Here is a 115,343-nt window from a genome sequence, read left to right as displayed (position 1 = left end):
AAATTACAGTGCGACCGGGCAATCTGGAAAGTGTCACTGAGATTCGCAGATGCCCGGCTGACTCGCGTACATTTCCTGCCAGCGCATAGTGCGAGCCCTCCAACGGATTTTCAGAGCCGCCATCCTTTTCTTGATCCCAATCGGAGACAATCTCGATATGACCGAACCGGGTCAGCTCAAGGGCGATATCCTCAGGAAGTGCCTGACGAAATTGCATTGCCATCTCGCCTTCGGAACCGCCAAAGGGCTGGACATGGATCGAGGGCAATCCTTGGGACGGGATTTCAGGTGGCGACGATTGCGTGGGCGGCCCGTGTTTGAATGAAGGGCGGTATCGTCCTTTCGGGATCGAGATCTCGATTTCGTCATCGACGCCACCAGTCCGGTAATAGGTGCTGATGGCTTTGCGAAGCTTGACCGCTTCGATACGAACAACAGGATCGGTATTGGAGTCAAAGTCTGAGCCTCGGCCAAAAACATCTATTGCGAGGGTCGTGCCTTTGATCAAGTCGCCACGTCCATCAAGTTCTTCATTCACAATATAGGCAAGAAGGCGTTTGGCACGAGGACCTGCATTGAAATCAGGCGATTTCGTCATTCTCTCCAGCTGCCGCTTGATCTGATCAGGCTTCACCTCGTCCGGCACAACTTACCTCTCTGAAACGGCCTCGGTTTCGCTGACGCATCAAGCGTCACAACAGAACTGTCGGACAATCTATTGCCTTGTGCAAGCAGGTGCCATCCGCAAGCGGCGCCTTTAAGACGGCAATGGATCGATGGTATGGACCAGTCCCGCGGCCCCCGTTGCCATTCCGGACAACTTGTCGGCTTCGGCAACTCACCGGCATGTACGGCAGTTTTGTCGATCAGGAGAACTGCAACCGCTCTCTACGGAAAGAAGTAGTTGAACGAGAACTTGAACTGGCTTTCGTTTGCACCGTCCGGCTTTGCGGCCATAGCGTAGCCACCGAGGCTGACGTCGAACGCTCCACCATTGTCAAGCGGCCATGTCTTGCCAAGCGTCAGGCCGACGGGCACGGTCCAGCCCTCGAGGCCCTTCTCCGTGTTCCAGTTATAGGTCACCGAGTTGTTGTACCCGATGTAGGATCCACCGAGGAAATTCTCCAGGTTGTAGAAAACGATGGGTTGGATGGTCGAAACCGAGAAATCGTCTTCCCCCCAAAGATGTCCGAGAATACCGCCATAGGACAGATCTCCGGCAAAGCCGAACCCGACAACTGCAATGCCGGCACCATTTCCGGGCCCGCCAAGTTTGGTGTCTCGGGTCTTCAACGAGAACTGCGGCCCGAAGCCGATCTTGAAGGCACCCGGCTCGGCATGCGGAACCCAGAAGAACTGACCGATCACATCGCCGGCGCCAAGATCCTTGGCGAGGGGGTCATCCGGTTTGCCAAGAAACGGCAAAATGCCCCGAACGATCAGGTTTCCCGCCTCCGTTTCAATTGTCGTGGCGCCCTGAACCTGGAAATTATAGGTGGTGTCTTCGTCATTCGGACCGTAACCGATGGTATTGTCGGAGAAGAGCGCGGTCACCGGTGCGAGCGGGTCCTGAGCGTTTCGCGCTGCCTGACAGGCGGCATCGCAATCATCTTGCGCATGGGCTGAACCACTGAAAATGGTCGCGACCAGGCTGGCAATGGCGACAACCGGGAAGAACTGCTTTGTCATTGTCGTTGGTCTCGCTGTGAGCATACTTTGAGACCGACCTTTGTTCTGACAGTTCGTCAGTGTCTATCCATTTTGTGCAAAATCCTACGGTGTGAACGGTTCGTGATCGTTGATCATGCAAGAGTCAGCCCGCCTGCTCCCCACTTGGGAAGGACTGATGGGCATGCATGAGCAACCATTCTCCAGCCACTTTCTTCAGCAGGAGGGTCAGCGCCATCGGTCCATTGCCCATGGACGCCCCAGCCGGATCAGCCATGTCATATGAACCAGCGCCAACATAGAGCGCCAGATCGTCGGCTAGCATGGTCACGCGCTCGTCCGACATCGCGATCTCGTTCTTCCCCGCCGCGCCGAACGTTTCGCGGTAAAGATCCAGAGTATCTTCCCGTGTCCAGACGACGTGTCCGTCCATGATGTAGAATCCTCCATCATTCGGCAGGGAGCGACCGAAGGAGTTGTCCGTGTCAAGATTGCTGGCAGCGCTCCATAGCGCATCGACTGCGTTTTGAACTTCCGCTTCAGGTGACGTTTCAGCGAATAGCGGCGCTACCAGGAGGCTAAGGGCCATTGGGATCGCCAGACGGAGACTACAACGTGATCTCCGAAGACGATTGCTCACGATTCGGGTGTTCTGTTCAAGTTCAAGCATCTTTCTAGCTTTTCATTAGAGGTGTTGAAGGATGCGCGGCACCTGTGCCTCCAAGTGCCGCGCCGTTGGTATCGCCAGTGATCAGTTCAGGAAATCGGTATATCCGACACCTTCGAGCGTCCCGAAGATCGGCTTCTCGGTGTACTTGACTGTCGTCCAGTCGATCCCGTCCACGTCAACCTTGCGGATCTCTTGGTTGTCATAGGTGCGGAAGTAGTAGTCGGCGTTGCCGGTATCCGCGACGATGCTGTAGCCAACCATCTGCGGCGCGGGGTCGAGCCAGCGCCAGTAGAGCGTGCCACGTGGGATATCGAAGACATTGACCATCGACCAGGCGGTGTTGACCGCATCGAGGTCCGATTTGATGACCGACTGGTCGAGAACATGGTTCAGCGCTGCGGCCTGTTCGAAACGGCCCTGGGACGACTTGTCGAAGCCAGAGAAGGTCTGCTCAGAAATCGTTGCCTGCGCGGTGTCCAGGGTCTCGCCCTGCATGTCGAGCATGGCCATCACGTTACCAAGCTGTTCCTGGTAGATCGGGTCGTTTGTCATCGCGCCCACATGATTCTCGAAGATCTCCGGATAGCCGGATCCGTCTTGCCACTCGACGACGATCCGCCGCTCTGTGTCAGCGATGGAGAAGTGCATGCCGACCTCCACGCCATGGGCAACGGCGATCTTGGTGGTCGACACCTTCGTATTTCTCAGGATCTCGACAGCCTCGTCGACGGATTTGGCATTGGCCAGAACGTGGGCGCCGATGTTCAGGTAATTGATGTGGTTTTCGCCTTCCGGTGCATAGGAGGACGCGGCAAGTGCGTTGCCCTCGACCGACAGGCCGTGTTCGTTCATGCCGGACGACACCCATTCGGTGTCGGCGTGACGCATACCAACATAGCCGATCGGGCCGCTGACACCCTTGAGATCATGGAAACGCGGCGCGATCATGAAGCGCTCGCCGGCCTCGAAGCCCAGTTCCATGGTGCGGCCCTGGATCTGGTTGCCCTGTGGCGTGTCGAAGACGAAGGCAGAGCAGGCATTTGCGGTGATTGCGGTGGAGCTCAGAGCCGCCACGAGAACAGCGCTGACGATTTTTGATTTCCAGGTAAATTTGGTCATTTCTTTTTCCTCATTTCTGGCGGTTGCATCGAGTTCGTTTGATGGGCAACAGATGACCTCAATTGAAGCGGCGCAGGAGTTGGGTAACGGTTGCCTAACGGTTGACCGGCATTTGGTCCGAACCGTTTGGCAACCGTTGCTCAACTCCCGAGCAGACAGGTCAGCGGCTAGATCTTCCTCATCAAACGCAGACGGAAACGTCCCCAACCTGCAGGAAGAAATGATGATCCCCTCCACCTCCAAACCCCGCTCGCTGGCGTCCATGGCTGTCACCGCCGTTCTCGCGACCGCATTGAGCACTACCGCAATGACCGCAACGGCCTGCTCATTTTTCAACTTCTCGGCCAACGACAACCACTTCGCCGGCCGCACCAACGAGCTGCCCATCGAGACTGACGAGCAACTTGTCGTCGTTCCGCAAGGGCACGATTTCCACGGAGTCGAAATCGAACATGGCTTTGTCGGCCTGAAGCATGGCGACGATCCTTTCGTTTCGTCCGGACTGAACGAGCACGGCGTGAATATCGAGGGCCTGGCGCTCGGAACCAGCGTCTATGCCGAGAAAGGCAAAGGCGATCTCAGCGTCCTGCAGCTGCCGGCCATGGTTCTCGGCAATGCCTCCAGCACCGACGAAGCCGTCGAACTGCTCAAGACCGTCGCTATCGAAACCGACAACATGAGCCAGTTCGGCGATATTCCGATCGGCTTCCACTTTGTCATCACCGATGCGGAACGTTCTGTTGTGGTCGAGTACACCAACGGCAAAGGCACGCCGGACGTCTACGAGAACACACTTGGCGTGATGACCAACGATCCCGCCTACCCTACGCAGATGTCGTTCGCGAAGTCGCTCATCGACGGGACGAGCTACGAGGACGCAAAGGCAGTCTTTCCGGAAGAGCGGTTTGCCGGTTTCGACAAAAGCCCGGAAGGGCGCTTTCTGAACCTCGTAGCCATCAACATGACCCGCGACACCGACGTGGTGAACACCGACATGGACGGTGTGAACATGGCCTGGTCGACGGTCAATGCGATGGAGATCCCGCGCGGTTCGGTCTATTGGCGCTTCCTCAGTGATGAACCGCAAATGGATGCCTATTCGGTCGTCATCGACTTCGGCAACAAGGACTACTACCTGCGCACCTACGACAATCTCGACATTCGCAAGGTTGATATAGACGCAATCGACTTCGCAACGGTCGAGTATTCGGCACAGGACATCTACGGGGTCACACCGAGCTATTCAGAAGTCCCCGTCAATTGACGGGAATCTTTTCAGCATGGCGCAACAGCGTCAGGCAGAGCGGGGACGTCGAGCCTAAAGATGGGCACGCCGTCCTTCTCATTGTTGCAAGAAGCTCGTCACCGACGCGTTGATCTCCTCCGGGCTGTCCCGCATGGCCAGAGTAAGTCTCGGTATTCGGTTCCTTCACATACCATCGCGATGGGTAAACTCGCCGTTCAGTAGTGTTCCGACGACATTCGCCTCCTCGATCATGTTCTCGCCGGCGATCTCGCGCAGGTTCTTCTCCCAGATCGCGATGTCCGCGTATTTGCCCACTTCCAGCGTCCCGATGACGTCTTCCATGCCCATTTGCCATGCCGGAGCACGAGTGTAGGCGTTCAAAACCTGATCGATTGTCATAACCGGGCGCCAGTCCGGGAACGGTTGGGCGCCCTCGATGGAAGGTTCGATCAGCGTCATGGATTGCTGGAAAAGGTAGGACGGATAGGCCCGCTCGATGGGCGCACCCGGTGCGTCGCCGGAGAGCGAAAGGTTGTCATACATCTGCGCCAACTCGGTATACTGACCATGAGCTTCTCGAGCGAAGGCTTCCTGCATGATCTTGAACAGTTCGGACCCGTTCCGCCCCGAGTCCAGCTCGTTGTAGAAGAGCGGGCTGGCATTGCTGCCAACATTGTGCAGCACCATGCGGTCGCGGGTCTCGTCGTCCATCGAGGTTAGGTGGTCGAGCCGGTTGCGGGCGTCCGGGTAGTACTGTTTCGCCTCGATGATGATGTCGAGCAATCGCTTGATCAATCGCGAGCCGTCAGCATGCGTGACCACGTCCAGCCCGTTCATGTTTGCCCGGTTGACCATCTCGAACAGCCGTTCGGGCGGAACGCCATAGGTGCCCCACGTCGGTGCATCGCCAGGATTGGCCGGCAGATAGGGCACAAGCTGCGTCGCCCCGCGTGACAGCCAGGCGTTCTCGGGGTGGACCTTGATTTTGTCCGTGCGCAACATGTCGGTGTCGTAGAGCGCCTTCATCTCCAGCGCGAAATCGACGATATCTTGCGCATCGGCATCGGGCAGCTTGTACCAGGGCATGACGTTCAGGCGCAGCTTAGCGTGGCCCGCATCCTCGCGCTCCTTCAACACGGCCATGATCTCGCGCATGTCGGATTTGGCCTTTTCGGTGCTGATCGACAGACCGGGCGTGACCAGTCCCGGCACCATCGCCGTCGTCACCCCTTTGCTGGCCAGGAAATCCTGAAGGAAATCCGCCGATTGCGGCACGATGGTTTCCGGATCCCAAGCGCCCATGTCGACATAGGCCTCGAAGAAGATCGTTTCGATCGCGAGACCCGTCGGGTTACCGTCGGCATCCCGCTCCCAGTAGATCACGCCCGGCTGCGTGTCCGGCGTATCCTTGGTAATCCCGGCCGCTTCGAGTGCAAGCGTGTTCAGAACCGCATCGTGCGAGGCGTTGCCAATGACCATCGTCGGACGACCAAGGTCCCACTTGTCGAGGTCGGCCGCTCGAGGCTGCACGTTGCCGAGGTTCGCCGGCATCCAGCCGAAGCCGATCAAGGGGCCGGTCTCGCCCGGGTTGGCGTCCACGTACTCCTTCATCATCCGCCCGATATCGTCGACCGACCGCGCGTCACTGACGTTGACTCCGGTCGTGATCCACTTCGACGACACGACGTGATTGTGCGACTCGATCACGCCGGGCGTAGCGTACTTCCCGCCTAGATCGATCACATCGGTCGTGTCTCCGACAAAGGCCTGAGCGTCCTCGCTGTCGCCGACAAACAGGATACGTCCGTCCTTTATGACCAAGGCTTCTGCAGCGGGCTGCACTTGGTTCATCGTTTCAATGGTCCCGTTCAGCAATATGCGGTCGGCGCTCTGAGCGAAAGCGCTTGCGGCCACGAGCAACGATGCAGCTGAATATATTGCTATTTTCATGGGTGTGCTCCAGCGATTGGCAGTTAGTTGTCTCTTCTCAAGAACGCTATCGGCACACAGAAGTTTGACTATCCGATTAGTGCTTATTTTGGTAACAAATCAACCATCGCGTTGCTCTTCACGCAGCGGTTCCGGAGCGACGACAGTCGGTGGTTTACTGGGTCACAGAAATCAAATCGGTTGATGACTTGCCCGTCTATCCGGATGTGCAGCACGAAATCCTGCCCCTCGGGCGGGGCAAGGTGCGAGCACTCGTCCGGTCAGCGCCGGTTGGTTCCTTGCGCGTCCATATCGAGAGTTTTCAGAGTCGTTTTTGGTTTCAGGAGGTCCAGACGGGCGACAGGTTGTACTTGGGTCTGTTGATGCCCAAGGGTGACCCAATCCGTTTCCTGTCCAGACAACTTGAAAGCCAAACCTTTGTTTCATGGCACGGTCTGGGCAGAACGGAATGGGACTACACCGTGGAGCCAGGCACATGTAACTACATGGTTGAGTTGCCCATATCGGTAGCGAAGGACAGAGGCTGGATTCTTCCAACGCCAAGTCACTTGCAAGTTTCCACGCGGTCCGCCCAGGAGTTTGCCGCGCTTATGGAGTTGGAAACGGCGCTGGCTAGTCGTGGCACTATCGTTAAAACAACGGTTCGAGTAGAGCGGCTGCTGACGGCACTCGATGCGCTCACCAGCAATGCCCTTTACAATCCAATCACTGCAGCACGTGTCCGCGGATCGGTCCGCTCGCAAGGCCGAATTGTCAAAGCGGCTACGGAATATTTGAAAGAGCACGGATCTGAAACTGATGCTTCAGGGGCCAAACTCAGCGCGACAGTAGGTTGCTCAAGGCGGTCACTCTACGCCGCTTTCCAAGCCCAAGTTGGACTTGGTCCGCGTAAGGTTGACGAAATGCTTCGCCTGTACAAGCTGCGCTCGCTCCTCCGCGAAGGCGCACCCGGCCACACAACGGTTTCCAAGTTGATGCATGAAGCCGGGTTCTCGCATCTCGGACGAACAGCTGGACTCTATCGCTCTCACTTCGGTGAAACACCATCAAAGACCCTTCGTGGGTCTGCCTAGGTTTGGTAGCAGCACCAGTTCAGTTTTTGCGTCGAGTTCGTTCTCTTGCCAATCGATCAACAGCGGCTGGAGGCGGCTGTTCGAACGGCTAACGATGAACGTCGGCTCCGGGCAGAAAGCGCCAGTTGGCCAACCGGAGGCGAGCGACCGGTTTGTCCGCACCTTGCTCATTCGCCCTTGAAGCATCGCTGCGGCCTGCCGGAATGGTGGCTTTTCTCGCCGCGTTGTAGCGGCGATTTTTGCGGGGTTGCAGCGATAGACTCTCTGCGAGCGCGCGCAGCGAGTTTCCGATGGGTCCGCAGTGGGCTCGATGCGGTCGTTCCGGCGCTGTTGAACCAACTATCGTTTCCAGCTGCCGAAGTTCTGCTTTTGGGGTTAACTGGCTGAAGGCCGGGAATAAACTGAACTGCGGCGATGTCCGCTCAAGGAGCGCAGCTCATGTGTTGCCCGCTGCGCCGCCGCAATGCAGGAATGAGCCTGTTTCGGGCCTTGATGAGTTGCGCAGAAATCCTAAAAAAAAGGTCGAGAAGCGGGAACTCGGCGCGGCAGCGTGCTTTCGCCGTCCTGTTGCAGAGACGGACTCTAGAGGTTTAATCCCGCCCCGTTTTTCATGCCACCTTCAAACTCAAAATGCCTCCTGGAAGTTGCCCCGGAACCTGTGCCGTGTTCTGTTGCAAGGCCTATTTGTCGTAGCGCCGTCCACGGTAGCTTCCGACGATACTTCCGATCATGACGGCTATGTAGAGCACGCCGACGACGGCCTCCAGCCCCGACATGACTCGGGCGAGCGGATGCACGGGGAGGATGTCGCCGTAGCCGAGGGAGGTCAGGGTGACCAGGCTGTAGTAGACCGACGAGGACCAGAGCGGCGCGTCGTCTGGGAAGGAAATGGCCCCCGGCTGCCAGCGTTCGATCTGCACGAAGAACATGGCCCAGGCCATTGCCAGCAGGACATAACCGAAGACCGCGCCGACGAGCGCCTCCAGATCGCCGGCCTCGCGGTCGAGAAGGTTGCGGAAGGTGACGTAGAGCGCACCGGCCAGCATAAGGACGGAGACAGCGGCGACGACCCCGTGGAGGGCGTCGACGAAGATGGCAAACAGCGTCGCGCCGAACCAGAACAGCGCAAGTGCGAGGCCCGCAATACGGCCCCGCCTGTCAGTGACGCTGGTAAACAGGGCGCGCACGACAACGAACTGGAGGAGCGCAAGCCCCAGCAGTTCGACCGGCCGCGACGCACCGAACACGGGCTCCAGCAGGATCGCCACCAGCAGCAGCACCAGCAAAGCACCCCAACGCACCTCGGGGGTATCTCTCAGCATGTCGGCTCCTCGTTCCTCCGCGTCCAGTTCAACGACCCTGGCCGTCCCTGTCGCTGATGTCGCCGAAGCGAAAGATCTCTGGCGCGTATTTCGCCGTGATCCCGTGCACGAAGGCGGAGATCAGCACGGCGGTGATCGCAATGACGAGGATGCCCTCGATATTCTCCACGCCCTCGAAATCCATCACCACGAAGACGGCAAAGAGGGCGGTGGCCAGCCCGCGCGGGCCGAACCAGCCGTAAAAGAGCCGTTCGTTGGGCGATGTGTCCGTGCCCATGAGCGAGAGCCATATGGCAACCGGGCGCACGAGCACCAGCGACAGGATGACGACCAAGAACCCTGCGAATGTCAGGTACTCCAGCGCCTCCGGAACAAACAGTGCGCCGATGAAGAAGAAGCTGAGCATGGCGAGGAACTGCCCGTCGCCTTCGAGGAAGTGGCGGGCGTGGCTAACCGACCCGCTGGCGGCATTGGCATAGGCGATGCCGGCCACGAAGACGGCGACGAAGGAATTGCCCCCGGCATGTTCGGCAGCGAAGAAGATGAAGGCGACGAGGATCAGCGTTGCAACCTGACCGAGGCCGTGGTCCATCAACTCCCGCTCCAGAACGAAATTCCGCAGTTTGCCGATGGCGAAGCCGCCCGCCACGCCGACTGCGGCGCCAAGTCCGATCTGGGTGGCCACCAGTTTGAGCAGCGAGCCGTCGCCGACGTCGCCGGCCCCTGCACCGCTGATGGCCATACCGGCGAAGAAGATCACGAAAGGCAGGGCAAGCCCGTCGTTCAGCCCGCTTTCGGCGTTCATCGCATCGCGGAAGGTCTGCGGGATACGGGTGTTCGACTGGATAGACTGACCCAGCGCCGCGTCGGTCGGTGCAAGCAATGCGGCCAGCAGGCAGACCTCCCAGAGCGGCCAGTCGGGCAACAGGACGAGGTTGATCCCGGCGCCGAGAAGGATCGCGAAGGGCAGTCCCAGAAGCAGCATCCGACCCGTCCGCTGGCCAATCTTGTCGAGGGCATCGCGGCGCAGGGTGGTGGCGTCGGCGAAGAGAAGCAGGGCAAGCGTGACTTCGGCCAGGTGGTGGAAGGCCGTGGCGTAGGCCAGGGTCAGCGGCTCGCCATCGATACCGACGAGGACGCCCAGCCCGAGGAAGACCATGGGCATGGTGATGCCGAAAGAGCCGATCCTTGCCGAGAACAGGCAATAGAGGAGCATCACGAGGGCGATATGGACGAGGTAGTGTTCCATGATGTGTCGCGTTCCTATTGGGCGCTCTGGGGGGCGGCGCGGCGTTCGGGCAGGATCTCGTCAATGGTGACAAAGGACAGTAGCACCCATGCGAGGGCTGAAGCCAACTGAAAGAGGCGGTCGAAGATCTTCAGGTCGATGTCCTTTCCCAAGGGCGCCATTGCGCCGCCGAGGATGATCAGCGCGGATGTGAGGGCGGTCGCTGCAAGCGGGGCGGAGGGGTTGCCGGAGATCAGCCGGTTCCACAGCGTGAAACAGAGCAGAAGTACGGTCAGCGCCATGAACGTGAAGGTCGGGTTGATCACGATCAACTCGTGCGCCACCCACGCCATGAAGCCGCCGATGAGGTTGGCGAGCAGCATGGCCTTGGCGACCCTGGGGCCTTCGGCGGCACTGGCGGCAAGTTGGTGAGACAGGATGGCGACGAAGATCAGCGTGATGACCGCGCCCGCGGTCGCACATGAAGAAGAGGGTGAATAAGCGGCGGTTACCAGCGTCATGCGAACGAGCCGGCGGATTGGACCATGCGGGCCCACCTTGGCAGCGTACTGCTGGACTGCCTCCGGCGAGGGCGCCGCGGAGAGGAGCGTGAAGGCGCACTATGTCGCCAACAGGACAAAACCCATGTTCGTCGGCAACCAGGAGCCGAAGCTATGGGCGAGGTCCAGCGACAGGTGGACGAGGTAGGGCATCAGCACTGCCTCCAGCAATGCCAGCACCACCAGCAGGGGTGATTTGCCGGTGACCGAGAGCCAGAAGGCCCCCATCAGCAACAGGATCTGCGCGATCACGATGTTCGGTCGATCGGGCCGCAGGATCGAGAAGGGACCGTAGCCGAAGATCAGCAACGCAAAGGCCAAGAGGACCAGTCTGACCCCGTCGGCGATGCTCGGCGGCGCCGGGGCCCGCAGGAACATCGCCGTGAAGACGGCGCTCAGGAAAGCGAAGGGCCATTGAAAGGCCATGGCGGTGATGAAGATCCCGGCCACGCCAATCGCCAGCCGAACGCCCTTGCGCTCGACCCCAACCGGCGCAACGGCCTCAGCACGCACAGGACAGAAGTGCCATCAGGCGGATTTACCACCCACCAAACATGTTCAGCACGTCGCGTTCGCCAGTCAAGACGACGATCTCGGCCTGCCCGTTGAACTGAGAATTCACATCGTCTTCGGCATCCGGCCCGGTCTCGTAGCCCGGCAGGATAATCCGTACCGGGAAGCGCTGCGGATCACGCATCCAACCCGACGTTCGGGGTAGCGTCGAAAGACCATCGGGCGAGCCTTGGCCGATGGACGAGGCGGTCGAGAAATTCTTAGCGGTACCATTCAGGATGCGCCCGGGATGAATGTCGAGCACAACCTCAACCGGGTTGTCCTCCTCCTTCGGCCCAAGCTGGCTTGCGCCCGTTCCAGATCGGCTTTCGCCCCGCTCAATGCGATTTCGGCGGCGGCCAGTCCTTTCCTTTCCATCTCGAACACCCGCGCGGTTTGCAATTGCGTGTTCTTGAGATCGGTCGTTGCTCGTGCAAGGCGCGCTTGCGCCGCCGCGACCTGTGCCGAACCGGCCCCGATCTGCTGGAGCGCCGTCTGCAAATCCGCCTGCGCCCTGTCGCGGGCAATCTCGTAGGGTTGCGGGTCGACCCGGGCCAGAACGGCGCCAGCCTGTACCCGCTCGCCATTGACCGCATTCACCTCGATGACTTCGCCTGATACCTTGGGCACGATCTGGGTGACCACCGCCTTGACGGGCGCATTGTTGGAGAACGGTGTCAGCCGGTCGCAAACAGGAACCAGACAAGCAGGATCAGGGCGAGCAACACCAGCACCCGGGTCGTGGGTTTCATTCTGCCCTCCGCTCGACGTGGACGGCAGGGATTTTTGCAAGAGATGCCTCGGCTTACGGAGCGATTTTGGTCAGATCGCGCCAACCTCGCGAGAAATCTCACCGGCACCGAGAAGGGGGCGGGCAACATGCACGCCGCGGCTAGGGGGACGTCGCCCACCTATCTCGTGCCCGCACGATAGAGTGGAGCAACATGTTTGGGAAGAAACCCATGGGGGCCTGAGTGGCCCGCTGCAGGTCCATCTCGTCGAACAGTTTATTGGGCAGTATCCGGTGTGGGAAAGCCCCCGCCGTCGAACTCGAGCCTGCCGAACCGGGTTTCCATTGTCGAAGTGGCCGACACGAAATACGCCGCCGTCTGGCGCTTCTCGAAACCATCGAACAGGGAGGTCGACCGATCCGCTTCCTGAGCGTCGGCAATGGCAGGCAGCAACAGGCTTGCGACGGGTAGGGCCAATCCAAGTCGGTTCATCGGTTCCTCCCGCGAAACTGCCGTCGAGAAAAGCCCATGAGAGCGTGTGACGCCTGTTTGATCAGATCGCGCCAGAAATGACCTGGAGTTGCAGCCGACGGGACTGCCGGTCAGGCCCGCGCGGCCTGAGCGCGGCGGAACTCGCCGAGGCTCATACCGGCGTACTTTCGGAACATGCGTGCGAAATTCGATAGATCCTCGTATCCGATCGCAATGGCAACCTCGATCAAGCGGCGGTCGCTGTGGGTCAGAAGGTCAGCAGCGATGGAAAAGCGGGTTGTGTCCACAAGCTCGCTGTAGGAGGTGCCGTGTTCCTGCAACCGCCGTTGCAGCGTTCGAACGCTGGTGCCCAAAATCTCTGACGCCTCCGAGATCGCCAGAGGCCTACCTCGGAAATAGGGTCGTAGGACGGAGCGCAGGCAATCCAAGTCGCTCATCTCCACGCTTTCAGGTTGGTCATGAGCCTGCGGCATGCTCGCTACCTGTGCCCGCAATGAAAGGGCCTGCCGAGAAAAGTAGATTGCCGTCGTTGGCGCGCCGGTAATGATGCGGGTGTTGTCACATGCCTCCAGAGCGTCGTGGAAGACGTCAAACGCCGTCTTGAAGCAGATGGTCGCCGGCGCCCAGTCAGGGCCGGCGATGCTGCGGATCGCCTCGATTATGAATGCAACCTGGGTCCAATTGGGCGCGTCCCTCCCGGGAGTGTTCTTGGAAATGTCCATCTTCGAGATGATCTGCACGCGATTTCCGTGGGCCCGCATTTCGACCCTGAGGTTTGAATTCTCGATTCTACTCAGCACGAAGAACCGCTTCAACCGGCTCGAAACGGTGTGCGCCGGGAACATCGCGTCGCGCAGGGAGGCGTTCAACTGACCGTCTCGCAAGGCATTCGCCCCCAGCCAGCTCACATCTTCGATCCCTTCAGCGGCGGCGGTCTGACCCACGAAAGACGTGGCGAAGATGTAGCTCACATATGCATCCGGCTGCTCCTCAAGCAACGCCGGCAGCCGCGCTCGCTCCAATTGGGTTTGGACAGGCGCCCCAAGTCGCCAAAACTCTTCACAGAACGCGATGACATGCGCAGCCCGAGTGACCGGTAGGTTGGCCAACTCTGTCTCCCCCGGGATTTGTCATGAGACCTGGTTGCGGCTCAGCGCATTCGCAGTTTCGATCATTTCTGGCAGAAACGTCAAACAAAACGATCTCTGTGGGTTTCCATCGACACAGCCGATCGAACCGGCGGTCAGTGCAACGCGAATGAACCCTTTAGAATGCCCCCATCGAGTGGTCCGGATTGAAAGCTAGTGCATTACCGGCCTCTGGTCCAACGGGATGACGCTTTCGGGCACGGGTGTTCGGTATGCCAGGGCGCTGTAGCGCTGGATGGTGTTGCAGTGTTTCCTCCAATCCTCGATGATGATTTGCGCCTCCTTCAGTGAGTAGAAGATTTCCCCGTTGCGCAACTCGTCTCGGAACCTGGCATTGAAGCTCTCGCAGTCGCCATTTTCCCATGGTGAGCCTGGTTTGATGTAGGCGGTCTTGGCGCCGACGGCTGCGATCCAGTCCCGCACTTTCTGCGCAATGAACTCCGGGCCGTAGCACCTCGGGAAGAAGCGCTTGTTTGAGGTTATGGCCGCGCGCGCAGCCTTCAGATAGCGCAGCGGTTGGCCATAGCCGGGTCTCAGGTCTCAACAGTGGTTTTGCACAAACCACACCGCTGAGGAGACCGGCTATGACCGCCACCGATACTACCGCCTCGACCTTGTTGGTCGCCATCGACATTTCCAAGCACCGCCACGAGGTACTGATTGGCGTTCCTGGCAAGAAGCGCCGTCGTCGTTTGACGATCACGAACACGCTCGACGACTTTCGGCGCTTGGCCGCCATCCTTGTGGACTACGGCCTGCCCGTGAGGATCGGGTTCGAGGCAACCGGCAACTATCATCGACCGTTGGCGCACCATCTCGGCTAGGCTGGGTTTGAACTGAAGCTCGTGTCCTCTGTCGGGGTGGCTCGGACGCGCGAAGCCCTTCACAACAGTTGGGACAAGAACGATCCGAAGGACGCCCAGGTGATCTTGCACATGCTGGTAATCGGCGCGGTGCAGTTCTTCCACGATCCGCTGGTAATGGGCATTGCTGACATCCAGGAGCTGTCGAAGACGCATGAGATGGTCTCGCGTTCGAAGACCGAGCTGTAGCACCGCATTCTCACGCATTACCTGCCGCTGTATTTTCACGAGGCGGAGCGATTTCACCGAAGTTCTCGGACGGATTGGTTCCTGGCGTTCCTTGAGAAGTACCCAACACCGCAAATGATCTCAGCCATGGGCCGCTAAGCTTTCGTAGCCGATGCCTGGCAAGTGGTTGGTCGCAAAGTATCCAAAGAACGCCTGCTTTCAGATATTTACGCCACAGCGGTTGGCTCTGTCGGTCTGCCCGTTCACCCGGACTCCGATGCCGTTCGCATGTTCCGCCTCGTGCTGGCCGATGAGCGCAGCCGGGTTCGACAGCGCAATGAGATCGAGGCGCGGGCTGTCGAGCTTCTGTCCGATCACCCAGACTACCAATTGCTGACAACCATTCCCGGCATCGGTCCGATCAACGCCATGACCATCCTGGCCGAAGCTGGCGATCTGCGCCGTTTCCGCCATCACCGCCAATTCTTGAAGTTCTGCGGCATGGACCTCGCAACCGTGCAGTCCGGCATGTTCCGAGGACAAAGCCGCATCTCCAAATATGGCAATGCACGGCTTCGCCGAACCTTCTGGATGGCTGGCCAGGTTGCCGTGCTCAACCGGCCGTAACTTCGTTACGATCTCCTCGGGCCTAGGTCGCTTGTTGGCCATGTGTTTCCTCGGTTTTCCTAAACATAGCGCAGGACTACTTCACTGGGGGAAGACCGAAAGTGCTTTCGACCATTCGAAGGTCGTCAGGGACGAATCGGCCCTCTATCCGAGCCTCCAGGATCTGCTCCCAGAAGCCAAAAAGCGTCCAGCGCTGAAACTGCCGATAGAGGTGGGACGCTTTTCCGAATACTTCGGGCAAGTCCCGCCAAGGCTCTCCTGTTCAGGAGGAGCAAGAGAACACCTTCAAGAACAAGGCGATGGTTGGTGGGTTTGCGCCCATTTGGGGCGCGGACAGAACAGATAAACGGTGCGACAAACGCCTACTCATTCACCGGGGCAACGGCCCCCCCCCGGACCGAAACCCGGCCCGTTTCATTCCGACATCAAGTCTCGTGCCAAGCTGGTCTTCATCGCTGATGACATTATGAATCAGGATCAGCGCGTAGGGTGAAACTCTTTTGTCAACACGGCCTAGCTATTGAGTGACCCTCCCGAAGAGTCCAAGAAAGTACGCCAAGGAGGCGAGAATATGGACTTCTCAAACAAGACAGTCGTAGTCACCGGAGCCGGAAAAGGGATTGGGCGCGAAATCTCACTTGGGCTTTCGAAGATGGGAGCTCAGATTGTTCCGATGGCGCGTACCGAAGCGGATTTGCAGAGCCTCTGTGACGTGATTGGCGGACGCTACATCGTCGTCGATCTGGCAGATGCAGTCGCTGCAAGAAACGCAGCGCGAGAAGCGATGCCGGCGGATTTCCTCGTGAACTGTGCAGGAACCAACATACTGCAATCATTTCTCGATGTTTCCACTGATGATTTTGATCGGATCATCGCCACTAATCTGCGTGCCGCAATGATTGTCTCACAGGAGTTTGCGGCGCATCGCATCGAAAATGGCGGTGGCGGCGCGATCGTCCAGGTTTCAAGCATGTCTTCTTTCGTAGGCTTCGCGGACCATGCGGCCTATTGCGCTTCAAAGGGCGGCTTGGATGCAATGAGCCGCGTGATGGCCAACGAACTCGGTGAACACGGCATCCGCGTTAACTGCGTCAACCCAATCATTACGCTGACGGAACTTGCTGCCGAAGCGTGGAGCGATCCTGCAAAGTCCCGGCCGGTTCTTGACCGGATGCCGATCGGTCGATTTGCCGAGACCGGCGACATCGCGGGGATCGTTGCATTCTTGCTGAGCGACGCTTCGGAAATGATCAATGGCCATTCGCTTCCGGTAGATGGAGGGTTCCTCTCTCGCTAGGCGTTCTGTCCCGGCGCCAGGTGGATCGGGTTCCAGAAAGAACAACCCGGTGGTGGAGTACGCCAAATGGGAACGCGACAAACCCGCCGGTCTGCGGCCTCAACCAGTCGGCCGCTCGACGCGCATTGGAGACAATGGGTGAAGCTCAGTGATGTCCGCTTTTACGGTTCGGACGATTGGAAACCGATCACAACTAGTGAGAATACATCAGCATTATGCTCTGCACGTCGAGTTCGCTAGAAAACGCGTCCGGGTTGTTCCAGATCATCTCGTTGATGATATCTCGTTCTGCACTTCGTTCTTCATGAGACGGTTCCATATTCGAATGTCCGGCGCGGTTCCCGGTCAAGCCACCGAACAAGTTTCCGAAGCTGCCCCAGATGCTTGGCGACATGGTATGAGATGCCATTGTTCGATCCCTTCGAGAGTTGTTTCGTTGTTTCAATCGTAGCTGCTACACCCAATTTTCTGGTATCCGTCGCGACGTTGTGTTGTTCTACAAATATGAATAGCCAACTCCGAAACTGGTCGGACATTCGGGTATTTCTCGCTGTCATTCAGGAGGGCTCGACGCTGGCGGCTTCACGCAAGCTGGGTATTTCTCAGCCAACCGTAGCCCGGCGCATTGAGGCATTGGAAAGCGAGACCGGTCTCACTTTGTTTACGCGCGACACGCGCGGGTTCAAGCCAACAGAGGAAGCCAGAAGCCTTGTGGCCTTGGCAGAGGGTGTTGAACAGGCCGTTGATAGTTTTGTCGACAATGTCCGAGAACTGGGCCGGCAACGACCCATTCGGGTCACCTCACCTGGTTTTTTTTCGGACAGGGTAATGGATCTGTTCAGCGAGTTCTCCGCTTCGAACCCGGGCGTCGCATTCGAGTTCATTCCAAGCGTAAAGGTCTTGAACCTCGCTGAAGGCGAGGCGGACATCGCGTTCCGGATAGCCAAGAACGAATTCGACGAAAACCTGATTTGCCGAAAGATCAGCACTGCACGCTGGGCATTGTTCGGAGGGCAAATCTACGCCGACAAGTTCGGCCTTCCGAAGTCACTGGACGACCTGCGCGGCCACCGGTTCGTGACGTACGAGCACGACGATGTGCCGGACTATTTGCACAAGTGGCTTTTGCGCCGCGTTTCACCTGACCAGATCATCATGTCATTCAATGAGGTGGAGTTGGTGCAGGCGTCCATCAGGTCCGGTCACGGGTTGGGATTGGTCAACCTGAGAATCGCAGCCTCCGACGACTCACTCATTCGCTGTTCAGGTTCCATCGAGGAACTGACCAGGTCGAACATGATGCTGATTTCGCCAGACGCCTACAGGAGGCAAGAAGTGAGAGCTTTCACAAGATTCTTCGCTCCACGTTATGCCGCTACCTTCAAGTAGAAAAACCACTCCACGTCCCCCAACCCAATAGCTAACCCGCGGGATTTTCGCGCCCTATGCTCGAAGCCGTCATCCACGCGCGCCGCTTCGACGACCTCTCGGAAACGCTCTGCTCCAAGCGCCGCCCAAGCTGATCAGCCTCACTTGAGTGGTGCAATCTGATTGTCAGTGCATGACTGGCCTTCGGTCCATCTGGACGATGGTTTCCGGGGCCGGAGGGCGGTGGCCCAGAACACTATGTGGGCGTTTCGTGTTGTCGTGTTTCCTCCATTCTTCGATCAGGATTCGAGCTTCTCGCAGGCTCTGGAAGATTTCGACATTCAAGAACTCATCCCTGAACCGGGCGTTGAAGCTTTCGCAGTATCCGTTCTCCCAGGGTGACCCTGGTTCGATGCAAGCCGTCTTTGCGCCGACGGCTTTGATCCAATCCTGCACGGCTTGAGCAACGAACTCCGGGCCATTGTCAGACCGAATGAACGAAGGCGCACCGTGCAGGATGAACAGGTCGTTCAACGCATCGATGACGTTGCCTGGGTTCAGCTTGCGATCAACACGGATGGCCAGGCATTCCCGGCTGTATTCGTCGATGATGTTGAGCGTGCGGAACGCCTTTCCGTCGTCAGTCCGGCAATGTACGAGGTCGCAAGACCAGACATGGTTGCGATGCTCCGGCCGTAGCCGAACGCACGATCCGTCATTCAGCCAGAGCCGCCCCTTCTTTGGGTGTTTCATTGGCACGTTCAGCCCCTCTCGTCGCCACGGCCTTTCGACCCGCTTGTCGTTCACATGCCAGCCCGCATCTCTCAGCAGCGCTGCGATCCGACGATAGCCGTATCGGCCATATTGCCGGGTCAACTCGATCACGTCGGCCACCAATCGTTCTTCATCCCGGCGGCCAACGGGCGCCCCGCGCTGTGTGGATCGGTGCTGTCTCAGTACCCGGCAGGCGCGGCGTTCCGGGAAATTCAGCTCCGCACGAACACGATCAATGCAAGCACGGCGACGAGCGGGGTGAGCCGTTGTAGCGCCATTGGTTCAAGCACAATGGCGAACGAAGCTTCCCTTCGCGGCTTCCGCCAAGATCAGCTTGTCCAATGTCAGATCAGAAACAGCTTTGCGAAGCCTCTCGTTCTCTTTCTGAAGCCGCTTCAGTTCCCTCAATTGGTCAGTGCCCATTCCACCGTACTTCTTCTTCCAGCGGTAATAGGTCTGTTCAGTCACGCAAATCTGCCGGATCGCATCCAGACGCGGCATACCTTGCCCCGTCAGAACCTCAACTTGCCGTGACTTCGGTACAATCTCCTCGGGCTTGGGTCGCTTGTTGGCCATGTGATTCCTCCGCTTTACTGAACATTGCAGAGGACCACTTCACGGAGGGAAGACCAGGCGCGGCTGTGTCCACAATCCCTGCCTCGCTCGATTGGCCGGACAACACCAGCGATGTGTGCCGACTGGCCAGCGGGCTGTTCCCCGCTATCCTTGAGAGCACTTGGGGTCTGCGCCCATTGATTTGGTTTCAATCTGCTCAGGTGACCGCTTCACTCTTCCGACTTTCAGGAGGCGTGATGGGCAACTCTCTCCGGCCGACCGAGTGAAGCAGTTCACGAAACGACCCGGGGAATACTCCGCCCACGGACAGGCGGAATGGCGACCAAGCTGCATAAGATTGCTGAGGCGTCAGGTCACGCAATTCGGTTCTGATGACCAACGGGCAAGCCCGCGACGATGAAAGTGCGGCGGCGTTCCCAGACAGCGTTCCTGTTGCCGACGGGCTGATCGCCGATAGGGATAGCGAGCCTTGGTGCGCGATGGGTTCAAGAAGCAATGGCGAGCGCCGAATGGTCCCGAGAAGTACAATAGTGCAAGGGAATACGTGCCTGCATCTCTGCTAGAAAGTGCGTAAGAAACCCGCCAAGTACGACAAGCGGCGGTGCCGCCGTCGAAACCGTATTGAAACCTAGTCCAGCGGGCTCGAAAATTGGCACTGCCACCCGCAACGACCGGCGCCCGAAGGACTGCCGGTCAGCCATCGCCCTCGCCGCCAATGTCATTTTCTGGCTATGAGATGCCGCAACGGGGCCTGCGCATGATGTCGCCGTTGCACTTGATCAGCTCGACGTGGGATGGCGCCATTCCCTGCACCTGCACCTGCACCTGCACCTGCACCTGCACCTGCACCTGCACCTGCACCTGCACCTGCACCTGCACCTGCACCTGCACCTGCACCTGCACCTGCACCTGCACCTGCACCTGCACCTGACGGAGGCGTTGCAAAGGAACTGGTTGTCGGAATGGACGTTGCGCCAGAAAAAACCGGTGCTCTGCGTTCTGAACGAGCACCGAGAGGTCGTAGAGGAGGCGAAAGCCGCTTGTGAGCCCGAGGCGATTGGCGATTTCTCTTGTGGCCCTGTCAGGAGAGGCGGCTTTGGTCGGTCTGGAATCTTGGCCGCGTCCCAATGGCTAGATCGCGGTCTGCCGCCTTCTTGTGACTTTCCCGGGATCGGAGCGGCGGTGGGGCTGACCTTCAAGCCGGCGGTCGATGATTCCTGCCGGTTCCGGTCACCCAAACGCGTCGGCCCTTGGGTTGGCCTGGCACCATCCCGCAACCAATCCGGCGCGCGAGATGTGATGTGAAGCATCGCGACGGCAAGGGGATTCCAACTTGCGCCGCGTATTGTGTCAGGCGGCCACGGTCGCCAAGCATCGAAGGTGCCTATCTCGGCTTCAAACCTGGACATCGCTTGTCGCAAAACGTCGGGGGCGTACGGTAGCGATGGTCGCCGTCGCTCGGCGCATGGCTCTTGTCTTACATTGTATGTGGCGAGACAGAGCGTCATTCGATCATGTTTGCCCGCCAATGGCCGCGAGACCACATGCAAGTCCAAAAAACCGTTGATGGCTGGGTGACGCCAGCCTTTCGATGTACCTACCGGGACGCGGTTCTGAAGATGTCGAGATCAGGCCCTTTGCCGATCGTCAATTCGAGCTCGCCAACGGGATGCAAGTCGGACGTCGCACTCAACCTGCGCCATGTTGATGGCTATCGCGCTGACCACGACCCGAAGCATGAGCTTGATGGCGATATTTGGAAGAGGGGGTGGTGATGGTCTCCACGCAAGAAACGCTGAGTTCGAAGATCGGCGATCAATCGTGACCGGCGAACGAGGTACATTTGCCGATCGCCGTTGGCAGGCCAGAGCCTAGGTTCAAGTCTCATTGACTCAGAGCCGGAACACTAGGGTCGCTACGAGCGCGTTTGCTGAGGGGAATAGGGTCGGGGATCTGTCGTAGCGGGTGGCAACTCGCCGACAGTCCTCCAGGCGTCCGAGCATGTTCTTGCGTCCCTTGACCCTTCGTTTGTCGTGTCTGATTTGTTTGCCGCGCGACTTGCCTCCAGGGATGCAGGGCTTAATCCGCATCCCTATCAAGGCCTCTCAGGGCCAGTCCGCATTCGCCATTGTCGCGCGGACCGATGGTGCGAAACGGCTCAGTATCCTCGATCTTTTAGTCGCCAATCAGCTGATGGCAGGTTGCCCGCCAGCGTCCTGGCGCCGATGACGTCGCGGACCCGCTGCCGGGCAGGGCATGCTCTGCATGCCCGAGAGGAGCCGCTTCCAGCGGTTGTAGAGCGTCCTGGTGGGCCATACTCCCTTGGTGGGCCGCTCAACGCAAACCATTGCGGGTGATGAAGATTGTGCCACTCGGAACATGCCCGCCATCGACACGTGGCTTGCCATGGCTCTTCGAAAGTAAGGACGGAGTCGTGCGATCTTCTCATCATTCAGTGGGGAAACGATTGCCCATTTCGCCCCCTGAAGATCGGGTGCTTCGAACAAGATCGCGCCGAAACCGCAACCAAATCGATGGATCCTGTCATCCTGGGCGTAGCAGCTATCCGATCAATGAAATCTATGTTCAGACAGAGCTACATTTCTGCATGAACTGATGCCTCGCGGGGGTTCGGGTGTTGCAAGAGCGGTACGGACGGGGAAATCCCGAACCTGTCACGTGTGTCACACGTGAAGAGCCAATCGCTCTTGATAGGCGTACCTTGGGTACGGGTTGCAATTCCATTGTCCTGCCGCCCCATATCGTGCCGCGAAGGTCGAAGCAGGCCGGTGCAACTATCAGAGCGCGATGCTTCTGGCTGGTCGCCACCGGGATGGCGGTCATAGCCTTGCTTCACAGGCGCGATCCTTAGGAACTGACACACCGTGCTGTTGCATCGTTTGCTGCCCTCGAAGGCCTTGGCAGTCGGGAACCAGCGTGGAGGCCGGGGAGGGTTCGTTCATGGCGGAGGTCTTCGTGACGTCCTCCCGCCCTTTATGTCGCCGACGGTCACTACCTTTGGTGGTTTCCTGCCCTTCCATCCTCCCAGCTGACGATTTCTGGCCCCTCTTCGCGACTGCCATCGCGGGCGGTGTGTTGCTGTCGACTGTCGTGTCTGTCTGCTTAGCACCGGCGCTCCTCGCGCTGATCGCCCGCCACAAGACGCCCGAAAACGCCGCCGGGGTACGCCCCGTTTCGGTCGCGCTCCGGGTGGCGGCGTCACCCGCCGCCGCCCCAAGGCCCGTGATGCTGGCCCTCGGCATCGATCCTTTCGAATCCATGGGCGCCGAAGAAATCCCGTTGTGCCTGGATCATGTTGGCTGTCGACCGTGCGGTGCGGATGCTGTCGAAATATCCTAGCGCGGCCGAGAGTGCGGGCACCGGCAGCCCGTGGGTTGCCGCGGTGGCTGCCACCTTCCGCAGCGCAGTGTGGTGGCGGGATACGAGATCCGCGAAATAGGGGGCGAACAGCAGGTTGCGGTCGGGATCGGTGCGCAGCGCGCCGGCCATGTCGTTGAGCATCGCGGAGCGGATGATGCAGCCCTCCCGCCAGACCTCGGCGATCTCCGGCATCGGCAGCGTCCAGCCGTATTGCGTGCCTGTCCGGGCGAGCAGGTCGAAACCCTGCGCATAGCACATGACCTTTCCGGCGATCATCGCCGCCTCGAGGTCGTCGAGGCTCAACGCCGCGTCCGGCAGCCGCCGTGACGCCGCACCGAAAAGCGCTTCACCGGCCCGACGTGTCTCAAGCGCCGCCGAGAGATTGCGCGCTGCGACGGCGGCTTCGATCACGGGCACGGGGGCGCCGACCTGTTGACTTTCGATGACTGTCCAGCGCCCGGTGCCCTTCTGGCCGGCGCGGTCGAGTATGACGTCCAGCATTGGCGCGCCCGTAGCCGGGTCCGTGGCGGCGGAAACCTCGGCCGCGATCTCCACAAGGTAGGATTGCAGCGGGCCCTGGTTCCAGCTGGCGAATACGTCCGCGCAGGCCGCAGCCGGCATCCCCATGCCGTCGCGCATCACGCCATAGGTCTCGGCGATGAGCTGCATGTCGGCATATTCGATGCCGTTGTGCACCGTTTTCACGAAATGCCCGGCGCCGCCTTCGCCCATCCACGTGGCGCAGGGCTGGCCCTCGTACCGGGCGCTGATCGCCTCCAGAATATGCGCCACCCTATCCCAGTGGGCCCGGTCGCCGCCGCCCATGATGGAGGGACCATGCCGCGCGCCGTCCTCGCCGCCGGAGACGCCGATACCGAGATAGGGCACCCCGTCGTCGACCGCCTGCGCGGCCCGCCGATTGGTGTCGTGGAAATTGGCATTGCCGGCATCGATGATGAGGTCGTCGGGGTCGAGCAGGGGGCGCAGGGCCGCGATCTGCGCGTCGACGGGGTCCCCGGCCGGGACCATGAGGACGATTGCGCGAGGCACCTTCAGCGAGGTGACGAACTCCTCGAGGGAGCGGGTCGGCGAAATCCGTTTTGCCAGGGGGCCGGAGTCGGACAGGAACGTATCGACCTTGGACACCGTGCGATTGAACACTGAGATGCGGAAACCCTTTTCCGCGATATTGAGTGACAGGGCCGCCCCCATCGTGCCAAGGCCGATCAATCCGATCTCAGAACGTTCCATTTTGCGTCCTCACATGTGCTTACGGTCTGGCACACCATAGCCCGGTGAAGCAGTTTGAGTACCCTTCGGCTGATGCTGCGTGCTCCAACTGATCCCCACGCGCTTGAAACAGACCTCCGCTGTTCGAAATTTGCGGCCGTATGGCGGCTGGAAATGGGGAGGGTGTCGGCCCGCCGTCGGGACCGGGTGGCATTGCCTCGGCGCAGGTCGCGGCCCTCCCGGTGCACAGGATGGCCCGGACATTTCGGTGTCGCTCGACGGGATCCAGTCGGATCTATATGCCGGCGATGGGACACGGCGATCGCGCGCCGGGGCACGTCTATGCCGGGCAGCAGCCGGTACTGGCTCTGGTGTCAGGCTCCCGGCGCCCGGACGTCGCGAAGGTGGCCCGCCTTGATCCAGAGCCGCGCGCCATCGGGCCCGGCCGTCAGCGTCACGCCATTGCCATCGGCACGGCGTATCCAGGTCCAGGGCGACAGCGTTTCGCCGTCGAGTTGCAGGCTTCCGGAGAGCAGCAGGATCTCTGCGCCGCCGTCCGCCGTGACCGGTGCGGTGGTGTTGGCCGACCATCGCTCGATCCGAACATCTTCCTGCGCGTCTCGGAAGAGGGGCGAAATGTCGACGCCCGGACGCTCCCCGTCCGCGACGCCTCCAAGCTTGTCGGTTGCGATGCGAACATGGGTGCGATCCTCCGGTTGGAACTGCCAGAGCTTGACGAAGATCACGCAGCCCGGTGGCGATCCCGGTGTGTGTCGCGACGTTGGCGGGTTGCGGATATAGGCGCCTTCCGGGAATGCCCCGTGCTCGTCTTCGAAAACGCCGTCCAGGACGATGAACTCCTCGCCGCCGTCGTGGGTATGGGCGGAGAAGCGGCTCTCCGGTGCGAAACGAACGATGGTCGTGGCCCTTGCGACCTCGTCCCCGATCCGGTCGAGCATCATGCGGTCGACACCCGGCACCGGCGAGGCTACCCAGTCATTGTCCTCCGGGCGGACGATGACATTCCGGGTGAAGTCAGAGTTCAGGGTCATCTGCGGGAGCTCCTCTTGTCCGGCACTTTCAGCACCGCTGATTGCACCCGGGGGGCCGCATGGGCAAGTGCCTTGCAATGCGCCCCGGACTTGTTGTCAACCGGAGCCACAATCGGACATAGCGCTTTTTGCGCCTCATGCACCTGCGGCGCCTGAGTCTTGGCAATGCGCCTGCATTTCCGACTGCCCTGTGTGCGTAGGGGCGCGTGGTATCGGAGTGTTTTCGACGGTTCACCATCACATTGGCGAGGAGTATCGGCGCCATTGGTGAGAAATCCCGAACGCCTGACGCAATCGTTGCGACCGGGATGATCGCCGCCCGATCCGCGGTGCCATGACGGTGCGTCCAAAAGGGGGCGGCACAATCGCAAATGTCTCGGCCTGCTGGGGCGCCCGGAGCGCATCGGCAAGCGATGGGCCTATGCCCGGGGCCGATTCCCCAACCTGTTGAAATGCGTATCCCGCGCAAAGAGAGCAAGGCCGGTGTCAGACCTGCCGTTGGACCGGTCGGGCAGGGGGCGGGGCAGGGCGCCGGCAATTGCCAATGCAGGCGCCTGCGGAACTTCGCCCCTTTGCGACGGCGTCGGTGCTTGGGGCTTGCATGACGGTCGCGCCCCAGCGCGCATCCCAGGCCATGGCGCTCTGCGGCATGGCGAGCAGACGTCGTGGGCGCGCCGCTGGCTGCTGCGATGCCGCCGGAAGTGGCGGCCTGTCGCCACCGCCTCGCCAGCAGGGGAAAGCCCAGACGCTCAGGATCCGGTCGCGAATCCACCCTGATGGCTGATCTTTCTTTTGCGCGAAGTGCAGTTAAGGTGACGAGGCACTTGACATCGGGCGCCGCGATTTCGACCATCTGGTCGAAAGTTCGGAGCAGGTCCGCGCGGGGTCTGATCTGGGCTTTCACAGGAGCACATGTTCCCAAACCGATACATGTTTGTACCGGAGCGCCTAATCTTCTGGCGGGTTTGGGTCCGCAGGAAGGCGGCTCGGTCGATATGATCTGGCTAACGCAGGGAAACCGGTTGCGTGTGCTGCGCAGGACGTGGGGAAAGTAGCGCGGTCCCAAAGAGAATAACCGAACAGGGAGTTATCAACATGAAACTGAGATATGCACTTGCAAGCGCGGCCGTGGCCGCCTTGTTGGCCGGCCCGGGGTTGGTTCCGGTGTCCGCGGAAACCCCGCCCAACATGCTGGTCATCGCCAACCGGATCGATGACATCAAGACTTTTGACCCGGCCGAGAGCTTCGAGTTCGCCGGCGCCGACGTCAGCCGGAATGTCTATGAAAAGCTTGTCAATTTCGACCCGCTCGACCTCGACGCTGGCTACCAGCCGCAGCTTGCTGCCAGCTGGGAGATTTCCGATGACGGCAAGACCATCACCTTCACCATGGCCGAGGGACATGTCTTCTCCACCGGCAACCCGGTGACGGCAAAGGACGCCGAGTTCTCGCTCCGCCGTGCCGTTCTTCTCAACAAGACGCCGTCGTTCATCCTGACCCAGTTCGGCTTCACCCCCGAGAACGTCGAGCAGACCATCGTCGCGCCCGACGAGTCGACGCTGGTGCTGACGCTGGACAAGCCCTACGCGATTTCCTTCGTGTTGAACTGCCTCACCGCCACCATCGGCGGGATCGTCGACATGCAGGCGGCGATGGAGAACGAGGTCGATGGCGACATGGGCAACGCCTGGCTGCGCACCAACACGGTCGGTTCGGGCCCCTACAAGGTCGTCGACTGGAAGCCGAGCGAAAGCGTCCTGATGGATCTCAACCCGAACTACGGTGGCGAAGCGCCGGCGATGGAGCGGGTCATTGTCCAGCATATCCAGGAAAGCGCGACCCAACGGCTTCAGCTTGAGCGCGGCGATATCGACGTGGCCCGCAACCTGTCGCCCGAGGACGTGGCGGGGCTTGAGGGCGTCGATGGCGTGAAGGTCGTCGACGAGCTGCGTGGCCGCCTGATGTACTGGGCTGCCAACCAGAAGAACGAGATGCTTGCCGATCCCAAGGTCGTCGAGGCGCTGAAATGGTCCACCGACTATGCCGGCATGTCGGACTCGTTCCTCAAGGGCCAGTACACGGTTCACCAGGCCTTCCTTCCGCGGACCTTCCTCGGCGCGCTGGAAGACACGCCCTTCGGCTTCGACATCGACAAGGCCAAGGCCACCCTGGCTGAATCTGGCTATCCGGAGTGCGGGCCGATCAAGATCTCGGTCCGGGACGCGCAGGAACGTCTCGATATCGGTCAGTCGCTTCAGAACACCTGGGGCCAGATCGGCTGCGAGGTCGAGCTGATCGTCGGCACCGGCGCACAGACGCTCGACCGCTACCGCGCGCGGGAGCATGACATCTACCTCGGTGCCTGGGGGCCGGACTATCCCGACCCGAACACCAATGCCGGTACCTTCGCCTTCAACCCGGACAATTCCGACGAAGCCGGCGCAACCGGTCTTCTGGCGTGGCGCAATGCTTGGGGTATCCCGGAAATGAGCGAAAAGACCCTGGCGGCCGTGGTCGAGAACGACACCGAGGCGCGCAAGGAGATGTACCTGGCGTTGCAGGCCGAGCATCAGCAGGTGAGCCCCTTCGGCGTCATGTTCCAGCAGATCGAGCAGAACGGCATGCGCTCGAATGTCGAGAACTTCGTGGCCGGCGGTGCCACCACGGCGGTCTCTTACTGGGTCATCACGAAGTAGATGGCCGACAGCTACGCAAGCGACGAGGGACGGCAATTGCCGTCCCTCCCACCCTGGTTGCGAAAGACCCTCGCCACGTTGGCAACGGTCGCAGCCACCATCCTGGGCCTTTTGTTTGTGACCTTCATGATCGGCCGCGTGATGCCGATTGATCCCGTTCTCGCGGTGATCGGAGAGCGCGCGACGCAAGCCCAGTATGACGAGACATTCCGCGAGCTGGGGCTGGACAAGCCGCTGCTCGTACAGTTCGGCATCTACGTGAACGACGTGATCCACGGCGATTTCGGCACCTCGATCCGGACTGGGCAACAGGTTTCAAGCGATATCGCCCGCGTATTCCCCGCGACACTGGAACTCGCCACGCTGGGCACGCTGATCGGTGTCATTCTGGGCGTGCCGCTGGGGGTCGTCGCGGCGGTCCGGCGCGGAAGCTGGATCGACCAGATTGCGCGGTTCGTCGGCCTGATCGGGTATTCGATGCCGATCTTCTGGCTGGGCCTTGTGGGGCTACTGGTGTTCTACGGCATGCTGGGCTGGGTCGCGGGCCCCGGACGGGTCGGTATCTTCTACCAGGGCGTGGTCGAACCCATCACCGGGATGCTCCTTGTCGACAGCGCCCTTCGCGGTGAATGGGCCGTGTTCCGGGACGCCTTCTCCCACATCATCCTGCCGGCATCGCTCCTGGGCTACTACAGCCTTGCCTATATCAGCCGGATGACCCGGTCATTCATGCTGGAGCAACTGGGGGCGGAATACGTCACCACTGCGCGGGTGAAGGGGTTGAGCGAATGGAACGTGATCTGGGGGCACGCCTTTCGGAATATCCGCATCCAGTTGATCACGGTGATCGCGCTGGCCTATGCCAACCTGCTGGAAGGATCGGTCCTGACCGAGATCATCTTCGCATGGCCCGGGATCGGGCAGTACATCACGACATCGCTTCTGGCCAATGACATGAACTCCGTTCTGGGCGGAACCATCGTGATCGGAACGATCTTCGTGGGCATCAATATCTTCTCCGACCTTCTCTACCGTTTCTTCGATCCGAGGGCCAAATGACAACGAATACCCACGGGTTGCGCGACTGGCTGCTCTCCGACGAACCGACCTCCCGCCGGCAGGCAAGCCTGTCGGCCTGGTACAAGGGCTGGCTGACGTTCCGGTCCAACACGCTTGCGATGCTCGGGCTCGGAGTGCTCGTCGTGCTGATCCTGGCGGCGATCTTCGCGCCACTTCTGGCGTCGCACGACCCATTTGCACAGGACCTGGGTGCGCGGCTGCTGGCGCCCGGCGTCGATGGTCACCTCTTCGGGACCGACAGCCTCGGCCGGGACATCTATTCCCGCATCCTCTACGGCGCGCGGATCTCGATCTATATCGTACTGCTTGTCGCCATGGTTGCGCCCCTCGTGGGGCTGATCGTCGGCACCGTCGCGGGCTATGCCGGGGGTTGGGTTGATGTGTTGCTGATGCGGATTACCGACATCTTCCTCGCCTTCCCGCGCCTGATCCTGGCGCTTGCCTTCGTCGCAGCGCTCGGGGCGGGGATCGAGAATGCGGTCCTGGCGATCTCTCTGACTGCCTGGCCGCCCTATGCGCGGATCGCCCGGGCGGAGACACTGACCATGCGCAACTCCGATTTCATTCACGCCATCCGGCTGCAGGGGGCAGGGCACACCCGGATCGTGACCCGGCATATCTGGCCGCTGTGCATCTCCTCGCTGGTGATCCGGGTCACCCTCGATATGGCCGGTATCATCCTGACCGCAGCCGGGCTCGGTTTCCTTGGCCTTGGCGCGCAACCGCCCAGCCCGGAATGGGGGGCGATGATTTCCGAGGGACGGAAGTACATCCTCGACTACTGGTGGGTGGCCACGATCCCCGGGCTTGCCATTTTCGCGATCTCGCTGGCGTTCAACCTCCTGGGTGATGGCCTGCGCGATGTGCTCGATCCAAAGGAAGGAACGTCGTGAACGACGACAAACCTCTACTCGATATCGAGAACCTCCAGGTGCGGTTCGCGACCCGGACCGGCACGTTCGAAGCCGTGCGCGGGATCTCCTTTACCCTTGGCCGTGAACGGCTCGGGATCGTGGGAGAATCCGGCTCCGGAAAGTCGATGACAGGGCGCGCGATCCTGCGTCTGATCCGGTCGCCCGGCACCATCGAGGCCGACCGCATGGCGCTCCATGGCGAGGATTTGCTTTCGGTCCCGGAGAAGCGGATGCGGCAGCTCCGGGGGGGCAAGATCTCGATGATCATGCAGGACCCGAAGTTCTCGCTGAACCCGGTGATGTCCGTCGGCCAGCAGATGGTCGAGGCCTTGCGCACCCATGAGTCCGTCTCTAAGGCGGAGGCGCGGGCACGTGCGATCGCGATGCTGGAAGAAGTCTCGATCCGCGATCCCGAGCGTGTCTACGATCTTTTCCCGCACGAAGTCTCGGGCGGCATGGGCCAGCGGATCATGATCGCCATGATGCTGTTGCCCAATCCGGAGGTTCTGATCGCGGACGAGCCGACATCCGCGCTCGATGTGTCGGTGCAGCTTCAGGTGCTCGACATCATGGACCGGCTGGTGCGGGAGCGTGGCATGGGCCTGATCTTCATCAGCCACGACCTGAACCTGGTGGCCAAATTCTGTGACCGGATCGTTATCATGTATGCAGGGCGGATCGTGGAGGTCTGCAAGGCGTCGGAGCTTCGCAACGCTTCGCATCCCTATACGCTCGGTCTGCTGAACTCGGTGCCTGATCTTGAGCATCCGCGGGAGCGGTTGGAGGTGCTGCAACGTGACCCCGCCTGGCGCGAGGCCCCATCTGTGAGTGCACGAACATGAGTGCGATTACCATTCGGAACCTGAATGTCTGGTTCGGTGCCGGCGCCGAGCGCTCCGACGCCGTGAAGGATGTCAGCTTTGACGTGGCCGAGGGCGAAAGCTTCGGCCTGGTGGGCGAAAGCGGGTCGGGAAAGTCGACGATCCTGCGCGCCATCGAGGGGATCGCGCCGAACTGGTCCGGCCATGTGTCGATTGCCGGCGAAGTGCTGGGCAAACGGCGCAGCCGTCAGTTCTACCGCAATGTCCAGATGGTGTTCCAGGATCCCTATGCCTCGCTCCACCCCCGTCAGACCGTCGACCGGGTGCTGTCGGAGGTGATGGGTCTGCACGGCTTCACCGATATCGACAGCCGTATCGGTCGGCTTCTGGACGACGTAGGGCTCGGCTCGGGGTTCCGTTTCCGCTATCCGCACCAGTTGTCCGGGGGGCAGCGCCAGCGCGTTGCCATCGCACGCGCCCTCGCGCCCGAACCCAGGATCCTGTTGCTGGACGAGCCGACATCGGCGCTTGATGTCTCGGTGCAGGCCGAGATCCTGAACCTGCTTGCCGATCTCCGGGCAGAGCACAACCTGACCTATGTCATGGTCTCTCACGACCTTGGTGTTGTCGGGCATCTCTGCGAACGGATCGCGGTCATGAAATCCGCGGAAATCGTAGAAGTGCTCGGGGTCGGGGAAATGCGGAAGCTGGAGGCAAACGATCCCTATACGCGACACCTGCTCGAAAGCTCGATCCATTCGGTCAGGTAGAGTTCCGCGCGCCGGTGCGTGGCGACCGTCATTCCGGAAATGGCCCTGCTGAACCGCCGGGGCTTCGGATCCGGAGGTATCTGACGGGCAGGTGACGCTCGGCCAGCACCCCTCGGCCAGCCATCATGTCCGGTGCTTTCCGCATGTGACGTTCGCCCCGCCAACCTTCGTACCGTAGGCGATCAGGCCCTCGCAGGGCCGCGGTTTGCCTGCCACGCAGATCAGCCCTTCAACGTTGCCTTCCCTTGGCCGCACCCGCCCGTGTCGGAGGAGCGTCCTCGGAGGCGCTGAACGCTCGATTGGCGCGCCGGGTGCACGGATTGCAACCGGCGCGGCACCCTTCCCGGGCGGAAATGGTGGCTGTCGCAGGTTGGGGTGCCGGGGCGGCTACCTGCGCGGACCACCGCCACGCATGCCACCGCCGGGCCGTCCACCAGCGGGCCTTCCGCCGCTGGGGCGGGACCGTTGCGGGGTGACGTTTCTGGGCGCCGATTTCTGAATGGACCGCTGGTTGGCCTTGTGCCGCGCCTGGCTGTCGCGCTGGACGTTGGCCGGGGCTCTTTGCTGCGTTTGCGGGCGCGCCTGCTGCGTGCGTGCCGGCGCCTTTTCACCCGGTGTCGCCGCAGGCCTGTTCACCTGCGGCAGGTATGCCGGTTTCTTCGGTGCCGTGTTCCCGGTTGCAGGGCGATTTGCACCTGCGGCGGGTAGTCCGGCCCGCGATCCGGCAGGCCGGTTCTTCAACGCTCCGGCTGCTGCGCCGGCGGCCCCTGCGGCGGCCGCGCGATCTTTCAAGTCAGACGCCCTTTCCGATCCCCGGATATCCCCGCGTTCGGGTGGCGCGACGCCGTTCCAGCCGCTGCCATCCCACTTCTGCCACGTGTCTCCGGACTTGCGGTAGACGCTTCCGTCGTTGCCTGCGAGGACATTTCCCCGCCGACCAGAGACAGCAAATCCGGTTCCCTTCGTGCTATCCCACTTCACGCCGCGGCCGTCGCCTGTCGATCCGCCCGCGACCCTTCCGGCATCGGGTCCTTTCCGGACGACAGCCGACCCCCAACTGCCGTAGGCGCCGCTGCCGCCACGGGCCACGACGCCCGCTCTGTTCGCCGGAGCGCCCGCGGCCACGAAACCACGTTGACCGTTCTCGCCCCAGGCCTTCGCACCGCGCGCATAGCTCCCGTTGGAGGGGTTGTAGACAGACGCCGCCGCCAGCCCGCGATAGGGCCCGTAGCCATACCCATATCGGCCGAATGCGCCGCGCGCGGGGTTGTAGTAGGCGCGCGTCCCATAGGTGACCGGGCGCGGGTAGTAGACCGGAACGCGGTAGTAGCGGTTATAGGGCCTGTAGCGCCAGCCGGTGCCATGGACCAGAACGCCCCATGCCAGGAACGACCACCAGTAGCCGGGCCGGTAACGATAGTAGATACGCGTGGGGCTGCTCTCGTAGATCCGGACATAGGTGGTGTTGTAGGCCGGGGACGTCGGCGGAATGTCGTAGATCTTCTCCGGGACGTTCTCTGCAATTTCCCATGGACCTTCCGCCGAGGTCGATGTGAACCACACGCCATCGAGGATCAGGAAATAGTCGTCGCCAACCCGAATCACCTGGGAGTCCGTATTGGCGGCAAGCATCATGTCGGTTCCCTCGATCGGCTCGAAGACCGGTTCACCGTCATAGATGACTGTCGGCATTTCAACCATGTCGCGGCTCACCTCGACGACTTCCGGTATGGACGCCCGCAGCCGTGCTTCCCTGGCCTCCGATGTATCCGGGACCGAAGCGCGGACAGAATAGTAGGGAACGTCGTCGGGAATGGCCCGGAAGTCCGCCGGGAGATCCGCCGTTGCGAAAGCCCAGGGCCCTTCCAGAGATGGCGCACTGAACCACCGGCCAGAGACGAGGTAGTAGAAGACGCCGGTTGATTTGAGCCGGAATACATCCGATTCCGCGTTCGACAGCCATTCCAGGTCACCACCGGGCACATCTTCGAAAACGGGCGGGCCATCGGTGTTGATCAACTCGGCCGGGGCGTCGGAGTAGAACACCTGTGGCGCGTCCCCATCGTACGGGGTGCCAGGCATTGCAGCCTTCGCGTCGTCCCACGATCCGTCCTCCGGCAGCGCGGAAAGAGCCTCCGGCAGCGCATCGGCGGTCTTCCACGGTCCGGTGACATCGGGAGCCGTCAGCCAATGTGTCTCGTCGCGCAGGTAGAGTTGTCCGGCGTCCCGGAAAAGGTCCCAGTTCGTGTTCACGACAAATTCCGCCGTCGAGGTGCCGCCGACAGGGGCAAAGACCGGTTCTCCGTCGGTCATCAGAAGCCGTGCCGGGCCGTCGGACACGAAGATCGCGGGGGCGTCACTGGCCAGCCCACCCACGTCTTCCTGATCGCCGATATCTGCCAGTTTCGCCGCGACGCGCTCGGTCGGAACGAGGATTTCGCCCGTCGGAAGAAGGTCCCCGACATCGGCGGACAGCGCTGTCACCGCATCGCGACCCAGGGTGCCGAAGTCCATGCGCGAGATGGTCGGATCTGTCATCGAGACGACTTCCGGATCATCGGTCCGGCGCAGATTCACGGTCAGGCCGAGCACGCCGAAGACGGGTTCGGCCTCTGCCGACTGGTAGTATTCCGCCGCCACCAGCGCCTCCAGGGTCTCCACCTTGTCCCACTCGGAATACTGGGGTTCGTGCAAGACAATGATACCGTTGCCGGACAGGTCGAAGGCACGCGGCCAGCCCATGTCGCCGTCCGCTTCGGCAAGCTGTAGGTACTTGCCACTGGCGAATCCGGTCTCACCGTCGAAATCGACGGCACACCAGCTTCCGGAATCGTTGCAGTCGGACAGCTCGACCCTGCTTCCTTCAGGGATCGTTCCGATGGTCCCGTAGGAGGTGCCGGGGCCGGAGCGGAAATTGACGGTCGCAGTGGTGATCGCGGGCTGCGACAGCGCCGTCGTGGTTGTCAGCACGACAATCATCCCGGAGGCAACAAGTCTCTGCACAAAATGTCCTTTCTGGCGGGGTCGGGCGGCGCGCATCGCTGTCGCAATGCTGTAGCACCGGAGGCGAGGTGTGCCCGGGAGTTTAGGGGAGACATGCGACATCGCAAAGCGATCTCGCACCGGACCGTTCGTACAGCACCGGCCACGCTCCGACGTTCCTTCTCTAGCTGGCTGGTGGGTGCTAGAAGCGAAACCTGAAACAGCGTCGGCGCATCGACCGCGGCCCACTGGTGGCACATTTGCCCGACGTGCCGCCAAGAGGACCCCCGCCAGAGGGCCAGTCCGACCGACTATCCCTGCCTTTACAAGACCGATGCCGGAGGTGCCGACGGGCAGGGCGGTTCGCCAGTTGGCTAAGGGTGCGATCTGGGGTTCGTGCGGTCGAAGGGAGACCGAATGCGCCGAGCGGGGATATAGCTATCGAGAAAGACACCGCAGGCGTGCTCCGGTTGTCAGCGGCGAAGATACGGCACATCGCCCGGCAATCCCGTCTGGAAGGACGGCGTTGCCGGGCGAAGTTCAGGTCGATGGGAGACCTGCCCGCGATCAGGCTGGTTCGAGGAACACCGCTTCGAGCATGTCTTCCGAAACCGCCCCCGGCGCCCCGATCGCCACGAGACGGGTTTCGGGAGCGCGCTCGCCCCAGGGCTCATCACTGGCGATGTCGATGCGCTTGCCGACAACCTGCACGACGATCCGATGGTCGGGATCTTCTTCGCTGTAGACGAAGCCTTTCACGCGATAGACTTCCCCCGGCAGGCGCTTGATGGCCTCGCGCAGCCCGGCCAGCGGGACGGGGCGATCCGACCGCAACATCGTGGTCGAGAAATGTGCCGCGTGGTCGTGCCCGTCGGCATGCCCGTGCGTGTGATCATGCTCCAGGCAGCCGCAGCCCGGACCGTGTTCGTGATGATCGGGCACCTCCGCGTCGAGTTGCTCGGCTGCGAAACGTCCAACCGACAGCAGGATGTCCAGCGGAACGTCGGCATCCACGGCCTCCACCAGGCGGTAGCGACGGAAACGGGACTTCAACCAGTCGTGTACCTTCTGGACGGTTTCCCGCTCCACCAGGTCGACCTTGTTCAGGATCACCATGTCCGAGAACGCGATCTGGCGCAGCTTGAGTTCCATCTGCTCGGGCGCGGCGAACACCTGTTCGGCATCGACGAGGCACATGATACTGTCGAGCCGGATCGTGTCCCGGAACCGCTGGTCGGTGAACGTCATGGCGATGGAGGATGGATCGGACACACCGCTTGCCTCCAGCAGGATGTACTCCGGCCGCTCGGGGCGCTGCAGAACCTCCTCGACCGTTTCGATGAGGTCATCGCGGATCGAGCAACAGACACAGCCATTGGCCAGGCTCATGACGTCGTCCTCGACGCCGACCACGAGGTCGGCATCGACGTTGATGGAGCCGAAATCGTTGACCAGAACCGCGACGCGAAGGCCGTGGTTGCCGGTCAGGATCCGGTTCAGAAGGGTTGTCTTACCGGCCCCGAGGAAGCCGGTAAGGATGGTGACGGGAACGGCTGTCGCCGAGCCAAATTCGATCATGCGATCACTCCGCCCTTACTTGTCGTCGTCGGTCTGGATGATATCCGACACCTTGACCGTGAAATCATTGGGCCAGTCGCCATCCGGGGCACGGAACACGTCGGACGGATAGTATTCCTTCGGGTCGATCTCCATGTCGCGATAGGCTTGGTCCTGTTGCTCCTCGCGGGTCCTGCGCGGGTTGGGCAGAACGATTTCGTCCGGCAGCTCGATCCGGCCCGCCTTGGCGGCAGCGGCGAGTTCGCGGAACGGGGGCACCTGCCCGGACTTGCCCGGAAGCGCGGCCTTGCGGTACCAGATCGCCTCCTTGGTCACGTTCACCACGGCCACGTCGATGCCCCATTGGAACAGGCCATCCCAGTGGGCGCGGATACCGGCGAGCATTTCGGCGTCGATGTCGTCGTCCTGGGTGAAGTGGGTCACCATGCCGAGCCGCGGCTTGGCATCGGCGAAGAGCTTGCCGACGGCGTAATGCGACGTGTGGTGGGTGTCGATCGTGTAGTTGAAGAGTTGCTGCGGGATGCCGTACTTGTAGGTCATCAGCTGGCCGATATCCTGACCCGACATTTCCGTCACGAAGACGTCCGCACCCTTGCCGTATTCGCGGCTGAGTTCGTCGGGACGACCGTCGCCGGTCCAGACGAAGCTGAGACCGTTCCAGTCGAGACGGTAGCCCACCGCGCCGTCCTTGGCGTGGCTGCGCGGCCAGGAGCGGACCACGACACCGTCCTCGTCATAGACAATGCCACCTTCCTTGCGGAAATCGAACTCGTTGACCTCGATCTCGTAGCCGTCGCCGATTGGGAACACGTCAAAAGCTTCGAGATGCCATTTCAACATCTGCTTCATGCCGTCGACCATGCCCTGCGTGCCAAGCTCCGGCGTGCGGCCGGAGGGGCCATGGATGCGAAGCGGGGTATAGCCGCCTGCCCAGGCCCGGAACGGATAGAGGTAGGGGATGTCGGCGTAGTGGTCGACATGCAGGTGGGTGACGAAGATGTCGTTTATGAGCTGAGCGGGCACCTGCATGGAGATGATGTTGCGCAGGCTGCCGGAGCCAAAATCGAAGAAGAACCGTTTGCCGTTGCCAAGCTCGACCATGATGCAGGTGCCGGCCTGATCCTCACGTGGCGGGAAGGGCGTTGACCCGCAGAAGGAGATCCGCATCTCGTCCGGCCCCAGCTCTTCGCTGAGCGGGAAGTAGTTGGCGTTGGACCCGGTCATGTATTTCGTCGGGCGGAAATACTCTGGCAGGGAGATGCCGCCGGCGGGCCGGCCACCATAGGGGTTCTTCAGGGCCTCGCCCAACGGGCCGTCGGCGGGGTGGGCTTCGGCCGTTCCCGCACCAAGTCCAACTGCCCCGGCGGCAACGGCACCGGCGCCGGCACCGGCGCCCTTCAGGAGATCGCGGCGGGAGGGATCCTGCGGTCCGTCGGCTTCGGCGTTCGTTGGGGTAGGGTGTTGGGGGTCGTCTCGATGATCATTGGTCATTCGAGTGTCCTCTGCTGGTTCTGGTGTCCTGTCAGGCGTCGAGCGTGTCGTTCAAGTTCGCCGACGAGTTCCTTGCGTATCTCTGCCCATTCGGCGCGAATCTCGGCATTGAGCGTTTCATCGTCCTCGCTTGCCCGGGCCAGCTCGTAGTCGCACAGCGCTTCCCTGAGCGACGGGTGGTCCTCCGCATGCGCGAGGATGACCCCGGCGAGATCGGGCAAATCGTGACGAAGGATCAACGTTGACTCTCAACTGGTGGTTTCTACCGTCTGGATATGTTCAATCCTAAGCCGTGTCGGTCGGTTCGACGACGTAAGCTGGGGTAAGCTGGGGGTGAGTTGGACGTGCGCGGACCAACGGAAGCAATTGAAAACACGGAAAGTTCGTCCGGTTTCACCGACCGCGTAAGGCTGGCTTTGGCGAAGGTCGTGCAAAGCGAGGCCTTTGCCGCCTCACCCCGCTTGCAACAGTTCCTGACTTTTATCGTCGAAGAAGCCTTGTCCGGGCACGGAGACCGAATTCGGGGCAAGGCGATTGCCGTCGAGGTGTACGGGCGTCGGTTGGATGGTGACGATGGAGCGAGTGGCCTGAATCTTGTCCGGGTCGAAGCCCGGCGCCTGCGCCGCTTGCTGGCGGAATACTACGAAGGCGAGGGGGCGGAGGAGGATATCCGGATTCAGGTCCCGGCCGGGGGATACAGACCGAAACTGACGGAGGGGCACGCCCCGCCCCCGCAGCCTGAAACCACGCCCTCGGAAATCGCCGTTGAGGACGCGCCGGGTGCGCGGAAATGGAGGGGCGTGGGAGTTGCCGTGGTCCTGCTTCTCGTTGCGGCGGTCGCGGGTGTGAGCTTTCTCTCGCGCCCGGCAGGGACGCCGTCGGACGGGTTCGGCCCGACCGTAGAAACCGCCGCGCGTGACCTGCCTGTTCCGCGCCTTCAGGCCGTCAACCTGACGGATCAGGCGCGCGGGATGCTTTTCCCCGCCTTCGAATTGAAACGTCAGGCCTTGGCACTGCAGTTGTTTCGGCACGCCATCGAGTTGGATCCGACCTATTCCGGTGGCTACGCGGGGGCCGCCCAGACGCTCGCAACGCTCGCGATTCTGACGCCCGACCCCGGGGTGCGGGAGGAGCGCCTGTCGCAAGCGGAGGCCTATGCGACCCGGGCGATGGAAACCGCGCGGGCGGACGGGTGGGCAAACGCGTCTTCTGCATGGGTACAAGCCGCCGCTGGCAATCGGGACGCCGCGATGGGGTTGGCACGGACAGCAATCGACCTTTCGCCAGCAGACGGTCATGTTCTGGATGTTGTCGGTATGGTGTCTCTCGTGAGCGGAGCGCCCGAACTGGCAGCGGAAGTGTCTGATCCGAAACGGGAACGGACGGGAGAGGGTCGGTTCGGAGCGCGGAACATCTGGGGCGTTTCGCAATATGTGCTGGGAAACTACCGGGAGAGCGTCGACGCCTTCTCCGGTGCCGCTGCCGCGGGCGATCCTGTCAGCCCGCCATCGCTGGTGTTCCAGGCCGCGGCGCATGACAAGTTGGGTGAGACGGAAGAGGCGCGGCGCCTCGTCGTCGAGTTGCGGGAAACCTGGCCAGACTTCCCCGCACAGTTCCTCATTTCGCAAACACTTGCCTCGAATCCCGATGTCGGCGACGACATTCTGGAGGTGCTTTCCCGGCATGGCTTCCGCGCGGAGCCCAGCCCGTTGGGCGGCAACTAGATCACGCCTCCCCGCGTCGCAGGCTGGGATTTTGGCGTCGGGCTTCTGCCCTTGCCGGCGCCGCTCAGTCGCTTTTCCAATGCAGTCTTTGGGTGGATCGAAGGGCTTCCGTGGGGTTGCGGCCTTGGCAATGGATCGGCCCGGCTGGGCGCCTCGGCATCGGTCGGTACGGAGGTCCCCGGCGACAAAAGCTGAGGGAAGCTGGGGGCACCTGACGACCTCGCCGGCAATCACAGACACAGCCGCAGTGCCGTCTGCGTACACAGCAATTGGCCTTTGCGCGCGCCACCACTCAAATGCTGCCCAAGGCGAGTGGTATGGCCGCGGCTACCATACTTTGCTGGGCATTGGGGCGTCCCTTGGGCAGGGATGCGCTTTGAACAGAAATTGATCGGAGGGCTTGGGCGAGACATCGGCGCAACTGGCAAGGGCCTTTCGCCGTATCGGCGTGTGATCGGCATGGCGCTTGTGCAGCCCCGGCGGAACGGTCGGCTGGACCGCGAACCGCGCAATGTCCGCACAAAGCCCCTACAGGTCGGCGGCACTGCATGGCCCGCCTCAGAGGAACGGTTGTCCGGTCATTGTGAACGTCGTTGGCACTTCTGTCTGACGGTGGCTGTGCCGGAAATTGCCGAGCCGTGTCCCGGCAACAGGGATCCCCTACGCAGTCGCGCCTTCGGGCGACGGCCTATTCGGCCGCAGCTGCAGCCTGTGTAACCGGTTCCAGCGCGGCATCGAGGACGTCCAGACCCGCGCCCGACCGCGTGGCGCCCTCGCTGAGAGCCCGCCGCCAGCCCCGCGCCCCGGGGCGACCGGCGAAGAGCCCCAGCATGTGGCGCGTGACCTGGTGCAGACGTCCGCCATCGGCGAGGTGGCGCGCGATGTAGGGCCGCATTTCGTCCACGACATCGAAAACCGTCCGGCCACTCGGTGCGGCGCCGAAGATCCGCGCGTCGGCCTCCATCAGGATGTCGGCCGGCTGGTGGTAGGCGGCCCGACCGATCATCACCCCGTCCATCCCCGCGGCGAGTTGCTCCTCCGCGGCATCGAGCGTGGCGAGCCCACCATTGATCGACAGGTGCATTTCCGGGAACCCGACCTTCAGCCCCTGCACCAGCGGGTAGTCCAGCGGCGGGATGTCCCGGTTCTCCTTCGGGCTCAACCCCTGAAGCCAGGCCTTGCGCGCGTGGATCGTCATGCGCCGAACCCCGGCGGACTGCATCCGGGCCACGAATGCGGGCAGGACGACCTCCGGGTCTTGCTCGTCGACGCCGATGCGGCACTTCACCGTCACCGGGATCCGCACCCGCGCCATCATTGCCGCGACGCATTCGGCCACCAAGTCCGGCTTCTCCATCAGCACCGCGCCGAAGAAGCCCGACTGCACCCTGTCCGAGGGGCATCCGACATTGAGGTTGACCTCGTCGTAGCCTTCCTCCTCGGCCATGCGCGCGGCCGCAGCAAGCTCCTCCGGATCGGAACCACCAAGTTGCAGCGCCACCGGGTGTTCCGCCGCATCGAAGGCCAGCAGGTGGCGGGCGCCGCCGCGGACGAGGGCAGGGGCGGTCACCATCTCGGTATACAGCAGCGTTTGCCGCGACATCAGCCGGTGAAACACCCGGCAGTGACGGTCGGTCCAGTCCATCATCGGCGCCACGGACAGACGGGCGGCGCGGGCGATGGCATCCGTGTCGTCGGGTGTTCCGTCAGGGGCTTGGGTGTCGGGCTGGGTCATCTGTGGCATCTGGGATCGAAATGGGCGCTGCGCTACCGTCGAAGGCGAAGCCGGTCGCATAGCACAGGGCTATCATGAAAGCCAATGACCGGGATCGGGGCTCCACGCGCCATATCGCTGGCCTGCACAGGGATGGTCACCCCGGTGCGGACTAGCCATTCTGCAACGCCCCCGAAAAGTTGCTCGGGAGCACGACCATTCGCCCGGCGATGGGTCTTGTTCCATTGAACCCGGGCGCGAGTTTCTGACATTGCGTCCCCTCGACACTTCCTTCACCCAGGCGGTAACAGGGTCAGGGCCAGCGACCTGCCCACGCCGTCCGGACACGGGCCGCGCCGCGATCAGGGAAGGCGTGGTTGGCCGGTCTGAGATGGTCTCAGCCCTCCGGGCCGTACCAGATCGCTGATGTGTAGGCCCGCTCCTGATGGCTGGTCTGGGCTTCGGCGGGGATCTCCACGCCGAAACGCACCTTGTCGTAGACCACCCAACGCGGGGTCGGGATCTCCAGAACGCGTGCGTAGTAAAATGCGGCTTCTCCGGCGTCGAAATCCGGGTCGGTCCAGACCGTCATCAGCTCCGGCGCTCCGATGGTGTTGGTGAAGCTCGCGGCGTCGAGGTCCACCGTGTTGCCCACCGCCGGCAGTTTGCCATCGGCATCGGGCTCGCGGCCCTGGGACCACGCGACATCATAGACAGCTTCATGCAGATCCCCGGCCGCATCCATCCAGCCCTTCACGATCTGGATCCGGTCGAGATTGGCCCCGACGGGATCGCGGAGCGCGTAGACCATGAAGGTCGGTGCCTCTGCGCCATCAGGGGCTGCACGCAGGTCGCCGCCCATCGGGACGCCGCGCTCATAGCCCGCGAAGGCCGGTTGGCGCGACCGCAGATCGGTTTCGGAATAGTCCCATCCCCCGAAGAACCGCACCATCATGCGTGGGCCGGTGGTGGCGTAGGTCTCCTTGCGGGCCATGGCGTCCCAGAGCGCCTTGCGGCTGTTCTCCTCCGCCCAGACGCCGGTGTAGCCCGAGGCCACAAGCTCGTAGCCCTCGAAGGTTCCCTTGTCGGTCTTGGTGAACGGATGTTGCATCCGGGTCGGGCTGGGCTCGGCATTGGTCGCCTTGCCGAAATAGTTGTCACTGTCTGCCGTGGTCAGCGATGTGTGGCTGTCTGTCGATCCGACAGCGCCGAACTTGTAGGGGTTCACGCCGAGCTTCTTCTCCAGCGCGAGGCCTTGCTTGAGCGCTTCCCGGGCGTATTCGCGTTTCAGCATGTCCTCGGTCTTGGCTTCCGTAAGGTCGAGGTTGCCAACATCCCAGGTCTCGTAGTCCGCGAACTCGTCCTCCGGGCTCAGGACCGGGTGGGTTTCTCCGTCGCCCTTGATCTGGGTGAACTCGTAGAGCGGCTCCCACTTGTGCCGCAAACGGGAGTAATTCTCGTCGATCGGAGCGCCGGTGTATTGCTGCTCGGTCGGGAACATCAATCCGTTGGAGAGGTTGCCGTTGTGGGAAAGCGACAGCACCTTGCCGCCGGTCTTGGACTCGTACTCCTCCAGCCATTGATAGAGGTCCAACGGGTCCGTCGAGCCCACCGGCGGCTGCGTGACCATGGGTTCGACCATCAGCGCCCGGTCGGCGTTGTCGCGCAAGACGACATTGCGGTGCAGGTTGTTGCCCTTCACCAGAGACGTCCATTCGTAGCCGATGAAGGCGGTGAAGACGCCCGGCTCGTTGTATTCTTCCGCCTTCTGAACCACGGTCTCCCAGACCGTGGCATAGATCGCTGATCCCGGCGAGTATTGCGCCATCAGGTCGGGGTCGATGGCCCCTTGCGAAAACGTGGTGATCAGGTCGAGCGCGGCGGCGGCGCTGGCCTCGCCTCCCTCCGAGAGCCCTTCGGCCCAACGGCGCGATTGCTCGAACTCCATGACGTTGGGTTTCTGATCCTTGAGGTCGAAGATCAGCCCCATGCCGTCGGAATGGTCCGTCAACACCATCCAGTCCAGCGGCCGTGCAAGGCGCGCCGGCTGACCGGAGGCCGCCATGACCTCTTCGCCACGGGCAAACTTGTAGGCTGTGTCGTGACCGGTGGTGTTGCCAAAGAGGCCGGCATCCATCGAGTAGCCCGTGTGAAGGTGGGTGTCCCCCCAGTAGACTTTCGAGGGAAAGCCGCGTTCGGCGTAGGGCGAATAGGCCTTCCCTGGATAAAGCCCGCTCAGCGATTCCGGGCTCGGGTGGATCTGGGCTGCGGCGGAACCGGCAACAAGGACCAAACAGGCAGCAGTTGAGGCGCGCGTAAACATGTCGGACTCCCAAAATCTGTGTGAAACGGATGCCCCGGATTGGTCATCCCCCTGGTGTAATTGCCTCAGCCTACCGCGACTCGGCTCGTTTCTCATCTGTTTTGTCGGCAGTGTGGATCTGGCGGCTGGCAGGGCGAGTGCCAGTCAAACCGAGGCGCGTGGTTTCGCGGTAGATCGGCGCTTGGGTTGGCGCTGTTCCACAGGGGCAGAGAAACAAGTTCGTGCCCGAAGCGGAGCACATGGCGAGACGCTGTCTCCGACGTACGGGCATGCGGCAACGCTTGCGTTCCCGGGCTCGGCCAAAAGGGGCACTGCTGCCTGTAAACCTTGGCGATGCCAGTAGTGGTTCCTCTGCCGGTGACAGACACCTCTCTGCTGGCCGCAGGGAAACAACATTGGACCCTTGCCTGTTGCCGGGGCAGGAAGTAAACCCACCGCCAGTGCCGGTATAGCTCAGCTGGTAGAGCATCTGATTTGTAATCAGGGGGTCGGGGGTTCAAGTCCCTCTGCCGGCACCACGATCTACATAATGCAAAAATATCAATGCGATACGTTGCGTTTTTGAAGTGTGATTCCGGCAAGCTTTCGCGGTGGAAGCGACGAGATTGCGCACTTCGATCCCGTATAAGGGAGTCTTCGTATCGTATCCCGGCCCGTATGTGCTCTCGGTGCGTGCCAACAAGCACTGTTCCGATGCGCGCGAAGACCAGCCAAATTTCGGTCCCACATGGCCCCGTGCTATTGGTCCGCCTGAACATGGAAAAGCCGTGTCGCAGGCCCTTTGCCATTCAATAGTCGCCGAGTGCAGGCTGTTTTGGACAGTGGTCGATCCTCTGCAGATCACGTGCCAGCTGCCGCCTTCACATTGGGGCGCGGCGGGGTAGGTCCGCGTTTACTTGAGCCCTGAAACGAATTGCGCCGACGAGCCCGAACCGCCCACCACGCCCATTACGGCCTGACCCGAGATCGTGATGCCGGACGCGCGTATGGTCTCGTTCGGCGGAATCCGCTCGCCGTCCGCGCTGCAACCGGCCAGGAGCGACAGTAACCCGAACGGGATCAGCAATCCTCGAATCATTCCAAACCCTTCCTTCCAGAAGGTGACTTGCACATTCGGTCCCCACGAGGGCAAGCCGAAATGGCCTTTCGGGTTTGTCGACCAGCGAACAGCGGATGTGCGGGCGATGCAATGTTGGTCGAACGGGAGGTCGGCGATCTGTCAGGGTCGTCACTGAAGCGCGTGCGCAATTGGCCGTGACCGGTAATACTGTGACCGGGCGCATACCGTCGCGTGCGCCCTGCGATCCGCGTGCGATTGACGTGGTGGGTCGGAACGGCCGCTATCCACTGATCCCACGGCTTGCGAGAGTCTGTTCCAATTCATGGATCGTCGCTCTCAACGCGAAATCATCTATCCGGACAAACCCCTCGCCACCACGTTGGGTGTCGACGATGGTCACCATGACAACGAACAGGAATCCGGAAAACACAAATGTCCGCCAGGTGAGCTTGCGGCCAACCATCCCGGATCTGTTTCCAAGCAGGAACAGGGATACCAGTGCTGCGGCGAGCAACATGGACTGCGTGATATCCGACACGGGGTTCGACAATGCCTTGAGCCGGAAGAGATGTGCGTCGATGGCATCGTTCATTGCGCTGGCAACAAAGGTCTTGATTGGGTTTGGTGTCGGATCCCGCGTTGCTTCCAGGGTGAGCGGCCAAAGTTTCGCCTGAGCCTCAAGGGTCCGGACAATGAAGGCGCGCGCATTCTCCTCGTTGTTGATCTGCCCATTGCCGGGAAAAATCCTGGTCTTGGCATACTCAAGGATCGATTTCTGAAGTTCGGTGCGCCCGGGATCGGGAAGGTAGTCGGCCCGGAGAAAGACGGTTCCCAGCGACGCAGCTTCCTCGACCATCGCGGACTTGCGTTCGTTCGTAAGCCCAAGGGCATTTCCGAAGCTGAAGGCGAGCAACAGACCGAGGAGAGCAAGGATCGCCCCCAGCGTTGCCTCGCCCACCACGGCATCGACTTTCTGCCCTTGTGCAAGGAGCGACTTTCGACGCGCCGCTCCGGTGAAATAGCCCACGATCGCTGCCGTGGGCAGGGCGAGCAGAAGTAGAAAGGCGACCCAGTGAATCGACAGGATCGGCATGGTGATCTCGGTATACAGCGATGCTGTGGTCGTGGCGTCCATCGGTTTGCTCTCCGGTCCTGATGGTCATCGGGCGTCCCCATAGACGATATCCACATGCAGCATCTGCTGACAAACCCCGATTTTTGCACGGGATTGCGCGAGCTTTGGCTGCGGGGGCGGCCTGATCCGGGCGGAAAGTGGCGATGCGATGATCGGGATCGGGTTCGGCCGCAGCGAAAAAAGGGGCAGCGTGTGTGGCAAGCGGATGGGCGGGCAGGGAGGCCTGACGCGCGTGGATCGCTCCGGGGTCACGCCCCAGCGCTTCCAGCCGGACGCAACCCGGCCTGGCGACCGCGACCCGTGTTGCGATGGCTGGGGGTCCGCAAGCCACAAGCGATCCGTCTGCCATTGCAGCCCGCGTGGACCTTTCCGTTGACTGTGGACACGACCCGCCTGGCAGTTTGCGGATCGTTCGGGCGAAGCGCCCAGACAACGCATTCCGGGCATTGCGCGGCAGACATGGGTGGCGGGAAGGATTTGCCGGGATTGGCAGGGGATCGCCGCAGGCAATTGCGCCTCGTCCGGAGGGCGAGCCTTATCCCGCCAATCGTTGGCTCAAATAGACCGAGGCAAGCGCGGGCGTGGCGATTTTCACATAGTCGGGTTCGGGGATGTTGACGCCAAGGCGCTCATGCAGCGCCGCCACGAGGTTGAGAACATCCATCGAATCCAGTTCGAGGTCAGCCTGTATGTGATCGCCATCCGCGATCGAGCCGGGATCCAGGTCCGGCGCCACCTTCACCAGTTCTTCAAGGAAAGCAATTCTGGCGTCTTCACGTGTCATAGGGCCTCCGGGTGTTGCAGTGCTGTTTCGATCTCTGCGAGAAAACGGTTGGCTTGGCGGCCATCGCTGACCCGGTGATCGGCCGAAAGGGTAAACGTGGCCAGCCGTCTCGGAACCACCGTCCCGTCCAACACCCACGGCCGAAGCTTCGGTGCGCCGATGCCTAGCAGGGCCACCTGTGGTGGGAAGATGATGCCGCTCATGGCGTCGGCGCCTGTCTCGCCGAGGCTGGACACGGTCAGCGTGCCGGTAGTCAGTTCCGAGGAACGCAGGCGCATGGCGCGGGCGCGCGAGACGAGATCTTTCATGGCTGCCATCAGCGCAGGCAGCGGCAGCCGGTCCGCATCCGGGATCGCAGGTGCGACAAGGCCGCCGCCACGAAGGGCCACGGCGACGCCCAGGTTGACGCCCGGTGCCGGGCGGAACCCGTCCGCCTCGTAGTGTCCGTTCATCTCCTTCACATTTGCGGCTGCCACGGCGGCGGCCTTCATGAACAGCGTGCCCAGCAGGATGCGCTCACCGGGGGGGACATCGGCGTTGCGGGCCGCAAGCCAGTCCGAGGCGGTATGAATGTCGATGGTCTGGGCGAGCTGGAAATGCGGGATCTCGCGCTTGGAGCGCTGCATGGCCGCTGCAATCGCCTTGCGCATCTGCGCCATCGCATCGCTGGTGGCGGCGGGCCGTGGCGTGCCTTTGGTGGTCCCACCCGTGGCCGCCGCCTCCACGTCGGCCAACAGGATCGCGCCGTCGGGGCCGCGTCCGGTCACTCCGGCGAGATCCAGGCCGCATTCTGCCGCCCGGTGCCGCGCCGCAGGCGAGGCGGCGATCCCGAAGCCGGTGGGTACTGGCGCCGTCGTGTCCGGGCGCGGTGGCGGTGCGGACATTTCAGGCGCAACCGCCGCGCACGAGGGTGTGTCCGGTATTGGCGCCGCCGGGGCAGACGGCGGCGCCTCTCCGTCGGACAGGATCGTTGCGAGTTGCGCGCCGACGGGCAATCTGGCGCCCAACTCCACGTCCAGGGAATGCACGATCCCGTCCTCGAAGATCTCGATCTCGATGGCGCCTTTCTGGGTTTCCACAACGGCCACGATGTCGCCCCGCGTCACACGATCTCCCGGGCGAACCAGCCATTCGACCAGCGTACCGGCCTCCATGTCGGCGCCCAACGACGGCATCTGGAAAATGCTCATGACGCCCCCCGCCCAAGCGTGGCCCTGGCCGCCGCAACGATCTGTGGAACCTGCGGGATCGCCGCCTGTTCGAGATGGGCCGGGTAGGGGATCGGCACTTCAGCCGCGCAGACCCGTCCAACCGGCGCATCCATGTGCCAGAAGACCTGTTCATGGATCCGCGCCGCGATCTCTGCCGAGAGCGAGCCGCTTTTCCAGCCTTCGTCCACGATGACCGCGCGACGGGTGCGGGCGAGCGAGGCGATGATCGTTGCATCGTCCAGCGGGCGGAGCACGCGAAGGTCGATGACCTCGGCCTCTATGCCATCGCGGGCCAGCGTCCCGGCTGCGTCCATCACCTTGTGCAGCGAACCGCCATAGGTGATGAGCGTGACGTCATCTCCCTTGCGCCGCACGGCCGCCCGGGTGATGTCGACGGGTCCGGCATTCACATCGAGATGGCCGGTGCGGTTGTAGAGCATGACATTCTCGAAGATCAGCACCGGATCGGGATCTTCCAGCGCGGTCCAGAGCATCCCCCGGGCATCTTCCAGCGTCGCGGGGGCAAGGACCCTGAGACCCGGGATATGGGCGAACCAGCCCTCCAGGCTGTGCGAATGCTGCGCGGCGAGTTGCTTGCCCGCGCCCGTCGCCATCCGGATCACCACGGGAACACCGAACTGGCCACCCGACATGTGGCGGAGCGTGGCGGCGGTGTTGAGGATCTGGTCGAGGGCCAGCAGCGAGAAGTTCACTGTCATCACCTCGACAATCGGCCGCATGCCGGCGGCCGCTGCGCCGATTCCGGCGCCGGTGAAACCGGATTCCGACAGCGGCGTGTCGCGTATGCGATCCTCGCCAAACTCGTCGATCAACCCTTTGGAGACGGCGTAGCAGCCGCCATAGGCGCCGACATCCTCGCCCATCAGGAAAACACGATCGTCGCGCTGGAGCGCATCGCGAATGCCCTGTTTCACGGCCTCCCGGTAGGTGACCTCTTCCGTCCGGCCAGCCGGAGCGGTCGGCAATGGATCGGGCTGCGCGGTTGCCACGGTGTGCTTCAGCAGATCTTCCACAGGCTCCCAGGTGCCCGCCTCCGCAAAGTCGACCGCCTCGGCGATCTCGGCATCGGCGGCCGCCTCGATGCGGACGATATCCTCCGCATGCAGCAACCCGTTTTCCAGCAACCAGTCCTGGAAGCGGACGATAGGGCCGCGGTTTCGCCATTCGGCGACCTCCGCCTTGCTGCGATAGAGCTGTGCGTCGAACATCGAATGCGGGCGGAAGCGGTAGGTCTGGCATTCGAGGAACACCGGTTTGCCGGTCTCCCGGATGTGCCGGATGGCGGAGCGTGCAGCGACCTCCACCGCGACCACATCCATCCCGTCCACCCGGCGACTCTCGATCCCGTAGGCACTGGCCTTCTGGTGGATGTCGGTTTCTGAATCATAGCGGTCGATGGCGGTGCCCATGGCATAGCCATTGTTCTCGCAGACAAAGAGCACGGGCAGGTCCCACAGCGCGGCGAGGTTCAGTGCCTCGTGGAACTCGCCCTCGGCTGCCGCGCCATCGCCAAAGAAACAGGCGGTGACGTGAGATTGTTCGCGCATCCTGTCGGCCAGCGCGATGCCGGTGGCCAGCGGCAGCCCGCCGCCGACAATGGCGTTGCCCCCATAGAAGTTGGTGTCCTTGTCGAAGATATGCATCGACCCGCCGCGGCCGCCGGAGCACCCCTCCGCCTTGCCGTACATCTCTGCCATGACGGTGGTCATCGGCACACCGCGCGCAAGGGCCTGCCCATGTTCACGATAGGTGGCGACGATCTTGTCATCGCGGCCAAGGACCGGAATCACCCCGGCGGCAATCGCCTCCTCACCGTCATAGAGATGCAGGAAGCCGCGGATTTTCTGCTGCTGGTAGAGTTCGGCACATTTGTCCTCGAACTTCCGAATTCTGATCATTCCCGTCAGAAGCGACAGGACGTGGTCTCGCGTCAGGCGCGGTTTGTCCATAACCGTCATGTCTCGTCAGTCTCCAGGGTTGAGATGTCTCCCTCCGGCAACCCGAGTTCGCGCGCCTTCAGGAGGCGGCGCATGATCTTGCCGGAGCGGGTCTTGGGCAGGGTCTTGCGAAAGACGATCTCCCGCGGGGCGACGGCGGCGCCGAGCCGTTTCCGGGCGTGGCCACGGATCGCACGTTCAAGCGCCCCGGTCGCTTCGAAGCCCGGATTGAGCACCACGTAGGCCTTGATGACCTCGCCCGCGGTGTCGTCCGGCACGCCGATGACGCCGGCCTCTGCAACTGCCTCGTGTTCGATCAATGCGCTTTCGACCTCGAACGGGCCCACGAGGTGGCCGGAGGACTTGATAAGGTCGTCGGCACGTCCGACGAACCAGTAGTAGCCGTCCTTGTCCCGCATCGCGAGATCGCCAGAGAGGTACCAGCCATCGACGAAACACCTGTCGTAGCGGGCCTGCTCGTGCAGATAGCTTCGCATCATCGAGGGCCAGTCGGGCCTGAGGGCCAGTTCGCCGATATCACCGTCGCCCAGTTCGGTCACGCCGGCGGCCGACCGTGCGACGATCCCGGCGCGGATGCCCGGCATCGGCTTGCCCATGGAGCCCGGCCGCACGTCCTGTGCCGCCAGGTTGGCGATCATGATGCCGCCGGTTTCGGTCTGCCACCAATTGTCGTGAAACGGCTTGCCGAAAACGCGGTTCGACCAGACCACGGCCTCCGGGTTCAGCGGCTCTCCGACCGATGCGAGAAAGCGCAGGGCCGAGAAGTCGCGGGACTTCGCTGCGGCGTCGCCCGCCCGCATCATCATCCGGATAGCGGTGGGGGCGGTGTACCAGACCTCCACCCGTTCGCGCTCAAGTGTGGAATACCAGCGGTCGAGGTCGAACTCCGCCTCGTCGACGATCATCGTCACCCGGTTCACCAGCGGCGCGATGATCCCGTAGGAGGTGCCGGTCACCCAGCCCGGGTCGGCGGTGCACCAGTAGATCGTACCGGGGGTCAGCTCCAGTGCGTAACGACCTGAAATCGCGTGATACATGACCGCCTTGTGCACATGCACAGCCCCCTTCGGGCGGCCGGTTGTGCCAGAGGTAAAGTGGATCAGCGCGGGGTCCTCGGGCAGCGTCTGCGCGGCGTCGAAAACCGTCTCGGACGCCGCCATTGCCGGACCGAGGGCAAGGCAGCCTTCCGGTGCCGCGTCGCCGAGGATCAGGACCAGCTTCAGGGTCGGCATCTCTGCCCGCCAGTTCGCGATCTTTCGGCGATAGAGCGTTTCGGTCGTCACCAGAACCCGCGCCGATCCGATCTCCATCCGGGTGCGGATCGGCTCCGGCCCGAAGGCGGAAAAGAGCGGTGTGAAGACCAGTCCCGCCTTCAGCGTGCCAAGGGCAGCGACGTAGAGGTCGGGCACCCGTCCCATCAGGCCGAACACGCTGTCGCCGGCCGCAAGGCCCTGTGCCTTCAGCACGTTGGCAAAGCGCGACGTCCGTTCGGCCAGATCGGCATAGGTGATATCCTCGCGGGTGCCGGTCTTGCCCAGCCAGCGTATGGCGACCTGCTCTCCGTAGCCCGCGCCTACATGGCGATCGACGGCCTCGTGGGCGATGTTCAGCCCACCGTCCGGCAAGCCGTCAAGCAACGCCTCCGCAAGGTCCCAGGTGAATGTCCTGCGTGTCTCATCCGGATCGGGAAGAGACACACCTCGAGTCCCTCCGGACTCTTTCCGGATCGTACCAAGCATGGCGGATTCCTCCCATTCTTATTTTCGCATCTGTTGCCCCTGCGCGCCATGACCCACGTCAACGCCAGACGTCCGAAAGTGGGCAATCATGACGCATCGGCCGCGGAAGGTGGCTGCACCCCGCGGCGAGACCGAAGGTTCTGCCGGAGGCCGGGATGCGTGAGTGCTATGCCCTGGATGACCCGCGCCTGCTGCTGGAGAACTTCCTGGCGGCGGGCTGGCGGGTTATTGCGCCGGTTCTCAGCGAGGGTGCGCTGGTGCCCGATGTGGTGCAGGACGCAGATGACCTGCCACGCGGCATCCTGGACAGCCAGGCGCCCGGTCACTACCGGCTGGAGGAGGGGGCCACGCGGCGCTGGTTCGATGCGGTTGTCGGTCCGCGCGGCTGGAAACACTGGCTGCACCCTCCCGAGCGCCGGCTCTGGAGGGCGTTGCGCAATGAAGACGGGTTCGAGATCCGCCCGGAGGTGGAGGACTGGCCGCCCACGATCTTTTTCGGCGTGCGTGCCTGTGACCTTGCCGCGATCGCGCGTCAGGCAGAGGTATTCCGCCGCGCAGCTGATCCCGCCCATGCAACCCGGGTATCGGCCACGCGGATCGTTGCGGTCAATTGTGGGCGCAGCGCCCGGACCTGTTTCTGCGTATCCACCGCGACCGGCCCGCGCGCGGAGGACGGTTTCGACCTTGCCCTGACGGAGACGGACGAAGGAATGCTTGTCGAGGTGGGGACCGACGCGGGCGCGTCACTGCTGGAGGGACTTGGACTTCGCCGCGCGTCCGATCACATGCGCGCGCGCGCAAGGGCGCGCATCGCGGAAGCCGCCGCCAGCCAGACACGCGCCCTGCCGAAGGACGTTGCAAAGCGGTTGCCAGAGGCGGCGGAATCGCCGCGCTGGGAGGCCATCGCGAAACGGTGCCTGCATTGCACCAATTGCACCGCTGTCTGCCCGACCTGTTTCTGCACGGATATCGTCGACCGCACCGACCTCTCCGACCAGAGGGCGGAGCGTTGGGAACGGTGGGACAGCTGTTTCACGCCAGGTTTCTCCGAAGTGCACGGCGGGCCAGTCCGGTCGAGCGGTGCCGCGCGCTATCGGCAGTGGATGACGCACAAGCTGTCCGGCTGGCACCAGCAGTTCGGGACCTCGGGCTGCACCGGGTGCGGGCGCTGCATCACATGGTGTCCGGCGGGGATCGACCTCGTTGCCGAGGCCCGGGCATTGACTGAGGGGGACTAGACGATGGACGTTCAGAGCATACCGGAACTGCTGGCGGATCACCTGATCCTTGGGCGCTTCGATGCGGGATCGATCGAAACGCTGGCCGGTTGCGCCCGCAACTTCCATTTCGGAGCGGGCGAGCTGATCCAGAAGGAAGGAGCGCCGGCGGAGCTGGTCTATGTACTGCGCAAGGGCGATGTGGCGATCGAGATCTCGGCCGCCCATATCAGCCCGACGGTGGTCGAGACGGTTCACGGCGGCGATATCCTTGGCTGGGGGTGGTTGATCCCGCCCTACAGAACCCTGTTCGACGCCCGCGCCCTGACGGAGGTCAGCTGCGTCGGCCTCGATGCGGCCTGCCTGCGCGGGAAATGCGACGACGACCCGATGCTGGGCTACCAGCTTTTCAAGTACTGGCTGCCGCATCTGGCGGCACGGTTCCGGGCGCAAAGGCTTCAGGTGGCGGATCTCTATGGTGGCGAGGGTGCCTGAAACGGCCCGGATACCCTCGGCCCTGTTGCCCATGCGGGCCCGTGTGGCGCACCGTCGGCAGGGGCCGGACGACGTTGCGACCCTGTCGCTCTGCCCGGTCGATGGCCGGTTGGCGCCCTTCCGGCCGGGGCAGTTCAACATGCTCTACGCATTCGGGGTCGGTGAAATCGCGATCTCGATCTCCGGTGATCCGGGCAACGCGGACAGCCTGCTGCACACGATACGGGATGTCGGGGCTGTGTCTCATGCGCTGTGCCAGTTGCAACCGGGAGATATGCTGGGCCTTCGCGGTCCCTTTGGGAAACCATGGCCCGTGGATGCGCAGGCGGGCAGGGACCTGCTGATCGTCGCGGGCGGGCTTGGCCTTGCCCCGCTGCGACCAGCCATCCTGCAGGCGCTGGCCATGCCAGAGAGGTTCCGGTCCATAATTCTGGTGGTTGGCGCACGAAGCCCAACGGACCTGCTCTATCCGGAGCAGCTTCGGGATTGGGCGGGCGAGCCCGCGCTCGCGCTTTCGGTGACAGTGGACCGTGCCACGCCGGGCTGGTCCGGCATGGTTGGGGTCGTCACCACGCGTCTGGCGCGGGCCCTGGACAGGTGTGATCCGGCCAATGTCAGCGCGCTAGTCTGTGGGCCGGAAGTGATGATGCGGCACTGCTGCCTTGCACTGGAGGATATGGGCGTGCCGCCGGATGCGCAGTGGATCAGCATGGAGCGCAACATGAAATGCGCCACCGGAAGCTGCGGACATTGCCAGTTCGGTGCCGATTTCGTCTGCCGCGACGGGCCGGTGTTCCGGTGGGACCGGGTCGCCGCGCGGCTCAGGATACGGGGGATCTGATATGGGTGCGCCCCGCATTGCCATCTGGAAATTCGCGTCCTGCGACGGGTGCCAGTTGAGCCTTCTCGACTGCGAAGAGGCGTTGCTGGAGCTGGCCGGGGCGGTCCGGATCTCTCACTTCCTGGAGGCAAGCAGCCGCGTGGAGGCGGGGCCCTATGACCTCTCCCTTGTCGAGGGATCGATCACCACTGCGCAGGACGCGGTGCGCATTCGGGAAATCCGGGCAGCCTCGGCCCGGCTCGTCACGATCGGGGCCTGCGCCACGGCGGGCGGGATCCAGGCGCTCCGCGATACGCGCGACCTCGACGCCTTGAAACGCAGCGTCTACCCGGATCCCGCGCTCATCGAGGTTCTGGAACGCTCGACGCCCGTGTCGGATCACGTGGCGGTCGATGCCGAACTGCGGGGGTGCCCGGTGTCCCGTCGGGATCTGCTGGAGCTTGTCGCGGCGAGCCTCGCCGGGCGGCGGCCCGATCTTCCCGATGTCGCGCAATGTGCCGAGTGCAAACGTGCGGGGACCGTTTGCGTCATGGTCGCAACGGGCACCCCCTGCCTCGGACCGGTCACACGGGCCGGGTGCGGCAACCTCTGCCCACGGATCGGGCGGGGCTGCTACGGTTGCTTCGGGCCCGTGGAGGGCGCGAATTGCGCGGCCATGTCCGCGCAATTGCGGGACCTTGGGATGACGGCGGGAGAGATCATGGCACTCTACCGGGGCTTCAACGCTGGCGCCCAGCCATTTGCGGAGGAGGCGGCACGCCATGAGTGAGCGGACCATCACCGTCAATGCACTGGCCCGCGTCGAGGGCGAGGGGGCGTTGCACGTGCGATTGCGCGGCGACGACGTGGAGATCGTCGAGTTCCGGATCTTCGAGCCGCCACGCTTTTTCGAAGGGCTGTTGCAGGGCAGGGAGGCCACCGAGGCGCCCGATATCACCAGCCGGATCTGCGGCATCTGTCCGGTTGCCTACATCACCTCCGCCTGCCAGGCGGTGGAGCAGGCGTGGGGCACCGACATCCCGCCCGAGATCGCCGCCCTGCGACGGCTGATCTATTGTGGCGAATGGATCCAGAGCCATGTCCTGCACGCTGCCATGCTGCATGCGCCGGACTACCTCGGGCTGCGGGACATCATCGAGATCTCGGAGGTCGAACCAGAGCTGGTGACCACGGCCCTGCGGCTCAAGAAACTTGGCAATGACATAATGGAAGTGATCGGTGGCCGTGCCGTCCACCCGGTCAATACCCGGGTTGGCGGCTTCTTCCGGGCGCCGGACAGGGCCGCCATCTCCGCCCTCCTTCCGGAGCTGGAATGGGGGATCGGTGCCGCCCGCACGCTGGCGCTTCGGTTCGCGGAGTTCGACTTTCCCGACGACCGGGGCGATTATACCTTTGTGGCCATGGTCCATCCGCAGGTCTACCCGATCGAAGCCGGTCGGATTGGCTCCAGCCGGGGGCTGGACATACCCGTCAGCGACTTCCACGACCATTTCACAGAGGAGCAGGTGGTCCGCTCGACCGCACTTCACGGACGGATGCGGGATGGCGCGGCCTACCTTGTCGGGCCGCTGGCACGCTACGCCCTGAACCGGGACCATCTTGGCCCAACCGTGTTGAAGACGGCGCAGGATTGCGGGGTGGCAGAGGTCGAATGCAATCCCTTCAGGTCGATCCTCGTCCGCATGCTGGAAGTCCAATATGCCTGCGAAGAAGCACTGCGGCTGGCAGGTGCGTACGTGCCGCCCGACCCGCCCGCAGCGGAGGTGCATCCCCGCGCCGGGATCGGGCAGGGATGCACCGAGGCACCGCGCGGGATCTGCCATCATCGCTACCGGATCGATGCGAAGGGCAGGATCGTCTCCGCCACCATCGTGCCGCCGACGTCGCAGAACCAGCCACAGATCGAAGCCGATCTGAAACGGGTGATCCGGGCCTCGCGGGGGCTCGACGACACCGCCTTGCGATTGCGCTGTGAGCAGGTGATCCGCAACCATGACCCCTGCATCTCTTGTGCGACGCATTTCCTCGACCTGTCGGTGGATCGTGGCTGATCGGCGGCTCGTCATCGGTTTCGGCAATGCCATGCGGCGCGACGATGGCGTCGGTCCCTGGATTGCAACCCGGCTCGCCGACGGCGGCCTGCGTGCACGGGTCTGGTCGGCGGATGGTATGGGCCTGATCTGGATTTTCGGGACAGAAACGAACCTGACGCTGATCGACGCCACCCGAAGCGGGTCCGCCCCGGGCAGCATCGTCCGTTTCGATGCCATCAAGACGTCACTCCCCCGGCCGCTGTTTCACAATTCGACACATGAATTCGGCCTCGCCGAAGCGGTTGAAACGGCCCGGCGGCTGGGCCGCTTGCCCGACCGGCTGGAGGTGATCGGGATCGAGGGGGCGGATTTCACCGCCAGGGCGGGCTTGTCGGCGGAGGTGGCCCGTGCCGCAAGTGCCGTCGTGGCCGAGTTGACTCAGGCCGTCCGCTGACCCGGATTTCCAGTCGGCGCCGGTTGCGATGCCGGGCCGCAAACCCCGCTTCCATGACGCCGATCAACGCGCGCGCGTCGCATCGGCGCTATACTTGAGCCGGGACAGTCGCGTCGATCTTGCGGAGGAGCGACCATGTTCGATACACACGACAACCTGATCTGGTTCGAGGACCTCGGGCGTGACGATGTCGCGACCGTGGGCGGTAAGAATGCATCGCTGGGAGAGATGGTGCGCAGCCTTGGCGAAGAGGGCATTTCCGTCCCGCCGGGCTTTGCGACGACCTCCGAGGCCTACCGGCGGTTCATTCGGAAAAACAACCTTCAGACCTTCCTGACATCCTGCCTCGATGACCTCGCGCGGGAGCGGATCACCTTGCAGGAGGCAGGCAAGCTGATCCGGGCGGAGATCCGGGCCGGCGACTGGCCCACCGAGATTGAGGCCGAGATCCGCGACGCCTATGCCGCGCTCGGGGCGCGGGTCGGCACGGCGGAGCCATCGGTGGCCGTGCGGTCCAGTGCGACGGCGGAGGACCTGCCGGATGCCTCCTTTGCGGGCCAGCAGGAGACCTTCCTCAATGTCCGTGGCGAGGAGGATCTGCTTCGGGCCTGCCGGCACTGCTATGCCTCGCTCTTCACCGACCGGGCGATCTCCTACCGGGAGATCCAGGGGTTCGACCATCTCGCTGTGGCACTGTCGATCGGGGTCCAGCTGATGATCCGCTCCGACATCGGGGGATCGGGCGTGATGTTCAGCCTCGACACGGAAACCGGCTTCGACAAGGTGGTGTTGATCAATGCGGCCTGGGGGCTTGGCGAAAATGTCGTGCAGGGCGCGGTCGATCCAGATGAATACCAGGTCTACAAACCCTTCCTCGACCGTCCCGACCTGACGCCGATCCTGAAGAAGGCGCTTGGGGCCAAGGAGATCAAGATGATCTATGCGGCAGGTGCCGGGGCCCGGACCCGCAACGTGGCCTGCTCCCGCAGGGAGCGCGGGCAATTTGTCCTGTCCGACAGCGAGATCCTCGACCTTGCGCGGATGTCCTGCACCATCGAGGCGCATTATGGCCAGCCGATGGACATGGAATGGGCCCGCGACGGCGACACCGGCAAGCTCTACATCGTTCAGGCGCGTCCGGAGACCGTGCAGTCGCGCGCCGGCGGCGAGGTGCTGAAGTCCTACAAGGTGACGAATGCCGGGGAGAAGCTGCTCGACGGGTTGAGCGTCGGCCTGTCCGTGGCGACCGGCGAGGTCTGCCTGATCGAGACCGCCTCCGATATAGAGCGATTTGTCGATGGCGCGATCCTCGTGACCTCGATAACCGACCCGGACTGGGTGCCTATCATGAAGCGCGCCTCCGCAATAATCACTGATCACGGCGGCCGCACGTCCCACGCAGCCATCGTCAGCCGCGAACTGGGCCTGCCCGCCATCGTCGGCACCGGGGACGCGACCCACATCCTGCATGACGGCCAGATGGTGACGGTCAACTGCGCGGAGGGAGACCGTGGCGCGGTATATGCCGGTGCGGCGGAGGTCGAGGTGGAGGAAACCGTGCTCGACGCGGTGGCCGAAACCCGCACCAGGGTAATGCTGAACCTTGCCAATCCGGGAGCTGCCATGCGCTGGTGGCGGTTGCCTGCGGATGGCGTTGGACTGGCGCGTATGGAGTTCGTGATCAACAACGAGATCAGGGTGCATCCGCTGGCGCTGACCCGCTACGACCAGTTGCAGTTGGAGGAGGACAAGGCCGCGATCGACGTGCTGACACAGGGCTACGCGGATCGCTGTGACTACTTTGTCCAAAGCCTCGCCATGGGCCTCTCCTGCATTGCCGCGCCGTGGTATCCCAACCCCTGCATCGTCCGGATGAGCGACTTCAAGACAAACGAATACGCGGCCCTGCTGGGCGGTCGGCAGTTCGAGCCGGGCGAGGAAAACCCGATGATCGGGTTCCGTGGCGCATCGCGCTACTACTCCGATGCCTACCGCGACGGCTTCGCGCTGGAGTGCCGGGCCATTCGGCGCCTGCGGGAGGAGATGGGCTTCGACAATGTCCTGGTAATGATCCCATTCTGCCGCTCGCCGGAGGAGGCCGACAAGGTGCTGGAGGAGATGGCGAGGCACGGGCTTGTGCGCGGTGAAAACGGCCTCGAGGTCTATGTCATGTGCGAGATCCCCTCCAACGTGATCGTTGCGGAGGCGTTTGCCCGGCGGTTCGACGGCTTCTCCATCGGGTCCAACGACCTGACGCAGCTGACGCTCGGCATCGACCGCGACAACGAAGGGCTGGCCGCTCTCTTCCGGGAGCGTGATCCGGCGGTGCTGTGGATGATCGAGAGCGTGATTGCCCGGGCCCACGCCGCGGGCGCGAAGATCGGGCTTTGCGGTCAGGCGCCTAGCAACGATCCGGACTTCGCACGCTTGCTGGTGGCGGCCGGGATCGATTCGATTTCGGTGACGCCCGATAGCTTCGTCGCGGTGAAAGCCAATGTTCTGGACGCCGAGTCCGGTGATATGGCCGACGGGGCTCAGGGTGCCGTTCTATGAGCAAGGGGCGGTGTACGCTTTGCGTGTCCGGTGCCGTCTTGGTCTGGAGGCCGCAGCCGGTGTCGAGATAGCCACATGTGCCAGCTGCCTCCGGTGGGCGAAGCGCGCGAAACCGCGCGCGGTGTGGTTGCGCTGGCGTTGGCTCCGGGGAGGTAACCTCAAAGGTCGGCTCGTGGCACAGCCCCCGGAATACGACCGCGCCGGCTTGGTGTTCCGGGCGGTGCGGAAGCCATGGCTCGGAGATGCCCACCACCGTTCCCCCGGTCGCCGGAGTTCTCACCCTGCACAAACGCGCCCGGGCTCCGCGCGGTGCGAGGTCGCGTCGCCATGACGCGCTTCCTTCTCTCGGCGCGGAGGCGCAGGGTCGGCCCATGACACAGACACGGCCGCACCATCCGCCCTACCTGAACCGCCACGTCCCGAACCCGCCCTGGATGCTGCCGCGGGCGGAGACCTTGCCGGGGACCGTTCCGTTCGATCCGACCGACTGGCTCTGGGTGCTCGACAGCTACGCCGGGCAGATGGCGGAGCGGGAGCGGCTGCTGGCGGAACAGCCCGAGGCCGTTCTGCAATGCGCGCCAGGCGCAGAGCCTGCTGCGCGGGAACTCTTCGATCTCGTTCTGTCCCATCTCGATTCCCACCCCGGTTTCGAACCCATGGGCAAAAGGATGCGCTGTCCGGACGGACGGTTGGTCGATCTGGATCGCGACCGCCCCCTCCCCACGCTGGGACGGTTGGTGCAGGAGGATTTCTGCATCCTCCAGAAGCCGGAGGGAGGCGCCGAACACCTGCTGACCGCCGCTGTGCTTTGCTTTCCGGCGAGTTGGACGCTGGCGCAAAAGATCGGGCGCCCGATGCTGGCCATTCACGTGCCGGTCGATATCTATGATGACAGGTTGGCGGCACGGGTGCAGCGGCTGCTGGACGGTGTCCAGCCGGGGCGCCCGCTCACACGGTCGAACGCGCTGTTCTACGATGATCCGGCGCTGTTCCAGCCGCGCACGGAGGATGATCCGAGGCCGGTGGGCGGACCCGTTGCGCCCTGGTTCCGCTCCGAACGGCAATGCCTGGTGCGCCTGCCGGAAAGTGGCGCGGTGGCCTTCTCGATCCATACGATGCTGCTGGAGCGCGCTTCAATGTCGGCAGAACAGCTCGCCGTGCTGGAGCGTCGTCACGCGGCCTGATCGGTCGCCACCCGGTGCGTCGGGGATTTCACCGACTTGCCTCCATGCGCTTCGACCACGAGCCGGATCCCGCCGCCATCGGTGCGCCGCACGACGATCCGCTCACCGTCCTCCACCCCGAACGCAGACCCGTCGGCCGGTACATGGCCTCTGGCGCGCAGGAAGGAGACGAAGGCAAGGACTCGGGACATGAGCCAGTCATGTGGCCTCGCGACTGGCGAAATTTCGAGCGCGTGACCGACCAGCGCCTCTGCGCCGACAATCCGAAGGCCCAGCCCGCCCGGGCCGGTCTCCGTCGGTCGCCCGTGCAGGAACAGGGGCAGGGGGAATCGCATGTTGGCGACGGCGGCAAACCGTTCTGGTGTCAGGATCTGTTGCGACTGGTTCCAATGGACCGCCAGGGGCGGGCATGTCTCGGCCATGCGAACGGCGACCTCGTGGCAGGCCAGCATCATCAGGTCCGCGAGATCCTGCCTGTCCTGCTTGCCCAGTTCCGGGCCCGTGCCTGGTGTTTCACCCGGCCGTGGACCCGGCCCGGCGCAGATCTTCACCGAGGCGCGATGCTCTGCCACCAATTCCGCCCAGTCCTCGCCCAGAAGTCGCGGCAGATCGGATGTCAACGCGGCCTCGAAGCGGCGGTCCTGTACCGGAAGGTCGCGCGCCATGACCTGCACATGGATCGTGTCACTGGTCAGCAGGATGCCTCGCGGCGTTTCCCGCAGGCGAAAGTGCACACCGGCGCCGGACAGCCCGTCATTCACCCGCTCCAGCAGCCGCTCGGCTGTGAATGTGGCTGGCCGTGGCAGCAGCAGTGTTGCAGAAACCTGGTTGGACAATGGCATGGAACTCGCCTCGACTGTTCATGTTTGCTCCATGCTGCCGCTGCAATTGGGTCGGAACGTGGCACGACAAAGGAAATGCCGGGCGCGGTCCGCACCGATCCCGCCGGGACGTCGTCCCGGCGCCCGGTCAGTTGAGAGAGCGATCCACCCAGTAGCGTGTGCCAGCGGCCGTGGCCGATGCCTTCCAGCCCTGCGCGGTGAGGTAGAAGATCGCCCTTCCGTCGACCCACTGGAGCCCGAGGCTCGACTTGTCTTCGCCGAACAACGTGCCTGCCTCCGCGGTCGCGTCGTAACCGTTGTGGATGAAGGTCTGGAACTGCACCGCATCCTTGAAGAAGATCACCACCTGGGTCTCGAATCCGCCGATGCCGAGCGACACGCCAACGCCCGCCGTTCCCATGTTCATGTAGGTCCGAGGGCCGGCGTGGGAGACCGCCACACCCCGGCCGCCACCGGCGGCGACGCCGGCCAGCACGACTTTTCGGGTGTCGAAGACGGCATAACCGACGCTCTCGGCAAAGAGTGTGCGGGCTTCGGGGTATTCGGCGAACAGGCGCGCAAGGGTCTCCCCGGACATGGTATCGAGTTCCGCGCGGGTTTCCTCAGGCGTTGCCTCGTTTGTCATCAGGTCGACAGTGGACTTCATGCTCTCCTCCACCCGGTCGCCGACGACGACGGCGCCGTCCTTGAGCACTTCCGCGCCGTCCTGTGCAAGTCCGGCACCGTCCTTCAGTATGTCGGCCCCTTGCTTGAGCCGATCCTTGAGGCCCTGCGCGGCGGCGCCATGGGCCATCGCCGCGGCAAGCGCCACGGCCACGGCGGTCCTTGCGATGCTCATCCCTGTTCTCCTGTTCTTGCCCGTTCGGCGGCATGGAACGCGCGCGCCGCGCAGAGTGCAAGGGGGCAATCGGGTTGGTTGGCCGGCTTGTCCCTAGACACTGCTCAGCAACAGGCTGGTTTCGCTGTTGAGCACGTTGTCGATGGCACGGACCTCCCGCAGGATGCGGTCAAAATCGCTCAGGCTCTCGGCTTGGATCTCGGCCACCAGATCCCAGTTGCCATTGGTGGTGTGCAGCTGTGACAGCTCCGGAATGCCCCGCAACCGGCGTATGACCTCCGTGGTGGAACGGCCGACCACCTCGATCATCATCACCGCGCGGATGACATCGGTCGCGTCCTCGCGGACCCGGACCGTGAATCCCAGGAGCGTGCCAGAGGCGATCATACGATCAATCCGGTTCTGCACCGTCCCACGGGACACCCCGAGGATCTCTGCCAGTTTCGACAGCGGAGCCCGCCCGTCACGGCGCAGGATTGCCACGAGATCCCGATCCAGTTGGTCAAGGATGTGCTTTCCATCCTGGGATTGCGGCATGTTTTTCTCCCATATCGTCAGATATTGCTGACAATATGCTCTATTGGTTTATTGAAATTGTAAAGAACTGACATTTCGGCAGGCTTGTCGCGCGGCTATCCTGTTCTCTCACTTCCAGACCCCGCACGCGCGCAACCGCCAAGAGGCCCCGAACATGTCCTTTGACGATCGTCAGTCCCTGAACCTGGTTCCCTTTGTCTCGGTCGATGACATGATGAATGTCGTGCTCGATATCGGGATCGAGAGCTGCCTGTCGGGCATTGCCGACTACATCGCGCAGGACTTCGCCCGTTGGGAGTTGTTCGACAAGACGCCGCGCGTCGCCGCGCATTCCAGTGTCGGGGTGATCGAGCTGATGCCGACCTCTGACGGAGTGAAATACGCGTTCAAATACGTGAACGGGCACCCGAAGAACACGCGGGAGGGGTTGCAGACGGTGACCGCTTTCGGCGTGTTGTCGGATGTGGATTCGGGATATCCGGTCCTGATTTCCGAAATGACGATCCTGACCGCGCTGCGCACTGCGGCCATGTCGGCGGTCGCGGCCCGCGCCCTTGCGCCGAAGGATGCCGATTGCATGGCAATCATCGGCAACGGGGCACAATCCGAGTTCCAGGCGCTGGCCTTTCAGGCGCTTCTTGGGATCCGAAAGCTGCGCCTATACGACGTCGACCGCACGGCCACGCGCAAATGTGCGGATAACCTCGCGGGTCGTGGCTTCGAGATCGTTGAATGCGCAACACCGGAAGACGCCGTGGAAGGCGCCCAGATCATCACGACCGTCACCGCGGACAAGCAATACGCGACGATCCTGACCGACAACATGGTTGGTGCCGGCGTGCACATCAACGCCATCGGCGGCGATTGCCCCGGCAAGACCGAACTGCACCGGGATATCCTGCTGCGTTCCGACATCTTTGTCGAATACCCACCGCAGACGCGCATCGAGGGCGAGATCCAGCAGCTTGACGAGGACCACCCGGTGACCGAGCTCTGGGAGGTGCTGACCGGCCGGGCGGAGGGTCGGACCTCCGCGCGTCAGGTCACGCTCTTCGACAGCGTGGGTTTCGCGATCGAAGACTTCTCGGCGCTGCGCTGGCTGCGCGACCAGTTGGAACGGACCGGCCGGTATGAAAACCTCGACATGATCGCGGACCCGGACGAGCCGCGCGATCTGTTCGGCATGATCCTGCGGGCCGGGGCCAAGCGGTGAACGCCACGCCGCCGGTGCGCCGTTCGGTCCAGGTGCCGGCGGCGGTGATCCTGATCCGCCCGAACCATTTCTCGCTCAACAGCGAAACGGCACGGGACAACGCTTTCCAGCAGGACACCGGTGGGCGATCACTGGCGGGTCTGGCCGCAGCGGCGCATGGGGAAGTGACCCGCGCGGCACAGACGCTGGAGCAGGCAGGAATCCGGGTGCATGTCTTTGACGACACGCGGGAGGACACACCGGATTCCGTCTTTCCGAACAACTGGTTCTCGACCCATCCGGGGGGCATGTCGCGCTCTACCCGATGTATGCGGAAAGCCGGCGCAAGGAACGGCGCGCCGATGTCATCGAGATGCTGAAGGCCGAATACCGTGTGCAAGATGTGGTGGATTATTCCGGGCTTGAGCGGGACGGGCTGTTCCTCGAAGGCACCGGGGCGATGGTGCTCGACCATATCGAGCGGGTGGCCTATGTCGCCCGATCCAACCGCGCCGATCCGATCCCGTTGGAGCGGTTCTGTTCACATTTCCACTACGAGCCGATGGCGTTCGAGGCCCGCGACACCGCGGGCACGCCGGTCTATCACACCAATGTCCTGATGTGCATTGCGACGGATTTCGTGATCATCGGCTCGGACATGATCGTGGACACAGCGCGGCGCGCGCAAGTCCTGGCGCGGATCGAGGAGTCCGGTCGGCATGTTGTCGAACTCACCAACGAACAGATCGCCGAGTTCGGGGCCAATGCGCTGGAGTTGCAGGGGCGTGAGGGCAGGGTGCTTGCGCTCTCCCGCCGGGCCATGGCGGCCCTGCGACCGGAACAACGCGCCGTGATTGAACGCAGTGTCCGGCTTCTGCCGCTTGATGTGCCCACGATAGAGCTCGCAGGCGGGTCGGTGCGATGCATGTTGGCCGGGGTGCATCTTTCTCGCAGGTGACGTTGGGGAAGACACTGGTACGTGGTACACTGGCCCCTTCACATCAAGGAAAGGGATCGCGATGACCAAGGTTCTGAAATGCGGTGACCTGATGCCCGGATGCGATTTCGAGGCTCGGGCCGAGACCACGGATGAAATCCTTCGGGAGGCCGCCGCGCACGCGAAGGAAGTCCATGGGCTCGACGTGACGCCGGAGCTTGCCGAGCAAGTCAAAGCCAGGATCACCACCGAATAGGCGATTTTAGGGGCTATCCTCGCCGTCGGAATTTGCCAGTATGCACTCCGAATGAACCGGACGAAGGAGACCTGCCGATGCAACGGAAACCACTGCCTCTGGCGGCCATGGCCATCGGATCGCTTGCTCTGATGGGATGCGAATATCCGACGGATCCTGTTTTCCCGAGCGGCGCGCCAGTGGCACCGACGGCGACCACGACGGTGGAAACGGTGGATACGGCAACCCTGCCTGACGCCGGTCAGGCCGGCCGGCTTACAGCCGAGGAGATCGAAACCGGCGAGGAAGGCGAGATGATCACCCTCACCGGTCCGGGCGAGGAGGTGCCCCCGCCGGCGCCGTTGCATGATCCGGGACAGAACTGCCTGATGGCGACAGCGGCCCAGAGTGGCGCTTCGGAATCGGAACTGACCAAGGTCAGCACGGCTGCGGGATCCACGGGAACGACCGTAATGGTCAAGGTTCCGGGCTCCACCCTGCCGTGGCAATGCACGACCGATGCCCGCGGGGTGATCGTCAACGTCGCACCGATGGAATAGGCCTCGCCGTGGCCGCATGACCTGCGGACCGCGACTTCGACCGGAAACGGAGAAGGGCGCCACAAGGGCGCCCTTCGTTTTCTGCACTGTCCCGTGAAATCAGCAGCTGTAGTACAGCTTGAATTCCATCGGGTGCGGGGTGTGCTCGTAGGCGTAGATCTCTTCCCACTTGAGGTCCATGTAGCCCTCGATCTGGTTCGTGGTGAACACGTCGCCGGCGAGCAGGAACTCGTGATCGGCTTCGAGGCTCTCCATCGCTTCGCGCAGGCTGGCGCAGACCGTCGGGATACCGGCCAGCTCTTCGGCGGGCAGGTCGTAGAGGTCCTTGTCCATGGCTTCGCCCGGATCGATCTTGTTCTTGATCCCGTCGAGGCCGGCCATCAGCAGGGCCGAGAAGCAGAGGTAGGGGTTTGCCGCCGGGTCGGGGAAACGGGCCTCGACACGCTTGGCCTTCGGGTTCTCCGCCCACGGGATCCGCACGCAGCCAGAGCGGTTGCGAGCAGAATAGGCGCGCAGGACCGGGGCTTCGAAGCCGGGGATCAGGCGCTTGTAGGAGTTGGTCGACGGGTTGGTGAAGGCATTGAGCGTCTTGGCGTGCTTCAGGATGCCGCCGATGTACCACAGGGCCTCATCGGACAGGTCGGCATACTTGTCACCGGCAAAGAGCGGCTTGCCGTCCTTGAAGATCGACATGTTGACGTGCATGCCCGTGCCGTTGTCGCCAGCGATCGGCTTCGGCATGAAGGTCGCCGACTTGCCATAGGCGTGCGCCACGTTGTGGATGACGTACTTGTACTTCTGCAGTTCGTCCGCCTGGTGGGTGAGCGATCCGAAGATCAGGCCAAGTTCGTGCTGGCACGACGCCACCTCGTGGTGGTGCTTGTCGACCTTCATGCCCATGCGCTTCATGGTGGAGAGCATCTCGGAGCGCAGGTCCTGGGCATCGTCGATCGGGTTCACGGGGAAATAGCCGCCTTTGACGCCCGGACGGTGGCCCATGTTGCCCATCTCGTACTCGGTGTCGGTGTTCCAGGACGCGTCGACCGCGTCGATCTCGTAGGACACCTTGTTCATGTCGACCTTGAAGCGGACGTCGTCGAACAGGAAAAACTCGGCTTCCGGACCGAAGTAGGACACGTCGCCGATACCGGAGGACTTCAGGTAGGCCTCGGCCTTCTCGGCGGTGCCGCGCGGGTCGCGGTCATAATGCTCGCCGGTGTCCGGCTCGACGACCGAGCAATGCACGGCCAGCGTCTTTTCGGCATAAAACGGATCCAGGTAGGCGGAGCCGGTGTCGGGCATCAGCTTCATGTCGGATTCGTCGATGGATTTCCAACCGGCGATGGAGGAGCCGTCGAACATGAAGCCCTCTTCCAGGAAATCCTCGTCGACCTGGTCGGCCATCACGGTGACGTGCTGAAGCTTGCCACGCGGGTCGGTGAAACGGACGTCGACGTATTCGACTTCATCGTCCTTGATGGTCTGAAGAACAGTTTCTTTGCTCATGTGACCTTGGTTCCTCTGTCAGTGTACTAGTGGTGGTGTCCTGTGGAAGACGGGCTCAGAGTGCCTCGTCGCCGTCTTCGCCTGTGCGGATGCGGATCGCCTGTTCGACGCTGGAAACGAAGATCTTCCCATCGCCTATCTTGTCGGTCTTGGCGGCGGCCGTGATCGCCTCGATCGCGATGTCGAGCTGGTCGTCGGGAAGGACGACCTCGATCTTTACCTTGGGCAGGAAGTCGACGACATATTCGGCGCCACGGTAGAGCTCCGTATGTCCCTTTTGCCGCCCGAAACCCTTGACCTCGATCACGCTCAGCCCTTGCACGCCGACGTCCTGGAGCGCTTCCTTGACGTCATCGAGCTTGAAAGGTTTGATGATGGCTTCGATTTTTTTCATGGTGGCGGCCGACTCCCCTTGATCCGTCCCGGTAATCGCAGAGACCATCTACACGGCACCGGAACAATTCAAGAGCGGACGAGCGGTGATAGCCGTGAGTCGTTTCCGGTGCATGAGGTGAAAATCCGTGCAAGTTGCCTGCAAATTGGGCGCTATGAGAACAGGAAGAGCTGGAATTCATGACCGACCTGCTGACATCTGCCCAAATGCGCGCCATCGAACAGGCTGCTTTCGATAGCGGCGAGGTGACCGGCGCCGAACTCATGGAACGGGCCGGGCAGGGTGTCGTCGACGCCGTGTTCGAGGTCTTTCCCAAGTTGCAGGACAGCCGCCCGGTGGCGCTTGTGCTGTGCGGGCCGGGCAACAACGGGGGTGACGGTTTCGTCATCGCGCGCCTCCTGTCAGAACGCGGCTGGCGCACGGAATGCTACCTTTACGGCGATCCGGCACGGTTGCCGCCCGACGCGAAGGCCAACCACGACCGCTGGGCGGGCATGGGCACGGTGGTGCCGTTCGGGGACTGGCGGTTTTCGCTGCGCTGGGGGTACGGGGACGCGGAAGAAACGCCCAGCCTGATCGTCGACGCGCTGTTCGGAACCGGATTGACGCGGCCGCTCGCCGACGACCTAGACAAGGCGCTGCGAGAACTGGACACCCGGTTTCCGGAAGGGACCGTGCGGCGGGTCGCCGTCGACGCGCCCTCCGGTCTGTGCATGGATTCGGGGCGCCCCATCGATCCCGACCACGATGGCGAGCTCCCGTCACGGCAGGATCTGACAATCTCCTTTCACCGTCTGAAACGCGGCCATGTGCTCGCCAACGGACCGGAGTGGTGTGGTCAGGTTCGGGTGGCCGATATCGGTCTCGATCAGGGCGCGCTGCGGCTGGCGCGGGAGCGGCTGCGCGAAGACCTGTCGGACATGGCGGCGCTCGCGAAACCGGATATCTACTTTCTGCGCAAGGGCGGGGAGGAATACCCGATCGCGCACAAGTACGATTATGGCCACGCGCTCGTTCTGTCTGGCGGGCCGGGGCGCAGCGGCGCCGCGCGGCTGGCCGCGCGGGCGGCCCTGCGGGTCGGGGCCGGGCTGGTCAGCGTCGCGGCACCGGGCACGGCGATGGCCGAATGTGCGGCGCACCTGACCTCGGTTATGCTCAGGCGCTGCAACGGCGCATCCGACCTCGGGGTTCTGTTGGAGGATGACCGGCTGAACGCGCTCTGCCTTGGCCCGGGGCTCGGCCTCGGAGCGGCGACGCGGGACATGGTGGTAACGGCGCTGGGGAGCCGGCGGCGCTGCGTGCTGGATGCCGATGCGCTGACGTCTTTCGCCGACCAGCCGCCGACGCTTTTCGCGCATCTGCATTCCAAGGTCGTGCTGACGCCGCATACGGGCGAGTTCGCGCGCCTGTTTCCCGACATCTGGGAGCGCCTGTCGCGGCAACCGGAGCGCGGACCGGCGTACTCCAGGATCGAGGCGGCGCAGGAGGCGGCGGCGCGGGCAGGGTGCACGGTGTTGCTCAAGGGGCCGGACAGCGTGATTGCGGAACCGGGAGGACGGGCGCTGGTCCATGCCGCCAGCTACGATCGTGCCGCGCCGTGGCTCGCGACCGCTGGATCCGGGGACGTTCTTGCAGGGATGATCACCGGCCTTCTGGCCCGTGGGTTCTGGCCAGTCCGGGCCGTGGAATCCGCCACATGGATGCATGTCGAGGCCGCGCGAAGCTTTGGACCCGGGTTGATCGCCGAGGACCTCCCAGAGGCGCTGCCCGGTGTGCTTTCCTCGCTCGGGGCCTGAACCGGCGCCGCTGGCCGGTGCGCCTCGTCCGTCACCACATCTTGTCGCGGGCGTGGTCCTCGTACCCGGTGTCGTAGGATTCGGCGTCAAAGCCTTCGTCCACGGCCTTCAGGAACTCCCCGGCGGTCGGGACCCTGCTGCCCGTGTCTCCTGACGTCCAGAGCGCCGACCGCATGAGCGCCTTGGCACATTGGAAATAGGCCTCCCGGACCTTCACGACGACGATGGATCGCGGTTGCTTTCCGTTGTGTTCGAATCTCTCCAGCAGCCCCGGGTCAGTCGTGACGAAGGCGGAGCCGTTGACCCGCACGACGTTGTTGCTGCCCGGCACGAGGAACATCAGGCTCACCCTCGGGTCGCGGACGATATTGCGCAGCGAGTCGATCCGGTTGTTGCCGCGCCAGTCGGGCAGCAGCAGGGTCCGCTGGTCCGCGACTCGCAGAACCGGCCCGATGTCGCCGCGCGGGCTGGCATCGGTGCCCTCGGGGCCGACGGTGGACAGGACGACGAACCGGGAGCTTTCGATCCACTTGCGATAGAGCGGAGTGATCCGGTCGACGACCTTGGTCAGCGATGTCGGTATGGCGTCGCCATAGATCGCTTCGAGATCCTCTGTCGCGGTGACGCGCGGCAGGCGGTCAGCAAGGGAGCCCTCCGGGGTGGTATCACCCGGCAGGTCGGTCTTTTCGCCCGCCTTGATGCGGTTCCAGAGGCTGTCCATATCGTCGAGGCTGGCCTGCTGCGGACTGGAGCCGTTCGCGTGAAGGGCATCTTCGACCGCTCTGAATCGGCGGACAAATTTCGCGTTGGTTCGCCGCAAGGCCTGTTCGGGATCGACACCAAGGTGACGCGCAAGGTTGGCCAGCACGAACAACATGTCCCCCATCTCGTCCTCGATGGCGTCATGATCGCCTGTGGCCGCAGCCTCCGCGAGTTCCTCTGCCTCTTCTCGGATCTTGTCGAGAACGAGATCCGCATTGTCCCAGTCAAATCCAACCCTTGCGGCGCGTTTTTGAAGCTTGTAGGCGCGCAGAAGGGCCGGCAGGCCGAGGGCCACGCCGTCGAGCACGCGCGCCTCTCCCTTGGCGGCGCGTTCCTTCGCCTTCTGAACCTCCCAGTCGCGCGTTTGCTGCTCCGCGCTCTTGTCCCGGTACTCGTTGCCGAAGACATGGGGATGGCGGTCGACCATCTTGTCGGAGATCCCGTCGGCGATCTCCGCGAAGGTAAAGCGGCCCTCCTCGGCGCCCATCTGCGAGAAGTAGACAACCTGGAGCAGCAGGTCGCCCAGCTCGCCCTTCAACTCGCCCCAGGCTTCCCGCTCGATGGCATCGGCGACCTCGTAGGCTTCCTCGATCGTGTAGGGGGCGATGGTGTCCCAGGTCTGTTCGATATCCCATGGGCAGCCGGTCTCGGGATCGCGCAGCCGGGCCATGATTTCGAGCAGCCGCGGCATGCCGCCATTCGGATCGTGGATCAGGGAATCGGACATGGTCATGGCTCCGGCGCAGGTCTAGGCTTGTCTCCGATTAGGACCATCCCGGGAGACAAGTCCATGCCAGTTCTCAATCGTATCGCAGGCTATGCCGCGGAAATGACCGAGTGGCGCCGCTGGCTGCATCGCAATCCCGAGCTGGGATTCGACCTTCCGAAGACCTCGGCCTTCGTGGCAGAGCGGCTGCGCGAGATCGGCGTCGACGAGGTGCACGAAGGGATCGCGCAGACCGGCATTGTGGCGATCATTCGTGGCCAGGGGGACGGGCCGTGCATCGGTCTGCGCGCCGACATGGACGCCCTGCCGATCCAGGAGGAGACCGGGGCGGACCACGCCAGCGAAACCGAGGGCCGTATGCACGCCTGTGGCCATGACGGCCACACGACCATGCTCCTTGGCGCGGCGAAATACCTGGCGGAGACGCGACGGTTCGCTGGCACGGTTGCCCTGATTTTCCAGCCAGCCGAGGAGCTTGGCGGCGGCGGTCAGGTCATGTGCGAGGAGGGCATCATGGACCGCTTCGGTATTGGCGAGGTCTACGGGCTTCACAACACGCCCGATGCGGAGGTTGGGGTTTTCGGGACCCGAAGCGGGCCGCTGTTGGCAGCGGTGGACGAGTTCGCCATCGACATCAAGGGGGTGGGCGGCCATGCGGCATGGCCGCATGAGGCGGTGGATCCGCTGGCCGCCGCGGTGCAGGTCGCCTCGGCACTCAATACCATCCTGGCACGGAATGTGCCGCCACTGGATCGGGTGGTCGTCTCCGTGACCCAGATCCTAGGCGGGACCGCACACAACGTGATCCCCGCGAGTTGCTTCGTCGGTGGCACGGTTCGCAGCTTCCGGAAGGAGGCGCAGGAGCTTGTCAGGCGCCGGATCGGGGAGATCTGCAACGGGATCGCGCAGGCGATGAACGTGGAGATCGAGGTCACCTACGAGGTGGGCTACCCGGCGACGGTGAATCACGAGGCGCAGACCGCATTTGCGGCGGAAGTGGCGCGGGAAGTTGTCGGTCCCGAAAAGGTCGATGCGGCCCGCCCGCCAGAGATGGGGGCGGAGGATTTCTCCTACATGCTGGAAGCGCGGCCCGGGGCGTTCCTGTTCCTGGGGCAGGGAATCGGGCCGATGTGCCACCATCCGGAGTTCGATTTCAACGACGAGGCGGCGCCGATCGGGGCAAGTTTCTTTGCCCGCCTCGTGGAGCGTGCCCTACCGCTCGCGTGAACCGGGGGCTCCCGCCGGTTTGGGCCGTCCTGGCGGACTACAAAAAACCGTTGGGCCGGGCCGGGCCGCGCCTTGCGGCGCGGCGGCGCGCGGGATCGGTGCCGCGAAAAGGGTCGGGCGGAGCGATTGCCGTTGCGAGTCCCGCGGGTTTATGGATCAAGGGGAGCGAATGGGGCCTCGGGTGAGTTTGCAAGCACACGCCGGGTCCTTGGGCCACCTGTCGGGGCGTGATGCGACGGCAATCCCGGGCAAAAAGGGGAGAAGACCAATGGCGTTGGAAGATGCAAAGAACGAGGTGGATCTCGCGTTCACGCGCAAGGATCTGCGTGGGTTGGCGAGCGAAAACACCTTCGGAGGCGCGACCTCCTTCCTGCGGCGGCGCTATACCAAGGACCTAGCCGGGGTTGACCTGGCCGTCACCGGTGTCCCCTTCGACCAGGCGGTCACGAACCGCCCGGGGACCCGGCTGGGGCCAAGGGCCATTCGGGAGGCGAGTACCTTGCAGCCCATTGATCCGCCCTATGGCTGGGGGTTCGATCCGCTCTCTGAGTTCGCGGTGGTGGATTACGGCGACCTTGCCTTCGACTATGCCATGGTCCCGGCGTTCCCGGCGGCGCTGAAGGACCACATCGGCGGCATCCTGGATGCGGGCGCCGCGAGCCTTGTGCTGGGCGGTGACCACTACATCACCTTTCCGATCCTGCAGGCCTATGCCGAGCGGTTCGGACCGATGTCGCTGGTGCAGTTCGACGCTCATTCCGACACCTGGCCTGACGATGACATGGACCGGATCGATCACGGCACGATGTTCTACAAGGCGGTGAAGATGGGGATCGTGGATCCCGCACGTTCCGTCCAGATCGGGATACGCACCACCAATGAGGACACGCTGGGTGTGCATACGATCGATGCGCGCAGCGTGCATGAGGCCGCCCCCGGCGAGGTCGCGGCGCGGGTGAAGGAGATCGTCGGTGACAGCCCGGTTTACCTGACCTTCGACATCGATGCGCTTGATCCGGCATTCGCGCCCGGCACCGGGACTCCGGTCTGGGGCGGGTTGGCCTCCTGGCAGGCGGCGGCGATCCTGCGGGACCTGGCCGGGATCAACATGATCGGCGGTGACGTGGTCGAGGTCTCCCCGCCGTTCGATACCAGTGGGGCGACTGCGATTGCCGGGGCCCATGTCGCGACGGAACTCCTGTGCCTGTGGTGCTGGACGCGGCGGCAGGCAGGCCGGTAACTGAGGCAGGGTATCCCAACGCGCATACGACCACAGAGAGTGTCTGGGCAGGGCATTGGCCGTAGCCGGCTGTCCGAAGGCACCCATTGCCGTCAGCGCCGGGAGAGCGGAGACGCGACTCATTCGAGGAGCGAGCAATCCCGATCCCGGCGTCACGCGGCCCGTGTCTGGCAACTGAGGAACGTCCGGTAAGCTATTCAAATAAATTGTATTTGCTTCTTGCCTGCGAGCTTTCATCGCCGCGGTAGGTTTGACCAATCTGACCAGATCCCACGCCAAAGGCGCTTATGGGTGGCGATTGCCGCTGTCGTGTGTGGGGCCACGGGGCGCAGGCGTCGCAACCCTGCAGCTTCTGCTGGCGGTCGATTTGCAGGTCCTCTCCGCGGTTGTGTCTCTGGCAACGGGGATTTCCCGGCAAAGACGGTCAGCGCCGCCGGGGTCACCGATTCCTGCCGTGATGCCGGGGTCTCCGTCACGTAGCCAGTATAGGATCCGGGGCTATGGACCGCCTCGGATCAGACGTTGGTGCCGGGCGGCACGCAGGCGACATGCTGTTTGATCGCCACCGTAGGGGAACACATGAGCCAGGCAAATCGGGGTCGCTGGCGGGCTTTGCGGTCAGCATTGGAGCAACCGTCCAATACCGGCCAAAAAAGTTACTCTGAGCGTTTTCTGCGGTCCTGACATCGTTCGCGGCGTCTGAATGCCGACGTCAATGATGGATACGTGCACCACGTTGGTTGGAAATTGGCCGGCCAGAGGTGGTCACTCCCATTCCGGCCCGGCCGACGCCTCTGGCGATGGACTCAGGTGTCGCGCGCTTCCGACGCGTGCCCGGCTGAACCAAATGCGACGGGTCAAAACGTCCGGGGCCGCTCGTCTTCCTGCGCCACGCTCTGTAGCCTGGAACTCATGCATCCTTCGCTGACCTCACGCCACATCGGGTTGTTGAGGGACATTTCGCAGCGCGCCATGAACATGCGTCCGTCGACATGCAGGCAGATCATCTCGCCCAGTTCCACGCGACTGCCGGTGGAGTCGGTGCAGTAACAGTCGATAACCTTGCCTGCGGGTGTCTTTACGTCTGCGACAGCAGGTGGCGTGAGCAGTGCCGCGAAAAAAACCGTTATCCAGCGCATTCCTGAATCCTAGCATGGTCTGTGCTCTTGACCAAACCTGCTCTTTGCGGCAGGCAGCCGGCATGGTTCCCGAGGACAGACTGGACGAGATCGCCGCACGCTTCGAGTTTCTGGAAGCGAAGATGGCAGGTGGTGCCGAGGCAAGCGAGATCGCACGCCTCGCCAAGGAATATGCCGATCTGAAGCCCGTTGTGGCCGAAATCGCCGCGTGGAAGCAATGCCTTGCCGATATCGCGGAGGCGGAGGCAATGCTGGACGATCCGGAGATGAAGGCACTGGCGGAGGAGGAGCTACCGGTCCTCCGTGAACGCCTGCCCGGGCATGAGCAGGCCCTGCGGATGGCGCTGCTTCCCAAGGATGCCGCCGATGCCCGCCCGGCGATGATCGAGATCCGGCCGGGAACGGGCGGCGAGGAGGCGGCGCTTTTTGCCGGTGATCTTTTGCGCATGTACCAGCGCCATGCGGAGGCGCAGGGCTGGAAGTTCGACGTCATCGAGGCGCAGGAAACCGAGCTGGGTGGGATCAAGGAAGCGGTGATTCACGTGCAGGGCGAGGGTGTCTTTGCCCGGCTGAAGTACGAATCCGGCGTTCACCGCGTGCAGCGCGTGCCTGAAACGGAATCGGGTGGGCGTATCCATACCTCCGCCGCGACCGTCGCGGTGCTTCCGGAGGCGGAGGAGGTGGACATCGCCATCCCGTCCACGGATCTGCGGATCGATACGATGCGCGCCAGCGGTGCCGGCGGCCAGCACGTCAATACCACCGACTCGGCCGTCCGGATCACCCACCTTCCGAGCGGGATCGTCGTCACCAGTTCCGAGAAATCCCAGCATCGCAACCGCGAGATCGCCATGCAGGTGTTGCGCGCGCGGCTCTACGATATCGAGCGGCAGAAGGCCGACGCGGAGCGGGCCGCCGATCGCCGGAGCCAGGTCGGCTCCGGGGACCGGTCAGAGCGCATCCGAACCTACAACTTCCCGCAGGGCCGCATGACGGACCACCGGATCAACCTGACCCTCTACAAGCTTGATCAGGTGATGCAGGGGGACTTGTCGGAGGTGATCGACGCGTTGGTTGCGGACGACCAGGCCCGGAAGCTGGCCGAGCTGGGCACGTGAGCACAATCGCGGCGGCGGTCGCGGAGGCGCAGTTGCGGCTGCGCGCGGCCGGGATCGACACCCCGGAGCGGGATGCCCGCCGGTTGGTGGCCTTCGCCGCCGGGATCGCACCCGATCGCCTGTCCCTTGCCATGCGGGATCCGTTCGAGGCGGAGGCGGCGCTGGAGCGGGCGTTGAAGGCGCGGGAGCGACGACAGCCCGTGTCGCAGATTGTCGGCGAACGGCTGTTCTGGGGGCGCCGGTTCGAGGTCACGCCAGACGTTCTGGACCCGCGGCCCGAGACCGAGGACCTGATTGCGCATGCCTTGCAGGAACCGTTCGAAAGGGTCCTGGATCTTGGAACAGGTTCGGGCTGTATCCTTCTGACATTGCTGGTGGAACGTCCGTCGGCCCAAGGCGTCGGTACGGATCTTTCAGGGGCTGCGCTCGCGGTGGCGCGGCGCAATGCCGAGCGGCTCGGCATTGCCGCAACGTTTCAGAAGTCGGACTGGTACGGCGCCGTGGAAGGGGGCTTCGACCTGATGGTCTCCAACCCGCCCTACATCGCCGCCGCGGAAATGACGGACCTCGCGCCGGAGACGCGTGACTGGGAGCCGCGCATGGCGCTGACCGACGAGGCCTGCGGGCTCACGGCCTATCGCTCCATTGCGGCCGGGATCACCGCGCATCTTGTCCCCGGCGGCCGGGTTCTGGTCGAGATCGGCCCCACCCAGGGCGAGGCTGTTGCCGGCCTGTTCGGGGAGGCCGGGCTTGAGAACATCACCGTCCACCCAGATTTCGACGGGCGCGACAGAGTGGTCGCTGCACGCCGTCCAACGGCCAAATCGTAGCCTTTTAGGCACGATTCCGCGCCCGAACGCCCCAAAATGGCGTGAGTTACCGGTTTTTGACTTGTCACCGGCGGTATCCCATGATTATCAGACAGTGTACGGAGCGACGGGCAGCAGCCCCCCGTACGAGCAACCACAACAACGCGGACCATGCGACGGGATTTTTCTTCCCGCTGTCAGGGACACAAGGTCCGGCTCACCGCAACAAGGCGGATCAAAGAAACCAATGAGATCATCAAAGTCACGTTCGCGTTCCAAGTCGAACCGTCAGAGGTCGGTAGGGAACATTGTCAACCGGGTCTTCGATTCTTCCGGTCCGGAAGGCAAGGTGCGTGGCACCCCGCAGCAGATTATCGACAAGTACACCCAGCTTGCCCGCGATGCGACGCTTGGCAACGACCGTGTAGCCGCCGAGAACTTCCAGCAGCATGCCGAGCACTACACGCGAATGCTGGGCGAGGCGCAGCGGGAACAGGAAGCCCGTCGCGAGCAGCAGGAACAGCAGAACCGCGAGCGTCAGCGGGAACGTCACTCCGACAATCAGCAGAATGCGAACCGTGGCGGCGGAGGTGGCGGTCAGGATCAACAGCCGCGGCCGCAGCAGCAGCCCCAGCATCAGCCGCCGGCGGAAGCATTGCAGGCGGTCGATCCGGCGCAGAGCGAGCAGCCTGACCTGATCGAAGACACGATGACAAGCGCGCCCCAGCCGGACCTTGTCGGTCTTGAGAGTGCGCCCGCTGCCGATGCCGGTCTGGTGGAAACCCCTGAGACCGCGCCGAAACCGAAAGCCAGGTCGCCCCGTGTGCGCAAACCGCGTGCGCCGAAGCCCGACGCACCGGCAGCCGCTTCCACGGACGGCGAATCCGCCGATGCCCCGGCCGCTCCCGCTCCGAAGAAACGCACCCGCAAGGCGCCTGCCAAAAAAGCGGAAGACGCCCCGGTAGAGGGCGGCGAGGGGCCTTCGGAAGCCGCCGAGTAACCTGAAACGATTACGCCCCGGCAGGCGCCGGGGACGTCATTGGCGGCATCGTCTGCGCTGTCGGGCTATCGTGCCGCCAGCGCCCGGGCGAGTGCCGCGAACCCGGCGATATCGACGCGTTCGGCCTTCTCTGTCGGGGCAAGGCCAGCGTCGGACAGCAACGCCTCGATAATCCCCCCAACCTCTTCAATGCGGAGCGCAGCATCGGCCCGCACAATGGGGCTATCGTGCCGCCAGCGCCCGGGCGAGTGCCGCGAACCCGGCGATATCGACGCGTTCGGCCCTCTCTGTCGGGGCAAGGCCTGCGTCGGACAGCAATCCCTCGACATCGCCGCCCAGCCCCTTCAATGCGGAGCGCAGCATCTTGCGTCGCTGGTTGAAGGCCATGGCGACGACCCGGCTCAACACCTCCGGATCGGCCGGATGGAGCGGTTCGGGGCGCGGTCGCAGATGGACCACCGCGGAACTGACCTTGGGCGGCGGTGTGAAGGCCTCCGGGGGCAGCCGCAGGGCAATCCGCGCCTCGCATCGCCATTGGGCGAGCACGGCCAGCCTGCCGTAGGCCTTCGAGCCCGGCGTGGCGACGATCCGCTCCGCGACCTCTTTCTGAAACATCAGCGTCAGCGAGGCCCAGTAGGGCGGCCAGTTTGCGGGCGTCAGCCAGCGGACCAGCAATTCCGTGCCCACGTTGTAGGGCAGGTTGGCCACGACGTGGATCGGCGCCTGCAGATGCGAGAGCGGATTAATGTCGAGCGCATCCCCTTCGACGACGTCCAGCCGCTCCGGGTAGGCCGCGGCGATTTCGGCCAGCGCGGGCAGGCAGCGCGCGTCTTTCTCGATCGCTAGGACCCGGCCCGCGCCTTCGGCCAGCAGCCCGCGGGTCAAGCCGCCGGGACCCGGTCCGACCTCGAGCACAGACGCTGACGAAAGGTCGCCCGGGATCCGTGCGATCCGCGACGTCAGGTTCAGGTCGAGCAGGAAATTCTGACCCAGCGATTTCTTCGCCGCCAGTTCATGGGTTGCGATGACCTCTCGCAGGGGGGGAAGCCCGTCAATAGCCACGGCCAGGGTCCTTTGTCATTTGGGCATTGCCGCCCGCGCCGGGGGGCGCTGCGCATTCGGGGTCGGACTGGCCCACGGCCCGTGATGTGCCCACACGTCCGCTCACGCTTCGGCCCGCGCCTGCGCCATCCGGACGGCCATTCGCAGCGCCTCCACCGTCGAGCGGATATCCGCGATTCCCTTTCCGGCTATGTCGAAGGCGGTGCCGTGATCGGGCGAGGTGCGAATGAATGGCAACCCCAGCGTCACGTTCACGCCGCGCGCGAAGTCCAGCGTCTTGATCGGGATCAGCGCCTGATCGTGGTACATGCAGAGCGCCGCATCGTAGCGGGCCCGGGCTTCGGGGTGGAACATCGTGTCGGCGGGCAGGGGGCCGGACAGGGCGAACCCCTCGGCGCAGAGCCGCTCCAGCAGGGGCGCGATCATCTCGCCTTCCTGCCGGCCCATGGTTCCGCCCTCGCCGGCATGGGGGTTCAGTCCCGCCACGGCAAGGCGCGGATGTGCGATACCGAAATCCCGCGCCATCGCCCGCGCCGTGATGCGGATCGTCTCGGACAGCAGGTCCTCCGTCAGGGCTGCGGGGACGTCTTCCAGCGCAATATGGATCGTAACGGGCACGACCCGCAAGGCATCGCAGGCGAGCATCATCACCACGCGCTCCACCCCCGCCAGCGCGGCGAGGTATTCGGTGTGACCGGGATAGGCGAACCCCGCGCCGTCCTTGAGCGCCTTCTTGTTGATGGGGGCGGTGACGATCGCGCCGGCGGCGCCGGTTCTGGCCAGGTCCACCGCCCGTGCGATGACCTCGATCACACCGGCGGCGTTGGCGGGGTCCGGGGTTCCCGGAACCGCAGGCTTCGGGAATGGTGTCGGCAGCACGGGCAGGCCGTCACGGGCCGCCTCTGGCGCCTCCGCCGGGCGCGCGATCTCCACGATCCCGGTGCCGGGTGGCAAATGCGCCGGATCGCCGATCCAGGCAAATGGCAGGCTTGCGCCGTGTTCGGCATGAATGCGGGCCGCGATCTCCGGGCCGACGCCGGAGGGTTCGCCGCAGGTCATCACCGGTGGCAACACCGCCGAAAGCGTCGGGGAAGGCTCTGCCATCACGGGTACCGGATGATCGCGTCGGCTTTCAGCTGCTCAAGGTAACCTTCGCCGTAGGAGGCAACGCGCTGCCCGACGAGGCTGCGCCGGACGTCCTCCCGGTCGGGCGCTTCCTCGAAGTTCTCCGTCCGGCTGCACAACATCAGCATGACCAGCGATCCGGCCTGGCTGGTGCTGGTCGAGATCTCTCCTGGATCCAGCTTTGCCAACTGGAGGGCGATGCTCTGCGGAACCTGCGACACGGGCAGTGTGTGGAACTCCAGCCGTTCGGGCTGCTGCCCCTGGTTCACCGCGTAGAGGTCCTCGCAGGTGTCGACGCGGTTTCTCACCTCCCGCGCCTCGCGCGCGGCAGCCTCTGTCCCGGCGCCGGGGATCAGGTAGCGCGCATATTCCAGCGTCACGTTCGTGGCCTCGGCGAAGCCCGTCTCCCGCAACTCGATCAACTGGAACAAGGCGATCGCATTGCCGCCTGTCAGCGGTTCGGCAATCTGCCCGGGCGCAAGCGTCAGGATCTGCGCCCGCAGTGGCGGTGGCAGTTCGGTGAGGGGCAGGGCGCGTGGCATGCGCCCACCGCTTGCCGCGCTCGTGGCGGCGGAATACTGGCGTGCGGCGGCGGCGAAGGCGCCAGGCGTGCTGATGGTCTCGGTCAGTTGCTCTGCGAGCGCCTGGGATCGCTCAAGCTCTTCCTGGTTGCGGGCCGGCAGGATGATTTCCGCCAGCAACGCCTCGGCGCCACCACGACGGGAGGTCAGCGCCAGCGCCCGGTCGACCTCCGCGTCGGTGACCTGGGTGCGCGGCCCGAACCGCGTCTGCACCACGCGGCGCCACAGCAGGCCCGCCTCGACAAAATCCCGGAAGGTTTCGGAGGTGACACCGTCAGCAGCCAGCATGCTGGTGAAGGTCTCCGCGTCCATGTCTGCGCGCCCTGCGAACTCCTCCATGCCGCTGAGGATTTCGTCGGGATCGAGTACGATGCCCATTTCCGCCGCGGCCTGCTGGCGCAGCCTGTCTTCTATCAGGGCCTTGAGCGCCTCTTCCTCGATGTCACCGGGGGCCCGGAAAAGACGCATCATCGTGATCCGCTGTTCCAGCTCGAAACGGGTGATCGTGCTGTCGTTGACCTTGGCCACGGGGGCAAAGAGGTTCGATTGCGCCCGGCTTTCGGTGCCGAGGCCAACCCAGCCCGCAAACACCGCAACCGCCACCAGAAGTCTGACCACCATCGCCATTCGTTCCTGCACTTCCTGCCGTTCGCCCCGGATCCTGTCCGAAGCCCTTGTCGCGTTCTAAGCCAGCACCGCCGGTCCCACAAGCCGCACTAGAGGCGGCAGCCCGGCCGGCTGGGGCGCTGCCGCCCGGAGCCGGTGTCCCCGAACCCGGCCAGCTTGATCTCGAAATTGTAGTCCGTCGTCGGGCGGATCTGCGCCGAAGAGGTGAACCGACGCCGGATCGAGAAGTCGAAGGTGGCGCATTCGGTGCTGTATTCCAGCCCGAACCGCGCCGAGGCGGAGCGGTTCAGTTCGATGTCGTAGCGCACATCGACCGTTGTCAGCCAACGGTCATTCACCTGCCAGTCGCCATCCACCGTCAGCTCATGGGTGACGGCGTCGCGATCCTCCGCCACGCTGGGTTCCATCCAGATGTAGGAAGACCCGATATCGATCCATTCGTTCTCCCAGTCGAAGCGCAGCTCGTTCTTGGTCACGTCGAAGGCGTCGTCGAAGAGCGTCCGGTTGGTGAAGGACATCGCGTTGGGCAGGCGCAGCTGCACCCCGGCGAGCCAGTCCGAGCGCAACCCGTCAAGGCTCTCGTACCCGGCAAACTGGTGCAGATCGCGCTCGCGCAGGATCCGCCCGACAGTTGTCCCCAGCGACCAGCCGGTCGGGTCGTAGCGGGTCCAGCTCACCCCGATATTCGCCCTGAGCCCACGTTCCAGCGCGTCCCCCGCAGGGAAGCGCGACAGCGAGAAGAGGTTGCCCTCGTCGAACTCAAGCTGGGTGCTTTCGTCCCGCGGCGTGTCCTTTCCGTCATCGGGGCTCCAGACCATCTGCATCACCGGCTCGATCACATGCCCTGCGCGAGCGCCCTGCTTGATCCAGGGCCAGCGCACTTCGGCAAGACCGTATGGGGTGAACTCGGAGATGTCGTCGGGATAGGTGCTGTCGTTGTAGACGCTGGTGTGGTCCATCTGGGCCTGCGCAGCGGTGGAAAAAAGCACCCCCCACGGTCCCTTCCAGTCGCGCCGCCAGTCCAGCGCGCCGGAGATCCGCGTCACGTCCCGTCCCACCACATCCTTGTTGCTGTTGCGCTGGTGGCCATGCCCGTCAAGTTCGAACCGGGCGATGCCGCCGAGGAACCGCGGCTGGAACTTTTCGATCCATGTCAGGTCGCCGACGAGAAAGGGTTGTGTCTCGTTGTCCTCTGAGGACCGCAACGACTCGTAGGCGATGAGCTCCGCGACCACGAGCTGGCGACGGTCCGCGCGGGAGATCGTCAGTGCGCTGTCGAGCCGGTCCTTGTCGGAATAATCGTAGTCGAGCAGATAGGTGTCGTCAGAGGTCAGCTCCACGTCGAATTCGAGCTTCAGGTTGCGCGGCAGCCTGAACTCCCCTTCCGCGAACAGGTAGGCGCGCGGGTCATCGACAATGTCATCCTTGCTGAAGGCGCCGTTCACTTCGATATCGCCGCCGCGGTACGCCTCCCGGTAGCGGTATTCCAGCGTGCGGGTCCGGTTGGTCGACAGGTAAGGCGTCACCGTCAGGTCACGGGAATCGCCGAGCTTGATGAAATACGGGATCTTCGCGCCGAAGCCGAGTTCGTCGGTGGAACGGAGGCTCGGGGTGAGAAACCCGGTCGCCCGGTCGAGCGTCGGATCAGGCAGGCGCAGGCGCGGCAGGTAGGCCACAGGTACCCCCACGACATCGAAGATCGCGTCGTCGAAATAGAGTTGCCGCTCCACCTCGTCGTGGACCACGCGGCGGGCACGGATCTGCCACAGCGGCACCGGGTGAGCGGCGCAGACCTCACAGGAGGAGGCGGTCGTCTTGTAGAGTTGCGTGTAGCGGCCGCTCACGCGGTTGATCTCGGTTGCGGCCAGTTGCAGTTGCTGGTCCAGAACCACGCGCGCAGAGCGGATCAACCCTTCCGTCAGGTCGGTCGAAAGCTCGGCACTGTCGGCCAGGACAAGCGCGTTTTCGCCCTGGGTGATCACGATCGGCCCCTCGATCTGCAAGTTACCCGTATCGTCGTCGTAGATGATGCGGCCTGCCTTGATCCTCGTGTCGCCATAGAGCGCTTCGACATTGCCCGTGGCGACAAGCTTTCCGTCCTCGGTGATGTCGACGCGGTCGGCGATCAGGGTGGAGAACGTGCTCTCCGGCGCCTGCACCTGCGCGGTCGCTGGCGCGGCCAGCAGCGCCGCGGCGATCCCGATGGCGATTGTGGTCTGGCCCCGGATGCATCGCGTGCCCCGCCGACCGAGCTTACCGGGGGGTGCGAAGGGCAGGGGCATCAACCATCCTCCAGGTGCAGGAGGATGCCCAGCGACATCAGTATGGCGATGACCGGTGGCGCCCATGCCGCGAGAGAGACCGGGATATCCCCATTCTGGCCGAGGATCTGCGCGAAACTGCGGATGAAGAACGCCGAGAAGCCCATGAGCAACGAGAAGAGGACCATGAGCCCGGTCCGCCCGAACCGTGTATGCCGCATGGTGAACCCGGCGCCGATCATCACCATGGAGGCGAGAAACAACGGCAGCGCCAGTTCCATCTGGAACCAGACACGATGCAGCCGGGCGGAAAAACCAGCCTCGTCGAGGTTGCGGATGAAGGCGGGCAGATCCCAAATCGATACAGCTGCGGGCGAGCCGAAGCTGTCAAGGATCTGCTCCTGCGTCAGGGTCGAGGGCAGCAGTAGTTCGTGGTGATAGGAGGCCTCTTGCTCGGGGTTGGCAACACCGAGCGGCCATAGCTTCACGTCATTGAGCTTCCAGGCGCCATCGATGAGGGTCGCGCTGCCGGCCTGGGCACGGCGCACGGGGCCGGATACGCCGGATCCTTCCGGCGCGAATCCCGTGAATGTCACGTCGTAAAGCACTGTTCCGTCTATGTTCGTCCGCACCGCGCGGATCACGGTCTGACCTTCTGGCCCGCCCTGCCGGAGCCACAGGCCCTCGCCGCTGACAGACAGCACCGAGCGTCCGTTGCCGGAGTATTCGGCGGCTCGTTTTTCATAGACATGCTTCGTGGCCGACACGAGCGGGTTCATCACCGTGACGCCGAGAACGCCGACGAGCGCCGCGGCCAGCGCCGGAGAGATCATGGCCCGGATCGCAGAGCGGCCGGTGGCCCGGGTGACCACAAGTTCCGACGTCCGCGCGAGGTTCAGGAACAGCGCCAGCGTGGCGAGCATGACCACGAGCGGCAGGATCGAGTAGAGCGTCTCCGGGGAGGACAGCAGCGCAAGTTCAAGCGCACCGGCAAAGGACAACTCCGAGGAATCGAATCGCCGCATCTGCTCCACCATGTCCAGCAGGGTGATGAAAGCGGCGAAAACGACGAAAATCCCCAGCAGGGTCATCAGGAACTTGCGGGCGAAATAGAACTGGAGCTTCATGTCGCCACTCCCGCCGTGCCCGGGGCAACGTCAGACGCGTTCGCGCGGGGCACCCGCTTGAACAACGCGGGCCGGCCGGCCAGCCACAGCAAGGTGGCAACGATCACGAGCCCCAGAATGGTCGGCAGGTAGATCAGCGGCCAGAGGGACGCGTCGCTGCGGGCGACATCGGCGGTACCGTTCTCGATCGCCTGCAACACGATGATCAGCACCACGGCAACACCGATCTGTTTCCAGACGCCGAAGCGACTGAAAGAGCCCACCATGAGCGCGGAGAAACCGATGAGGGCGGCAATCAGCGGGTTGAGCGGCTGGGCAATGCGCAGGTGCCCCTCGTAGTAGAAGTTGGACGGGTCCCGCCGCGTGGCGTCGAGCGCGGCCTGATCCGGGGAGAAGAGCGTGAGCGTGTCGTATTCCCGTACGTCCGTCCGGGTCCGGCCAGAGTTCTCCATCAATGCGCCGACATCGTAGGTGAAACTGTCGAAGGTGGTGACAAGAAGCCGTCCATCCTCGCGCTGGTATGTCTGGGCGGAGCCATCCACCATGACCAGTTTCGGCGCGCCGCCCTCCTGTACCAGATAGGCGCGCGTGGCCATGTAGTCCGTTCGGGTGGTATCGGCGCGGGCATCGGCGAGAAAGACATCGTTCAGTTCGCCCTCCCGGGTGATCTCGCGAATGTAGAAGGTGATACCCTTCGCAGGGTGCAGGAACTGCCCCTCCGTCAGCATGCGCGCGGCGACATTGGCCTCGATTTCCTCGGACCGCTCGGCCAGTTGGGTGCGGCTCATCGGGACCAGGAAATGCACCAGAACCATCATCAGGACGCAGACCAGCAGGCCGAACAGGAACACCGGGCGGGCCATGCGCCAGGGCGACATGCCCGTCGCCTGCGCCACCACCAGCTCGCTCTCGGTCGTCAGCCTGTTGGTGACATAGACAGCCGCGACGAAGGCGGAGATCGGCAGCACCATGCGGATCACGTTCGGCAGGGTATAGAGGGTCAGCGTGAGGAAGACACCGGCGGACTGGCCGTCCGCCAGCAGTTGATCGAAGAGGATCACGGCCCGGTTGATCCAGTAGACCGAGACCAGCACCAGCGAAAAGAAACCGAAAAGCACGGTCAACTGGTAGAGGAAGTATCGGTCGAATCGCGCCACGCGGCTCTGCTCCGGCTTATTGTTTGTTCCGGATTAGACGATATCGGGTCACGGGTAAAACCCGTCGCGCGATATTGTGCGGGATCGGTGGAGTTGCGCACCCCCCTGGCGCTCTTGGCGTGTCCTCGCCGATCCGGCGTGGCGGCTTTGTCGGATGCGGTTCCGGCGTAGGCGCCCGTGGCAAGGCGTTCGGCGCGGCTCGGCAGCAATGGAACGTGGTGAGACGGGCGGTCGCGCGGCGTTTCCGGTCTCACCAAATCGTGACCGCATGTGGCCTCCTGATCGAAGCGCGAGCGTCGCCCCGTTCCGGGATGGGGAGAAGTGTCCCGGGGCGGGGCGGTGGGACGAGCGCGCGTGGACCGGGCGCACACCTGCAATCAGGGTGCCGGGCTATCCAACCGCCCGGCCACCGGCGCGCCTGATCGTTCGCAGGACCCGATCCGGTCCACGAAGGCCCGAGGGGGTAGCTGCGCGGGCGTTCCTAGCCCAGCGATCTGCCGCGACCCCGCTGCGCCGTGCTGGCGGCGTCGCGGCGGCCTGTCAGGTGGGCGATGAACAGGAAGGCCAGAAGGTAGGCCAGGCCAAACCCGATCACCAATTCGCCGGGCAGGGGGCCAGTGTCGGCCCGGTCGACAACGTCCTGCAACGATGTGGCATGTACGGGGTGGATTACCAGTTTCCCGACATAAGCGGCCATCTGTACGGTCAGGATCCACAGGTAATTGCGCCGGATCCGCCGACCCATCGCCGTCAGCAGGCTGACATGGTAGTCGGGCCGCCAGTAATCCTCGGCCAGGACCTTCTGCCAGTCCTCCTCCGTATGCAGATCGCCATCGAGAAGCAGCGGCGCGTAGAAATGCGTCTCCAGGTAGCGGGCCCGGGCGCGCCAGACGTTGAAATAGCGATACCGCCGCGCCTCCAGCAACATCAGGGTCCAGATCAGGACACCAACCAGCAGCAGTGGCAGCGACGATGCCTCGGGAGAGGAAAAGCAGATCGAGAACGCGGCGCCGAGTGAGACGATCGACCAGTTCGTTGTCGTGTCCAGCCGCGTCCGCCAGATCGTGCTGCGGTAGACTTCGCCGCGATAGAGATGCGCCAGCGCGCCGATCTCGGCGGCGGTGAACTCGCGCTTGCCGGGTTTGTCCTGCATCTGTCCTCCCCACGACGCCTGAACACAGTCCTGTGGCCACCGTAGACGCGCCGGGGGGCCATGGGAACCGGGCGTCGGCGCAATCGCTGTCGCGTGGCTCTGGTACATCGCCCGCGTGGCGGCTAGGAATTGTGAAAGCTGAACGGAGATCCCCCAATGACCAACGCGCCAGCCGTTGATATCTGCGCCACCGACCTCGATGCGATCCCCGCATTCGCAGGCCGTATCATCGTCTTCGTTCCCGAGGACGGAAAACTCGACAAGGCCGCGCGACGGGTCAACAAGCTCTGCAACGGGGCGCTGGATCGCTTCGTGCAGAGCGAGGCCTTTGGCAAGATGGACGATGGCGACGCCTCGGACCTGGGCTGGCCGGCGGGGCTGGACGCGGTAGCGGTCCAGGTGGTCCGGCTGGGAACCGACCCGGAGCCGGAGACGGCGCGGAATGCTGGCGCGTCCATAGGTGCTGCGCGTGGCAAACACGACCTCTTGGTGTTGGGCGGAACGCGCAAGCGGCTCTCGGACGTCCTGCAGGGGCTTCTGCTGCGTAGCTACGCCTTCAAGGAATGCCGTACCGGCGAAGCCGCCGAGCCGGCCGGCGGAAGTGTCACCGTGATGGCCACGGGGCACAAGGCGCTCGGCGCGGAGATGGTTGCGGTCAACGCGGTCGTCGACGGTGTCTACCTGACCCGCGATCTGGTGAACCTGCCCGCCAACTACCTCACCACAAAGAGTTTCGCGCTGAAGCTTGTGGAGCTGGAAGAGCTGGGCATCACCGTCGAGGTGCTCGGCGAAAAGGACCTCCGCAAGCTCGGCATGACGATGCTGCTGGGGGTGGGGCAAGGCTCGGAGAGCCCGTCCAAAGTGGTCGTCATGCAATGGAACGGGGGCGGTGAAGAGGCCCCGCTTGCGCTGATCGGCAAGGGCGTGGTCTTCGACACCGGCGGCATCAGCCTCAAACCCGGCGCCGGCATGGAAGACATGACGATGGACATGGGCGGGGCCGGCGTGGTCTCGGGTGTGATGAAGACGCTGGCGCTGCGCAAGGCGAAGGCGAACGTGGTTGGTATCGTTGGGCTGGTGGAGAACATGCCCGATGGCAAGGCCCAGCGACCGGGCGATATCGTCACCTCGATGAAGGGTGACACCGTCGAGGTGATCAATACAGATGCCGAAGGGCGCCTCGTGCTGGGCGACGTGATGTGGTACGCGCAGGATCGTTTCAATCCCTGCGGGATGATCGACCTGGCCACGCTCACCGGCGCCATCATCGTGGCGCTCGGCCATGACAACGCGGGCGTCTTCTCCAACGACGATGCCTTTGCCGATGCCTTTCTCGCCGCCGCGAAGACCGAGGGGGAGGGCGCCTGGCGAATGCCGATCGGTCCGGGCTACGCAAGCCTTCTGAAATCGCCCAAGGCCGACATGCGCAATGTGGGCACCCGGGCCGGCGGTTCGATCACCGCGGCGGAGTTCCTGCACAATTTCGTCAAGGACAACACGCCCTGGATTCACCTCGATATCGCCGGTGTCGCGCAGCCTGCAAAGCCCCCGGCATGGGCGCCGAAAGGCGCCTCCGGCTGGGGCGTGATGGCGCTCGACCGGATGATCCGGGATGGATACGAGGGCGCATAGCTGCGATGGGGCAGGCGTTCTTCTACCATCTCACCCGTCACCCGCTGGAGGTGACGCTGCCGATGCTGCTGGAGAAATCCATGCAGCGTGGCTGGCGGGTGGTGGTGCGCGGCAACGACGAACGGCGTCTACAATGGCTCGACCAACGCCTCTGGCTCGGACCGGAGGAGGGTTTTCTGCCGCATGGGCTTTCGGGCGGGCCGCATGATGCCGACCAGCCGGTGCTCCTGACCGGCTCAGAGGAGGTCCCGAACGGGGCGGCCTGCCTGATGTCCATTGACGGCGCCGCCGTCAGTGTCGAGGAAATCGCCGGCATGGACCGCGTCTGCATCCTGTTCGATGGTCACGATCAGGCGGCGGTGCAGCACGCCCGTGGCCAGTGGAAGGCGCTCACCGGCGACGGGGCGTCCGCGCAATACTGGTCGGAAGAAAGCGGCAAGTGGGAAATGAAGGCGGAGAGCTGAAACCACTCGCCGGCCGATCACATGGCACGATGACGCCGCGCGACCCGGGGGCCGCGCGGCGTGACTCCGACCCTTCCCCCCCCCGAAAGGCCCGAAGCGGCTGGCCTATTGCTGGATGGTCTCCAGGTAGTAGGCCAGCGACAGCAGACGGCCTCGGACGATGGCTTCTCCGCCAAAGACGCCCGCGCTCTCGCCTACGCGTTTGGAGAAAAAAGCTCCCCAGACCGGCATTTCGCTGCCGTGGCCGCGCATACCGGTGCGCCCGTCGATGATGTGGATCACGTCGAGCATCGGGAACTTGCCGTCATGGCGTTGCGCAAGACCGGTCAGGTCCGGCACATCGACCGTGAGGAACTTCGCCACGTCGCCGGCGCCTTTCCCGTCGGCACCGTGACAAGAGGCACAGGCGCTCATGAATTCCTGGCGTCCGAGATCTTCCTCGGAGACCGCGCCGCCAGCGCCGAGCGCAAGCACGGCAGCTCCGATGATACACAGGAGTCTGATTGTTCTACGCATGGTTGGCCTCCTTTCTTTGCGGAGGCGGGGCGCCCTTGGTGTCGGAGCATCCGGGGCGGGCCTCCATGCTCCGAGTCTACCGCGAATGCGGCGACGGCGCCATGACACAGGTCATGGATCGGGGCATCGGACCTCCCGCAGGCACTTCAGCATCGCCTGAACCTTCTCTGTCCGGTGCAGGTCCACATGCGTTACCAGCCAGAGCTGCGATGCCCAGGCTTCCTCGGGGGGCAACACCGGGTGGAGATCCGGCCGTCTCTCCGCGTCGATCTCGCCCAGAAAGCCCAGCCCGAGGCCGGCCTTGACCGCTTCGGTCACCGCCTGCGGGTGGGCCGAGGACACGGCGATCTGCGATTGCGACACCCGCTCGGTGAACCATCTGGCGAAGGGCAGGCGTTGCGGGAGGCCTTGGAGCACCACGAACTCGTGCCCGTCAAGATCGTGCGCTCCCGCCGGCATCCCCCTTCGCGCGATGTAGCTTTCCTGTGCGTAGAGGTTGGTGGTGGTGGAGCCGAAGGGGGTGACAACGTAGTCCGGGTGATCGGGCCTTTCGCCCACCCGGAGCGCCACGTGGGCATCGCCATGTTCCAGCCGTGCAAGCTCGGAAGAGGCGAGGATGGAGACACGGCAACGCGGGTTGTCCTGCCGGAACCGCTCTATCGGCCCCATGAGGATGCGCAGAAAGACGGGGAGCGCAGTCACCCGGATCTCCCCCTCCAGCCCGGCGTCGCCGCTGCGCGCACGGTTCGCGAGATCATTGGTGAGTTCTTCTGTCTTTTGCGCCACTTGCAGCATGTCTTCGCCCAGATCCGTCAGTGCATATCCCCGTGCATGGCGAATAAAGATCGGCGCGCCGAGTGTCTCTTCCAGCAGATCGATATGCCGGTTCACCGTTGCCCGGTGATACCCCAACGCCTCTGCGGCCGCGCTCACTGTGCCGAGCTTCGCCACGCTGTAGGCCGTGCGCAATTCCGTCCATTTGTCCATTGCCGGTCCAGTGCACATTTTGCGCGCATGTTCTGTGGAAAAGCGCGCGTTGAGTTCCAAATGTGCAGCATACATCTTCCCACCAAAGACACAAACGACAGGGCGGCGCTGCCGCCTCGCCTCATACCGGAGAGATCACATGCATACCCCCCGCAAGATCCTCGCCTTCGCCGCGAGCAACAATTCCAACTCGATCAACAAGCGTCTTGCCGAACATGCAGCCGAGGTGTTCAAGGCCGAAATCGCACCGGATTCCGAGATCGAGACCATTGACCTCAACGATTTCGAAATGCCGATCTACAGCCCCGACCGGGAACTGGCAGGCGGCGTGCCCGCAGAGGCCCGTGCGTTCTTCGACAAGATCGGCGCGGCGGATGCAGTGATCGTTTCCTTCGCGGAGCACAACGGCTCCTACACATCTGCCTTCAAGAACGTCTTCGACTGGGCCAGCCGGATCGACATGGGCATCTACCAGAACAAGCCTGTCGTGATGCTGGCGACCTCTCCCGGGCCGCGGGGCGGCACCAACGTGCTCGGCACCGCAACGGCCACTGCGCCGTTCTTCGGCGCCGATCTGCGCGGCAGCCTCGCCATCGGCAGCTATTTTGACAAGGTTGATGCGGAAACTGGCATCGTGACCTCCCCGGACGAGGCCGCCGCCCTGCGTTCGGCGCTGTCTGGCCTGACGCAGGAACAGGTCGCCGCTGCCTGATTGGCGTGTTGCCAATCGGCCCGGCCGGGGCGCACGGCGCCCCGGCGCAACAGTCTTGATGACCTTAAAACGCCCGCGCGTGTCGGCAGCTCGCGACCCGGGCAGAATGCTACCGGGTCAACACCATCTTGCCGCCGCCAAAACTCACTTCCGCGAAACTGTTGAGATAGCGCATGCCAAGCAGCGATCCCTTCATTTCGCCACCATTGACCACGGCAGGCACCCCGGTGTCGACGATCCCACCAAGGTCAACCTCGTCAAGACGCACGCGAGCCGTTCGAACCTCGCCGTTGGCCGTGATCGCGCTGCCAAAATACTGCAATGCATCCGGATCGAGCCCGACCCGCTCCGCATCCTGCTTCGACAGCACGATATCCGTCGCCCCGGTATCGACCACGAACTGCACCGGCACGCCATTCACCCCAAGCACAAGATGATAGTGGCCGTCCCGCATCATCGGCACTTCGATCCGGCCTTCCTCGGATACCACCGATTGCCGGGGCATGACCGTATCGCTGAGGTCCTCCCAGAGCCCGTAGGACACCACCACTCCGATGAAGATGAACACCCACAGGCTTGCCATACGCAATCCGCGTCCCAGCGACATGCGGTGGGAGACGAAGAAATAGCTGCCGATCACGCAGCCCAGAAGGACAAGGTAGATCAGCGAGGCGGTCTGGTCAGAGCTCATTCAGGGTCCTTGATGGTCGTGGCGTCGGGATAGATGTAGGCACGGTGCCAATCACTTGCCAGTCGCATCAGGTCACGCAGGCAGGAGCGCGGCACCTCGCAGCCCATCAAGCACGAACTGCACGGAGAGCGCCGCCAGCAGCATTCCCAGCAGACGCGTGGCCACCACGGTCCCTGTCCGTCCGAGCAGGCGTTCGAGCGGTCCGGCCATGCGGAACATGAAGGCCACGACGGCCAGCACCAGCGCCATGACGACAAAGACACCGCCGGCCTGGACCGCGCCGTCGCTCTGTCCCACGAGCAGGATCATGGTGGTGATCGCACCGGGACCGGACAACAGCGGGATGGCGAGCGGAAAGACAGACGGGTCGGGGCGTTCTTCCTCCGCCTGGTGGTCGCGTCGCGCCGTTCGCCGCTCGAACAGCATGTCGAGCGCAGTCAGGAACAGAAGGATGCCACCGGCGATACGGAAGGCAGGCATTGAAATGCCGATGAAATTCAGAACAGCCTCGCCCAGCAGGCCAAAGACTGTCAGCAACGCGAGTGCAAGCAGCAGCGACCGTCGCCCGATGGCCCGCCGCTCCGCGTCGCTATGGCCCTGCGTCAACGCAAGAAAGACCGGCGCGAGGCCAATCGGGTCAATAATGACAAAGAGCGCCACGAAGGCGCTGATGTAAAACGTCATGTCCATGGCAGCGCTTTAGCGCCGAAGCCGGCCGGGGTCACGCCAAAATTCCCGCAAGCCGATCGCGCGTGGGGCGGGTGCCCCGGTCAGTGCCAATGCCATGGGAAAGCAGCGCACGAAAACGCGCGCTGCCCCCGGTGGTTCCGGTGTGGTCGTGCCGGAGTCACTGGGCCGAATCGGCCTCTTCCTTGCGGCGCTTCTTGAGCGTGCGCGAGATCACGAGATAGGTCAGGCATGCGCCGCAGATCAGCGCCGCGATTACAGTCATGGACATGTTTTCCCTCATTCGTTGCGTGCTTCGGCGGCACGGCCACCGAAGGGTTGTCGTCACGTTGCCGTTACGTCGATACGCGCAGAATGAGGTCAGACTGTGGTCGAATCGTGCCGTTATGTCGTGTTCTTGAAGGACTTTTTGCACCCTGGCGCTGGCTGTCCATCGGCAGCGGTGGCCCGGGGCGGTCGGTGCGCGGCGAGGTGGCCCCCCTCTTTACGGCGCGGCGGCCTCCAGCCGTTCGACGGCTTCGATCCAGAGCGTCTCGGCCCGCTCCATCGCGGCTTCCACCTCCGTGAACTTCGCCTGCCATTCCTCCAGCCGGGCGCGGTTCTCGTCGTCGTACACGCGCGGGTCGGCGAGCCGTTCGGACAGCGCCTCGCGCATCTCCTCCAGCTTCTCCATGCGCTGTTCGCACTTCCGCACGTTGGCCTTGAGTTCCAGCACGACTGCCTGGCTGGTGCGCTTCGGCTTGTCGGCCTGTTTTGGTTGCTCCGGCTTTTCCCGTTCCAACAGCATGGCGCGATAGGCATCGAGATCATCGTCAAAGGGCGCCACACACCCGCCGGACACCAGCCACAGGCGGTCGGCCACATGGCTCAGCAGGTGCAGGTCGTGAGAGACGAGGATCACCGCGCCGGAATAGGCCGTCAACGCCTCCACCAGTGCTTCCCGGCTCTCGATGTCGAGGTGGTTCGTCGGTTCGTCGAGGATCAGCAGGTGCGGCGCATCCAGCGTCGCCAACATAAGCGACAACCGGGCCTTCTGCCCGCCGGAGAGCTTGCCAACCACGGTGTCGGCCTGCTCTACGCCGATCCCGAAACCGCCCAGCATGGCGCGCAACTTCGCCGGTGTCTGGTCGGGACGGTGTCTGCGGATATGCTCCAGCGGTGTTTCGTCGATGAAAAGCTCGTCGACCTGGTGTTGGGCGAAATAGCCAACCCGCAACTTGCTCGCCCGCTGGATGCGCCCCTTCTGGGCGTCCAGCCGACCGGAGAGGAACTTGGACAGGGTCGACTTGCCCTCACCGTTCTTGCCCAGAAGCGCAATGCGGTCGTCCTGATCGATGCGCAGGGACAGGCGGGACAGGACCGTGGTCTCGCCATAGCCGACCGCGGCGCCCTCGGTCGCCACGATGGGCGGAGAAAGCTCCTCCGGTTCGGGGAAGGTGAAGCGGCGCAACGCCGCCTCCTGCGGGGTCGCGATGGGCTTCATCCGCGCGATGGCTTTCAGGCGCGACTGGGCCTGGCGGGCCTTGTCGGCCTTGTAGCGGAACCGGTCGACATAGCTTTGGAGGTGTGCCCGCCGTGCTTCCTGCTTCTTTGCCTCGGCCTCCGCCGCGGCGATGCGGGCGGCGCGGGTTTCCGCGAATGTATCGTAGGGGCCCTGGTAGAGCGTCAGCTTGCGATCCTCCAAGTGCAGGATCGCCCCCACGGACCGGTTCAGCAACGCCCGGTCGTGCGAGACGATCAGCACCGTGTGCGGGTATCGCGTCAGGTAGGTTTCCAGCCAGAGGGCGCCTTCGAGATCGAGGTAGTTGGTCGGTTCGTCGAGCAGCAGCAGGTCCGGCTGCGCAAACAGCACACCGGCCAGCGCCACCCGCATCCGCCAGCCACCCGAGAAGGCCGAACAGGGCATGGCGTGTTTCTCGGTCTCGAACCCAAGGCCGCGCAGGATCGCGCTGGCCCGCGCCTCCGCCGACCATGCATCGATATCGGCAAGGCGGGTCTGCACCTCGGCGATCCGCGCGGGATCTGTCGCGGTGTCCGCCTCGGCCATGAGCGCGGTGCGTTCCTCGTCGGCGGCCAGAACCGTGTCGAGCAGCGAGACCTCCGTTCCCGGCGCTTCCTGCGCCACGCCGCCGATCCGGGCGCCTCGCGGGACCTCTATGGATCCTGTCTCCAGCGTCAACTCCCCCTTGATCAGGCGGAACAGCGTGGTCTTGCCCGTGCCGTTACGTCCGACCAGCCCGACCTTGTGGCCGGTCGGGATCACGGCAGAGGCGTTTTCGATCAGCGGGCGGCCATCGACCGAATAGGAAATGTCTTGGAGTCTCAGCATGGCGAGGCTGTGCCCCAGCCATGCTGCACTGTCAATCGCCCCGCCGGCCCTTCTGCGAGCGGGCGCCTTGGCCGCCCGGGTGGGGCGGCAGCTATCGCGGTGGATGGCGTGATCCGGGCGGGGCGGCACATGTCCGGCCAACGGGCCCCATCGTTGCTGCAACCCGGCGGCAAACTGGTGCCACGAGCGAAGGGCGTTTCGCCCATTCCGACCTGTTGCCTTTGCAAACGGTGTTGGTATGTCTACCGGTTGCTGCGCGTCGGCCCGTGTGGTTCAGTCATTTTGGTGGCGCGCTTTGTCCGTGACCGCGCGGGGCCGGGCAGGGCAGCAACAGGGTGGCAATGCCGATGCCCCCGGTCGCGTGCCGGAACCGATGCTCCGGCGGGCCGACGTCGGCGCCGCCTCCGCCCTCGGGCCGTGCAAACACTGGATGCGCCGCGCCCGCGCCCTGTGGCAGGGACTGCCACGTATTGCGTCGGTGTCCGCATGCTCGCTGATCAAAGGGCGGGGGCGCCGCACCGGCAGGGGCCGCGCGAAGGGCTTTTCAACCCCGGTCCGCCATGCTAGGGCGCGCGCAACTTCAAACAGCGCCCAGGGGAGATTTCCAATGGCCATCGAACGCACGCTTTCCATCATCAAGCCCGACGCCACCAAGCGCAACCTCACCGGCAAGATCAACGCCAAGTTCGAGGACGCCGGCCTGCGGATCGTCGCCCAGAAGCGCATTCACCTGACCCCGGCGCAGGCCGGCGTGTTCTACGAAGTGCACAAGGAACGCCCCTTCTATGGTGAGCTCTGCGAATTCATGGCCTCCGAGCCGGTCGTCGTGCAGGTTCTGGAAGGCGAAGGCGCCATCGCGAAAAACCGCGAAGTGATGGGTGCCACCAACCCCGCCGACGCAGCCCCCGGCACGATCCGCGCCGAGTTTGCCGAATCCGTCGGCGAGAACTCCGTGCACGGCTCTGATGCCCCGGAAACCGCGGCTGTCGAGATTGCCTACTTCTTCTCCGGCCTCGAACTGGTTGGCTGAAGCAATTCGCATCCTTTCGTGAAGGGGCCGCTGCCGGGTTGGCAGCGGCCCTTTTTCGTGGCGTTGTGCGACGGTGGCAGCAAATTTCAGGCTGCACGAGGAGGATCTGACATGGAGTTTCATTCCGGCGGCTGCCTTTGCGGGGCCTCCCGATACCGATTCAGCGGCGCGCCACGGTTCTCGATCCTGTGCTTTTGCGGCGATTGCCAGAAGGCGACCGGCGGCGGCCATGCCCCGCAACTCGCGGTCGATACGCGCGGGATGAGCTACCTGGGGCCGGTCCGCACCTGGAGATCAACCTCCGACAGGGGCAACGAAGTGAACCTTGGTTTCTGCCGGAACTGTGGCAGCCCGCTGTTCAAGACCTCGGAAATGGCGCCGCATCTGACTTTCATCTTTGCCGGGTCACTGGATGAGCCGGATCTCTTTGCGGAGCCGCGCAGGGTTTTCGAGGGCAGCCGGTTGCCCTGGGACACGTACTAACGGCCCTAGCGGCGCAATCCTGTTCCGATCTCGTTCAGGATGCGCTCGATTGCTCCCTCGCCGCTTTCCGCCGCCCGGGCGACGATGGCATCGAACCGGGCGCGAAGCGCGTCCTTTTCCTTGCCCTTGCAATCATTCCATGGGCGACCTTGCAGCCCCATTTCAATGACGTAATAGCCAATGAAATGCGGTTTGGAGCCAGTGCGCAGCAACCGGAAGTAGGTCTCGTCGGCGCCGAGCGCTCGCAACTCTTCAGCCGAGTGAATGCCAGCGCGGGCACAGGCCTGTTCCATGGCCGGTCCAAGGTTTCGTATGCTGGAGATCGGCGTTCCCATGCAAGCAGGTCATAGCCGTGCCGGCGACAGGGGCCAAGCTCAGATCGAAGCGAAATCCTTGAAGGTGAAGCGCGGGTTCTGACCCAGTTCCGGGGTCGGTTTCTGCTGTTCCCGATCGGGATCGCGATTGGCGCGCGGGTGACCGGGGCTCTCGGGTTGTTTCTTCGGCGCGGGCGCCTGGAAATCAGACATGACACATACTCACAATTGGTGCGACTGGGTGGCGCAGGTCCTGTCGCGTTTCGTTGTACTTTCAATGAACACCAAAAAGGCCCGAAAATATATCCCCAATTGGTAGAGGTGGGTCGATCGTGAAACAATCTTGCAAAACTGCAACGATACGTGACTCAATCCTTACTCTTGCGCGACCCATCGATCAGCCGCCCGCCAATGGCCCGAAAGATCAGCGGCATGCCGAAGAGCACGAGCACGATACGGATCACATGCATGGTCGAGACATAGGCGATGTCCTGATCCATGGAGAGAGCGAGCAGCGACATCTCGGTCAGGCCGCCGGGCGAGAACGCCAGCACGCCCTGCGCCAGCGGTGTCCCGGTGAGCGGTCCGAGGAAGGCCGCGAAGACGATTGTCACACAGAGCAGCACGATGGTCGCGCCAAGCCCAAGCAGCAAATCGCGGCCCATGCTGGCCGGGCTGACACCGGCGAAACGGCACCCGAGGATCGTGCCGATGGTGATCTGGGCAGCGGTGACAAGCAGGCTCGGGGGCGGGACGGTGACGATCTCCGCCATGTGTGCGGCCGCGCTCAGGATCATCGGGCCGAAGAGCATCGGTGCGGGCAGGTGCAGCCGTTTGCCCGCCAGAACGCCGAGCCCCCCGGTGGCCAGCAGGATCGCGGTATCGAGCAATGAGAGGTCGGTCACCGCCACCCAGGTGTCGGGGCCGCGCGCGGCGCGTATGTCCAGTGCAAGTGCATAACTCGTCGCGATGATGGAGATCACGAGGAACACACGCAGCGAATGGGCGAGCGCGATCCGGGTCTCGTCGCCGCCAGCCTCGCCGCCAAGGATGATCATTTCGTTGAGACCACCCGGCGCAGCGCAGAAAAAGGCGTTCACCGGGTCGTAGCCGCCGACAAACCGATAGAAGGCATAACTGGCCGCTGCGGCGACGGCGAGGAAGGCCGGCAACAGAAGAAGCGTCCCAGCCCACGACCCGATGTGATCCAGAAGTTCGGGATGGAACCCGGACCCGAGCATGACGCCGATCACCGGGATCACGACCTGCCGCAACCCGGTCGGCGCGAGGACCGGGACGCCAGCCAAGGCAATGGCACCGCAGCCAATCATCGGCCCAAGCATCCACGGCAGCGGCATTCCGATCCAACGGGCGATAATCCCTGCGAAGATCCCCGCGAGGCCTGCGGTGAGCAGTTTCGGCCATATGGAAGAGGGCAGTCGAGCCATGCGGGCGCCATGCCACGGTGCGCGGCGCGGTGCAATGCCGGCCACGCCGGTTGCGCGGTGCGGCTCGTACAGGTGGGTGCTGCGCCAATCTGCCCGGACGCCTCGTGATCAACGACCCAAGAGCGCATCGGCCCTTGGGCGACCTTCGACTTGAGGGGCGGAGGGAGACTGGTGGACCGCCGAGGCTCTCGGTTGGCGACCCATTCGTGCCGACATCCTTTCCGTGGTGGCCCTGTCGACGCGATGCGCGCAGTCGCCTGTCGCAGCAATGGACCAGCTTGACGCGAAAGCAGTTGGCGAGCCTTTCAGGTCTCCGGCCGAAGGCGGGAGGCGCGCGCTATTCACAGCCACCCGAGCGGGGCCTCCCGCAAAGGGAACGAGGCATCCGCCCGAGTGCACGACGGCCCCGGAGGCAGTTTTTCGCCTCCTGCCACGGCCGCACCCGGGCTTTCCCGCACCTGATGTCTGACCGCGCACGGGGTGTGTCAGGTACCAAACCGATCCCGTCCCCGCCAATGACGGCTGTTGCCCTGCACGCTGCGTTGACGCCACTGGCCGGAGGTCCTGCTACCCCGCGGGGTGGCCCGGCAGTCAGACCCGCGCGCTACTCTACTCGGCGGCTGCCGCGAGCAGCGCCGCATTGCCACCCGACGCTGTCGTGTCGACGCAGACATGCCGCTCCAGATGGAAGGCGGAGGTGTCGCCGCGTCCGCAGACGAGTGGCAGGATCGGTCCATCCCGCGCCGCGAGGGCGCGGCGGTAGGCCGTGCCGGTGTCCTCATCGCCCCACCAGACCACTGCGTCAAACCCCTCCAGAAGCTCCAGCGCGTCCAGGTCGAGCGCTCCGTTCACGGGGACCGGGACAGCACCCGCGGCGCGGACCTCGGCTGCCTGTCCGGCAACCGCGGCCGCGCCCGGACCGAGACAGAGAACCGGACCGCGGGGCAGGGTGCTCAGGCGGTTGGACTCCCCCGTCGGACCCGGCAGGTCCAGCTGTTCGATCGCCTTCCGAAGGGTTTCGCTGGCTTCGATTGCGGCCTGCACATCGCCGGTGTTTGCGACGTCCGTGAAGGCGGTGACATCCGGCGCGGCCACGAGGGCGGTGAACTTTGGCAGGTATTCCGGCCCGCCCGCCTTCGGTCCTGTGCCTGAAAGACCCTCCCCTCCGAAGGGCTGCGAGCCGACGACGGCTCCGATCTGGTTGCGGTTGACGTAGATATTGCCGGCGTCGATGCGGTCGACCACGGACTGGACGCGATCGTCGATCCGCGTGTGCAGCCCGAACGTCAGCCCGTAGCCCGTCGCGTTGATCCGCGCGATCACCTCATCAAGCTCGGCCGCCTTGAAGGTCGCCACATGCAGAACCGGGCCGAAGATCTCCCGCCCGAGGTCCTCGATCCCTTCGACACGGATCACCGCCGGGCCGCAGAAGAGACCGGTGCCGGGCACGTCCAATTGGAAGATCAACCGGCCTTCGGTCCTGGCTGTCGCAACATGGGCGTCAATGGCGGCCTTGGCCTCGGCATCGATCACCGGGCCGATGTCGGTCGACAGGTCCCAGGGCGCGCCCGGTTGCAGGCACTGCATCGCGCCCTTGAGCATCTCCAGCAGCCCGTCTGCGATATCTTCCTGCACGTAGAGGCAGCGCAGGGCGGAGCATCTCTGGCCCGCCGACTGGAAGGCGGAGGCGAGGATGTCGCGCACGGCCTGTTCGGGCAGGGCGGTGGAATCGACGATCATGGCGTTCAGCCCGCCGGTCTCCGCGATCAGTGGCGCACAGGGCGACAGGTTCTCGGCCATCGTGCGGTGGATGATCTGCGCCGTGTCTGTACCGCCGGTGAAACACAGACCATCGATGCGCGCATCCGAGGTCAGCGCGGCACCGACCGTCTCGCCCCGTCCGGGCAGCAGTTGCAGCGCGCTTCCCGGAACACCGGCTTCGTGCAACAGATTGATGGCGGCGGCGGCGATCAGCGGCGTCTGTTCGGCAGGCTTGGCAATCACCGCGTTGCCCGCCGCCAGTGCTGCCGACACCTGCCCGGTGAAGATCGCCAGCGGGAAGTTCCAGGGGGAAATGCAGGCAAAAATGCCGCGCGCGGGACGGTCGAGATGGTCGATCCGGGCCGCGTAGTAGCGGAGGAAGTCGACGGCCTCCCGCAACTCGCCCACCGCGTCCAGCAGGGTCTTGCCCGCCTCCCGCGCGGCCAATGCGAAGAACATGCCGAAATTCTGCTCATAGAGGCTGGCGGCCCGGCGCAGGGTCGCGGCGCGCTCGAAGGGCTCGGCCTGCCAGGGGCGCGCGGCCGCGAGCGCTGTCTCGATCTGCGATTCCGTGGCCTCGGTGACGGTGCCGACGACATCGGACGGATCGGCCGGATTGATCACATCCACCCCGCCATCGGCATAGGCCTGCCCGTCCACGATCGGCCCGGCCGTGAACCGCACCTGCCGGAAAGGATCGCGGGCCGCATCGATCTCCGCCAGGTCCTCCGGATGGGTCAGGTCCCAGCCGCGTGCGTTCTTTCGGCCCTCGCCAAAGATATCCGCGGGCAGGACAACCGGCGTCGGGCGGGACAATGCCGCTTGCGCGTCCTGGAAGGGATCGCGGGCGACAACAGATGCGGGCACGTCCTCGTCCACAATCTGGTTCACGAAGGAGGAGTTCGCGCCGTTCTCCAACAGCCGCCGCACGAGGTAGGCCAGCAGGTCCCGGTGCGCGCCCACAGGCGCATAGATCCGGCAGCGGGTAGACTCCGCATCCTTGACGATCTGGTGCAGCCGCTCGCCCATGCCGTGAAGCCGCTGGAACTCGAAGCTCTGCCGGTCCTTGCCCATGTGAAGGATCGCGGCAACGGAATGGGCATTATGGGTGGCAAACTGCGGGTAGATCCAGTCGGTGGCACCGAGCAACTTGCGGGCACAGGCAATGTAGCTAACGTCCGTGACCGCCTTGCGGGTGAACACGGGGAAGCCCGACAGGCCCATGACCTGCGCGCGCTTCACCTCCGCGTCCCAATAGGCGCCCTTCACGAGCCGCACCGTGAAACGCCGATCCAGTTCCCCGGCCAGCGCGATGATCCAGTCGATGGCTGCCGTTGCACGCGGCCCGTAGGCCTGCACCACGGTGCCGAACCCGTCCCAGCCCCGGAGCGCCGGGTCGCGGGCGACGGCCTCGAACACGTCGAGCGTCAGCTCCAGCCGGTCGGCTTCTTCCGCATCGACATTGAGCCCCATGCCCGCGTGCTTGCAGGCCAGCGCGATGTCGCGCAGCCGTGGCACCAGTTCGCGCATCACGCGGTCCTTTTGCGCCACTTCAAAGCGCGGGTGCAGCGCCGAGAGCTTGACCGAGATGCCGGGATTGTCGCGGACCGCATCGCTGGTCGCGGCGGGGGCTATGGCCTCGACGGAGGCGAGATAGGCCGCGTGGTAGCGCAGCGCATCCGCTTCGGTTCGCGCAGCCTCGCCCAGCATGTCGTAGGAATAGCCATAGCCCTTCTCTTCCATCTTCGCGGCCCGTTTCATGGCGCTGTCGATGGTTTCCCCCAGCACGAACTGGTTTCCCATCTGCCGCATGGCCTGACCTACGGCAGTACGGATCACCGGCTCCCCCAACCGTCGAACCGCGCCGCGCAGGGTGCCGGCCAGTCCGCCATGGGTGTCCTCCAGAACCTTGCCGGTCAGCAGCAGCCCCCAGGTGGAGGCATTGACCATCATGGAGGCCGACTTCCGCAGGTGCAGGCTCCAGTCCGATGGCGCGATCTTGTCCTCGATCAGCGCATCGATCGTGGCCGCATCGGGGACCCGCAACAACGCCTCGGCGAGACACATCAGGGCAATGCCCTCGTCGGTCGACAATCCGTATTGCGCCAGGAACATCTCCATCAGGCCGGGATCGTCCGAGGCCCGGATCTGCTCCACAAGGCGGGCGCCCTCCACGCTGATCGCCGTTCGGTCGGTGTCACTCAGCCCGGCCATGGCCGTCAACTCCGCCAGACGGGCAGGTTCATCGGGCAGGTAGTCGGCACGCAGGCGCGTGCGGGCGGTTTCGGTGGTCAAGGTCATCGGCGAGGCCTCGGTCAGGAATTCGGGTCCCGCGATTGTATCCGCGCCCAAAAGGGAATATTGCCCTTGATTTGTGAAACGTCGGGCAAATTGGCTGATTTCATGCCAAACAGCGGGAGGATGGACGGAATGCCCATGAAGATTGATTCCCTCGATGCCTTTGACCAGGCCATTCTGAAGGTCGTGTCCACGGAGGGGCGCATTGCAGTGACCGACCTGGCGCGGCGGATCGGCCTGTCGAAATCCCCGACGCAGGCCCGGCTGAGGCGGCTGGAGGCGGAGGGGATCATCACCGGGTACCACGCGTTGCTCGATCCGATCCGGCTCGGTCGCGCTCATGTGGCCTTCGTGGAGGTGAAGCTGATGGACACCCGTGAAGGCGCGTTGCAGGCCTTCAACCGGGTGATCCAGTCGATCCCGGAGATCGAGCAATGCCACATGATCGCCGGCAGTTTCGACTACCTCCTGAAAGTACGGACCGCGGATATCGAGAGCTACCGGCGGGTGCTGGCGGAGAAGCTCTCCGCCCTGCCGCATGTCGCGTCAACATCGACCTACGTTGCGATGGAGGCGGTGAAGGAAGGGCAGCTCTGAACGCGAACGTTCATAGCAGGGCGGTGCCCCCTCGTGGGCTCATTTCGCACGGCAGGATTCTGGCTCCAATGGTGGTCGGTGCGAGCGCCGCACCGGCGCGCTCTACCTGTGTGTCTGCGGACGGGTAGGTCACAAGGGCAGGTGTGCCGGGCAGTTAATGGTGATTTCGCCTGTTCGCGCCTGAATCCGGGGGCCGCCAGATGCGGCGTCGCCCGGCTTTCGGACGCTGGCGCCGAACCCTTCGCAAGCGAACCTGCCCATTGCCTAGCCCCGGGAGCAGCGCCTCAGAATCGGGCGGATGTCGCGCTGCACCTCCTGGGTCATGATCCCCATTGTAGCACTGTTGGGATAGTACAGGACGATTCCGGTGCTGTATTCGATACTGCCCTTCTTGTACCAGCCTGTCGGTGGCCCGCCAAAGACCTGCAGGTCCATCCGCCACCCCCCCGGCGCGCGATGCGTCGTGTACCGGACGGGCAACCGGTTCAGCTTCGGCGCAATGCAGGCATAGGATTCGTGTGCGGCGCGCGAGGTGACATTGGTGCGCACATCCGGCTGCGGTCCGCAGGCAGCGGGAATGAGTGCAAGCAGAAAGAGAAGCCATTTCACAAGCATACTCCCGGATGTTCAGGTTGGGCTGGGTCGGGTGGCACCGTTCTGGTGCAAGGCCCGGCGGGACTTAGAGTACCGCGTTAAGGTTTCGTTAGCACTGATTAGGTGCCGCCATGGTTAATTGCCCATCGCCTGCACAGCCGGGTTCGCGGTCCCGTCGGCGGTGGGCCATCGATTGGTCCGGGTGGGAGCGTGCTGGCGAGATTTGGGCGGGGCTTTCTGTTTGATGATTTGGGAAGCGCCGGGCTATGTCGGTTCAGGGCGGCTTTCCTGCCGGGCAGCATCGCCATCCTGCCGGACGGCCTTGGCACAGATTTCAGGGCGGTCCTGCTGGTTCGGGCCGTTTTGTTGCCGGTATCTCAACCTAAACCACTCGACAGGCTCGGAGAGAGAGGCATTCGGTGAAGCAGCCCTATTTGGTGCAACACCCCACCGAAACCTGCCCGAAGCGTGCCTGCGTCCTTCGGCGGGAGCCTGTGCGATTGCCTCGCCTCGGCGTCCGGACCGTCGGGCGCGCGTTGGGCCGCGACGACCGTGTGTCAACCTTTGGTCACGCAGCTACGGGACGGGACGCGATGGGCTGGACTTCCCATATCTGCCATGACCCGGAGAGCAATCGACCCCGATTGCCGGTCAACCCCTGGAGACCCCAAATGGAGACATCCCGCACCACGGCCCCGCGCAACCTGCAAAGTCGTGCCCAGAGCGATGTCGAGACTTTCGTCGGCCTGACCCTTGCCGTCGTTCTCGCGGTCGTGACTGCCACGCTCCTGCTGTCTGTTCTCTGACGCCGCCATCTGGCGCAGCCCAGCCAGTTTCTGACCGTCCGCCGGCCAGCAGGTCGGACGGCATCGTACCCCTTCCGGATGGCGACAGGGTGGCGCGCTCTGTCGCATCTCCACCACTCTCCTTGCTTAACAATCGTTAACCACGCCTTGGCGTGCGGCGTATCAATTTCAACTCCTAATTATGTAAATTACAACAATAATTTCACTTTCAAGAGCGCGTGAAACGCGTCGCGTCTTTCACCCCCTCGTTAACATTTATGAAAATCCCGGCAAAGCGCCACAATCTTGCCTCGGTCCTGCTCGGCTTGGACCATCTCCTTTCCTCTTTCCTGCGGCTGTCTGAACCGGGTCGCGTTACGTCAGCAAGTCGTAAGGCGAACTCACCAACAAGGGCAGGGCAATGGTGGTGCAGGTCGCGTTTTCGTCTTCGCAATCCCGGATGGGAAAGGTCGGGACGGACATGTTCGGAGGCAACTTCCTGATCGACCGGGATCGTATGGGGCAAGGGACCTATGACGACGCGGTCCGGGCCCTGAATCTCAGCAACCTGCGCTACCCTGGCGGTTCCATCACCGAGTGGTATTTCGACATCAACGATCCGGACAAGGCTCGGGTCTGGGCGCCGGAACGCGGAGAGTACCGGGACCTGCTGCCGTTGTCGGATTTCCTGTCGCAATCGGCCAGCCTCGGGGTTGGCGTGAACCTCGTGATCCCGACCGGGGCGCTTCTCGGAAACGGCGCAATCGGCCTGCGCCAACCGCTCGGCTCTGCCTATGCGGACGTGAAGCGTTACGTTTCAGACGTGCTGGCGGGAAAATACGGCGACGCGGATATCACCACGATCGAGATCGGCAACGAATACTGGCTCTCGGGCGAGATGACGGACGATGAATACGCCGCTGTGGCCAGTGTCGTCGCGGAGGCCGCACAGGCCGCCATTGACGACCACAGGGCCAGTGGCGCAGCCCCCGAAGGCTGGGTCGAGCCCGAGATCGCCGTGCAGGTCGGCCAGTATGGCGCATTCTCGACGGAACCCGGGATTGCCCAGAACGAGACCATCATGGCGTCGCTCTCCAACGGGGCAGCGCAGGCGATCGATGCCGTGGTGGTTCATTACTACACCTGGGGCAGCTACGCCGAGCTTGAGAACTTCGAGTACTTCTTCGATCGTCTCGACACCTGGGAATACAACGGCCGTTTCGAAGGGATCGAATACCACGTCACGGAATGGAACGCTGCCAACGGGCGCAGCGCGGAGCAGGGGCTGAAACAGGCATCCACGCTGGTGTGGATGTTCTCGGAGATGGTCGCGCAGGGTGTGGATGCGGCCTATGTCTGGCCGGTCCAGCAGAACACGCTCAACAAACTGACCGGCAACGAGGGCGACCCTGTCCTCAGCATCGCCGGGGAGACGTTTCGCCTGCTGTCAGAGAGCGTGGCCGGCAAGACCCTGGTCCGGCACGAGGATCTCGGCGATGCCGGCGATGTCTTCGTCTACGAAAAGGGTGCGGAGACCGTCGTTTTCGTCAACTCCCGCAAGGCGCAAACGGAGGCTTTCACCCTCGATCTCAAAGCGCTCGGCGTGGCGGGCCAGTTCTACTGGACCACGGAGCTTGGCTCCGACGGAAAGCCGGGCGATGCGTTTGCCCAGCCGGTGCTGACCATTTCCGCTGGGGTGCCGAACGCCGCGGCCAGCGCGACCTTCGACATTGGCGCCTATGGTGTCCTCCGGATCACCTTCCTCGATGCCGGGCAGGATGGTGCGGCCGTCGATCGTCCCGATGTCTACGATGGCTCTGCCGGGCGCGACGTGATCCGGGGCTCCGCAGCCGGCGATGTCCTGCAGGGGCTCGGAGGCGCGGACGAGATTACGGGCGGGGTCGGTCGCGATCGGTTGAATGGCGGCGACGGCAACGACCGCATCCACGCGGGCAATCAAGCGGACGTGATCGTGGGCGGGGCCGGCAACGACGTGGTTCACGGTGGCAGGGGCGCGGATGTCGCCCATCTTGGCGAAGGCAACGATACCTACAACGAATCCCTGCAATCCGGCCCGACCGGGGCCGATACGGCCTATGGCGGAGCCGGTCACGATCGCCTGAATGGCGGTGGCGGGGCCGATGTGCTCAATGGTGGGTCCGGCGCGGACCGGTTGTCGGGTGGCAGGGGCGCGGACCGACTGGAAGGGGAGGCGGGCAACGACTTGTTGCAGGGCAACGACGGCGGCGACCGGCTCTTTGGCGGCGCAGGCGACGATGTGATTCATGGGGGTGGTGGCAACGATCGCATTCGTGCCGGGTCCGGGGACGACCTCGTTCGCGCCGGCTATGGTCGCGATGTCGTGGACCTCGGCACCGGCGACGATACGTTCCTCGGTTCGGCCGAAGACGGGCGCCGTGGCATCGACGTGGTGTACGGCGGGGCGGGCAATGACACCCTGACGGCATACGGAGGGGCCGACAGGCTGTTTGGCGAGGACGGCCACGACAAGCTTGCCGGAGGCACGGGCGACGACCGGCTCGACGGCGGGCGCGGAGGCGACGAGATCTGGGGCGGCGATGGCGATGACACGCTGCTTGGCAGGGGCGGGAACGACAACCTTCGCGGTGGTGCCGGTGCGGACGTTCTCCGGGGCCATGACGGGCGCGACGTGCTGCGTGGGGATGCGGGTGATGACCACATTCTGGGCAATGCGGGCGTCGATGTCCTCGATGGATGGACGGGCAATGATATCCTGTCGGGCGGTGACGGCGACGACTGGTTGGTCGGCGGCGATGGCCGCGACGTGCTGGACGGCGGCGCGGGAGCGGATGTGTTCGTGTTTGACCGGGCCGACGGGGTGGATCGGATCCTGGCCTTCACGGAGGCAGACCGTATTCGCATCACCTCTGGCGCGGAGAATCTGGGCGACCTGAAGATCACGCGGCAGGACGATGGGGCCACGATCCGCTTCGCCGAAACAACGATCGAGATCGACATGCTGGCGGCAAACCTCGGCTCAAGCGACTTCACGTTCGCCTGAAGTCCTTCCACCGGCGGGCCATTTGAGTTCGAGACTGCCCCGCGTCGGTTGCTGCGGCGGTCGATATCGCTCGGAGTGGGCAATCCGGATGCGGCACCAGTTTGGAGGCGATCCCGCAGCGGTCAGCGTCAACTCTGCTTCACCGGAGCGCCGCTATCCTTCGGGGCGAACTGCGCCTGCCATTTCCTGACGTCGAAGACATCGAAATAGATCGACAGCAATGACGGCAGCACCAGGATTACGAGGATCATCGAAGCCATGAGCCCCGCCGCAACAGAGACGACCAACGGCACCATCACCTGCACCTGTGGACTGCCGTCCGAGATCAGCGGCAGCAATCCGATCACCGTGGTGCCGGTGGACAGCAGGATCGGCCGGAACCGTTCCCGCACCGCATCCAGCGCCGCGGCGACGTGATCCTCGTCTTTCAGGTGGGTCTGGAAGAAGGTCAGGAACAGGATTGCATTGTTCACCACGATGCCGGAGAGCGACGCGAAGCCGATGAAGCTCGGCATGGCCATGTCGATTCCCATCGCATAGTGCCCGAGGATCGAGCCGATGAGCGCGAACGGGATCGACAGCATCACCACCAGCGGCAGCGTGTAGCTGCGGAACTGGAACGCCAGCACCATATAGATGCCGAGGAGGCCGAGGATCAGTTTCGAACCCATCGACGAAGAGGTCTCCGCCTGCTCCTCCGCACCACCGCCCGCCGTGACCGTGGCGCCCGGGAACTGGCGTTCCAGTTCCGGAGCCAACGTGTCCAGAACCCAGCCAGAGATTGCCGTCGTCGTGGTGGCATTCCGGTCGATCTGCCCCTTGATCCGGGCAATGACCTCTCCGTTCTTGCGGGTGATGGTCGGAAAGCTGGTGGCCAACGTCATGTCGGCCACGGTTGCCAGTGCGGTCTGCCGGCCGCCACCGACGGAGATCGGAAAGGCCTCCAGATCCGCCCGGTCTGACACGGTGTCGCCCAGTTGCACCTGTACGGTCACGGTCGACTGGCCGGTGCGGAAGCTGTCGGTCTCGGCGCCCTCGAAGGCATTGCGCAACTGCAGCGCCAGTGCCTGTGGCGTGAGCCCGATGGAATAGCCATAGTCGTTGAGCGAAAGCTGCACTTCGCGCCGGCCGCCGTAGAAGTCGGTGAATGCTTCGGTCACGTCCTCATGGGCAAGGATCCGACGGAGCAGGGCGTTGGCCGCGGCCTCGACTTCGTCGAGGTCACGCCCGGACACTTCCAGATCGAGATCCGCCCCCGCCGGGCCAAGTTCCGCCTGCGCAAAGGAGGATTGGAAGATGTCGGGCAAGGGGCCGGCCGCGCGGCGCCAGGCATCCAGCACATCGTCGGCCATCACATTGCGCTTGCTGCTTTCCAGCAGGTCCACAGTGATCGTTGCCGTGTTCGAGCCGTTGTCGTTCACGTCCGAGTTGGTGCCGTATTGGACCATCACCTGTCTGACCAGCGGCTGGCCGCCTTCCGTCCCGGGCGTCAGCTCCGCATCGACCGTTTCGAGCGCGGCCAGCAGGCTCTCCACCGTTGCCACGGTCCGCTCCCGGTTGATTCCGGTGGTCAGGGAGATGCGCACCTGCACGGTGTCCCCTTCGATCGCGGGGAAGGGGATGACCTTGATCGTGCCGGATGCGATCAGCCCGATCGACAGGATGAGCCCGGCAAAAACGGTGCCGATGGTCAGGTAGCGCACCCGCACCAGCGCGCCGGCCAGCGGGATCACCACCGCCTCCTTGAACCGGTCGAGGAGCCGAGCGGCGGGGCGGGCTTCATGGGCAGCCGGGTCGTTGCTGCCCGAATGGCTCAGGTGATGCGGCAGGATCAGGAACCCTTCCACGAGCGAGATCGCCAGTGTCAGCAGCAGCACCATGGGTATGAACTTCAGGATCTGTCCCATGTTGCCGGTGATGAACATCAGCGGGCCAAAGACACAGGCGGTGGTCAGGAAGGATGAGACGACGCCCGGCATCACTTCGAGCGTGCCCCTTTTGGCGGCGTCGAGCCGCCCGGTCCGGAGCCGCCAGCGTTCAATGTTCTCCGCGATGACGATGGAATCGTCCATGATCAGCCCGACCGCCATCAACAGCGCGACCAGCGTGATCATGTTGATGGTGAGGCCAAAGCTGCTCATCAGGAACAGCGTGCCGAGGAAAGAGACCGGCAGCGCGGCAGAGATCCACAGCGCCTCCCGCAGTGTGAAGAAGAGCCACATTGTCAGGAAGACAAGCACAAGCCCGATGCCGATATTCTTGAGGATCAGCGTCAGACGCTCCTTCACCAGGTCGGTCATGTTGAAGGTGACCTTGAGGCTGAAGGGGGACGGGTAGGCCGCCCGCTCGTCCTCAAGAACTTCCTCCAGTGCGTTGTAAAGGCGTATTGAATCGCCCTCCGCCCCCTTGAAGACAGAGATGATGGCCGCCTGTTCCCCGTCGATGAAAGCTTGCAGGTTCTCGTCCGCGTCGACAATCCGCACCTGCCCGAGGTCCTTAAGCCGCACCATGCCACCGTTGTCGGAATGCAGCAGGATCAGGTCCTCCAGCTCCGCGATGGTCCGGCGCGCATCGGTGTAGCGCAGGGTGATGCCGCCGGTGTCGGTCTCGACCTCGCCCAGGGGAAGGCGCAGCGAACGGGCGCCGATCGCGTCCGCGATGTCGAGGCTGGAAAGCCCGTAGCGCCGCAATGCCGCCTCGTCGAATGTCACGCGCAGTTCCCGGTCGGTGATGCCGGAAACGGTGGCATTCGTGACCCCGTTCAACGCCATCAGCCTGTCCGCCAACGTGTCGGTGTATTCGATCAGCCCGCGCTTTCCGTTCAGCCCGGAGACCGCCACCATCGCGATCAACTCGTCCCGGTTGCCCAGCTTGACCGACGGACTTTCGGCCTCGGTCGGAAAGTCGTTGATCCCGGAGACGGCGGAGAAGACGTCGTTGTAGAACTGGATCAGGTCGCCGCCTTCTTCGAGTTCCGCCGTGGCCGATCCCCGCCCGTCGACCGAGAGACAGTCGAGATCCACCAACCCCGACGTGCCGGTGAGGGCGTCCTCCAGCGGAGAGCAGATTTCTTCGTCCACGTCGCGGGCCGAGGCGCCCGGATAGATGACCGATACCTGCACGGTCGAGGCGGTGATCTCGGGGAAGGTCTCCCGTTCCAGCCCGCCGGCGGTGGACAAACCCAGGACGCAGATCAGCGCCATAAGCAGGTTGGCGGCGACGGGATGTCTTACGAACCAGTCGACCACGTCATTGCTCCTTCGCGGCGGTGACCATCGCCGCCGGCGTGACCGGTGTCAGTGCCATGCCGAGCACGGGCGGGTGGGGATCGGAAAGCACCAGTGTTTCCGTACCTTCCAGCCCGTCGAATACCACGACCTCGTTGCCGATCACCTGGCCGGTGGTCACCTCGGCGAGCCCCAGCGTGTCGCCGGCCTCCACGATGTAGACGAAGGGCTTGCCCTCGTCGGTATAGCGGAGCGCGTCGCGGGGCACGGTCAGCGAGCCCGCGACCGGTTGGGTGGCAAGGGTAACCGTGACGAAGGACCCGACGTTCAGGGGTGGGCGATTGACCTCTCGCCGGCTCACGAGGGGATCGTCCACGCGGACCACGAGGCCCAGCGTCCCGGTCTGGCTGTCCATTGTGCCGCGCAACCGCTTGATTTCGGAGGGCCATCTGGCGTCGAGCCCGGCGATTTCCATGCTGACCGATGCGGTGACGCCCGCCGCGCGCATCAACGACACTGCCTGGCTGGTGTCCACCGTGCCATCGCTGGCGATCTCGTCGCCCAGTGCCACGGTGACCATGGGGACGAAAGCGGAGGGCTGGATTTCGGCGGTGATCTCTACGGCAGAGATATCATCGAGCACCATCAGCACGTCACCGGAGCGGGCGAACTGCCCGACTTCTACGTTCAACTCCGAGACCCGGCCGCGGAAGGGGGCGGTGATGGTGGTTTTCTCAAGCGAGCGGTTTGCCTCCGCCAGTTCCGCCTTCCGAACGGCGAGGGTCGCCTCCAGCGATTTCCGCTGCGCGGGGTAGAGCTCCAGCGTGTTCTTCAGGTTGGTGACGGCGGTCGTCTGCGCCAACAGGGTCTTTTGAGCCGCGTCCTGTGTCGCCTGGGTCGAAGCGCCACGGCCCACGAGGGAGGCCACGCGGTCGAACTCTGCCTGTGCGACGGCGAGGATGCGTTCCTCCACCTCCAGCGTTGCACGGGAGTTCTCGATCTGGCGGTCCAGTTCGGAGATCTGAGCCTCGACAGCGGCGATGTTGGCCTCCGTTTTCTGGCGTCCCAGCTCGTAGTCGGTGCGGTCGATTGCGGCCAGTTCCTCTCCCTCCGCCACAACCGTGCCCACGGCGAGTCCGTCGGCCAGCCGGATGACCCGCCCCTGCACCTCGGAGATGGCGGACCAGACACGGACCGGCTCGACATGCCCGTAGCCCACGGCAGTTGCCGACATGGCCTGCGGTTCCAGCTGCATCACGCGAACAGCAAGAGGTCGGGTTTCCGGTGGCGTCCCGTCGGTGTCGGGCGTCTGCATCATCATGCGAAATCCAAGGATACCAAGCACGATTGGCGGAATGATCATCAGTGGCCGCAGGTTCATGGGCAGGTCTCCATCTGGTAGATGCGCACGCATGGGGCAGGGCGCGGGGACACGGACTGCGATCAGGACGGTTTACCTCCTGCGGCTGGAAGTCAATCGCCGGGCGTGACCCCTAATGCCGCGCAGGACCGGTCGTGATGCACGGAGATGGGGCAGGAGGGCCACTTTGTCCCTTGGCGCCTCCTCTCGTTTCCGGGGACGACGCGCTGGGGCGAGGACCATGAATGGACGGCGCCCGCCCGGACACAAGGCTCATGCGGGGACCGTGTGCAGGATGTGTCTGTGCTTCAGCGCCGTTTTCCCGACCGTTGGTGTGCCAAGTGCCGGCGACAACCGTTCGAGCATTCGCTGCAATCGGCAGGCTGGCGAAAGCGACAGGCCCCTGAGACCTCAGCGCAGTGCCCGGCGGGCAACACGGGCTGGTGGCCGCGCCACGCAAAGCTCTGTTGGCCCGGCGTGACAGATTTCACCACTCTTGCCACGGGCAAGGGACCGTCTCGCCATGGCTTTCTTCTTCCCTTCATCTTCGACGCGGCCTATACCCCTTTCGATCCCGAAATTCCGGGGTGCGTCCGGGGTGATCCGATCCCTCGTTCGTGCCCCCCGAAACCGCTCGAAAGGTCGCTCTCTCCCATGCAGGACGGCACTCCCGTTGTCACCCGTATCGCCCCGTCGCCGACGGGTTTCATGCATATCGGAACCGCGCGCACGGCGCTGTTCAATTGGCTCTATGCTCGTGGGCGCGGCGGCAAGTTCCTGCTGCGGATCGAGGACACGGACCGGGCGCGATCGACCCCGGAAGCAACCGAGGCCATCCTGCGCGGCATGAAATGGCTGGGGCTGGACTGGGATGGAGAGGCCGTGAGCCAGTTCGCCCGCGTCGAGCGGCATGCCGAGGTTGCCCACGACCTTCTGACGCGCGGCGCTGCCTACAAGTGTTTCTCCACCCAGGAGGAAATCGCCGCCTTCCGTGATGCCGCCCGCGCCGAGGGCACGTCGACGCTCTTCCGCTCGCCCTGGCGGGATGCGGACCCTGCAACCTACCCCGATGCGCCCTACGTGATCCGTATCAAGGCCCCGCGTGAGGGGGAAACGGTGATCGAGGACGCCGTGCAGGGCAGGGTGACTTGGAAAAATTCTGATCTGGACGACATGATCCTGCTGCGGTCTGACGGAACGCCGACCTACATGCTCGCCGTTGTCGTCGACGACGTGGACATGGGCGTCAATTGCGTGATCCGTGGCGACGATCACCTCGCCAACGCTGCGCGCCAGTCGTTGATCTACACCGCGATGGGCTGGCCGTTGCCGACCTATGCCCATATCCCGCTGATCCTCGGGCCGGACGGCAAGAAACTGTCCAAGCGCCACGGCGCCACCGGTGTCGAGGAATACCAGAAGATGGGCTACCCTGCGGCGGGGATGCGCAACTACCTCACACGGCTTGGCTGGAGCCATGGTGATGACGAGTTCTTTACCGATGCCCAGGCGCTCGACTGGTTCGATCTCGATGGCATCAACAAGGCCGCAGCACGGTTCGATTTCAAGAAGCTGGAGAATCTCTGCGGGCAGCATGTTGCAGCTGCAGAAGATTCCGATTTGTTGGCCGAACTGGAACTTTACCTAGAGGCAATTTCGGCCGATCCCTTGACTGACGCACAGCGGGACGGGATGTCGCGGGCCATGTGTTGTCTTAAAGAACGTGCGAAGACCTTCGGAGAACTTGTTGACAAGGCTCACTTTGTGCTCGGTCAACGTCCCTTCGAGCCCGATGAGAAAGCGGCGAAATCCCTCGATGCTGTATCCCGTGGTATACTGAGCGAATTGACGCCGCACCTGCGAAATGCTAGCTGGTCCCGCAACGGGCTGGAGGAGGCCATTGCGGCCTTCGCGGAGAGCAGGGAGTTGAAACTGGGCAAGATAGCCCAGCCACTCCGTGCCGCACTTGCCGGAAGAACAGCCACTCCGAGCGTCTTTGACATGATGCTCGTGATCGGTCGGGACGAAACCCTCGGCCGCATAGAGGATGCCACGGGCCAGCCAACGGGGTGAGGGACCCCCGGGCCCGTGAGAAGAAAAAAGCCGACCCCGGCGACCGTTTGCGACGTCGGGTAGAGTCAGAAAGGAACACAAATGACAGATAGAAAAGCGACGCTGACGTTCGACGGCAAGACGCTCGAACTGCCGATCCACTCGCCGACCGTTGGCCCCGACGTGCTGGATATCCGCAAGCTCTACGCGCAGGGCGACGTGTTCACCCATGACCCGGGCTTCACCTCCACTTCCGCCTGTGAATCAACCATCACTTTCATCGATGGCGAAAAGGGCGAGTTGCTGCACCGCGGCTACCCGATCGACCAGCTGGCTGCCGAGTCCCACTACCTCGAGGTCTGCTACCTGCTTCTCTACGGGGAGCTGCCGACCAGCGCTCAGATGGCCGATTTCGAAAACCGTGTGACACGCCACACGATGCTGCACGACCAGATGACCTTCTTCTACCGCGGCTTCCGTCGCGATGCGCACCCGATGGCGATCATCGTGGGCGTGCTGGGCGCCATGTCGGCCTTCTACCACGACTCGACCGACATCACTGATCCGTGGCAGCGCGAAGTCGCGTCGATCCGCCTGATCGCCAAGATGCCGACGCTGGTGGCTTGGGCCTACAAATACTCGATCGGCCAACCCTTCGTGTATCCGAAGAACGACCTCGATTACGCGTCGAACTTCCTCAACATGTGCTTCTCGGTTCCGGCCGAGGAATACCAGATCGACCCGATCCTGTCCCGCGCGATGGACCGCATCTTCACACTGCATGCGGATCACGAGCAGAACGCCTCGACCTCGACCGTGCGTCTTGCGTCCTCCTCCGGTGCCAACCCGTTTGCCTGCATCGCGGCCGGTGCGGCCTGTCTCTGGGGACCGGCCCATGGCGGCGCCAACCAGGCTTGCCTGGAAATGCTCCGCGAAATCGGATCGGTGGATCGTATTCCCGAGTACATCGCGCGCGCCAAGGACAAGGACGATCCATTCCGCCTGATGGGCTTCGGTCACCGGGTCTACAAGAACTTCGACCCCCGCGCGACGGTGATGAAGCAATCCGCCGACGAGGTGCTCGACCTTCTCGGGATCGAGGACAACCCGACGCTTCAGGTCGCCAAGGAACTGGAAGCGGCCGCGGTCGCGGATCCGTACTTCACCGAGAAGAAGCTGTTCCCGAATGTTGATTTCTACTCCGGGATCATTCTTGAGGCGATGGGCTTCCCGACCTCGATGTTCACTCCGATCTTCGCATTATCGCGGACCGTTGGGTGGATCTCGCAGTGGCACGAGCAGTTGTCCGACCCGGCGCACAAGATCGGCCGGCCGCGCCAGCTCTACACCGGTGCGCCCTTCCGCGACTACGTGCCCGTGGACAAGCGCTGAGCGTCCGGGGCGTTCGCCCTGTAGACGACACAAACCCCGTCTGTGTGCCTGACGCGGGCCTCGGTGGTAGAATGGAACGGCCCCGGCGATGGGAATCGCCGGGGCTTTTCGTTTTTTTGGTGATCGCCAGTTGTTGGGGAAGTGTTTGGTGGAGCCTTGGTCGTTTGAGGGGGAGGGCCGGTGGTCCGTTCCTATGGTGAGGCGCCTACGGGTTTCTTCTGGTGCTGTCGGCCCCAAGGCCCAGAATCGCATGGATTTCCCGAAGGCCATGCACATCCTGAAAGGCCGGGAGACCGCTGACCGGTCCGGTGTGTCTTTCCCAAGGCGATCCTCTGCCATCCAGCGACGCCGTGTGGGCTCCGGTTGTCGCATTTTGAAGTACCGAACCACGCAACTGTTCGGCAGGCCTGACGGACTGACCGGAGCGAGCATCCTGATGAGGTAATTGGTGCCCAAGGAGAGACTCGAACTCTCACGATGTTGCCATCGGGGGATTTTGAATCCCCTGCGTCTACCATTCCGCCACTTGGGCCACCGGTTTGCGTTTTAGCGATGTCGCCACCTGTATGCCACCGGAAAGTGCGGCCTGCTTTCAGTCTCTGCGCCGCACCGGGCAGGGTCAAGGTTTGGACGCCTCGCGACTGGAGATGACCCGGATGCTCCGAATGGCCACTGGTGTTTGCGGAATGCGCGACACTGGGCCGGCAGGTCAGGTTCATTTCCTCGCGAAGGCGCGGAGATCGGGTCCGGGGTGCGTGGAACGCCCCGTCGCACCAACGTCCTTATGCCCGAGAGAAGATACAGGGCTCCGCACTCTGCCGCGGCGATTCCGGGCGTCTGGACCCTGATAAATGGGTGATATTGCCAATGGCTGGGCTGGAGCGGGTGAAGGGAATCGAACCCTCGTATGCAGCTTGGGAAGCTGCCGTTCTACCATTGAACTACACCCGCAGCGCGAACAGCAATATCGCTGCACGGCGGATCACGCAACCGGAATTGGAAATTGTCCGCGTAAGCGCGCCCCGGACCTTTGCTGTTCGCAGCGTCCAGAGTGGGTTTACCGGTTGGTAACGCCACCGGGTCTAGGTTCGGAACGCGTACGATTCGGAGGGCGG

Annotated in this window: 94 protein-coding genes, 3 tRNA genes and 8 pseudogenes (1 of these 105 only partly in view); 42 read left to right on the top strand and 63 right to left on the bottom strand. The window is 63.6% G+C overall.

Translation table 11 applies throughout. From position 1 onward, the window contains the following. The 4 genes from CLV78_RS05105 to CLV78_RS05090 form a co-directional block, all read right to left on the bottom strand. Window positions 1-646, bottom strand: the start of a protein-coding gene (locus CLV78_RS05105; RefSeq protein WP_106203635.1) for a hypothetical protein. The gene continues 884 nt to the left of window position 1, outside the view; 646 of the gene's 1,530 nt are visible here — the first part of the coding sequence; its start codon is at window positions 644-646; its stop codon lies off the left edge, out of view. A 242-nt stretch (window positions 647-888) separates the two neighbouring features. Beyond that, entirely contained in the window at window positions 889-1,689 is an 801-nt protein-coding gene (locus CLV78_RS05100) for a hypothetical protein (protein ID WP_106203634.1), read from the bottom strand. A gap of 124 nt (window positions 1,690-1,813) precedes the next feature. Further along, window positions 1,814-2,257, bottom strand: a complete 444-nt coding sequence (locus CLV78_RS05095; protein WP_211300938.1) for a nuclear transport factor 2 family protein — start codon at window positions 2,255-2,257, stop codon at window positions 1,814-1,816. 162 nt (window positions 2,258-2,419) lie between these two features. Then, window positions 2,420-3,457, bottom strand: coding sequence for a linear amide C-N hydrolase (locus CLV78_RS05090; protein ID WP_158263436.1), 1,038 nt, complete (start codon window positions 3,455-3,457; stop codon window positions 2,420-2,422). 223 nt (window positions 3,458-3,680) lie between these two features. Between CLV78_RS05090 and CLV78_RS05085 the strand changes: the two genes are divergently transcribed. After that, window positions 3,681-4,721 (top strand): linear amide C-N hydrolase, encoded by a 1,041-nt coding sequence (locus CLV78_RS05085; RefSeq protein WP_158263435.1) that lies wholly within the window; start codon window positions 3,681-3,683, stop codon window positions 4,719-4,721. Window positions 4,722-4,886: 165 nt separating this feature from the next. Here the strand turns inward: CLV78_RS05085 and CLV78_RS05080 are convergent, their stop codons facing one another. Continuing rightward, on the bottom strand, window positions 4,887-6,653 hold the full coding sequence (locus CLV78_RS05080) for an amidohydrolase (RefSeq protein WP_106203631.1): 1,767 nt from the start codon (window positions 6,651-6,653) through the stop codon (window positions 4,887-4,889). A gap of 149 nt (window positions 6,654-6,802) precedes the next feature. Between CLV78_RS05080 and CLV78_RS05075 the strand changes: the two genes are divergently transcribed. Then, a complete protein-coding gene (locus CLV78_RS05075; RefSeq protein ID WP_106203630.1) occupies window positions 6,803-7,726 on the top strand; it encodes a helix-turn-helix domain-containing protein in 924 nt (307 codons plus the stop codon). A gap of 680 nt (window positions 7,727-8,406) precedes the next feature. On the opposite strand, the gene CLV78_RS05070 is transcribed toward CLV78_RS05075, so the two are convergent. The 9 genes and pseudogenes from CLV78_RS05070 to CLV78_RS05035 form a co-directional block, all read right to left on the bottom strand. Then, window positions 8,407-9,048, bottom strand: a complete 642-nt coding sequence (locus tag CLV78_RS05070; protein WP_106203629.1) for a potassium channel family protein — start codon at window positions 9,046-9,048, stop codon at window positions 8,407-8,409. 28 nt (window positions 9,049-9,076) lie between these two features. Further along, window positions 9,077-10,297 carry a cation:proton antiporter gene (locus CLV78_RS05065; protein ID WP_106203628.1) on the bottom strand — a complete coding sequence of 407 codons (1,221 nt, stop codon included), beginning with the start codon at window positions 10,295-10,297 and terminating at the stop codon, window positions 9,077-9,079. A gap of 14 nt (window positions 10,298-10,311) precedes the next feature. Next, window positions 10,312-10,797, bottom strand: a complete 486-nt coding sequence (locus CLV78_RS05060) for a hypothetical protein (RefSeq protein ID WP_146136637.1) — start codon at window positions 10,795-10,797, stop codon at window positions 10,312-10,314. 99 nt (window positions 10,798-10,896) lie between these two features. After that, a complete protein-coding gene (locus CLV78_RS05055) occupies window positions 10,897-11,349 on the bottom strand; it encodes a hypothetical protein (RefSeq protein ID WP_106203626.1) in 453 nt (150 codons plus the stop codon). 25 nt (window positions 11,350-11,374) lie between these two features. After that, entirely contained in the window at window positions 11,375-11,533 is a 159-nt protein-coding gene (locus CLV78_RS23805) for a hypothetical protein (RefSeq protein ID WP_158263433.1), read from the bottom strand. An 89-nt stretch (window positions 11,534-11,622) separates the two neighbouring features. Continuing rightward, window positions 11,623-12,180, bottom strand: coding sequence for an HlyD family secretion protein (locus tag CLV78_RS05050; protein ID WP_106203625.1), 558 nt, complete (start codon window positions 12,178-12,180; stop codon window positions 11,623-11,625). A gap of 215 nt (window positions 12,181-12,395) precedes the next feature. Next, the gene (locus CLV78_RS05045) at window positions 12,396-12,611 is read right to left on the bottom strand and encodes a hypothetical protein (RefSeq protein ID WP_106203624.1); all 216 of its coding nucleotides are present in this window, start codon (window positions 12,609-12,611) and stop codon (window positions 12,396-12,398) included. A 110-nt stretch (window positions 12,612-12,721) separates the two neighbouring features. Further along, window positions 12,722-13,720, bottom strand: coding sequence for a helix-turn-helix domain-containing protein (locus CLV78_RS05040; RefSeq protein WP_106203623.1), 999 nt, complete (start codon window positions 13,718-13,720; stop codon window positions 12,722-12,724). A gap of 192 nt (window positions 13,721-13,912) precedes the next feature. Continuing rightward, window positions 13,913-14,206 (bottom strand): annotated as a pseudogene (locus CLV78_RS05035) (integrase core domain-containing protein); the annotation flags it as partial. A 137-nt stretch (window positions 14,207-14,343) separates the two neighbouring features. On the opposite strand from CLV78_RS05035, the pseudogene CLV78_RS05030 reads away from it, so the two are divergent. Then, window positions 14,344-15,411, top strand: a pseudogene (locus tag CLV78_RS05030) (IS110 family RNA-guided transposase); the annotation flags it as partial. A gap of 106 nt (window positions 15,412-15,517) precedes the next feature. Here the strand turns inward: CLV78_RS05030 and CLV78_RS24430 are convergent. Continuing rightward, window positions 15,518-15,779: pseudogene (locus CLV78_RS24430) on the bottom strand (transposase); the annotation flags it as partial. Between the two features lie 209 nt (window positions 15,780-15,988). Between CLV78_RS24430 and CLV78_RS05020 the strand changes: the two are divergent. Beyond that, window positions 15,989-16,714, top strand: a complete 726-nt coding sequence (locus CLV78_RS05020; RefSeq protein ID WP_106203621.1) for an SDR family oxidoreductase — start codon at window positions 15,989-15,991, stop codon at window positions 16,712-16,714. Between the two features lie 193 nt (window positions 16,715-16,907). Here CLV78_RS05020 and CLV78_RS24745 read toward each other — a convergent pair whose 3' ends face one another. Next, a complete protein-coding gene (locus CLV78_RS24745) occupies window positions 16,908-17,033 on the bottom strand; it encodes a hypothetical protein (RefSeq protein ID WP_281261126.1) in 126 nt (41 codons plus the stop codon). 89 nt (window positions 17,034-17,122) lie between these two features. Here CLV78_RS24745 and CLV78_RS05010 point away from each other — a divergent pair, with 89 nt between their 5' ends. Next, the gene (locus CLV78_RS05010) at window positions 17,123-18,103 is read left to right on the top strand and encodes a LysR family transcriptional regulator (protein WP_158263431.1); all 981 of its coding nucleotides are present in this window, start codon (window positions 17,123-17,125) and stop codon (window positions 18,101-18,103) included. A 165-nt stretch (window positions 18,104-18,268) separates the two neighbouring features. On the opposite strand, the pseudogene CLV78_RS05005 reads toward CLV78_RS05010, so the two are convergent. Next, window positions 18,269-19,432: pseudogene (locus CLV78_RS05005) on the bottom strand (IS3 family transposase). 534 nt (window positions 19,433-19,966) lie between these two features. Between CLV78_RS05005 and CLV78_RS24895 the strand changes: the two are divergent. Continuing rightward, window positions 19,967-20,167 (top strand): annotated as a pseudogene (locus tag CLV78_RS24895) (IS5/IS1182 family transposase); the annotation flags it as partial. Here the strand turns inward: CLV78_RS24895 and CLV78_RS23795 are convergent. Continuing rightward, window positions 20,162-20,377 carry a hypothetical protein gene (locus CLV78_RS23795; protein WP_158263430.1) on the bottom strand — a complete coding sequence of 72 codons (216 nt, stop codon included), beginning with the start codon at window positions 20,375-20,377 and terminating at the stop codon, window positions 20,162-20,164. The pseudogene CLV78_RS24895 and the gene CLV78_RS23795 sit on opposite strands and share 6 nt — an antisense overlap. Before the next feature lie 42 nt (window positions 20,378-20,419). Between CLV78_RS23795 and CLV78_RS24845 the strand changes: the two genes are divergently transcribed. Beyond that, complete coding sequence (locus tag CLV78_RS24845) at window positions 20,420-20,737, top strand: transposase (RefSeq protein ID WP_342751795.1); 318 nt, start codon at window positions 20,420-20,422, stop codon at window positions 20,735-20,737. Between the two features lie 974 nt (window positions 20,738-21,711). On the opposite strand, the pseudogene CLV78_RS24890 reads toward CLV78_RS24845, so the two are convergent. The 3 genes and pseudogenes from CLV78_RS24890 to CLV78_RS04985 all read right to left on the bottom strand — a co-directional run. Then, window positions 21,712-21,900, bottom strand: a pseudogene (locus CLV78_RS24890) (transposase); the annotation flags it as partial. A 751-nt stretch (window positions 21,901-22,651) separates the two neighbouring features. Continuing rightward, window positions 22,652-24,064, bottom strand: coding sequence for an NADP-dependent phosphogluconate dehydrogenase (gene gndA, locus CLV78_RS04990; RefSeq protein WP_106203617.1), 1,413 nt, complete (start codon window positions 24,062-24,064; stop codon window positions 22,652-22,654). A 353-nt stretch (window positions 24,065-24,417) separates the two neighbouring features. Beyond that, complete coding sequence (locus CLV78_RS04985; RefSeq protein WP_106203616.1) at window positions 24,418-25,095, bottom strand: cupin domain-containing protein; 678 nt, start codon at window positions 25,093-25,095, stop codon at window positions 24,418-24,420. A 1,095-nt stretch (window positions 25,096-26,190) separates the two neighbouring features. Between CLV78_RS04985 and CLV78_RS04980 the strand changes: the two genes are divergently transcribed. From CLV78_RS04980 to CLV78_RS04960, 5 genes are read left to right on the top strand one after another with little or no spacing between them, the layout of a single operon-like run. After that, on the top strand, window positions 26,191-27,792 hold the full coding sequence (locus CLV78_RS04980; RefSeq protein WP_106203615.1) for an ABC transporter substrate-binding protein: 1,602 nt from the start codon (window positions 26,191-26,193) through the stop codon (window positions 27,790-27,792). Then, window positions 27,793-28,851, top strand: a complete 1,059-nt coding sequence (locus tag CLV78_RS04975; protein ID WP_106203614.1) for an ABC transporter permease — start codon at window positions 27,793-27,795, stop codon at window positions 28,849-28,851. It abuts the gene before it with no gap. Beyond that, complete coding sequence (locus tag CLV78_RS04970) at window positions 28,848-29,765, top strand: ABC transporter permease (protein ID WP_106203613.1); 918 nt, start codon at window positions 28,848-28,850, stop codon at window positions 29,763-29,765. Before CLV78_RS04975 ends, CLV78_RS04970 begins: the two co-directional genes overlap by 4 nt. Continuing rightward, window positions 29,762-30,628 carry an ABC transporter ATP-binding protein gene (locus CLV78_RS04965; protein ID WP_106203612.1) on the top strand — a complete coding sequence of 289 codons (867 nt, stop codon included), beginning with the start codon at window positions 29,762-29,764 and terminating at the stop codon, window positions 30,626-30,628. The genes CLV78_RS04970 and CLV78_RS04965 overlap by 4 nt, the downstream gene beginning before the upstream one ends. Further along, on the top strand, window positions 30,625-31,377 hold the full coding sequence (locus CLV78_RS04960; protein ID WP_106203611.1) for an ABC transporter ATP-binding protein: 753 nt from the start codon (window positions 30,625-30,627) through the stop codon (window positions 31,375-31,377). Before CLV78_RS04965 ends, CLV78_RS04960 begins: the two co-directional genes overlap by 4 nt. A gap of 387 nt (window positions 31,378-31,764) precedes the next feature. Here the strand turns inward: CLV78_RS04960 and CLV78_RS04955 are convergent, their stop codons facing one another. The 4 genes from CLV78_RS04955 to CLV78_RS04940 all read right to left on the bottom strand — a co-directional run bounded on the left by CLV78_RS04955 (window position 31,765) and on the right by CLV78_RS04940 (window position 37,667). Beyond that, window positions 31,765-34,380, bottom strand: a complete 2,616-nt coding sequence (locus tag CLV78_RS04955) for an SH3 domain-containing protein (protein WP_158263428.1) — start codon at window positions 34,378-34,380, stop codon at window positions 31,765-31,767. Window positions 34,381-34,926: 546 nt separating this feature from the next. Then, the gene (locus CLV78_RS04950) at window positions 34,927-35,937 is read right to left on the bottom strand and encodes a CobW family GTP-binding protein (RefSeq protein ID WP_106203609.1); all 1,011 of its coding nucleotides are present in this window, start codon (window positions 35,935-35,937) and stop codon (window positions 34,927-34,929) included. Window positions 35,938-35,952: 15 nt separating this feature from the next. Beyond that, window positions 35,953-37,428, bottom strand: a complete 1,476-nt coding sequence (gene gntH, locus CLV78_RS04945; RefSeq protein ID WP_106203608.1) for a guanitoxin biosynthesis MBL fold metallo-hydrolase GntH — start codon at window positions 37,426-37,428, stop codon at window positions 35,953-35,955. After that, complete coding sequence (locus tag CLV78_RS04940) at window positions 37,425-37,667, bottom strand: hypothetical protein (protein WP_106203607.1); 243 nt, start codon at window positions 37,665-37,667, stop codon at window positions 37,425-37,427. The genes gntH and CLV78_RS04940 overlap by 4 nt, the downstream gene beginning before the upstream one ends. A gap of 105 nt (window positions 37,668-37,772) precedes the next feature. On the opposite strand from CLV78_RS04940, the gene CLV78_RS04935 reads away from it, so the two are divergent. Then, window positions 37,773-39,152: a tetratricopeptide repeat protein gene (locus CLV78_RS04935; protein ID WP_106203606.1), complete on the top strand. Its 1,380-nt coding sequence runs from the start codon at window positions 37,773-37,775 to the stop codon at window positions 39,150-39,152. A gap of 688 nt (window positions 39,153-39,840) precedes the next feature. Here the strand turns inward: CLV78_RS04935 and dusA are convergent. After that, the gene (dusA, locus tag CLV78_RS04930) at window positions 39,841-40,887 is read right to left on the bottom strand and encodes a tRNA dihydrouridine(20/20a) synthase DusA (RefSeq protein WP_106203605.1); all 1,047 of its coding nucleotides are present in this window, start codon (window positions 40,885-40,887) and stop codon (window positions 39,841-39,843) included. A 376-nt stretch (window positions 40,888-41,263) separates the two neighbouring features. Next, a complete protein-coding gene (locus tag CLV78_RS04925) occupies window positions 41,264-43,189 on the bottom strand; it encodes a DUF3604 domain-containing protein (RefSeq protein ID WP_106203604.1) in 1,926 nt (641 codons plus the stop codon). Window positions 43,190-43,631: 442 nt separating this feature from the next. Between CLV78_RS04925 and CLV78_RS04920 the strand changes: the two genes are divergently transcribed. Beyond that, window positions 43,632-43,707 (top strand) — tRNA-Thr (locus CLV78_RS04920). Between the two features lie 374 nt (window positions 43,708-44,081). Here CLV78_RS04920 and CLV78_RS04915 read toward each other — a convergent pair. The 6 genes from CLV78_RS04915 to acsA all read right to left on the bottom strand — a co-directional run bounded on the left by CLV78_RS04915 (window position 44,082) and on the right by acsA (window position 51,097). Next, window positions 44,082-44,267: an argininosuccinate lyase gene (locus CLV78_RS04915; protein WP_106203603.1), complete on the bottom strand. Its 186-nt coding sequence runs from the start codon at window positions 44,265-44,267 to the stop codon at window positions 44,082-44,084. 262 nt (window positions 44,268-44,529) lie between these two features. Continuing rightward, complete coding sequence (locus tag CLV78_RS04910) at window positions 44,530-45,384, bottom strand: hypothetical protein (protein WP_106203602.1); 855 nt, start codon at window positions 45,382-45,384, stop codon at window positions 44,530-44,532. Window positions 45,385-45,919: 535 nt separating this feature from the next. Further along, complete coding sequence (locus CLV78_RS04905; protein WP_106203601.1) at window positions 45,920-46,168, bottom strand: acyl carrier protein; 249 nt, start codon at window positions 46,166-46,168, stop codon at window positions 45,920-45,922. Next, complete coding sequence (locus CLV78_RS04900) at window positions 46,165-47,358, bottom strand: dihydrolipoamide acetyltransferase family protein (RefSeq protein ID WP_106203600.1); 1,194 nt, start codon at window positions 47,356-47,358, stop codon at window positions 46,165-46,167. The genes CLV78_RS04905 and CLV78_RS04900 overlap by 4 nt, the downstream gene beginning before the upstream one ends. Continuing rightward, window positions 47,355-49,358 (bottom strand): pyruvate dehydrogenase (acetyl-transferring) E1 component subunit alpha, encoded by a 2,004-nt coding sequence (gene pdhA, locus CLV78_RS04895; RefSeq protein WP_245924833.1) that lies wholly within the window; start codon window positions 49,356-49,358, stop codon window positions 47,355-47,357. The genes CLV78_RS04900 and pdhA overlap by 4 nt, the downstream gene beginning before the upstream one ends. Next, entirely contained in the window at window positions 49,355-51,097 is a 1,743-nt protein-coding gene (gene acsA / locus CLV78_RS04890; RefSeq protein WP_106203599.1) for an acetate--CoA ligase, read from the bottom strand. Before acsA ends, pdhA begins: the two co-directional genes overlap by 4 nt. 155 nt (window positions 51,098-51,252) lie before the next feature. On the opposite strand from acsA, the gene CLV78_RS04885 reads away from it, so the two are divergent. From CLV78_RS04885 to CLV78_RS04850, 8 genes are all read left to right on the top strand, one after another. Then, entirely contained in the window at window positions 51,253-52,335 is a 1,083-nt protein-coding gene (locus tag CLV78_RS04885) for a 4Fe-4S dicluster domain-containing protein (RefSeq protein ID WP_106203598.1), read from the top strand. Window positions 52,336-52,338: 3 nt separating this feature from the next. After that, window positions 52,339-52,809, top strand: a complete 471-nt coding sequence (locus CLV78_RS04880) for a cyclic nucleotide-binding domain-containing protein (RefSeq protein ID WP_106203597.1) — start codon at window positions 52,339-52,341, stop codon at window positions 52,807-52,809. Beyond that, window positions 52,802-53,650 carry an FAD/NAD(P)-binding protein gene (locus CLV78_RS04875; protein ID WP_245924832.1) on the top strand — a complete coding sequence of 283 codons (849 nt, stop codon included), beginning with the start codon at window positions 52,802-52,804 and terminating at the stop codon, window positions 53,648-53,650. Before CLV78_RS04880 ends, CLV78_RS04875 begins: the two co-directional genes overlap by 8 nt. Window position 53,651: 1 nt before the next feature. After that, on the top strand, window positions 53,652-54,419 hold the full coding sequence (locus CLV78_RS04870; RefSeq protein ID WP_106203595.1) for an NADH-quinone oxidoreductase subunit B family protein: 768 nt from the start codon (window positions 53,652-53,654) through the stop codon (window positions 54,417-54,419). Then, window positions 54,412-55,701 (top strand): Ni/Fe hydrogenase subunit alpha, encoded by a 1,290-nt coding sequence (locus tag CLV78_RS04865; RefSeq protein ID WP_106203594.1) that lies wholly within the window; start codon window positions 54,412-54,414, stop codon window positions 55,699-55,701. Before CLV78_RS04870 ends, CLV78_RS04865 begins: the two co-directional genes overlap by 8 nt. Beyond that, the gene (locus CLV78_RS04860) at window positions 55,643-56,137 is read left to right on the top strand and encodes a hydrogenase maturation protease (protein WP_106203593.1); all 495 of its coding nucleotides are present in this window, start codon (window positions 55,643-55,645) and stop codon (window positions 56,135-56,137) included. Before CLV78_RS04865 ends, CLV78_RS04860 begins: the two co-directional genes overlap by 59 nt. Window positions 56,138-56,272: 135 nt before the next feature. Then, on the top strand, window positions 56,273-58,690 hold the full coding sequence (gene ppsA / locus CLV78_RS04855; RefSeq protein ID WP_106203592.1) for a phosphoenolpyruvate synthase: 2,418 nt from the start codon (window positions 56,273-56,275) through the stop codon (window positions 58,688-58,690). A gap of 371 nt (window positions 58,691-59,061) precedes the next feature. Next, window positions 59,062-59,874 carry a heme-dependent oxidative N-demethylase family protein gene (locus tag CLV78_RS04850; RefSeq protein WP_245924831.1) on the top strand — a complete coding sequence of 271 codons (813 nt, stop codon included), beginning with the start codon at window positions 59,062-59,064 and terminating at the stop codon, window positions 59,872-59,874. On the opposite strand, the gene CLV78_RS04845 is transcribed toward CLV78_RS04850, so the two are convergent. The 3 genes from CLV78_RS04845 to CLV78_RS04835 form a co-directional block, all read right to left on the bottom strand. Next, window positions 59,862-60,716: a hypothetical protein gene (locus CLV78_RS04845; protein ID WP_106203591.1), complete on the bottom strand. Its 855-nt coding sequence runs from the start codon at window positions 60,714-60,716 to the stop codon at window positions 59,862-59,864. The two genes, CLV78_RS04850 and CLV78_RS04845, sit on opposite strands and share 13 nt — an antisense overlap. Before the next feature lie 127 nt (window positions 60,717-60,843). Further along, on the bottom strand, window positions 60,844-61,554 hold the full coding sequence (locus tag CLV78_RS04840) for a lipid-binding SYLF domain-containing protein (protein ID WP_106203590.1): 711 nt from the start codon (window positions 61,552-61,554) through the stop codon (window positions 60,844-60,846). 93 nt (window positions 61,555-61,647) lie between these two features. Then, the gene (locus CLV78_RS04835) at window positions 61,648-62,091 is read right to left on the bottom strand and encodes an Lrp/AsnC family transcriptional regulator (protein ID WP_106203589.1); all 444 of its coding nucleotides are present in this window, start codon (window positions 62,089-62,091) and stop codon (window positions 61,648-61,650) included. A 154-nt stretch (window positions 62,092-62,245) separates the two neighbouring features. Between CLV78_RS04835 and CLV78_RS04830 the strand changes: the two genes are divergently transcribed. From CLV78_RS04830 to CLV78_RS04815, 4 genes and pseudogenes are all read left to right on the top strand, one after another. Beyond that, window positions 62,246-63,304, top strand: a complete 1,059-nt coding sequence (locus CLV78_RS04830; protein ID WP_106203588.1) for an ornithine cyclodeaminase — start codon at window positions 62,246-62,248, stop codon at window positions 63,302-63,304. 14 nt (window positions 63,305-63,318) lie between these two features. After that, window positions 63,319-64,241, top strand: a pseudogene (gene ctlX, locus CLV78_RS04825) (citrulline utilization hydrolase CtlX). A 61-nt stretch (window positions 64,242-64,302) separates the two neighbouring features. Next, on the top strand, window positions 64,303-64,476 hold the full coding sequence (locus tag CLV78_RS04820) for a DUF1059 domain-containing protein (RefSeq protein WP_106203587.1): 174 nt from the start codon (window positions 64,303-64,305) through the stop codon (window positions 64,474-64,476). A 77-nt stretch (window positions 64,477-64,553) separates the two neighbouring features. After that, window positions 64,554-65,015 (top strand): hypothetical protein, encoded by a 462-nt coding sequence (locus tag CLV78_RS04815; RefSeq protein ID WP_106203586.1) that lies wholly within the window; start codon window positions 64,554-64,556, stop codon window positions 65,013-65,015. Window positions 65,016-65,114: 99 nt separating this feature from the next. Here CLV78_RS04815 and glnA read toward each other — a convergent pair whose 3' ends face one another. Both glnA and CLV78_RS04805 read right to left on the bottom strand, forming a co-directional pair. Continuing rightward, window positions 65,115-66,521: a type I glutamate--ammonia ligase gene (gene glnA / locus CLV78_RS04810; RefSeq protein ID WP_106203585.1), complete on the bottom strand. Its 1,407-nt coding sequence runs from the start codon at window positions 66,519-66,521 to the stop codon at window positions 65,115-65,117. A gap of 55 nt (window positions 66,522-66,576) precedes the next feature. Continuing rightward, window positions 66,577-66,915 (bottom strand): P-II family nitrogen regulator, encoded by a 339-nt coding sequence (locus tag CLV78_RS04805; RefSeq protein WP_106203776.1) that lies wholly within the window; start codon window positions 66,913-66,915, stop codon window positions 66,577-66,579. Window positions 66,916-67,094: 179 nt separating this feature from the next. On the opposite strand from CLV78_RS04805, the gene CLV78_RS04800 reads away from it, so the two are divergent. After that, window positions 67,095-68,711, top strand: a complete 1,617-nt coding sequence (locus CLV78_RS04800; RefSeq protein WP_106203584.1) for an NAD(P)H-hydrate dehydratase — start codon at window positions 67,095-67,097, stop codon at window positions 68,709-68,711. A 31-nt stretch (window positions 68,712-68,742) separates the two neighbouring features. On the opposite strand, the gene CLV78_RS24425 is transcribed toward CLV78_RS04800, so the two are convergent. Next, window positions 68,743-69,345, bottom strand: coding sequence for a pyridoxamine 5'-phosphate oxidase family protein (locus CLV78_RS24425; RefSeq protein ID WP_281261132.1), 603 nt, complete (start codon window positions 69,343-69,345; stop codon window positions 68,743-68,745). Window positions 69,346-69,393: 48 nt separating this feature from the next. Further along, window positions 69,394-70,200 (bottom strand): annotated as a pseudogene (mazG, locus tag CLV78_RS24420) (nucleoside triphosphate pyrophosphohydrolase); the annotation flags it as partial. 63 nt (window positions 70,201-70,263) lie between these two features. Between mazG and CLV78_RS04790 the strand changes: the two are divergent. Further along, window positions 70,264-71,427: a M20 aminoacylase family protein gene (locus CLV78_RS04790; protein WP_106203583.1), complete on the top strand. Its 1,164-nt coding sequence runs from the start codon at window positions 70,264-70,266 to the stop codon at window positions 71,425-71,427. A 268-nt stretch (window positions 71,428-71,695) separates the two neighbouring features. After that, window positions 71,696-72,667, top strand: coding sequence for an agmatinase (gene speB, locus CLV78_RS04785; RefSeq protein ID WP_106203582.1), 972 nt, complete (start codon window positions 71,696-71,698; stop codon window positions 72,665-72,667). 857 nt (window positions 72,668-73,524) lie between these two features. On the opposite strand, the gene CLV78_RS04780 is transcribed toward speB, so the two are convergent. Continuing rightward, window positions 73,525-73,806 carry a hypothetical protein gene (locus CLV78_RS04780; RefSeq protein ID WP_106203581.1) on the bottom strand — a complete coding sequence of 94 codons (282 nt, stop codon included), beginning with the start codon at window positions 73,804-73,806 and terminating at the stop codon, window positions 73,525-73,527. A 62-nt stretch (window positions 73,807-73,868) separates the two neighbouring features. On the opposite strand from CLV78_RS04780, the gene prfA reads away from it, so the two are divergent. The 3 genes from prfA to CLV78_RS04765 all read left to right on the top strand — a co-directional run bounded on the left by prfA (window position 73,869) and on the right by CLV78_RS04765 (window position 76,733). After that, window positions 73,869-74,924, top strand: coding sequence for a peptide chain release factor 1 (gene prfA, locus CLV78_RS04775; RefSeq protein WP_106203580.1), 1,056 nt, complete (start codon window positions 73,869-73,871; stop codon window positions 74,922-74,924). Continuing rightward, a complete protein-coding gene (prmC, locus tag CLV78_RS04770) occupies window positions 74,921-75,754 on the top strand; it encodes a peptide chain release factor N(5)-glutamine methyltransferase (RefSeq protein ID WP_245924830.1) in 834 nt (277 codons plus the stop codon). Before prfA ends, prmC begins: the two co-directional genes overlap by 4 nt. Window positions 75,755-75,980: 226 nt before the next feature. After that, complete coding sequence (locus tag CLV78_RS04765; RefSeq protein WP_106203579.1) at window positions 75,981-76,733, top strand: DUF4167 domain-containing protein; 753 nt, start codon at window positions 75,981-75,983, stop codon at window positions 76,731-76,733. A gap of 65 nt (window positions 76,734-76,798) precedes the next feature. On the opposite strand, the gene CLV78_RS23780 is transcribed toward CLV78_RS04765, so the two are convergent. The 8 genes from CLV78_RS23780 to CLV78_RS04730 all read right to left on the bottom strand — a co-directional run bounded on the left by CLV78_RS23780 (window position 76,799) and on the right by CLV78_RS04730 (window position 85,826). Beyond that, a complete protein-coding gene (locus CLV78_RS23780) occupies window positions 76,799-76,948 on the bottom strand; it encodes a hypothetical protein (protein WP_158263425.1) in 150 nt (49 codons plus the stop codon). A 7-nt stretch (window positions 76,949-76,955) separates the two neighbouring features. Continuing rightward, window positions 76,956-77,801, bottom strand: a complete 846-nt coding sequence (rsmA, locus tag CLV78_RS04760; RefSeq protein ID WP_106203578.1) for a 16S rRNA (adenine(1518)-N(6)/adenine(1519)-N(6))-dimethyltransferase RsmA — start codon at window positions 77,799-77,801, stop codon at window positions 76,956-76,958. 96 nt (window positions 77,802-77,897) lie between these two features. Continuing rightward, window positions 77,898-78,899, bottom strand: a complete 1,002-nt coding sequence (pdxA, locus tag CLV78_RS04755; RefSeq protein WP_106203577.1) for a 4-hydroxythreonine-4-phosphate dehydrogenase PdxA — start codon at window positions 78,897-78,899, stop codon at window positions 77,898-77,900. Then, a complete protein-coding gene (locus CLV78_RS04750; protein ID WP_281261125.1) occupies window positions 78,899-80,140 on the bottom strand; it encodes a SurA N-terminal domain-containing protein in 1,242 nt (413 codons plus the stop codon). Before CLV78_RS04750 ends, pdxA begins: the two co-directional genes overlap by 1 nt. 77 nt (window positions 80,141-80,217) lie before the next feature. Next, complete coding sequence (locus tag CLV78_RS04745; RefSeq protein WP_106203575.1) at window positions 80,218-82,410, bottom strand: LPS-assembly protein LptD; 2,193 nt, start codon at window positions 82,408-82,410, stop codon at window positions 80,218-80,220. Beyond that, complete coding sequence (gene lptG, locus CLV78_RS04740; RefSeq protein ID WP_106203574.1) at window positions 82,410-83,516, bottom strand: LPS export ABC transporter permease LptG; 1,107 nt, start codon at window positions 83,514-83,516, stop codon at window positions 82,410-82,412. The genes CLV78_RS04745 and lptG overlap by 1 nt, the downstream gene beginning before the upstream one ends. Beyond that, entirely contained in the window at window positions 83,513-84,673 is a 1,161-nt protein-coding gene (gene lptF, locus CLV78_RS04735; RefSeq protein WP_106203573.1) for an LPS export ABC transporter permease LptF, read from the bottom strand. The genes lptG and lptF overlap by 4 nt, the downstream gene beginning before the upstream one ends. Window positions 84,674-85,154: 481 nt before the next feature. Further along, window positions 85,155-85,826, bottom strand: coding sequence for a DUF2270 domain-containing protein (locus CLV78_RS04730; protein ID WP_106203572.1), 672 nt, complete (start codon window positions 85,824-85,826; stop codon window positions 85,155-85,157). Between the two features lie 156 nt (window positions 85,827-85,982). Between CLV78_RS04730 and CLV78_RS04725 the strand changes: the two genes are divergently transcribed. Both CLV78_RS04725 and CLV78_RS04720 read left to right on the top strand, forming a co-directional pair. After that, window positions 85,983-87,458 (top strand): leucyl aminopeptidase, encoded by a 1,476-nt coding sequence (locus CLV78_RS04725; protein WP_106203571.1) that lies wholly within the window; start codon window positions 85,983-85,985, stop codon window positions 87,456-87,458. 5 nt (window positions 87,459-87,463) lie between these two features. Next, entirely contained in the window at window positions 87,464-87,922 is a 459-nt protein-coding gene (locus CLV78_RS04720; RefSeq protein ID WP_106203570.1) for a DNA polymerase III subunit chi, read from the top strand. A gap of 105 nt (window positions 87,923-88,027) precedes the next feature. Here CLV78_RS04720 and CLV78_RS04715 read toward each other — a convergent pair whose 3' ends face one another. Both CLV78_RS04715 and CLV78_RS04710 read right to left on the bottom strand, forming a co-directional pair. Beyond that, on the bottom strand, window positions 88,028-88,438 hold the full coding sequence (locus tag CLV78_RS04715; RefSeq protein ID WP_106203569.1) for a c-type cytochrome: 411 nt from the start codon (window positions 88,436-88,438) through the stop codon (window positions 88,028-88,030). A gap of 111 nt (window positions 88,439-88,549) precedes the next feature. Then, the gene (locus tag CLV78_RS04710; protein WP_106203774.1) at window positions 88,550-89,425 is read right to left on the bottom strand and encodes a LysR family transcriptional regulator; all 876 of its coding nucleotides are present in this window, start codon (window positions 89,423-89,425) and stop codon (window positions 88,550-88,552) included. Window positions 89,426-89,564: 139 nt separating this feature from the next. Between CLV78_RS04710 and CLV78_RS04705 the strand changes: the two genes are divergently transcribed. Continuing rightward, window positions 89,565-90,137: an NADPH-dependent FMN reductase gene (locus CLV78_RS04705; RefSeq protein ID WP_106203568.1), complete on the top strand. Its 573-nt coding sequence runs from the start codon at window positions 89,565-89,567 to the stop codon at window positions 90,135-90,137. A gap of 109 nt (window positions 90,138-90,246) precedes the next feature. Here the strand turns inward: CLV78_RS04705 and CLV78_RS04700 are convergent, their stop codons facing one another. The 3 genes from CLV78_RS04700 to CLV78_RS04690 form a co-directional block, all read right to left on the bottom strand. Next, a complete protein-coding gene (locus CLV78_RS04700; RefSeq protein ID WP_106203567.1) occupies window positions 90,247-90,828 on the bottom strand; it encodes a retropepsin-like aspartic protease family protein in 582 nt (193 codons plus the stop codon). A gap of 72 nt (window positions 90,829-90,900) precedes the next feature. After that, window positions 90,901-91,518, bottom strand: a complete 618-nt coding sequence (locus CLV78_RS04695; RefSeq protein WP_106203566.1) for a MarC family protein — start codon at window positions 91,516-91,518, stop codon at window positions 90,901-90,903. A gap of 481 nt (window positions 91,519-91,999) precedes the next feature. Next, window positions 92,000-93,844 carry an ABC-F family ATP-binding cassette domain-containing protein gene (locus CLV78_RS04690; protein WP_106203565.1) on the bottom strand — a complete coding sequence of 615 codons (1,845 nt, stop codon included), beginning with the start codon at window positions 93,842-93,844 and terminating at the stop codon, window positions 92,000-92,002. 607 nt (window positions 93,845-94,451) lie between these two features. On the opposite strand from CLV78_RS04690, the gene ndk reads away from it, so the two are divergent. Together ndk and CLV78_RS04680 are read left to right on the top strand one after the other, a co-directional pair. Beyond that, window positions 94,452-94,874, top strand: a complete 423-nt coding sequence (gene ndk / locus CLV78_RS04685; protein ID WP_106203564.1) for a nucleoside-diphosphate kinase — start codon at window positions 94,452-94,454, stop codon at window positions 94,872-94,874. Between the two features lie 111 nt (window positions 94,875-94,985). Further along, window positions 94,986-95,357: a GFA family protein gene (locus CLV78_RS04680; protein ID WP_106203563.1), complete on the top strand. Its 372-nt coding sequence runs from the start codon at window positions 94,986-94,988 to the stop codon at window positions 95,355-95,357. A gap of 5 nt (window positions 95,358-95,362) precedes the next feature. On the opposite strand, the gene CLV78_RS04675 is transcribed toward CLV78_RS04680, so the two are convergent. From CLV78_RS04675 to putA, 4 genes are all read right to left on the bottom strand, one after another. Next, window positions 95,363-95,692 (bottom strand): TfoX/Sxy family protein, encoded by a 330-nt coding sequence (locus tag CLV78_RS04675; protein WP_106203562.1) that lies wholly within the window; start codon window positions 95,690-95,692, stop codon window positions 95,363-95,365. 39 nt (window positions 95,693-95,731) lie between these two features. Beyond that, window positions 95,732-95,884 carry a hypothetical protein gene (locus CLV78_RS23775; protein ID WP_158263423.1) on the bottom strand — a complete coding sequence of 51 codons (153 nt, stop codon included), beginning with the start codon at window positions 95,882-95,884 and terminating at the stop codon, window positions 95,732-95,734. Between the two features lie 155 nt (window positions 95,885-96,039). Further along, window positions 96,040-97,119 carry an AbrB family transcriptional regulator gene (locus tag CLV78_RS04670; RefSeq protein ID WP_106203561.1) on the bottom strand — a complete coding sequence of 360 codons (1,080 nt, stop codon included), beginning with the start codon at window positions 97,117-97,119 and terminating at the stop codon, window positions 96,040-96,042. Window positions 97,120-97,728: 609 nt separating this feature from the next. Beyond that, window positions 97,729-101,181 carry a bifunctional proline dehydrogenase/L-glutamate gamma-semialdehyde dehydrogenase PutA gene (gene putA, locus CLV78_RS04665; RefSeq protein WP_106203773.1) on the bottom strand — a complete coding sequence of 1,151 codons (3,453 nt, stop codon included), beginning with the start codon at window positions 101,179-101,181 and terminating at the stop codon, window positions 97,729-97,731. Between the two features lie 135 nt (window positions 101,182-101,316). On the opposite strand from putA, the gene CLV78_RS04660 reads away from it, so the two are divergent. Continuing rightward, window positions 101,317-101,775, top strand: a complete 459-nt coding sequence (locus CLV78_RS04660; protein ID WP_106203772.1) for an Lrp/AsnC family transcriptional regulator — start codon at window positions 101,317-101,319, stop codon at window positions 101,773-101,775. Window positions 101,776-102,039: 264 nt separating this feature from the next. Here CLV78_RS04660 and CLV78_RS04655 read toward each other — a convergent pair whose 3' ends face one another. Then, window positions 102,040-102,384, bottom strand: a complete 345-nt coding sequence (locus CLV78_RS04655) for a hypothetical protein (RefSeq protein WP_146136634.1) — start codon at window positions 102,382-102,384, stop codon at window positions 102,040-102,042. Between the two features lie 656 nt (window positions 102,385-103,040). Between CLV78_RS04655 and CLV78_RS24740 the strand changes: the two genes are divergently transcribed. Both CLV78_RS24740 and CLV78_RS04650 read left to right on the top strand, forming a co-directional pair. Then, window positions 103,041-103,175 carry a hypothetical protein gene (locus CLV78_RS24740; RefSeq protein WP_281261124.1) on the top strand — a complete coding sequence of 45 codons (135 nt, stop codon included), beginning with the start codon at window positions 103,041-103,043 and terminating at the stop codon, window positions 103,173-103,175. Window positions 103,176-103,575: 400 nt separating this feature from the next. Further along, a complete protein-coding gene (locus CLV78_RS04650) occupies window positions 103,576-106,197 on the top strand; it encodes a calcium-binding protein (protein ID WP_146136633.1) in 2,622 nt (873 codons plus the stop codon). Window positions 106,198-106,325: 128 nt separating this feature from the next. On the opposite strand, the gene CLV78_RS04645 is transcribed toward CLV78_RS04650, so the two are convergent. Both CLV78_RS04645 and CLV78_RS04640 read right to left on the bottom strand, forming a co-directional pair. Next, a complete protein-coding gene (locus tag CLV78_RS04645) occupies window positions 106,326-109,445 on the bottom strand; it encodes an efflux RND transporter permease subunit (protein ID WP_106203558.1) in 3,120 nt (1,039 codons plus the stop codon). A gap of 1 nt (window position 109,446) precedes the next feature. Continuing rightward, a complete protein-coding gene (locus tag CLV78_RS04640; protein ID WP_158263421.1) occupies window positions 109,447-110,805 on the bottom strand; it encodes an efflux RND transporter periplasmic adaptor subunit in 1,359 nt (452 codons plus the stop codon). Between the two features lie 687 nt (window positions 110,806-111,492). Between CLV78_RS04640 and gltX the strand changes: the two genes are divergently transcribed. Beyond that, window positions 111,493-112,857, top strand: coding sequence for a glutamate--tRNA ligase (gene gltX / locus CLV78_RS04635; RefSeq protein ID WP_245924829.1), 1,365 nt, complete (start codon window positions 111,493-111,495; stop codon window positions 112,855-112,857). Window positions 112,858-112,938: 81 nt separating this feature from the next. Beyond that, entirely contained in the window at window positions 112,939-114,228 is a 1,290-nt protein-coding gene (gene gltA / locus CLV78_RS04630; protein ID WP_106203555.1) for a citrate synthase, read from the top strand. Between the two features lie 446 nt (window positions 114,229-114,674). On the opposite strand, the gene CLV78_RS04620 is transcribed toward gltA, so the two are convergent. Together CLV78_RS04620 and CLV78_RS04615 are read right to left on the bottom strand one after the other, a co-directional pair. Beyond that, window positions 114,675-114,760: transfer RNA gene (locus tag CLV78_RS04620), tRNA-Leu, on the bottom strand. A 345-nt stretch (window positions 114,761-115,105) separates the two neighbouring features. Beyond that, window positions 115,106-115,179 (bottom strand) — tRNA-Gly (locus tag CLV78_RS04615). Window positions 115,180-115,343 lie beyond the last annotated feature (164 nt).

The sequence above is a fragment of the Aliiruegeria haliotis genome, from assembly GCF_003003255.1.
GTDB lineage: Bacteria > Pseudomonadota > Alphaproteobacteria > Rhodobacterales > Rhodobacteraceae > Tropicimonas > Tropicimonas haliotis.
The sequence above is the reverse complement of the archived record's forward strand: the minus strand, read 5'-3'. Positions and strand labels throughout refer to the sequence as shown.

What these genes read in the sequence shown, in the direction of transcription:
- CLV78_RS05100 (WP_106203634.1), bottom strand. Translation starts at nt 1,689, where the DNA reads ATGACAAAGCAGTTCTTCCCGGTTGTCGCCATTGCCAGCCTGGTCGCG.
- CLV78_RS05095 (WP_211300938.1), bottom strand. Translation starts at nt 2,257, where the DNA reads ATGGCCCTTAGCCTCCTGGTAGCGCCGCTATTCGCTGAAACGTCACCT.
- CLV78_RS05090 (WP_158263436.1), bottom strand. Translation starts at nt 3,457, where the DNA reads ATGACCAAATTTACCTGGAAATCAAAAATCGTCAGCGCTGTTCTCGTG.
- CLV78_RS05085 (WP_158263435.1), top strand. Translation starts at nt 3,681, where the DNA reads ATGATCCCCTCCACCTCCAAACCCCGCTCGCTGGCGTCCATGGCTGTC.
- CLV78_RS05080 (WP_106203631.1), bottom strand. Translation starts at nt 6,653, where the DNA reads ATGAAAATAGCAATATATTCAGCTGCATCGTTGCTCGTGGCCGCAAGC.
- CLV78_RS05070 (WP_106203629.1), bottom strand. Translation starts at nt 9,048, where the DNA reads ATGCTGAGAGATACCCCCGAGGTGCGTTGGGGTGCTTTGCTGGTGCTG.
- CLV78_RS05065 (WP_106203628.1), bottom strand. Translation starts at nt 10,297, where the DNA reads ATGGAACACTACCTCGTCCATATCGCCCTCGTGATGCTCCTCTATTGC.
- CLV78_RS05060 (WP_146136637.1), bottom strand. Translation starts at nt 10,797, where the DNA reads ATGACGCTGGTAACCGCCGCTTATTCACCCTCTTCTTCATGTGCGACC.
- CLV78_RS23805 (WP_158263433.1), bottom strand. Translation starts at nt 11,533, where the DNA reads ATGCGTGATCCGCAGCGCTTCCCGGTACGGATTATCCTGCCGGGCTAC.
- CLV78_RS05045 (WP_106203624.1), bottom strand. Translation starts at nt 12,611, where the DNA reads ATGAACCGACTTGGATTGGCCCTACCCGTCGCAAGCCTGTTGCTGCCT.
- CLV78_RS05020 (WP_106203621.1), top strand. Translation starts at nt 15,989, where the DNA reads ATGGACTTCTCAAACAAGACAGTCGTAGTCACCGGAGCCGGAAAAGGG.
- CLV78_RS24745 (WP_281261126.1), bottom strand. Translation starts at nt 17,033, where the DNA reads ATGGAACCGTCTCATGAAGAACGAAGTGCAGAACGAGATATCATCAAC.
- gndA (WP_106203617.1), bottom strand. Translation starts at nt 24,064, where the DNA reads ATGGAACGTTCTGAGATCGGATTGATCGGCCTTGGCACGATGGGGGCG.
- CLV78_RS04985 (WP_106203616.1), bottom strand. Translation starts at nt 25,095, where the DNA reads ATGACCCTGAACTCTGACTTCACCCGGAATGTCATCGTCCGCCCGGAG.
- CLV78_RS04980 (WP_106203615.1), top strand. Translation starts at nt 26,191, where the DNA reads ATGAAACTGAGATATGCACTTGCAAGCGCGGCCGTGGCCGCCTTGTTG.
- CLV78_RS04975 (WP_106203614.1), top strand. Translation starts at nt 27,793, where the DNA reads ATGGCCGACAGCTACGCAAGCGACGAGGGACGGCAATTGCCGTCCCTC.
- CLV78_RS04970 (WP_106203613.1), top strand. Translation starts at nt 28,848, where the DNA reads ATGACAACGAATACCCACGGGTTGCGCGACTGGCTGCTCTCCGACGAA.
- CLV78_RS04960 (WP_106203611.1), top strand. Translation starts at nt 30,625, where the DNA reads ATGAGTGCGATTACCATTCGGAACCTGAATGTCTGGTTCGGTGCCGGC.
- CLV78_RS04950 (WP_106203609.1), bottom strand. Translation starts at nt 35,937, where the DNA reads ATGATCGAATTTGGCTCGGCGACAGCCGTTCCCGTCACCATCCTTACC.
- gntH (WP_106203608.1), bottom strand. Translation starts at nt 37,428, where the DNA reads ATGACCAATGATCATCGAGACGACCCCCAACACCCTACCCCAACGAAC.
- dusA (WP_106203605.1), bottom strand. Translation starts at nt 40,887, where the DNA reads ATGACCCAGCCCGACACCCAAGCCCCTGACGGAACACCCGACGACACG.
- CLV78_RS04925 (WP_106203604.1), bottom strand. Translation starts at nt 43,189, where the DNA reads ATGTTTACGCGCGCCTCAACTGCTGCCTGTTTGGTCCTTGTTGCCGGT.
- CLV78_RS04915 (WP_106203603.1), bottom strand. Translation starts at nt 44,267, where the DNA reads ATGATTCGAGGATTGCTGATCCCGTTCGGGTTACTGTCGCTCCTGGCC.
- CLV78_RS04910 (WP_106203602.1), bottom strand. Translation starts at nt 45,384, where the DNA reads ATGGACGCCACGACCACAGCATCGCTGTATACCGAGATCACCATGCCG.
- CLV78_RS04905 (WP_106203601.1), bottom strand. Translation starts at nt 46,168, where the DNA reads ATGACACGTGAAGACGCCAGAATTGCTTTCCTTGAAGAACTGGTGAAG.
- CLV78_RS04900 (WP_106203600.1), bottom strand. Translation starts at nt 47,358, where the DNA reads ATGAGCATTTTCCAGATGCCGTCGTTGGGCGCCGACATGGAGGCCGGT.
- pdhA (WP_245924833.1), bottom strand. Translation starts at nt 49,358, where the DNA reads ATGACGGTTATGGACAAACCGCGCCTGACGCGAGACCACGTCCTGTCG.
- acsA (WP_106203599.1), bottom strand. Translation starts at nt 51,097, where the DNA reads ATGCTTGGTACGATCCGGAAAGAGTCCGGAGGGACTCGAGGTGTGTCT.
- CLV78_RS04885 (WP_106203598.1), top strand. Translation starts at nt 51,253, where the DNA reads ATGCGTGAGTGCTATGCCCTGGATGACCCGCGCCTGCTGCTGGAGAAC.
- CLV78_RS04880 (WP_106203597.1), top strand. Translation starts at nt 52,339, where the DNA reads ATGGACGTTCAGAGCATACCGGAACTGCTGGCGGATCACCTGATCCTT.
- CLV78_RS04870 (WP_106203595.1), top strand. Translation starts at nt 53,652, where the DNA reads ATGGGTGCGCCCCGCATTGCCATCTGGAAATTCGCGTCCTGCGACGGG.
- CLV78_RS04865 (WP_106203594.1), top strand. Translation starts at nt 54,412, where the DNA reads ATGAGTGAGCGGACCATCACCGTCAATGCACTGGCCCGCGTCGAGGGC.
- CLV78_RS04860 (WP_106203593.1), top strand. Translation starts at nt 55,643, where the DNA reads ATGACCCCTGCATCTCTTGTGCGACGCATTTCCTCGACCTGTCGGTGG.
- ppsA (WP_106203592.1), top strand. Translation starts at nt 56,273, where the DNA reads ATGTTCGATACACACGACAACCTGATCTGGTTCGAGGACCTCGGGCGT.
- CLV78_RS04850 (WP_245924831.1), top strand. Translation starts at nt 59,062, where the DNA reads ATGACACAGACACGGCCGCACCATCCGCCCTACCTGAACCGCCACGTC.
- CLV78_RS04845 (WP_106203591.1), bottom strand. Translation starts at nt 60,716, where the DNA reads ATGCCATTGTCCAACCAGGTTTCTGCAACACTGCTGCTGCCACGGCCA.
- CLV78_RS04840 (WP_106203590.1), bottom strand. Translation starts at nt 61,554, where the DNA reads ATGAGCATCGCAAGGACCGCCGTGGCCGTGGCGCTTGCCGCGGCGATG.
- CLV78_RS04835 (WP_106203589.1), bottom strand. Translation starts at nt 62,091, where the DNA reads ATGCCGCAATCCCAGGATGGAAAGCACATCCTTGACCAACTGGATCGG.
- CLV78_RS04830 (WP_106203588.1), top strand. Translation starts at nt 62,246, where the DNA reads ATGTCCTTTGACGATCGTCAGTCCCTGAACCTGGTTCCCTTTGTCTCG.
- CLV78_RS04820 (WP_106203587.1), top strand. Translation starts at nt 64,303, where the DNA reads ATGACCAAGGTTCTGAAATGCGGTGACCTGATGCCCGGATGCGATTTC.
- CLV78_RS04815 (WP_106203586.1), top strand. Translation starts at nt 64,554, where the DNA reads ATGCAACGGAAACCACTGCCTCTGGCGGCCATGGCCATCGGATCGCTT.
- glnA (WP_106203585.1), bottom strand. Translation starts at nt 66,521, where the DNA reads ATGAGCAAAGAAACTGTTCTTCAGACCATCAAGGACGATGAAGTCGAA.
- CLV78_RS04805 (WP_106203776.1), bottom strand. Translation starts at nt 66,915, where the DNA reads ATGAAAAAAATCGAAGCCATCATCAAACCTTTCAAGCTCGATGACGTC.
- CLV78_RS04800 (WP_106203584.1), top strand. Translation starts at nt 67,095, where the DNA reads ATGACCGACCTGCTGACATCTGCCCAAATGCGCGCCATCGAACAGGCT.
- CLV78_RS04790 (WP_106203583.1), top strand. Translation starts at nt 70,264, where the DNA reads ATGCCAGTTCTCAATCGTATCGCAGGCTATGCCGCGGAAATGACCGAG.
- speB (WP_106203582.1), top strand. Translation starts at nt 71,696, where the DNA reads ATGGCGTTGGAAGATGCAAAGAACGAGGTGGATCTCGCGTTCACGCGC.
- CLV78_RS04780 (WP_106203581.1), bottom strand. Translation starts at nt 73,806, where the DNA reads ATGCGCTGGATAACGGTTTTTTTCGCGGCACTGCTCACGCCACCTGCT.
- prfA (WP_106203580.1), top strand. Translation starts at nt 73,869, where the DNA reads ATGGTTCCCGAGGACAGACTGGACGAGATCGCCGCACGCTTCGAGTTT.
- CLV78_RS04765 (WP_106203579.1), top strand. Translation starts at nt 75,981, where the DNA reads ATGAGATCATCAAAGTCACGTTCGCGTTCCAAGTCGAACCGTCAGAGG.
- pdxA (WP_106203577.1), bottom strand. Translation starts at nt 78,899, where the DNA reads ATGGCAGAGCCTTCCCCGACGCTTTCGGCGGTGTTGCCACCGGTGATG.
- CLV78_RS04745 (WP_106203575.1), bottom strand. Translation starts at nt 82,410, where the DNA reads ATGCCCCTGCCCTTCGCACCCCCCGGTAAGCTCGGTCGGCGGGGCACG.
- lptG (WP_106203574.1), bottom strand. Translation starts at nt 83,516, where the DNA reads ATGAAGCTCCAGTTCTATTTCGCCCGCAAGTTCCTGATGACCCTGCTG.
- CLV78_RS04730 (WP_106203572.1), bottom strand. Translation starts at nt 85,826, where the DNA reads ATGCAGGACAAACCCGGCAAGCGCGAGTTCACCGCCGCCGAGATCGGC.
- CLV78_RS04725 (WP_106203571.1), top strand. Translation starts at nt 85,983, where the DNA reads ATGACCAACGCGCCAGCCGTTGATATCTGCGCCACCGACCTCGATGCG.
- CLV78_RS04720 (WP_106203570.1), top strand. Translation starts at nt 87,464, where the DNA reads ATGGGGCAGGCGTTCTTCTACCATCTCACCCGTCACCCGCTGGAGGTG.
- CLV78_RS04715 (WP_106203569.1), bottom strand. Translation starts at nt 88,438, where the DNA reads ATGCGTAGAACAATCAGACTCCTGTGTATCATCGGAGCTGCCGTGCTT.
- CLV78_RS04710 (WP_106203774.1), bottom strand. Translation starts at nt 89,425, where the DNA reads ATGGACAAATGGACGGAATTGCGCACGGCCTACAGCGTGGCGAAGCTC.
- CLV78_RS04705 (WP_106203568.1), top strand. Translation starts at nt 89,565, where the DNA reads ATGCATACCCCCCGCAAGATCCTCGCCTTCGCCGCGAGCAACAATTCC.
- CLV78_RS04700 (WP_106203567.1), bottom strand. Translation starts at nt 90,828, where the DNA reads ATGAGCTCTGACCAGACCGCCTCGCTGATCTACCTTGTCCTTCTGGGC.
- CLV78_RS04695 (WP_106203566.1), bottom strand. Translation starts at nt 91,518, where the DNA reads ATGGACATGACGTTTTACATCAGCGCCTTCGTGGCGCTCTTTGTCATT.
- CLV78_RS04690 (WP_106203565.1), bottom strand. Translation starts at nt 93,844, where the DNA reads ATGCTGAGACTCCAAGACATTTCCTATTCGGTCGATGGCCGCCCGCTG.
- ndk (WP_106203564.1), top strand. Translation starts at nt 94,452, where the DNA reads ATGGCCATCGAACGCACGCTTTCCATCATCAAGCCCGACGCCACCAAG.
- CLV78_RS04680 (WP_106203563.1), top strand. Translation starts at nt 94,986, where the DNA reads ATGGAGTTTCATTCCGGCGGCTGCCTTTGCGGGGCCTCCCGATACCGA.
- CLV78_RS04675 (WP_106203562.1), bottom strand. Translation starts at nt 95,692, where the DNA reads ATGGGAACGCCGATCTCCAGCATACGAAACCTTGGACCGGCCATGGAA.
- CLV78_RS23775 (WP_158263423.1), bottom strand. Translation starts at nt 95,884, where the DNA reads ATGTCTGATTTCCAGGCGCCCGCGCCGAAGAAACAACCCGAGAGCCCC.
- CLV78_RS04670 (WP_106203561.1), bottom strand. Translation starts at nt 97,119, where the DNA reads ATGGCTCGACTGCCCTCTTCCATATGGCCGAAACTGCTCACCGCAGGC.
- putA (WP_106203773.1), bottom strand. Translation starts at nt 101,181, where the DNA reads ATGACCTTGACCACCGAAACCGCCCGCACGCGCCTGCGTGCCGACTAC.
- CLV78_RS04660 (WP_106203772.1), top strand. Translation starts at nt 101,317, where the DNA reads ATGAAGATTGATTCCCTCGATGCCTTTGACCAGGCCATTCTGAAGGTC.
- CLV78_RS24740 (WP_281261124.1), top strand. Translation starts at nt 103,041, where the DNA reads ATGGAGACATCCCGCACCACGGCCCCGCGCAACCTGCAAAGTCGTGCC.
- CLV78_RS04650 (WP_146136633.1), top strand. Translation starts at nt 103,576, where the DNA reads ATGGTGGTGCAGGTCGCGTTTTCGTCTTCGCAATCCCGGATGGGAAAG.
- CLV78_RS04640 (WP_158263421.1), bottom strand. Translation starts at nt 110,805, where the DNA reads ATGAACCTGCGGCCACTGATGATCATTCCGCCAATCGTGCTTGGTATC.
- gltX (WP_245924829.1), top strand. Translation starts at nt 111,493, where the DNA reads ATGCATATCGGAACCGCGCGCACGGCGCTGTTCAATTGGCTCTATGCT.
- gltA (WP_106203555.1), top strand. Translation starts at nt 112,939, where the DNA reads ATGACAGATAGAAAAGCGACGCTGACGTTCGACGGCAAGACGCTCGAA.